The sequence below is a fragment of the Streptomyces sp. NPDC006552 genome, assembly GCF_040611655.1.
Taxonomy (GTDB): domain Bacteria; phylum Actinomycetota; class Actinomycetes; order Streptomycetales; family Streptomycetaceae; genus Streptomyces.
Genome location: NZ_JBEXOS010000014.1, coordinates 54030 through 135981, shown reverse-complemented (window position 1 = coordinate 135981; position 81952 = coordinate 54030). Strand labels below are relative to the sequence as shown.

Genomic DNA, 81952 nt, shown 5'->3' with positions numbered 1-81952 from the left:
GTGCCCCGCTCCCGGACTCCGGGGGCGGGGCACGGCCGTACCCGGGACTCCGCGGCGCTGCGTAGGGTTGAGCGCGGCAAGGCGGGTGGCGGAGAGGCGGCTGGGGTGGGCGGCGACGTGGCGGGGCGGCAGCGGTCGCGGGGGCGGATGCCCCGGGCCGAGCGGGAGCGGCAGATGCTGGACGCCGCGGTCCGGGTCTTCGGGGAGCGGGGCTACCGGGCGGCGTCCATGGACGAGATCGCCGAACTCGCCGGGGTCTCCAAGCCGTTGGTGTACCTGTACCTGAACTCGAAGGAAGAGCTGTTCACCGCCTGCATCCGGCGGGAGGCACGGGCGCTGATCGCGGCGGTGCGGGCCGGGGTGCGCCCGGACGTGCCCGCCGACCGCCAGCTGTGGGAGGGGCTGACCGCCTTCTTCGCGCACACCGCCGAGCGCCCCGACGGATGGGCGGTGCTGCACAGCCAGGCGCGGTCGGGCGGGGAGCCGTTCGTCGCGGAGGTCGGGGTGGCGCGGGCGGAGATCGTCGCGTTCGTGACCTCCCTGATCGCGGACGCGGCCGGGGAGGCCCACCAGGAGCCGGGGCCGGCCGAGCGGGAGGTCGCGGGGCTCGCGCAGGCCCTGGTCGGCGCGGCGGAGGCGCTCGCGGGGTGGGCCAACGCGGACCCGGCCGTCTCGGCGAAGGAGGCCGCCACGACGATGATGAACTTCGCGTGGTCGGGCCTGGGGAACCTGATGGAGGGGCGGCGCTGGCCGCCCCGCCGGGCCTGACCCCACGACCGGCCGGATTTCAGCGGGCGCCGAGCGCGCGCACCTCTCCCCGGACGTGGACCCGGTCGCCCCGCGCGGCCCGCAGTTCGAAGGCGGTGCCCTCGGCGGCGTAGGTGACGGTGCCGGGCAGCAGTACGGGGGCCCGGAACCGCGCGTGGACGTGGACGGGCCCGCTCGCGCCGTGCTGCGCGAGGCAGCGGGCGACGGTCCACATGCCGTGGGCGATGGCGCGCGGGAAGCCGAAGAGGCGGGCGGTGAGCGGGTGCAGATGGATGGGGTTGCGGTCACCGGACGCGGCGGCGTAGCGGCGGCCGAGGTCGCCGCGCAGGGACCACTGCGCGAGGGGCGGCAGTGGTGCGTCCGGTTCGGTTCCGGGTTCAGGTGCGGCCGGTGTCGTGCGGTGGCGGGCCAGGTAGGTGCTGGCCGACTGCCAGACCGGCCCGTCGGCGGTCCGCAGCTCGGTGCTGACCACGGCTTCCGTGCCGCGCCGGTGCGGCCGCAACTCGGTGACCTGCACCGCCAGTTCGTAGGGGTCGGCGGGGGAGAGGTCCCGGTGCTGGGTGATGTCGATGGAGGTGTGGACGAGGCCCAGCAGCGGCAGCGGGAACGCGCGCTCCGACATCAGCCGCATGGCCGCCGGGAACCCCAGGAGGTGCGGGTAGGTGACGGGCAGTTCGGCCCGGCCGGTCGGGAAGGCGCAGACGCGTTCGTACGCGGCGAGGTGGTGCTGCGCGATCCGCCGGCCGGGCAGCACGATCCGGGTGGCGGGCGGCACCGCGCCGGGCCGGGGCCGCTTGAGCGGGGAGAACAGGGCGCCGCGGGCCATGAGGGGGAGCAGGGCGGGCGGGGAGGCGAGGGTGACGGTGCGGGGTGCGGTCATGTCGGGTCCTGGGGGTGGGGACGGAGACGACGGGGCCGGGCGGGGGTGCGGGGTGGCCGGGTCCGGTGGGGCGTGTGCGGTTATTCGGCTCCGGTAGGGCGGGTGCGGGGTCAGGCGCCGAGCAGGCTCTGGCCGCACACCCGTACTACTTGCCCGTTCACGGCGGCGGAACCCGCGGACGCGAGCCACGCCGTGGTCTCCGCCACGTCCACCGGCAGGCCGCCCTGGCCGAGGGAGTTCATCCGGCGTCCGGCCTCGCGGATGACGAGCGGGACGGCCGCCGTCATCTTCGTCTCGATGAAGCCGGGGGCCACGGCGTTCACGGTGACGCCGTGCCCGGCGAGGGCGCGCGGGGCGAGGGAGCGGACGAGCCCGATCACACCGGCCTTGCTCGCCGCGTAGTTGGTCTGGCCGGTGTTGCCCGCGATGCCGGCGATGGAGGCCGTGGTGACGAGGGTGCCGCCCCGCCGCACGGCGCCCGCCTTCAGCAGGGCGTCGGTCGTGCGCAGCACGGCGGCGAGGTTCACGTCCAGGACCGCGCTCCAGCGCGCCGCGTCCATGTTGGCCAGCCGCCGGTCGCGCGTGATGCCGGCGTTGTGGACCACGACGTCGAGCCCGCCGGAGGTGAAGTCGGCGATGTGCTCACCCGCGTCCCCGGCGGTGATGTCCAGCGGCAGCGCCCGCCCGCCGAGCCGTTCGGCCACCCGGTCCAGGTCGGCCCGGGCGGAGGGCACGTCGAGGAGCACGACCTGCGCCCCGTCCCGTACGAGGGTCTCGGCGACGGCCTCGCCGATGCCGCGCGCGGCGCCGGTGACCAGGGCGGTCCGTCCGGCGAGCGGCCGCGCCCAGTCCGCGGGGACCACCACGTCGCCGTCGCCGGGCCCGACCTCGACGACCTGTCCGCTGACGTAGGCGGAGCGCGGGGAGAGCAGGAAGCGCAGGGTGGACTCGGCGGCGGCCACCGGTCCGGCGATCCGCACGAGGTTGACCGTGCGGCCGCGGCCGATCTCCTTGCCCAGGGAGCGGACGAACCCTTCGAGGCCCTGCTGCGCCGCGGCCTGGTGGTGGTCGTCGGCGGAGAGCGGCGCCCCGAGCACGAGCACGCGGCCGCTCGTGGCGAGCGTGCGCACGACCGGGTGCAGGGCGGCGTGCACCTCGGCGAGCGTCTCCGGGCCGTCGACGGCGGTGGCGTCCACGACGACGCCGACCGGCTGCTCCCGCCGCGCGCCGCCCGAGAGCGAGCCGCGGACCTGGAGGCCGGTGCGGCCCAGCAGCTCCGACAGCTCCCCGCGGTGCGCGGAGGGACCGGCGGTGAAGTGCAGCAACTGACCTTCGAACACCGGGTGTGCGGCGCTCCAGCGGCGCAGCGGCGCGGGCTGCGGCAGGCCGAGGCGGCGGGTCAGGAAGCGGCCGGGGGCCGTGCCGGTGAAGTTCAGATAGCGATCGGCCATTGTCCAACTCCCTGCGCGGTCGTAAATTTACTTCGGAGTAAGGTTACTCAGTAGTCAGGAGTTGTCGAGATGGTACGCCCCGCCAAAAGTCCGGCACCGCCCCGCCGAGTCGCCGTCATCGGCGGCAGCCGCATCCCGTTCGCGCGCTCCGACGGCCCCTACGCGACGGTCTCCAACCAGCAGATGCTGACCGTGGCCCTGGACGGGCTCGCGGGCCGCTACAAGCTCCACGAGCCGGGCGCGGTAGGCGAGTTCGTGGCCGGCGCGGTCCTCAAGCACAGCCGCGACTTCAACCTCGCGCGTGAGACCGTGCTCGGTTCCATGCTGGACGCGCGCACGCCCGCGTACGACATCCAGCAGGCCTGCGGCACCGGACTCCAGGCCGTGATCGCCGCCGCCAACAAGATCGCGCTCGGCCAGACCGACAGCGCGGTCGCGGGCGGCGCCGACACCGCGAGCGACGCCCCGCTCGGCGTCAACGACGACCTGCGCACGATCCTGCTCGCCGCCCGGCGCGCCAGGACGACGGGGGCCCGGCTCAAGGCCCTGGCGCGGATCAGGCCGGGCCACCTCGTCCCCGACATCCCGCGCAACGCCGAGCCGCGCACCCGGCTGTCGATGGGCGAGCACGCGGCCGTCACCGCCCGCGAGTGGGGCATCGCGCGCGCGGACCAGGACGAACTCGCCGCGACCAGCCACCAGCGCCTCGCGGCCGCCTACGACCGCGGGTTCTTCGACGACCTGGTCGTGCCGTACCAGGGGCTCGAACGGGACCAGAACCTGCGGCCCGGCTCGACCGTCGAGAAACTCGCCACGCTGAAGCCGGTGTTCGGCGCCGACGACCCGCACCCGACCATGACGGCGGGCAACTCGACGCCGCTGACGGACGGGGCGGCGGTGGTGCTCCTCGCGAGCGAGGAGTGGGCCGAGGCGCGCGGCCTCGAACCGCTGGCCTACCTGAGCGCGTACGAGACGGCCGCCGTCGACTTCGTGGGCGGGGACGTCACCGGGGGCGGCGGGGACGGGCTGCTGATGGCGCCCGCGTACGCGGTGCCGCGGATGCTGGAGCGGGCCGGGCTCGGGATGGCGGACTTCGACCTCGTCGAGGTGCACGAGGCGTTCGCCTCACAGGTGCTCGCGACGCTGGCCGCCTGGGAGAAGCAGGGGCTTGCCCCGGTCGACCGGGCGCGGCTCAACACCGCCGGGTCCTCCCTGGCCACCGGCCACCCCTTCGCCGCTACGGGGGCGCGGATCGTGGCGACGCTCGCCAAGCTGCTCGCCGAGCGCGGCGGGCCGGGGCGCGGCCTGATCTCCGTCTGCGCGGCGGGCGGCCAGGGCGTGACGGCGATCCTGGAACGCGCCTGACCGGCGGCGGCCCGATCCGGCTACGCGCGCGCCGCCGGATCGAGCCGCAGCAGCGCCTCCTCGTCCGGGGAGCCGGCCGGCGCCTGGTAGACGACCAGGCGCTGGCCGCCCGACCGGGCGAGCTGCATGACCTCGTAGGTGAGGGTCATCCCGCCGACCTTGGGGTGGTCGAAGGTCTTGGTGCCGCCGCTGCGCTCGCACACCTCGTAGCGGTCCCACATCCGTGCGAACTCCGGTGACTTGAGCAGCAGTTCGCCGATGAGCCGGACCATTCGCGGGTCGTCGGGGTCGGTGCCGCCGAGCGCGCGCAGATGCGCCACCGACTTGGCGACGGTCTCCTCCCACGGGACGTACAGGGAGCGGCCGGCCGGGTGCAGGAAGAGGTAGCGGGTGACATTGCGCTGCTCGGGCGGCAGGTCCCAGATGCCGGGGAGCAGACGGCGGCCGGCCGGGTTGGCGGCCAGCAGGTAGCTGTACCGGCTGACCACGTAGGCGGGCATCGGACGCAGCGCCTCCAGCATCTGGAGCACCGAGTCGCGGACCGTGTCGTCGGCCGTCGGGTGGGGCGCGGTGAGCCGGCCGGACGCCAACTCGGCGAGCTCGTGCAGCCGTTCATACGCGTCTCCGCGCAGCCGCAGGACGCGGCCGAGGGCGTCGATCACGGCGGTCGACGGGTTGGTCTCGCGGCCCCGTTCGAGGCGCGTGTAGTAGTCGACGCTGACGCCCGCGAGGGTCGCCAGCTCCTCGCGGCGCAGGCCCGGCGTGCGGCGCAGGCCCGTCCCGGCGGGCAGGCCCGCCTCCGCGGGGGTGACCTGCGCCCGGCGGGCCCGCAGGTACCTGCCCAGTTCCGTGGTGTCAGCCATACCCGCATTCTCCCCTGCGGGCAGGCCTGTTGGGGGGCCGTGTCAGGGCCAGGAACGCGGCACCCCGGTGGGACGCGGCCTGCCACGGCGCGCCGGACGCCGGAAGACTCAAGGGCGTTGCGGGTGGCCGGGGCCACCGGGCCCAGGGGGTGCGCGTCACCGGTCCGCGGCCCGCGAACCCTGCCCGCCCGCACTCACTTCCCGCCCTTGGAGGCCAGCGTGACGCTCACCCTGCCCGGCTCCGGCACCCGTGCCGGCCGCCCGACCGACCCGGCACCGGGCCCCGCGCGGGCGCCGGGTGGGGCCACCGCGCTGGTGGCGGCCCTGCTCGGCTTCACGGTCATCACGATCGACGTGTCGGCCGTGAACATCGCGCTGCCCGGCATCCGGGCCGCGCTGCACGGCGGGATGACCGGGCTGCAGTGGGTGGTGGACGCCTACACGCTGATGTTCGCCGGGCTGATGCTCTCCGCGGGCGCGCTCTGCGACCGGGCGGGGGCGCGCCGCGCCTACGCCTGGGGCACGGGCCTGTTCACGCTCGCCTCGCTGGCCTGCGCCACGGCCCCCGGCATCGGCGCGCTGGTCGCCGCCCGGACCGTGCAGGGCGGGGCCGCCGCGGTCCTGATGCCGGCGTCCCTCGCGCTGATCCGGCAGGCCTACGACGACCCGCGGCGCCGGGCGCGGGCCGTCGCCCTGTGGACGGTGGGCGGTTCGGTCGCGATGGCGGCGGGCCCGGTACTCGGCGGGGTCCTCACGGAGACGGTCGGCTGGCGGGCGGTGTTCTTCCTCAACCTGCCGGTGGGCGCGGCCATCGCCGTCCTCCTCCCGAAGGTGGCGCCGTCCCCGCGCCGGCCCGCGCCGCTGGACCTGCCCGGCCAGTGCACGGCCGTCCTGGCGCTCGCCGGGCTCACCTTCGCCGTCATCGAGGGCGGGCACGCGGGCTGGACGGCGGCGCCGGTCCTGGCCTCCGCCGCGCTGGCCGTCCTTTCCGCTCTGGCCTTCTACGTCACCGAGAAGCGGCACCGGGCGCCCATGGTGCCGCCGGCGATGCTCCGCTCCCGCGCCGTCTCCGTCTCGCTCGCGGCCGGCTTCGCGATCAACGTGGCGTTCTACGGGCTCGTCTTCCTGCTGGGTCTCTACCTCCAGCAGGCGCGCGGGATGTCGGCGCTCACCGCGGGGCTGGTGTTCGTGCCGCTGGCCGTGATCATCACGGGGACGAACCTGGTCTCGCCGCGCGTGGCGGAGCGGTTCGGACGCAGACCCGTCATCGTGACCGGCCAACTGGTCCTGGCCCTGGCCATGTTCGTGCTGCTGCCGCTGACCGCGCACACGCCGATGTGGCTGCTCCTGGTGCTGCTGGTGCCCACGGGTCTGGGCGGGGCGTTCGCCGTCCCGGCGCTGACCGCGCTGCTGATGGACTCCGTCCCCGGGCCGCGGGTGGGCACCGCCTCCGGGCTCCTGAACGCGTTCCGGCAGACCGGCGGGGCGCTGGCGGTCGCCCTCTTCGGGACCCTGGTCGCCCCGGGCGGGGAGGTGTTCTCGGTGGCCGGGATGCGGGTGAGCCTGCTGGCAGCCGGTTCGCTCCTCTGCGTCACCGCCGCCCTGGCCGGTGTCCTGCTGCCCCGGCCCCGCTCAGCCGCCCCAGGGGCCTGACCCGCGCCCGCGCGCGTACCGACCCGGCGGTACCCCGACCACCCGCTTGAAGTGCCGGGTCAGATGCGACTGGTCGTAGAACCCGCACTCCGACGCCACCTGCCCGGGGGCCCGCCCCGCCAGCAGCAACCGCCGCGCCCGGTCCACCCGCCGCGCCATCAGGTACTGATGCGGCGCGATCCCGTACGCGGCCCCGAACGAGCGCACCAGATGAGCGGGGTGCGCGTGGACCAGCCCCGCGGCCTCGCCCAGCTCGACCCCCTCCACCACCCGCGCGTCGAGCAGCTCCCGCAGCGCCCGCGCCACCCGCCGGTCCGGCCCCGGCCGGGGCGCCTGCGCGAGGCGCGGCCGCAGCCGCTCCCGCAGCCGCTCGCCGACCAGCGTGAGCCGGGCTGCCGCCTCCAGCTCGTCGCCGGGCCGGGCCAGGGACGTGTGCAGCTGGCTGATGCGGTGGCGCAGCTGCGGATCGGCCAGATCGGGCGTGTCGACGGCCGGCCCGATGAACGACGCGTCCAGCGGCCCGCCCCCGGCGTCCAGGTACAGCACCCGCTTGCGGAAGCCCAGCGGCGTCGCCGCCGATCCGTTGTGCGGCACCTGCGGCGGCAGCAGGGAGACGGTGCCGAGCGGAGTGCCGTGCTCGTGCCGCTCCAGGTCGTAGCGGACGGCGCCCTCGTCGACGATCAGCAGCGTCCAGGTGTCGTGCACGTGCATCGGATAGGCGTGCCGGGTGAAGTGGGCGTGGAAGACCTCCGTGACGCCCCGCACCGCGGGACGCCACGCGGTGATCTCCTCGGACTCCCCGGTCCGTACGCCGCCGGCCGCCATGCAAAAAACGTACAAGACCGGGCGCCCGCCCGGACGGCAGTCTCAGAGCATGAGCACACAGACCCCCGACGACCAGGCCGGCCGGAGCCCCGTACGGTTCGACACCAAGATCGCCGTCCTGCTCCGGGACGACCTGGAGACCTGGCAGCGGCTGAACGTGACGGCGTTCCTGGTGAGCGGCCTCGGCACCGAGGCGCCCGAGGTGATCGGCGAACCGTACGCGGACGCGGACGGCACCCCGTACCTGCCGATGTTCCGGCAGCCGGTCCTGGTGTTCGAGGGGAGCAAGGAGGTGCTGACCGCGGCGCACGGCAAGGCGCTGCAACGGGCGCTGCCGCGGTCGGTCTTCACCTCGGACCTGTTCGCCACGGGCCACGACGCGGACAACCGGGCGGCGGTACGCGCGGTGGCCGCCGCCGGTCTCGACCTGGTGGGCCTGGCGGTGTACGGACCGCGCAACGCCGTGGACAAGGTCCTCAAGGGCGCGCGCATGCACGCGTGAACGAAGCGGGCGGGGCCAAGGGCAGGAGCCCCGTCTCACCCGGCCGACCGAGGTCGGCGGGGAGCGGGGCTCCTTGGGTACTGCGCTAGGTTCCGGATCAGCACACGGCCTGGGGCCGCGCGATCAGGAGAGATCAGGCGGGGGTGACGTTCTCCGCCTGCGGGCCCTTCGGACCCTGCGTGACGTCAAAGGTCACGGCCTGGTTCTCCTCGAGGGAGCGGAAGCCGTTCGCATTGATCGCCGAGTAGTGGACGAAGACGTCCGGGCCGCCGCCTTCCTGGGCGATGAATCCAAAGCCCTTTTCAGCGTTGAACCACTTCACGGTTCCGGTAGCCATAAGCCCTCCTATGGGCCAAAGGGTCGCCCTGCTCCAGAACCTGCAAATGCACTTGCGAACAACTGCAAAAGTCTGAATACGACGAGAGCCTGCGGTTACATGCTCCGCAGGCTCTGTACTGCAAGGGAAACCAAACTGCAACTTGCGGCGAGCTTAGCACGCAGGCAGCGGAAAGCAATAGGGGTCAAGATCACGTCACCCGGAGGTTTGACGGAGGCCCGTAGCGGGTCGGCCGGCACGGCCGCGAACCCGGAGCCTGCACCGTACCGCATGGGGTCTAGCCTCACCGATGTGGACAATTCTCCCGAGACTCCTCAGGCGGCGCGGCGCACCCGCCCGCGCGTCGGCCACATCCAGTTCCTGAACTGCCTGCCCCTGTACTGGGGCCTCGCCAGGACGGGTTCCCTCCTCGACTTCGAGCTCACGAAGGACACCCCGGAGAAGCTCAGCGAGCGGCTGGTCCAGGGCGACCTGGACATCGCGCCGATCACCCTCGTGGAATTCCTGAAGGCCGCCGACCAGCTGGTCGCCTTCCCCGACCTGGCGGTCGGCTGCGACGGCCCCGTCATGTCCTGCGTGATCGTCTCGCAGCTCCCCCTCGACCAGCTCGACGGGCGGCGCGTGGCGCTCGGTTCGACCTCCCGTACGTCGGTCCGGCTGGCGCAGCTGCTGCTGGCCGAGCGGATCGGGGTGCGCCCCGAGTACTACACGTGCCCGCCGGACCTGGGCCTGATGATGCAGGACGCGGAGGCGGCCGTACTGATCGGGGACGCGGCGCTGCGGGCCAACCTGCACGACGCCCCGCGCCTCGGCCTTCAGGTGCACGACCTGGGGGCCATGTGGAAGGAGTGGACGGGGCTGCCGTTCGTCTTCGCCGTGTGGGCGGCGCGCAAGGAGTACGCCGAGCGCGAGCCGGTCATCACGCGCCAGGTGCACGAGGCGTTCCTGCGGTCGCGGGACGTGTCCCTGGAGGAGGTCACCAAGGTGGCCGAACAGGCGGCGCGCTGGGAGGTCTTCGACGAGGGCGTTCTGGAGGAGTACTTCACCACGCTCGACTTCCGCTTCGGTGCGGCGCAGCTGGAAGGCGTCACGGAGTTCGCGCGGCGCACCGGAGCGACCACCGGCTTTCCCGCGGACGTACGGGTCGAACTGCTCACCGGCTGACCCTTTTGCCGGACCCGCGCCGAATTCGGCGGGGCGGGCGGTGCAATTGCGGTGAACACCCGGGCGGAATTCGGCGGGGCCGGTACGAAATCACCGTGAACACCCGGCATTCCAGCCGTCGGACTACGCTGCTGTGCCGAGGCGACGCGCATCGCGCGTTCGGGGGACGCGCACCGCGCGTACCGGGGCAGAGCTCGGGGGAGGTTCACGGGATGCAGCCGCTTGAGGCCGACGACCCGGCGACAGTGGGTCCCTACCGGCTCCTCGGCCGGCTCGGGCACGGCGGCATGGGCCGGGTGTACCTGGGCCGCAGCGCCGGCGGGCGGACGGTCGCCGTGAAGGTGGTGCACCCGCACTTCGCGCTGGACGAGGAGTTCCGGGCCCGGTTCCGGCGCGAGGTGGCGGCGGCGCGGCGGGTCGGCGGGGCGTGGACCGCGCCGGTGCTCGACGCCGACCCGGGCGCGCGGGTGCCGTGGGTGGCGACGGGGTACGTCGCGGGCCCGTCCCTGGCGCAGGCCGCGGGGCCGGGCGGCGCGGCCGGCGACGAGACCGGCGCGGCGCGGAGCGCCCGGGCGCTGCCCGAACACTCCGTGCGCGTCCTGGGCGCGGGCCTCGCGGAGGCGCTGACCGCGGTGCACGGGCTCGGCCTGGTGCACCGGGACGTGAAGCCCTCGAACGTGCTGCTCACGGTGGACGGGCCGCGGCTCATCGACTTCGGCATCGCCCGCGCCACCGACAACACGGCGTCGCTGACCTCCACCGGCGTCTCCGTCGGCTCCCCCGGCTACATGGCGCCCGAGCAGATCCTCGGCCAGGGGGTCACCGGCGCGGCGGACGTGTTCTCGCTCGGCGCGGTCCTGGTCTACGCGGCGACCGGCGACTCCCCCTTCCGCGGCGACTCCTCCGCGGCCCTGCTCTACAAGGTCGTCCACGAGGAGCCCGAACTCGGCGCGCTGACCGGCGACGTACGGGAGGTGGCGGCGGCCTGCCTGGCGAAGGAGGCGGCCGCACGGCCCACGCCCGAGGAGGTCGCCCGGCGGCTCGCGCCCGAGGGGGCGGCCCGGCTCGTCGCGGCGGGCTGGCTGCCCGGCGCCCTGGTGGAGCAGGTGTCACGCAGCGCGGTGCGGCTCCTGGATCTGGAGGGCGCCCCGGCGGCCGCGCCGGTCTCGGGGCCGGTCGGCTTCAGCAGCCCCTCGGTGAGCGGGGGCCCGGCCCCGGCGGGCGTCTTCGGGCCGCCCGACCCGGGATACGCGGCGGGTACGGCGACTGCGGCCGGGACGGCGGGCCCGGGGCGCGCGGCGGACACGGCGGGCCCGGGTTACGCGGCCGCGTCGTCGCAGTCCGGCCCGGCCGCCCCGCTGCCGCCCGTCCCGGACAGGGCCCCGTCCGCCCCGGGCGGGGAGCCGCCGGACTCTCCGCCGGGCCGCTTCTCCGTCTCGGTGTCGGCGGCCTCGACGCCCGCGTCGGGCGACGGCCGCGGCCGCCGGCTGAGCTGCTCGGTGGCGCTGGCGGTGGCGGGCGCGCTGGCGGCGGTCACGGTCGGCGGGGTGATCGTCGTGAACATGCTGCCGGACGGTTCCCACCACACCGGAGCGGGCGCGGACCCCTCGACCTCGGCCCCACCCATGGGCTCTGCCCCGCCCACGGCCTCGGCCGGGCCACCGGGGGCGGCGGACGTGCCGGCGTTCTACCTGGGGGGGTGGAACGGCCCGGCCGTCCAGGCGGGCATCCCCTTCGGCACGTTCCGGGTCGACGTGAAACAGGCCCGCCTGGGCGGCCGGCTCGGCACGGTGACCTCGACCGACCCGCTGGGCATCCGCTGTGTCGACGTCCTCACGCTGAAGTCCGCCGACGGCAAGAGCCTCGTGGCCAAGGGCGCGGCGGCGCCGGACAACCCGGGCACCTGCGCCCAGGGGGACCACACCGTGCGCCTCACACGCGACGGCGAGGCCCTGAAGTACACCTCGCAGTACCCGCAGGCGGGCAACCCCACCGCCGACCTCGCGCGGGTACCGCGATGACCTGGAGCCCCTCGCCCCTGGCGCTGGCCCTGCTCGCCGCGGTGTGGGGCGCTGCCGCGGGACTCCTGCTGCCGCGCCCCGCCTACCGCCTCTCCGTGGAGCCGGAGGAGCCGTGGCGGGCGGTGGACCCCGGGGGGCGGCCGATCCGCGGCTGGCTCGGGACGGCCCGGTACGGGCCGAGCACCACCGTCCTCACCGCCTGCACCGCGCTCGTCTGCGCCCTGCTGGCCGCGGCCACCGGCACCCGCCCCGAACTGGGGGCCTGGCTGCTGCTCGCACCGCTCGGGGTGCTCCTCGCCACCGTCGACCTCGCCGTGCACCGGCTGCCGGACGTGCTCACGATGACGCTGGCCGGGCTCGCCCTGCTCACCCTCGCCGCCGCGGCCGCGCTGCCCGGACCCGGCGGCTCCTGGCGCGGCGCGCTGCTCGGCGCGGCCGGCCTCGGCGGCGGCTACCTGGTCCTGCTGCTCCTCTACCCGCCGGGCATCGGCTTCGGGGACGTGAAGCTGGCGCTCGGACTCGGCGCGGCGCTCGGCTGGTACGGGTGGGGCGTGCTCTTCCTCGGGGCGTTCGCGGGGGTGTGTCTCAACGGCCTGTACGCCGGCGTCCTCGTGGCCACCCGGCGCGCGGGCCGCGGGTCCGAGCTGCCGTTCGGCCCGTTCATGCTCGTCGGGGCCTGCGCGGGGGTTCTGCTGGGGGCTCTGGCGGCCTGACGTACGCTGAGACGGTCCGCCCTGATTTTGTTCAGAACCTCCGAAAGGGGCACGCCCGGTGACCGAGAAGGCCGCGCTGCAGTCCATCCTCGACCGTGCCGCCGCCGGTGGGCGGATCACCCCGCAGGAGGCCGTCGCCCTCTACCGAGACGCTCCGCTGCACGCGCTGGGCGCCGCGGCCGACGCGATCCGCCGCCGCAAGTACGCGGGGATCGAGCACATCGCGACGTACATCATCGAGCGGAACATCAACTACACGAACGTGTGCGTGACCGCGTGCAAGTTCTGTGCCTTCTACGCCGCCCCGAAGGACACCAAGAAGGGCTGGTCCCGCGACCTCGACGACATCCTGCGCCGCTGCGCGGAGACGATCGAGCTGGGCGGAACGCAGATCATGTTCCAGGGCGGGCACCACCCGGACTACGGGGTGGAGTACTACGAGGAGCACTTCTCCGCGATCAAGAAGGCGTACCCGCAGCTCGTCATCCACAGCCTGGGGGCGAGCGAGGTCGAGCACATGGCGCGGATCTCCAAGGTGTCGGTGGAGGAGGCGATCCAGCGCATCCACGCGGCCGGGCTCGACTCGTTCGCCGGGGCCGGCGCCGAGCTGCTGCCCGAGCGCCCGCGCAAGGCGATCGCCCCGCTGAAGGAGTCCGGCGAGCGGTGGCTGGAGATCATGGAGGCCGCGCACAAGCTGGGCGTCGAGTCGACCTCCACGATGCTGATGGGCACCGGGGAGACGAACGCCGAGCGCATCGAGCACCTGCGCATGATCCGCGACGTACAGGACCGCACGGGCGGCTTCCGCGCCTTCATCCCGTACACGTACCAGCCGGAGAACAACCACCTCAAGGGCCGTACGCAGGCCACGCTCTTCGAGTACCTGCGGATGATCGCGATCGCCCGGATCTTCCTGGACAACGTGCAGCACATCCAGGGCTCGTGGCTGACCACCGGCAAGGAGGTCGGCCAGCTCTCCCTGCACTACGGCGCCGACGACCTCGGCTCGATCATGCTGGAGGAGAACGTCGTCTCCTCCGCCGGTGCCAAGCACCGCTCCAACCGCATGGAGATCATCGAGCTGATCCGCAAGGCGGGCCGCGTCCCTGCGCAGCGCGCCACCACGTACGAGCACCTCGTCGTCCACGACGACCCGGCGAACGACCCCGTCGACGAGCGGGTCATGTCGCACATCTCGTCCACCGCGATCGACGGCGGGACGGCCCACCCCGAGCTGAAGCTCGTCGCCACCAACTGAGGCCGCCGCCCCCGTGCTGACCCTTCACGTCACCGCCGAGACCTCCGTCCTGGTCGACGGGGCCTACGTCAGGGCGGTCGGCCCGGACGAGGAACTGGCCGCCGCCGCCCCGCAGGCGCGGGTGCGGCGCTGGCCCGGCATCCTCACGCCCGGGCTCCTCAACCCGTACGGGCCGGAGATTCTGGAACACACGTACCACCCCGATCCGCGCGAGGCCGGCACGTACGGGACGGCGCCGATCGGCGGGGAGCGGGCCCGGGAGATCTTCCGGAGAGATCCCGGGGCACTGGGGGCGAGTGCGCGGCGCGGGGTGCAGCGGTTGTTCGCGCACGGGACGGTGGCGCTGGGCGGGGAGCTGCGGGCCAAGCCGGTCCTTGAGGTGGCGCGGCGCTCCGGGCTGGTGTTCGGTGCGCGGCCCGAGCGGTTGCCGGGGCCGGTGTCCTTGTCGCCGAGGCCGTTGATCCTGCTGCCGGGGCTCGTGGTGGGCGGGCCCGCGCGGTTCGCGGTCTTCGATGTGGGGGATCGGGCGGAGCTTGTGCGGTTGGGGGCCGGTACGTGTGTGGCTACGGTGATCGGTGGACGCCTCCTGTACCGGGGCCGCTGACCCGGGCCTGCCCTTCGTCCGCGCCCCTTGATGGGTAGTTGTCCGGCTGTCCGGCCGGTGGGGGCTGGTCGCGCAGTTCCCCGCGCCCCTGGGGGGCTTGCGGCTTCGCCGCTGCCCCCCAGGGGCGCCCGATGAGACGGCGCACGAAGTGCGCATCCCAGGGGCGCGGGGAACTGCGCGAGAAGCCCCACGGCGGGACAGCCGGACAACTACCCAGGGGCGCGGGGAACTGCGCAACCGCCCCCACCCGGCCGCAAAGGATCAAAAGGGGCCCCGGGGCCGGTCCCGGTCGCCCGGAGGGGGGTGGCGTGCTGCCACAATGGAGACGTGACCCGCGCATCCTTGGACAAGCAGCCGCACGAAGTCGCCTCGATGTTCGACGACGTGGCGGAGAAGTACGACCTCACCAACGACGTGCTGTCCCTGGGACAGGCCCGGCTGTGGCGCAAGGAGGTCGCGAAGGCGGTCGCCGCCCGCCCGGCGCAGAAGATCCTCGACCTGGCCGCCGGCACCGCCACCTCCTCGCAGCCCTTCGCGCAGGCAGGCGCGTACGTCGTCCCCTGCGACTTCTCGCTCGGCATGCTCCGGGTCGGCAAGCGCCGCCACCCCTGGATGCCGTTCACCGCGGGCGACGGCACGAAGCTGCCGTTCAAGGACGACACGTTCGACGCGGTGACGATCTCCTTCGGGCTGCGCAACATCCAGGACACCGACCAGGCGCTGCGCGAGCTGTACCGCGTCACCAAGCCCGGCGGCCGCGTCGTCATCTGCGAGTTCAGCCACCCGACGTGGACCCCGTTCCGCACGGTCTACACCGAGTACCTGATGCGCGCCCTGCCGCCGGTCGCGCGCGCCGTCTCCTCGAACCCGGACGCGTACGTCTACCTCGCCGAGTCGATCCGCAGCTGGCCCGCCCAGCCCGAGCTGGCGGCCCGCCTCCAGGGCGCGGGCTGGCAGAAGGTGGCCTGGCGCGACCTCACCGGCGGCATCGTCGCGCTGCACCGCGGTATCAAGTAAGTCCCGTTCCCGGTATCGCAGTTGACGGGAACCAGGGCGCGGCGAAGATGAGTCCGTTGATTACGTGGTGACGTCCGGTGACGGAGCGTCACCCGCTCGTCCCCGGATCATCACGGAGCACGCCGATGCCGTCCTTCTGCCCGCACTGTGGAGCCGAGGCTCCCGAAGAGGCCCACTTCTGCATGAGTTGCGGGCGGGAACGGTCCCCGGCGCCGCCCCCACCCGAGACGCCCCCGCCCCCCGCCTACGCCCCGGGCCCCGCTCGGCCCTCGGCCGCCGGCCAGTTCCTCGGGCGCGCGCTGCGCGGCGACTGGGCCGGGGCGGCGCAGGCCGCGCTGTGGCCGGTCGGAGTGGTCCTGATCGCCGCGCTCGCCCTCGCCGTCCCCTCGTACGGGCAGGACTCCGACGACGTCGTCGTCGGCTTCGCGGACCGGCTGCGCATCGCGCTCGCCGTGCTGCTCCAGGGCCTCGGCGGCAGCCTGGAGGTCTCCGGCGGCGGGTCCGGCGGCTCGCCCTTCGGAGGCGGCTACGACTCCGGCCCGTCCGGCTCCGCGTCGGTCTCGGTGATCCCGCTCCTGGTGACCGTGGTGTGGATCGCGGCGCTCGTCATCGGCGTACGGATGCTGCGTACGCGCCTGTACGCGCGGATCGTGCCCGGATCACCGGGCGGCGCGGCCGGCGGGAGCGCGGGCCTCGAAGCGGCGGTACGGGTCGCCCTGTTGGTGGCCGGCGCGACGCTGGTGCCGGCGCTGTTCGGGCAGCCCGGGATCGAGGGCGTCGAGCTGTCCACGGCGCCGTTCCTGACCACGCTGTGGACGCTGCTGCTCGCGCTCGCGGTGGCCGGGGGAGTGCTGCACGGCGACGACCTGACGTACCGGGTCGCGCAGGCCCGGCCGGGCCTGCGCCTGACGGTCCGGGCCTTCGGCACCGCGGTACGCGCCATGGGCTGGGTGCTGCTCGTCGCCGCGGTCCTCGGCTGGATCGGGCTCGCGGTCTTCGGCGGGGACGGCGGGTCGAGCCCGTCCGAACTCGCCGACTCCTCCGACTTCGACGGCTCGGACGCGGCGGCGCTCGGCGTCTTCCTGATGCTGCTGCCCAACCTCGCCGTCGCCGTCCTCGGCCTGTGCTGGGGCGCGCCGCTGGAGGCGGAGGGCCGCGGCTCGTCGTCGTTCGGCGGCGGTGGCTATGAGAAGGAGTCGTTCGGCCTGTCCCGGCTCGGCGACCAGCTCGGTTCCGGGGCCCTGGTCTACGCCCTCGCGGTCGGCCTGGTCTGCGCCCTGGTCATGGGGGTGCTGGTGGCGCGGCGCTCGCTCGACCGGCGTGAGCAACTCCTCGCCGCGGGCTTCTTCTTCGGCCTGTTCCTGCTGCTCGCCGGGGTCGGCGGCGCCGGCGCGGAGTTCGCGGGCGACCTCGACTTCTTCGGCAGCGGGTCGGGCCGGATCGAGGTGGGGCTCAGCGTGCCGGACGCGCTGCTCTTCGGGCTGCTGTGGATCGGCGGCGCGGCGTTCCTCGCGCCGTATCTGCTGCGCCTGGCCGGGGTCGCCACCTGGGTCGTCCCGGCCCCGCACCCGGCACTGCCCGGCGCGGCGCCCCTGCCGGGCGCTCCCGCGCTACCGGGTCACGCCCCCACGATCACCCTCGGCACCCTGCCACCCCCACCGGACCGCGCCCCGACGACACCGGGCCCGGCGGGCCCCATCGACCAAACCCCGGCGGCACACCACCCGGACAGGGCCGACGGCCAGACCCCGGCGGCGCACCACCCCGACGGGGAAGGGGGCCAGGCCCCGGGGACGTTCCACCCCGAGGCGGCCCCGCAGGCGGCTTCGGTCCCGGTGGCGTACTCCCCGACCGAGGTCTCCGGCCCGGCGGCCACGCCGGGTCAGCCCCAGGACCCGGCGGCGCCGTACCCCGCCGCTGTCACCCCGGAGCACGCCCCCTACCCGTACGCCCCCAGCGCCTACACCCTCACCCCGGCGCCCGAGCAGCCGCGCCGCGCCGGGGTCTGGGTGGCCACCGTCGTCGGCGCGCTCGTCATCGGCGGCGGCGCGGCGGCCGGGGTGCTGCTGCTCCAGGACGACGGCGACGGCACGAAGGGCGCCGGGGACGCGCGCCCGGGCGCGAGCCGGTCCGGCCCGCAGAGTCCGGCCGGCTCCCAGGGACCGGGCCCGGCCCCGGCCGCGACGCCCACGCCGACGGCGCCGTCCGCCGCGCCCACCGGCACGCCCCGGGTCCCGGCCGGCTACCACCAGGTCTTCGACGAACAGGGCTTCTCCTTCGCCATCCCGGACGCCTGGTACCGCGTCGACGTCTCGAACGGCAGCCAGACCACGTACGCGGGCAGCACCGGCATGGAGAAGTACGTCGTCGGCGTCATCCCGAACGCCGACTACACGTCGCACGAGAACCTCCTCGCCATGGAGAAGCACCTCAAGGAGGACAAGAAGAAGACGGGCTACCGGCGCATCGTCCTGGACACCAACACCTTCCAGGGCATCCAGGGCGCCCGCTGGGAGTACACGTACGAGAACGAGGCCGGGCAGACCGTGCACGGCATCGACCAGTCGTACATCGCCGCCGACGGCACCGAGTACACGATCTTCCTGACGGGCAAGGAGGACCTCTGGCCCGACCTGGCCGGCACGTACCAGGTCGGTCTGGACTCCTGGCGGCTCACGGACACGGAGTGAACGGCTCGGCCGGTTCGTCCAGTTCCCGGCGCAGCCCCCCGCCGCGCGGGCCCGGCTCACGCGGCACGCGCACGCCCCCGCCGCCCTCGCCCGCACCGAGGTCGAACCAGACGGTGACCGTCGCGTCCCGCGGGACCTCGGTGCCGGGTGGCGGGTACTGGCGCACCACGTAGTCGACGGTCGTCTGCGCGAAGTCGGGCCGGTCGGGGGCGGCGAGCCGCAGGCCGTGGCCCGCGGCCGCGCCGCGCGCGTCGACCGCCATCAGACCGACCAGTTTCGGAACCCGGACTTCCGGTGGGTGCTCGGGAAGTATGTGCACAGAGGCCACCTCCAGGAGGTACCGGAAGGGTAGCCCGGCCCGGGGGCACGCGAAACGGCCGCGTACGGAGTCACGACGTCCCGGGCCGCCGACTCCCCTACGAGCAACCGGCCCCGCTCCTGTCGCACAAGGTCACCGCTCCTGTCACAGCTCCAGCCGGAAACAGTGCCCCCGCCGCCCCGACGGCGTCACGAACGTCTCCGCCAGCTCCATGCCGAGCCGCCGGGTCACCGCGATCGAACGTTCGTTGAGCGCGTCGACCATCGCGACGACACCGGTGACGCCCGCGGCCCGGACCCGCTCCAGCGTGCCGAGCGCCGCGGCCGTCGCGTACCCCTTGCCCCAGGACGCGCGGCCGAGCCGCCAGCCGATCTCGATCTGGCCGGTCGGGCCCCACGGGCGGTCCCACGGCTGCGCGCCGGTGAACCCGATGACCTGCCCGGCCCCGTCCGTCATCGTCCACAGGCAGAAGCCGCGCTCGGCGTCGTGCCGGCGCTGGCGCGCGGTCAGCTCCTCGTACACCGACAGTTCGGCCGGGGCACCTCCGTGGAACTCCATGACGTCGGGGTCGTCGAAGACCCGGTGCCAGGCGAAGGCGTCCTCGTGGGTGGGGACGCGCAGATCCACGGCGGGCAGGACTCGACTCATGGGCTGGCCCTTCGGCTGGGTGATCGGTACCGCTGAATAGACTGCCCATGTCCGTGCCGCACGGCACACCCTTTTCGAGCCTCGGGGAGAACCCGCCGTGACCGAACCGAAGACCCTCTCCGAATACAGCGCAGACGTGATCGTCGTCGGAGCCGGTCCCGCCGGTTCGACGACCGCCTACTACCTCGCGAAGGCGGGGCTCGACGTCCTGCTTCTGGAGAAGACCGCGTTCCCGCGCGAGAAGGTCTGCGGTGACGGTCTGACGCCGCGCGCCACCAAGCAGCTGGTCTCCATGGGCATCGACATCTCCGAAGAGGCGGGCTGGCTGCGCAACAAGGGCCTGCGCATCATCGGCGGCGGCGTCCGCCTCCAGCTGGACTGGCCGGATCTCGCCAGCTACCCGGACTACGGCCTGGTCCGCAAGCGCGACGACTTCGACGAGCAGCTCGCGCGCCAGGCGCAGAAGGCGGGCGCGCGACTGTACGAGCGGTGCAACGTGGGCGCGCCGATCGTCGACGACCGCACCGGCCGCATCACCGGCGTGCACGCCAAGCTGGGCGACGAGAAGACCGAGGTCACCTTCCACGCCCCGCTGGTCGTCGCCGCCGACGGCAACTCCACGCGCCTGTCCCTCGCGATGGGTCTGCACCGGCGCGAGGACCGGCCGATGGGCGTCGCGGTGCGCACGTACTTCACCTCGCCCCGCCACGACGACGACTACCTGGAGTCCTGGCTGGAGCTGTGGGACCGGCGCGGCCCGGGCGAGGACCGGCTCCTTCCCGGCTACGGCTGGATCTTCGGCATGGGCGACGGTACGTCGAACGTGGGGCTCGGCATCCTCAACTCCTCCAAGGCGTTCAAGGAACTGGACTGGCGCGAGGTCCTCAAGGCGTGGTGCGCCTCGATGCCGGCGGACTGGGGCTACACCCCGGAGAACATGACGATGCCGATCCGCGGCGCGGCCCTGCCGATGGCCTTCAACCGCCAGCCGCACTACACCAAGGGGCTGCTGCTCGTCGGTGACGCGGGCGGCCTGGTCAACCCGTTCAACGGCGAGGGCATCGCGTACGCCATGGAGTCCGGCCAGATCGCGGCGGACGTCATCGTGCAGGCCCACGCGCGCGCCACCCCCGCCCAGCGCGAACTGGCGCTGCAGAACTACCCGAAGACGCTCAAGGAGACCTACGGCGGCTATTACACGCTGGGCCGCGCCTTCGTGAAGGTCATCGGCAACCCGAAGATCATGAAGATCGCGACGCAGCGCGGCCTGAGCCACCCGATCCTGATGAAGTTCACCCTGAAGATGCTGGCGAACCTCACGGACCCGATGGGCGGCGACGCGATGGACCGCATCATCAACGGCCTGAGCAAGGTGGCGCCGAAGGCCTAGATGCGTGGGCCCGGATTGGCTGGGCCCGGTGGCTCGGGGCAGGGTGGAGGCATGATTTTCATCGCTGTGAAGTTCACCGTCCGTCCCGAGCACGCCGATTCCTGGCTGAAGCGGACCGCCGCGTTCACCGAGGCGACCCGCGCCGAGGAGGGCAACCTCTTCTTCGACTGGTCGCGCGGGGTCGAGGACCCGAACCAGTTCGTCCTCCTGGAGGGGTTCCGGGACGGCGAGGCGGGCGCGGCGCACGTCGCCTCCGACCACTTCAAGGCGGGCCTCGCGACCATGGCCCCGCTCATCGCCACCACCCCCGAGATCATCAACGCCGACATCCCGAACGAGGGCTGGGGCGCGATGGGGGAGCTGTCCCCGCAGGGCTGAGCCGGCCCGTGATGTACCTGTGACGCGTCCGCGGGCAACGACCGGCCCGCGCCGCGGAGTCGACGGGGCCTCGCCGTCGTCGTCCTGGGGCTCGGCACCGCGGTCGTCCTTGTGATGCGGCGCAGGAGCGCCCGGCACACCGCCTGACACCGCCCCTGAGACGCGCGAAGGCCGCCGCGACCCGTATCCGGGGCCGCGGCGGCCTTCGCCGTACGTACGAGCGCTCTAGAGGGCGCGCACGGCACCGCTGGCCGGGTAGCCGGACAGGTCCTGGATGACGACGCCCTTGGAGGGGTTGGCGGCGTCCAGGTACTGGCCGTTGCCGATGTAGACACCGACGTGGTACGCCGAGCCCGCGCCACCCCAGTAGAGGATGTCGCCGACCGCGAGGTTGGAGAGTGAGACCGAGGTGCCGAAGGTCGACTGCTCCTGGGAGGTGCGCGGCAGGTCCACGCCGGCCTGCTTGAAGGCGGCCTGGACGAGGCCGGAGCAGTCCCACGAGTTGGGGCCCGTGCCGCCCATCACGTACGCGTCGCCGACCTGGGCCTGGAGGAAGCTGATGACGGCGCCGACGGAGCCGCTGGCCGGGGCGGCCGCGGTGGTGGTCGTGGCGGAGGAGGAGGCGGCGGACAGCGTGGTGCGCTCGCTGGAGCGGGAGGCGGCCTGCTGGGCGGCCTCGCGCTCGGCCTTCTCCTTGGCGGCGGCCTCGGCCTTCTTCTTGGCCTCCGCCTTCTTCTCGGCGGCGACCTGGTCCTTCTTGGCCTGGTCGGCCGCCTTGGCGAACGCCTCGTCGCGCTCGGCCTGCAACTGGTAGTTGGCCGCGGCCTGCTGGGTGGCGTCCGCGGAACGGGCGACCTGCGAGGAGAGGTCGGTGGTGAGCGTGGGCAGCTCGATGGTCTGCGTCACGGGCTCGGCAGCGTTCGCCGCACCGGACGCACCAGCCACGGCGAGGGTGCTGAGAACGCCACCGGTGACTCCGGCGCGCAGGGCCAGCTTCGAGGCGCTGCGACGGGGCTTCCGGTGGCTGGGTATGTGAGCGGTGTGGGACATGAGTACAACCGCTATCAGGGCTTCACGGTTCCCTTCAAGAAACGTGTGGTGCGCCACAGTTGTGAAGCCGCGGCGTGAATCCCGGGCGTGACGGCCCTTATTGACGCCGTAACGGGCAATACGGACAGCGACGTTCAGGGCTGTGATCACGCTGTTTTCGCAATTCGTCCGAATTGCCCGACGCCTACCACTCGTTGACACCGATGGCCAAGCCCGGTTTCCGTGACGATCTTCCGCGCGTGACGCAGGTCACAACCACCCCCTAGGGGACGGCCCTGTGTCCACTTCCGTCCACACCTCTCCCTCCGACGTGTGAACGGCGTCCACTATCAGCCACGCGCGTCCAGCGCCAATTTGCCCGCACGGACCGCCTCTTGATAGTGCGACACGGCTCCGACCAGCCACGATGCGACAAGTTGTCACCACTGGTGATCACTCAGGCGCTTCGAGTGTGAAGATCACCGCTCATCCGACTTCATGATCCTTCGTCAGGTGGTGGAGATCACAAAGTAGTTGGCGTACCCCGTGTCGCAGATCACAGAGCACCGGGCATAGGATGCGGGGCAAGTTGGGCTTGTGACCTGCTTCACATGTAAGCGATCTTCGACCGTTTGCGGGGAGCGGTGCGAGCCCGTGACCGCCATGCAGTCAGTGCCGACTGAGAGGAGCGAGGAGCGGTGAACGCGTATGCGCCCATCCTCGTACTGGGAGCCCTCGGGGCAGGCTTTGCGATCTTCTCCGTGGTCATGGCCACGCTTATCGGTCCAAAGCGGTACAACCGAGCCAAGCTAGAGGCCTATGAGTGCGGGATCGAGCCGACCCCGACGCCGGCCGGTGGCGGGCGCTTCCCCATCAAGTACTACCTGACGGCGATGCTCTTCATCGTCTTCGACATCGAGATCGTCTTCCTCTATCCCTGGGCCGTCACCTTCGACGCCCTGGGCGTTTTCGGGCTCGTGGAGATGCTGCTCTTCGTGCTCACCGTCTTCGTCGCGTACGCGTACGTATGGCGGCGCGGCGGCCTGGAATGGGACTGAGCCCCTTATAGGGGAGGACCGGGAGCCACAGACCAATGGGACTCGAAGAAAAGCTGCCGAGCGGATTCATCCTGAGCACCGTCGAGCAGGCCGCGGGCTGGGTGCGCAAGTCGTCCGTCTTTCCCGCCACGTTCGGCCTCGCGTGCTGCGCCATCGAGATGATGACGACGGGTGCGGGCCGCTACGACCTGGCGCGGTTCGGCATGGAGGTGTTCCGCGGCTCGCCCCGCCAGGCGGACCTGATGATCGTCGCGGGCCGGGTGAGCCAGAAGATGGCCCCCGTCCTGCGGCAGGTCTACGACCAGATGCCCAACCCCAAGTGGGTCATCTCCATGGGGGTCTGCGCGTCGTCCGGCGGGATGTTCAACAACTACGCGATCGTGCAGGGCGTCGACCATGTCGTCCCGGTCGACATCTATCTGCCCGGCTGCCCGCCCCGGCCCGAGATGCTGATGGACGCGATTCTCAAGCTCCATCAGAAGATCCAGTCCTCCAAGCTCGGCGTGAACGCCGAGGAGGCGGCCCGCGAGGCGGAGGAAGCGGCGCTCAAGGCGCTCCCGACGATCGAGATGAAGGGGCTGCTGCGGTGAGTGACGCGCAGAACGACGGGGTCAACCCCGAGAAGGACCTGGAGGCCGCCAACCTCCCGGGGCAGCGCGGCGACCAGGGCGAGGAGATCCGCGTCCAGCGCGGCATGTTCGGCGCGAACAACGGCGGCGACACCTCCGGGTACGGCGGACTCGTCCGCTCGATCCGGCTGCCCGGCGAGTCCGCCCGCCCCTACGGCGGCTACTTCGACGAGGTCGCCGACGAGCTGGAGGGCGCCCTGGAGGAACAGGGCCTCGTCCCGGCCAACGCGATCGGCAGGACGGTCGTCGACCGCGGCGAGCTGACCTTCCACATCGAGCGCGAGCACCTGCTCCGCGTCGCCCGCACGCTGCGGGACGACCCGGCCCTGCGCTTCGAGCTGTGCACGGGGGTGAGCGGTGTGCACTACCCCGGCGACAAGGGCCGGGAGCTGCACGCCGTCTACCACCTGCGCTCGATCACCCACGGCCGGCTGATCCGCCTCGAAGTCTCCCTGCCCGACGCCGACCCGCACATCCCGTCCCTGGTCACGGTCTACCCGACCAACGACTGGCACGAGCGCGAGGCTTACGACTTCTTCGGCATCGTCTTCGACGGCCACCCCGCGCTGACGCGGATCATGATGCCGGACGACTGGCAGGGCTTCCCGCAGCGCAAGGACTACCCGCTCGGCGGCATCCCCGTCGAGTACAAGGGCGCCCAGATCCCGGCTCCGGACCAGCGGAGGTCGTACAGCTGATGACCACTCCCCACGCGCAGGACCACTTCTCGTCGGCGCGCGCGACCACCGAAGGGACCGTCTACACGGTCACCGGCGGCGACTGGGACGACGTCGTCCAGTCCGCCGCCAAGTCCGACGACGAGCGCATCATCGTCAACATGGGCCCCCAGCACCCGTCCACGCACGGCGTGCTGCGGCTGATCCTGGAGATCGACGGCGAGACGGTGACCGAGGCCCGCTGCGGCATCGGCTACCTGCACACGGGCATCGAGAAGAACCTCGAGTACCGCACGTGGACGCAGGGCACCACGTTCGTGACGCGCATGGACTACCTGACGCCGTTCTTCAACGAGACGGCCTACTGCCTCGGCGTCGAGAAGCTCCTCGGCATCGAGGACGAGATCCCCGACCGCGCCAGCATCATCCGGGTCCTGCTCATGGAGCTGAACCGGATGTCCTCGCACCTGGTCTGCATCGCCACCGGCGGCATGGAACTCGGCGCGACCACGATCATGATCTACGGCTTTCGTGATCGTGAACTCATTCTCGACCTCTACGAGCTCATCACCGGCCTGCGCATGAACCACGCGTACGTCCGGCCCGGCGGACTCGCCCAGGACCTGCCGCCCGGCGCGGTGGACCAGCTCCGCGAGTTCGTGAAGAAGATGAAGAAGAACCTCCCGGAGTACGACAAGCTCGCCACCGGGAACCCCATCTTCAAGGCCCGTATGCAGGACGTCGGCCACCTCGACCTCGCGGGCTGCATGGCCCTCGGCGCCACCGGCCCGATCCTGCGCTCCGCCGGCCTGCCGCACGACCTGCGCAAGACGGACCCGTACTGCGGCTACGAGAACTACGACTTCGAGGTCCCGACCGCCGACACCTGCGACTCCTACGGACGCTTCCTGATCCGCCTGGAGGAGATGCGCCAGTCGCTGCGCATCGTCGAGCAGTGCCTGGACCGGCTCGCCCCGGGCCCGGTCATGGTCGGCGACAAGAAGATCGCCTGGCCCGCCCAGCTGTCCCTCGGGCCGGACGGACTCGGCAACTCGCTCGACCACATCAAGAACATCATGGGCACCTCCATGGAGGCCCTCATCCACCACTTCAAGCTGGTGACCGAAGGCTTCCGCGTCCCGCCGGGACAGGCGTACACCGCCGTGGAGTCGCCCAAGGGCGAGCTGGGCGTGCACGTCGTCTCCGACGGCGGCACCCGCCCCTTCCGGGTCCACTTCCGCGACCCGTCCTTCACCAACCTTCAGGCCATGGCGGCGATGTGCGAGGGCGGCCAGGTCGCCGACGTCATCGTCGCCGTCGCGTCCATCGACCCCGTGATGGGAGGCGTCGACCGGTGACCACCACTCCCACGGATTCCTCGGGGCAGGGCGTCAGCCTGGGCATGCCCCAACTGCCCGCGCCCGCTTACCCGGACGACGTCCGCGCCCGCCTGGAGAGCGACGCGAAGGAGATCATCTCCCGCTACCCCGGCTCCCGCTCGGCGCTGCTCCCGCTGCTCCACCTCGTGCAGGCGGAGGAGGGGCACGTCACCCGCACCGGCATGCAGTTCTGCGCGGACGTGCTCGGCCTGACCACCGCCGAGGTCACGGCCGTCGCGACCTTCTACTCCATGTACCGGCGCTCGGCCGGCGGCGACTACCAGGTCGGCGTCTGCACCAACACCCTGTGTGCCGTGATGGGCGGCGACGCCATCTTCGAGACGCTCCAGGAGCACCTCGCCGTCGGCAACGGCGGCACCACGGACGACGGCAAGATCACGCTCGAACACATCGAGTGCAACGCGGCCTGCGACTTCGCCCCCGTGGTGATGGTCAACTGGGAGTTCTTCGACAACCAGACCCCGGAGTCCGCCAAGCGCCTCGTCGACGACCTGCGCGCCGGAGCGGAGGTGTCGCCCACCCGGGGCGCCCCCTTGTGCACCTTCAAGGAGACCGCGCGCATCCTGGCCGGCTTCCCCGACGAGCGCGAGGGCGCCGTCGAGGCGAGCGGCAGCGCCGGACCCGCCTCCCTGATCGGGCTCCGGCTCGCCAAGGGCGAGACGCAGCCCGCGCGCGTGGTCCACCCGCGCTCGGAGACCGTCGAGGACGGGACACCGCACGAGCCGTCACCCAGCGAGCACCTGAGCTCGCACGACGCACCGCAGGACACGTCGGCTTCCGACCCGTCCCACCCAGCGGGTCCCGCCGCCGAGGAGGGGGAGTGATGACCTTGGCAGCCGAGATCGACAACAACGACACCAGCCCGGAGAAGGTGCTCGCACCGGTCCTTTCCGCCTTCTGGGACGAGGACAAGTCCTGGTCTTTGGATGTGTACCGCCGGCACGACGGATACGAGGGGCTGCGCAAGGCCCTCGCGATGGAGCCGGACGATCTCATCGCCTATGTGAAGGACGCGGGGCTTCGCGGGCGTGGTGGCGCCGGGTTCCCGACCGGGATGAAGTGGCAGTTCATCCCGCAGGGAGACGGCAAACCGCACTATCTGGTTGTCAACGCCGACGAATCGGAGCCGGGGACCTGTAAGGACATCCCGCTCCTCTTCGCGAACCCGCACAGCCTCATCGAGGGCATCGTGATCGCCTGTTACGCGATCCGTTCCGCGCACGCGTTCATCTACCTGCGCGGTGAAGTGGTCCCCGTCCTGCGGCGGTTGCACGAGGCCGTGCGCGAGGCCTACGCCGCGGGGTACCTCGGGCGGGACATCCTCGGGTCCGGTCTCGACCTTGAACTCACCGTGCACGCCGGCGCGGGCGCGTACATCTGTGGTGAGGAGACCGCACTCCTGGACTCGCTCGAAGGCAGGCGTGGTCAGCCGCGACTGCGTCCCCCCTTCCCTGCCGTCGCGGGCCTCTACGCGTGCCCCACTGTGGTGAACAACGTCGAGTCCATCGCGTCGGTTCCCGCGATCCTCAACCGGGGCAAGGACTGGTTCCGGTCGATGGGCAGCGAGAAGTCACCCGGCTTCACGCTCTACTCGCTCAGCGGCCACGTCGCCTCGCCCGGCCAGTACGAGGCCCCGCTCGGGATCACGCTGCGCCAGCTCCTCGACATGAGCGGCGGCATCCGCCCCGGCCACCGGCTCAAGTTCTGGACCCCGGGCGGCAGTTCGACCCCGATGTTCACCGAGGAGCACCTCGACGTGCCCCTCGACTACGAGGGCGTCGGCGCCGCCGGCTCGATGCTCGGCACCAAAGCGCTCCAGTGCTTCGACGAGACGACCTGCGTCGTGCGCGCGGTCACGCGGTGGACCGAGTTCTACGCCCACGAGTCCTGCGGCAAGTGCACGCCGTGCCGCGAAGGGACGTACTGGCTCGTCCAGCTGCTCCGCGACATCGAGGCCGGCAAGGGCACCCTGGCCGACCTCGACAAGCTGAACGACATCGCCGACAACATCAACGGCAAGTCGTTCTGCGCCCTCGGCGACGGCGCCGCCTCGCCGATCTTCTCCTCGCTCAAGTACTTCCGCGACGAGTACGAGCAGCACATCACGGGCAAGGGCTGCCCCTTCGATCCGGCCCGCTCGACGCTCTGGGCGGACGGGACCGACCAGCACCGCACGGAGGTGAACGCATGACCGTCACGACCAGCGCTCCCTCCGGGGGCGGCGAGGCGGCGGGGCCGTCGAAGGCCGTCGAAGAAACAGTCTCGCTGACGATCGACGGCATCGGGATCAGCGTGCCCAAGGGCACCCTGGTCATCCGGGCCGCCGAACAGCTCGGCATCGAGATCCCCCGGTTCTGCGACCATCCGCTCCTCGACCCGGCCGGCGCCTGCCGCCAGTGCATCGTGGAGGTGGAGGGCCAGCGCAAGCCGATGGCCTCCTGCACCATCACCTGCACCGACGGCATGGTGGTCAAGAGCCACCTCACCTCACCCGTCGCCGAGAAGGCGCAGCACGGCGTGATGGAGTTGCTGCTCATCAACCACCCGCTGGACTGCCCGGTCTGCGACAAGGGCGGTGAGTGCCCGCTGCAGAACCAGGCGATGTCGCACGGACAGTCCGACTCGCGCTTCGAGGGCAAGAAGCGCACCTACGAGAAGCCGGTGCCGATCTCCTCCCAGGTGCTGCTCGACCGCGAGCGGTGCGTGCTCTGCGCGCGCTGCACCCGGTTCTCGAACCAGATCGCGGGCGACCCGATGATCGAGCTGATCGAGCGCGGCGCGCTCCAGCAGGTCGGCACGGGCGAGGGCGACCCCTTCGAGTCGTACTTCTCCGGGAACACGATCCAGATCTGCCCGGTCGGCGCGCTGACCTCGGCGGCCTACCGGTTCCGCTCCCGCCCCTTCGACCTGGTGTCGTCGCCGTCGGTGTGCGAGCACTGCGCCGGGGGCTGCGCGACCCGCACCGACCACCGGCGCGGCAAGGTGATGCGCCGCCTCGCGGCCAACGACCCCGAGGTCAACGAGGAGTGGGTCTGCGACAAGGGCCGGTTCGGCTTCCGGTACGCGCAGCGGCCGGACCGGCTGACGACGCCGCTGGTGCGGGACGCCGAGTCCGGCGCCCTGCGCGCCGCGTCCTGGCCCGAGGCGCTGGAGACCGCCGCCCGCGGGCTCCAGGCGGCGCGCGGCCGCGCCGGGGTGCTCACCGGCGGCCGGCTGACGGTCGAGGACGCCTACGCGTACAGCAAGTTCGCGCGCGTCGCCCTCGCCACGAACGACATCGACTTCCGCGCGCGCGTGCACAGCAGCGAGGAGGCCGACTTCCTGGCCGCGCGCGTCGCGGGCCGCGGCCGTGACCTGGACGGCAGCGGAGTCACGTACACGAAGCTGGAGAAGGCGCCCGCGGTGCTCCTCGTCGGCTTCGAGTCGGAGGAGGAGGCGCCCGGCGTCTTCCTCAAGCTCCGCAAGGCCTGGCGGAATCACGGGCAGCGGGTCTTCTCGCTCGCCACGCATGCGACGCGCGGCCTGGAGAAGGCGGGCGGCACGCTGCTGCCCGCCGCGCCCGGCACCGAGACCGAGTGGCTGGACGCGCTCGCCTCCGGCGTCGGGCTGGAGGACGCGGGCACGGGCGTCGCCGAGGCGCTGCGCGCCGAGGGCGCCGTGCTGATCGTCGGCGAGCGGCTCGCGGCCGTCCCCGGCGGCCTGACCGCGGCGGTACGCGTCGCGGCGGCGACCGGCGCCGAGCTGGTGTGGATCCCGCGCCGGGCCGGTGAGCGCGGCGCCGTGGAGGCGGGCGCGCTGCCGTCGCTGCTGCCGGGCGGCCGTCCGGCGACCGACCCGCGCGCGCGGGACGAGGTCGCCGCCGCCTGGGGGGTCGCCGAACTGCCGCACCGCTACGGGCGCGACACCGGCCAGATCGTCGAGGCCGCCGCCACCGGCGAGCTGCGGGCCCTGGTCGTGGCGGGCGTCGAGCTCGCCGACCTGCCGGACCCGGCACGCGCGCGTGAGGCGCTGCACGAGGCCGGTTTCCTGGTCTCCCTGGAGCTGCGGCCCAGCGAGGTCACCGAGCACGCGGACGTCGTGCTCCCGGTGGCCGCGGTCGCGGAGAAGGCGGGCACGTTCCTCAACTGGGAGGGGCGCGCGCGGATGTTCGAGGCCGCGCTCAAGCCGGACCAGATGACGCGCCGGGTCGCGCCCACGGACGCGCGCGTGCTGCAGATGCTGGCCGACGCCATGGACGTCCACCTGGGGCTGCCGGACCTGCGCGCCGCGCGCGGGGAGCTGGACCGGCTGGGCAACTGGGACGGGCCGCACGCGACCGGGCCGCTGGAGACCGGCGCGCAGCCGCCGCGTCCGGCCGCGGGCGAGGCCGTCCTCGCCGGGCACCGGCTCCTGCTCGACCAGGGCCGTCTCCAGGACGGCGACGAGGCGCTCGCCGGTACGCGGCACGCCGCCCACGCGCGCGTGTCCGCCGCCACCGCCGCCGAGCTGGGGGTGAAGGACGGCGACCTGCTGGCCGTCACCGGTCCCGCGGGCGCGCTCGCGCTGCCGCTGGAGGTCACGCCGATGCCGGACCGCGTGGTGTGGCTGCCGCTCAACTCGGCGGGCGGCGGCGTCGCTTCGGACACCGGCGCCGTCCCCGGCGACCTGGTGAAGATCGGCCCGGCGCTCGCCGCGGCCCCGGAGGTGCAGTCATGAGCCCCACGGCACTGAGCCCGCTGGCCGCCGAGGACCTGTCGATGTTCGGCACGGACCCGTGGTGGCTGGTGGTCGTCAAGGCGGTGTTCTGCTTCGCCTTCCTGATGGTGACCGTGCTCTTCTCCATCGTGTGGGAGCGCAAGGTCGTCGCCTGGATGCAGCTGCGCATCGGCCCGAACCGGCACGGCCCCTGGGGCATGCTCCAGTCGCTCGCCGACGGCATCAAGCTGATGCTCAAGGAAGACCTGATCGTCAAGCGCGCGGACAAGGTGGTCTACATCCTCGCGCCGATCGTCGCCGCGATCCCCGCCTTCATGGCGATCGCCGTGATCCCGTTCGGCCCGGCGGGGGGCGAGGTCTCGATCTTCGGCCACCGTACGGCGATGCAGCTGACGGACCTGCCGATCGCGATGCTCTACATCCTCGCGGTGGCCTCCGTGGGCATCTACGGCATCGTCCTCGCCGGCTGGTCCTCCGGCTCCACGTACCCGCTCCTCGGCGGCCTGCGCTCCTGTGCGCAGATGATCTCCTACGAGATCGCGATGGGCGCCGCGTTCGCCTCGGTGTTCCTCTACTCCGGTTCGATGTCGACCTCGGAGATCGTCGCCCAGCAGCACGACCGCTGGTACATCGTGCTGCTGCCGGTCTCGTTCCTGATCTACATCGTGACGATGGTCGGGGAGACCAACCGCGCCCCGTTCGACATGCCGGAGTCCGAGGGCGACCTGGTCGGCGGCTTCAACACCGAGTACTCGTCCATCAAGTTCGCGATGTTCATGCTCGCCGAGTACGTGAACATGGTGACGGTCTCCGCGGTGTCCGTGACGCTCTTCCTGGGCGGCTGGCGCGCACCGTGGCCGGTCTCCACGTTCTGGGAGGGCGCCAACCACGGCTGGTGGCCGCTGCTCTGGTTCGTCGTCAAGGTCCAGCTGCTGCTGTTCTTCTTCATCTGGCTGCGCGGCACGCTTCCGCGAGTCCGCTACGACCAGCTGATGAAGCTCGGCTGGAAGGTGCTGATCCCGGTCTCCGTGGTGTGGCTGATGCTCGTCGCCACCGTGCGGACCCTGCACAACGAGAACTACGACTTCGCCGACATCGCGCTGTACATCGGCGGCGCCATCCTCGTGATCCTGCTGCTCTCGTTCGTCGTGGACATCTTCCGCGACCGCGGCGAGAAGCGGCGCTCCGAGACCGAGGAACCCGCCGCCTTCGACCCGATGGCGGGCGGATTCCCCGTGCCTCCGCTGCCCGGACAGACCCTGCCCCCGGTGCCGCGCCGACGCTCGCGCCAGGAGCGGGAGTTGATTGTCAGTGGCGGGCCCGATACTGCGAGTGACGAATCACTTGGCGGATCTCGTGACGGAAAGGAGGCGTCCGATGGCTGACGAGAAAGACACCAACCCGGGGTTCCAGAACCCCGTCGCCGGATTCGGCGTGACCTTCAAGGCCATGTTCAAGAAGCGGCTGACCGAGCAGTACCCGGAGCAGGAGAAGGTCACCGCTCCCCGCTTCCACGGCAGGCACCAGCTCAACCGCCATCCGGACGGCCTGGAGAAGTGCGTCGGCTGCGAGCTGTGCGCCTGGGCCTGCCCGGCGGACGCCATCTATGTGGAGGGCGCGGACAACACCGATGAGGAGCGCTACTCCCCGGGCGAGCGGTACGGCCGCGTCTACCAGATCAACTACGCCCGCTGCATCCTGTGCGGACTCTGCATCGAGGCGTGCCCCACCCGCGCGCTCACGATGACGAACGAGTTCGAGCTGGCCGACAGCAGCCGCGCCAACCTGATCTACACCAAGGAGCAGCTGCTCGCCGGGCTCGACGAGGGCATGGTCGAGTCCCCGCACTCGATCTTCCCCGGCATGGATGAGCAGGACTACTACCGCGGGCTGGTGACCGAGGCCGCGCCCGGTACCGAGCGCCAAGTGGCCCTCAGCAAGGGGGAGACGCCCCAGGAGGCCGCCTCGACCTTCGGTGACGGCGAGCCCGCGTCCGAGCAGGTGATCCGGTGATGTCGCAGCTCGCCACGGCGGCGACGCTCTCCGCCGGCGCCACCTCCACGGGCGAGGCCTTCCAGTTCTGGGTCCTCGGCACGGTCGCCGTCATCGGCGCCCTGTGCACGATCCTGATGCGCAAGGCCGTGCACAGCGCCCTCTGCCTGGCCGGGACCATGATCATCCTCGCGGTGTTCTACCTGGCCAACGGCGCGTACTTCCTGGGCATCGTGCAGATCGTCGTCTATACGGGCGCGATCATGATGCTCTTCCTCTTCGTCGTCATGCTCGTCGGCGTCACCGCCGCGGACTCCCTGACGGAGACCATCAAGGGGCAGCGCTGGCTGGCCGCCCTGTGCGGGCTCGGCTTCGGTGTCCTGCTGGTCGCGGGTATCGCGAACGCGGGGCTCTCGCAGTTCAACGGCCTGGGCGAGGCGAACGCGAACGGGAACGTGGAGGGCCTGGCCGCCCTCATCTTCACCAAGTACGTCTTCGCCTTCGAGATCACCGGCGCCCTGCTCATCACGGCGACCGTCGGCGCCATGGTGCTCACGCACCGCGAGCGCACCGAGCGCGCCAAGACCCAGCGCGAGCTGGCCGAGCAGCGCGTCCGTGAGGGCAAGCACCTGCCGCCGCTGCCCGCCCCCGGCGTCTACGCCCGGCACAACGCGGTGGACATCGCCGGCCTGCTGCCCGACGGCACGCCCTCGGAGCTGACCGTCATGGGGACGCTGCGCGAGCGCGGGCAGGTCCGGGACGTGTCCGCCGCGGCGCTGAGCGATCTCAAGGCGCTGGAGCAGCGTTCCGCCGAGCGTCTGGAGCGGACGGGGCGCACGGAGCGCACGGAGCGCACGGAGCGCACGGACCGCGACAGCGCGACGCAGGCCGAGGAGGCGTCCAAGTGAATCCCGTCAACTACCTCTATCTCGCCGCCCTGTTGTTCACGATCGGCGCCACCGGCGTGCTGATCAGGCGGAACGCGATCGTGGTGTTCATGTGCATCGAGCTGATGCTGAACGCGTGCAACCTCGCCTTCGTCGCGTTCTCCCGGATGCACGGCAATCTCGACGGCCAGATCATCGCGTTCTTCACGATGGTCGTCGCCGCCGCGGAGGTCGTGGTCGGGCTCGCGATCATCGTGTCGCTGTTCCGTTCCCGCCACTCGGCCTCGGTCGACGACGCCAGCCTGATGAAGCTGTAAGGGGCCGCGAACCACATGAATGCAGAGAACTTGATTGCGCTGCTGGTAGCGGCGCCCCTGCTGGGAGCGGCCGTCCTGCTGTGCGGCGGGCGGGCGCTCGACCGGGTGGGCCATCTGCTCGGCACGCTCCTCGCGGCCGTCTCCTTCGTGATCGCCGCCGTGCTCTTCACGGACATGCTCGGCAAGGGATCCGAGGACCGCACGTTCAGCCAGCACCTGTTCAGCTGGATCCCCGTCGAGGGCTTCCAGGCGGACGTCGCCTTCCAGCTGGACCAGCTGTCGATGACGTTCGTCCTGCTGATCTCCGGTGTCGGCACCCTGATCCACCTGTACTCGATCGGCTACATGGAGCACGACGAGCGGCGCCGCCGCTTCTTCGGCTACCTGAACCTGTTCGTCGCCGCGATGCTCCTGCTGGTCATCGCCGACAACTACCTGCTGCTGTACGTCGGGTGGGAGGGCGTCGGCCTCGCCTCGTACCTGCTCATCGGCTTCTGGCAGCACAAGCCGAGCGCGGCCACCGCGGCGAAGAAGGCGTTCCTGGTCAACCGGGTCGGCGACATGGGCCTGTCGATCGCCATCATGCTGATGTTCACCACGTTCGGGACGTTCGCCTTCAAGCCGGTGCTCGACAGCGCCGGTGACACGGGCGAGGGCAAGCTCACCGCGATCGGCCTGATGCTGCTGCTCGCCGCGTGCGGCAAGTCGGCGCAGGTCCCGCTCCAGTCCTGGCTCGGGGACGCGATGGAGGGCCCGACCCCGGTCTCGGCCCTCATCCACGCCGCGACCATGGTGACCGCCGGCGTCTACCTCATCGTCCGCTCCGGGGCGATCTTCAACGCGGCGCCGGACGCGCAGCTCGTCGTCACCATCGTCGGCGCGGTCACGCTGCTGTTCGGTGCGATCGTCGGTTGCGCGAAGGACGACATCAAGAAGGCCCTCGCGGGCTCGACGATGTCGCAGATCGGCTACATGGTGCTCGCCGCGGGGCTCGGCCCCATCGGCTACGTCTTCGCGATCATGCACCTGGTGACGCACGGCTTCTTCAAGGCCGGGCTCTTCCTCGGCGCCGGTTCGGTCATGCACGGCATGAACGACGAGGTCGACATGAGGAAGTACGGGGGCCTCAGGAAGTACATGCCGGTCACCTTCGTGACGTTCGGCCTCGGATACCTCGCCATCATCGGCTTCCCGGGCCTGTCGGGCTTCTTCTCCAAGGACAAGATCATCGAGGCGGCGTTCGCCAAGGGCGGCACGGAAGGCTGGATCCTCGGCACCGTCGCCCTCCTCGGCGCCGCGATCACCGCGTTCTACATGACCCGCGTGATGATCATGACGTTCTTCGGGGAGGAGCGCTGGAAGAACCGGGCGACCGCCTCGCCGGACCAGCCCGGCGCGGAGCCCGCCGCCGAGACGCGCGGCGCCCACGACGAGCCGCACCCGCACGAGTCGCCGTCGTCCATGACGGTCCCGATGATCGTGCTCGCCGTCGGCTCGGTCTTCGCCGGTGGCTTCTTCTCCATCGGCGACCGCTTCCTGAACTGGCTGGAGCCGGTCACCGGGCACAGCCACGGCCACGCGCCCATCAGTGCCGGTGTCGTCACCGGCGCCACCATGGTCTGCCTGGTCATCGGGGTCGGGCTCGCCTGGCTCCAGTACGGGCGCCGGGCGGTGCCGGCCGTCGCCCCGCGCGGCTCGCTGCTCACCCGCGCCGCCCGCCGCGACCTGCTCCAGGACGACTTCAACCACGTCGTCCTGGTCCGCGGCGGCGAGCACCTCACCCGCTCGCTGGTCTACGTCGACCACACCCTGGTCGACGGGGTGGTCAACGGGACGGCGGCGTCGATGGGCGGCCTCTCCGGCCGGCTGCGCAAGCTCCAGAACGGCTACGTGCGCTCGTACGCCGTCTCGATGTTCGGCGGTGCGGCACTCATCGTCGCCGTGACCCTGCTGATGAGGGCGGTCTGATACCGATGTCCTTTCCTCTGCTGACAGCGACGGCGGTGCTCCCGGCCGTGGGGGCGATCGCCACGGCCGCCGTACCGGCGAAACAACGCACCGCGGCCAAATGGCTCGCGCTCCTGGTCTCGGCCGGGACGCTGGTGCTCGCGGCGCTGGTCGCGATCCGCTTCGACCCGGACGGCGGCCGCTACCAGCTCACCGAGTCCCACGCCTGGATCGCGGACTTCGGGGTCCGCTACGAGCTGGGCGTGGACGGCATCGGGGTGGCGCTGGTCGCGCTGACCGCGCTGCTGATGCCGTTCATCATCCTCGCCGGATGGCACGACGCGGATCCGCAGGAGACCGGAAACAGCAGGTGGCGGCCGACGCAGGGCTTCTTCGCCCTGATCCTGCTGGTCGAGGCGATGGTGATCATCTCCTTCGAGGCCACCGACGTCTTCGTCTTCTACATCTTCTTCGAAGCCATGCTCATCCCGATGTACTTCCTCATCGGCGGCTTCGGGGACCGGGCCCACGCGGGCACCGAGGAGAACGCGGCGGCGCAGCGCTCGTACGCCGCCGTCAAGTTCCTCCTCTACAACCTCGTCGGCGGCCTCGTCATGCTGGCGGCCGTCATCGGTCTCTACGTGGTGGCGGGGAACTTCTCGCTCCAGGGGATCGCCGAGGCGCGGGCCAACGGGTCGCTCTCCATGGCGACCAGCACCGAGCGCTGGCTCTTCCTCGGCTTCTTCTTCGCCTTCGCGGTGAAGGCCCCGCTGTGGCCGCTGCACACCTGGCTGCCGAACGCGATGGGCGAGGCCACGGCCCCGGTCGCCGTCCTGATCACCGCGGTGGTCGACAAGGTCGGCACGTTCGCGATGCTCCGCTTCTGCCTCCAGCTGTTCCCGGAGGCCAGCAAGTGGGCGACACCGGTCATCCTGGTGCTCGCCCTGATCAGCATCGTCTACGGCGCCCTGCTCGCGGTGGGCCAGCGCGACATCAAGCGCCTGGTGGCGTACGCGTCGATCTCCCACTTCGGCTTCATCATCCTGGGCATCTTCGCGATGACCAGCCAGGGCCAGTCCGGCGCGACGCTCTACATGGTCAACCACGGCATCTCGACGGCCGCGCTGATGCTGGTCGCCGGGTTCCTGATCTCGCGGCGCGGTTCGCGGCTCATCGCGGACTACGGGGGCGTGCAGAAGGTCGCCCCGGTGCTCGCCGGCACGTTCCTGATCGGCGGCCTCGCGACGCTCTCGCTGCCGGGGCTCGCCCCGTTCGTGAGTGAGTTCCTGGTCCTGGTCGGCACGTTCTCGCGCTACCCGGTGATCGGCATCATCGCCACCGTCGGCATCGTCCTCGCCGCGCTCTACACGCTGGTCCTCTACCAGCGCACCATGACCGGCCCGGTGAAGCCCTCGACCGAGGGGATCACCGATCTGCGGGTGCGCGAGCTGGCGGTGGTGGTCCCGCTGATCGCCGTACTGATCTTCCTGGGTGTGTACCCGAAGCCGCTCACCGAACTGGTGAACCCGGCGGTCAAGCACACCATGTCCGACGTCCAGAAGAAGGACCCGAAGCCGGAAGTGGAGGCGGCCCACAAGTGAGCGCTTCAGCCGTCCACAGCCTGTGGACAACCGCCGCCGACCCGATCTCCAAGATCGACGCGCCGAAGATCGAGTACGGGCAATTGTCCCCGACCTTGATCGTCATCGGTGCCGCCGTCCTGGGGGTCCTGGTCGAGGCCTTCGTGCCCCGCAAGTCCCGCTACTACGTACAGGTGTTCCTCTCGGTCGTCGCGCTCGCCGCCGCCTTCGCCGCGGTCGTCGGGCTCGCGGCCGGCGGATACGGCACCACGAAGGCGCACATCGCGGCCATGGGGGCGATCGCCGTCGACGGCCCCGCCCTCTTCCTGCAAGGCACCATCCTGCTGGCCGGGCTCGTCGCGGTCTTCACCTTCGCGGAGCGCCGGCTCGACCCGGAGGCGCACGGCAACCGCGTCGACTCGTTCGCCGCGCAGGCCGCGTCCGTGCCGGGCAGCGACAGCGAGCAGGCCGCCGTCAAGGCCGGGTTCACCACCACCGAGGTGTTCCCGCTCGTGCTCTTCGCGATCGGCGGCATGCTGGTCTTCCCCGCGGCGAACGACCTGCTGACGCTCTTCGTCGCCCTGGAGGTCTTCTCCCTCCCGCTCTACCTGCTGTGCGCCGTGGCCCGCCGCAAGCGGCTCATGTCGCAGGAGGCCGCGGTCAAGTACTTCCTGCTCGGCGCCTTCGCCTCGGCCTTCACCCTGTTCGGCATCGCCCTCCTGTACGGCTACGCGGGCTCGGTCTCGTACGCCACCATCGCGAGCGTCGCCGACGGCTCGGTGCAGAACATCGACCCGGCCCTCGCCGACACCATGGGCAACGACGCGCTGCTGCTCATCGGCATGGCCCTCGTCGTGATGGGGCTGCTGTTCAAGGTGGGTGCCGTCCCGTTCCACATGTGGACCCCGGACGTCTACCAGGGCGCCCCGACGCCGGTCACCGGCTTCATGGCGGCGGCCACCAAGGTCGCCGCGTTCGGCGCGCTGCTGCGGCTGCTCTACGTCGTCCTGCCCGGCCTGCGCTGGGACTGGCGGCCGGTCATGTGGGCCGTCGCCATCGTCACGATGCTCGCGGGCGCGATCGTCGCCATCACGCAGACCGACATCAAGCGGCTCCTCGCGTACTCCTCGATCGCGCACGCCGGCTTCATCCTGGCCGGTGTCATCGCCACCAGCCCGGACGGCGTCTCCTCGGTCCTCTTCTACCTGGGCGCGTACTCCTTCGTCACGATCGGCGCCTTCGCCGTGGTGACGCTGGTGCGCGACGCGGGCGGCGAGGCGACGCACCTGTCGAAGTGGGCGGGGCTCGGCCGGCGCTCGCCGCTGGTGGCCGCGGTCTTCGCGATCTTCCTGCTGGCCTTCGCCGGGATCCCGCTGACCTCCGGGTTCGCGGGGAAGTTCGCGGTCTTCAAGGCGGCGGCCGAAGGCGGCGCGGGCGCGCTCGTCGTGGTCGGTGTGATCTCGTCGGCGATCGCCGCGTTCTTCTACATCCGCGTGATCGTGCTCATGTTCTTCAGCGAGCCGCAGGCGGACGGGCCGACCGTCGCCGTGCCGTCACCGCTGACCATGACGACGATCGCGGCCGGGGTGGCGGTCACGGTCGTGCTCGGCGTCGCGCCGCAGTACTTCCTGGACCTGGCGAGCCAGGCGGGCGTCTTCGTGCGGTAGCCGGTGACTACCGCCCGATCGACGAGAGGCCCGGTCCCCGCGCGGGACCGGGCTTTTCGCCGTCCGCGCGCCCCCAGCCTGTGGATAACTTCGTGGGCTGTCGGTGCGGACCCCTATCGTTGCGGGAGACGTCGGGTCGCGACGCGTGGGGGACAGGCGAGGAATGGGACTGAGGGTATGAGCGAGGTGACGGAGCGCGAGGGCGTCGAGCGCGCCGACGGCAGCGAGGGCGTCGAGGGCGCGGCCGGCGGCGCCGGTGGCATCCGCAGCGAGGCGCTGGACACGCTGCACCGCGTCTTCGGGTACGACGCCTTCCGCGGCGAGCAGGAAGCGGTCATCGACCACGTGGTGAGCGGCGGGGACGCCGTCGTCCTCATGCCGACCGGCGGCGGCAAGTCGCTCTGCTACCAGATCCCGGCCCTCGTCCGGCCCGGCACCGGGGTCGTCGTTTCGCCGCTGATCGCGCTGATGCAGGACCAGGTGGACGCGTTGCGGGCGGCCGGCGTGCGCGCGGGGTTCATGAACTCGACGCAGGACTTCGAGGAGCGGCGCGTCGTCGAGGCGGAGTTCCTCGCGGGCGAGCTTGACCTGCTGTACCTGGCGCCCGAGCGGCTGCGGCTCGACGCCACGCTCGGCCTGCTCTCCCGGGGGAAGATCTCCGTCTTCGCCATCGACGAGGCGCACTGCGTCGCCCAGTGGGGCCACGACTTCCGCCCGGACTATCTGGCCCTGGAGGTGCTCGGGCAGCGCTGGCCGGACGTGCCGCGGATCGCCCTGACCGCGACGGCGACCCACGCCACGCACCAGGAGATCACCCAGCGCCTGGGCATGCCGGACGCCAAGCACTTCGTCGCAAGCTTCGACCGGCCCAACATCCAGTACCGGATCGTCGGCAAGTCGGACCCGAAGAAGCAGCTGCTCACCTTCCTCAAGCAGGAGCACGAGGGCGACGCGGGCATCGTGTACTGCCTGTCGCGCAAGTCGGTCGAGGCGACCGCGGAGTTCCTCTGCCGGAACGGGATCACCGCGGTGCCCTACCACGCGGGTCTCGACGCGGGCACGCGCGCGAGGCACCAGTCCCGCTTCCTGCGCGAAGAGGGCCTGGTGGTCTGCGCGACCATCGCGTTCGGCATGGGCATCGACAAGCCGGACGTCCGCTTCGTCGCCCACCTGGACCTGCCGAAGTCCGTCGAGGGGTACTACCAGGAGACCGGGCGCGCCGGGCGCGACGGGCTGCCGTCGACGGCCTGGATGGCGTACGGCCTCCAGGACGTCGTCCAGCAGCGCAAGATGATCAATATGGGGGAGGGCGGCGAGGCCTTCCGGCGCCGGGCCTCGGCCCATCTCGACTCGATGCTGGCGCTGTGCGAGACGGCGCGGTGCCGGCGCACCCAGCTCCTGACGTACTTCGGCCAGGAGGCGCCCGCGGCCTGCGGCAACTGCGACACATGCCTGACCCCGCCGGAGACCTGGGACGGTACGGTCGCCGCGCAGAAGATCCTCTCCACGGTGGTGCGGTTGCAGCGGGAGCGCGGGCAGAAGTTCGGCGCGGGCCAGATCATCGACATCCTGCGGGGCAAGCGCACGGCCAAGATCCTCCAGTTCGACCACGACCAGCTCTCCGTCTTCGGCATCGGTGAGGAGCTGGCCGAGGACGAATGGCGGGGCGTGGTGCGGCAGTTGCTGGCGCAGTCGCTCATCGCGGTGGAGGGCGAGTACGGGACGCTGGTGCTGACCGAGGAGAGCGGGAGCGTGCTCGGGGGGCAGCGGGAGGTGCGGCTGCGCAAGGAAGCCCCGAAGGCGGTGACGCGGACCCCCGCGCGGGAGCGCCGGGCCAAGTCGCCCGCGGCCGACCTCCCGGAGGAGCTGCTGCCCGTCTTCGAGGCGCTGCGGTCCTGGCGCGGCGCGCAGGCGAAGGAGAACGGGGTCCCGGCGTACGTCATCTTCCACGACGCGACCCTGAAGGAGATCGCCACGCTGCGGCCCACGTCCCTCGCGCAGTTGGGCACCATCGGCGGGGTCGGGGAGAAGAAGCTGGCCACGTGGGGCGAGGGCGTGCTCTCTGCGCTGGCCGCGTTTGACGGCGTCGCGGCTGAGCCCGGGTCCGGCTCCCCGTCCGGGTCCGGCTCCCACTCCGGGTCCGGTGTGCCGGCCCAGGCCCAGGCCCAGGCCCAGGCCCAGGCGCCGGCGCCGGCCCGGACCGCGGCGGCCGAGGCGGAGCCGGACTTCGGGCCCGAGCCGGACTTCGGGCCCGAGCCCGAGGAGATCGACTGGTGACAGTGGCTCCGGCCGGGTGAGCGGTGAGGTCGGTGCCGGGGCAGGGGAGCGGGGTCGTGCGCGGCCCCGGTCGCCCCGGCCGCCCGGACCGGGCCTGTCCGTCAGCCGCCCTCGCGCCGTTCCCCGCGCCCCTGGCGGGGCTCTCGGAACCCGCCTACGAAGAGGGCGCGGGCGCGATGGTGCCCGTCACCTCGCCGAGGCCCACCCGTGTGCCGTGCGGGCCCGGGGCCCAGGCCGTGAGGGTGACCACGTCGCCGTCCTCCAGGAAGCCCCTTGTGCCGTCGGGGAGTTCGAGGGGGCGTTGGCCGTTCCAGGTCATCTCGATGAGGGAGCCGCGCTCGTTCTCCTCGGTGCCGCTGATGGTGCCGGAGCCGTAGAGGTCGCCGGTGCGCAGGCAGGCACCGTTGACCGTCATGTGGGCCAGCATCTGCGCGCCGGTCCAGTACATGCCGGAGAAGGGGGGCTCGGAGATGACGTGGCCGTTGAGGGAGACGGTGATGCGCAGGTCGTACCCGGCGGGGTCGAGGGCCGGGTCGCTGTCGTCCAGGTACGGCAGGAGCGGGACCGTGCGCTCCGGAGCGGGCACGCGGGCCGCGTCCAGGGCGTCGAGCGGCGTGACCCAGGCGGAGACCGACGTGGCGAAGGACTTGCCCAGGTGCGGGCCGAGCGGGACCGTCTCCCAGGACTGGATGTCACGCGCCGACCAGTCGTTGAGGAGGCAGAGCCCGAAGACGTGGTCGCGGTAGGAGGAGAGCGGCACGGCGGTGCCCTGCGCGGAGGGCGTCCCGACCACGTAGCCGACCTCCGTCTCGATGTCGAGGCGGACCGAGGGACCGAAGACGGGCGCCGGGTCGGCGGGGCCCTTGCGCTGGCCGCGGGGGCGCACCACGTCGGTCCCGGAGACGACGACGGTGCCCGCCCGGCCGTGGTAACCCACCGGAAGGTGCTTCCAGTTGGGCTTCAGCGGCTCCTCGTCGGGGCGGAAGAGGCGGCCCAGGTTCGAGGCGTGGTTCTCGGAGGCGTAGAAGTCCACGTAGTCCGCGACCTCGAAGGGGAGGTGCAGCGTGACCGCGGCGAGCGGGCGCAGGAAGGGCAGGACGCTCTCGCGGTGGGCGGGGACCGTCACCCACGCGGTCAGCGCGCGGCGCACGTCGGACCAGGCCGTGCGGCCCGCCGCCAGCAGGGGGCCGAGGCTCGGCCGTGCCAGGAGCGAGACGTAGGGGGAGCCGAGCGCGGCGGCCGCCGCGCCCGCGTCCAGGACGTGGTCGCCGAGGCGGACACCGACCCGGCGTTCGCCGTCGGCTCCCTCGGAGAAGACCCCGTAGGGAAGGTTGTGCGGGCCGAAGGGGTCGCCCTCGGGGAGGTCGAGCGGGGTGTGCTCGGACGTGCCAGCCATGCCTACCTGCCTCACTGTTCATCGACTGGCGCTCACGTTACGGGGGAGACGTGAGTTCGGGCAGGGGCCGAAGAGGTCCCAAGGCGCGGGCCCGGCAGGGCCGTCCACACCCCCATACCACACCCGCACCACAAGGCCGGTAGTCGTGGGCCCCCGGGGGCGGCCGGTCCGTATTCTTCGGATCATGCCCGCACCCGCATATGCCCTCATCGCCACCGACCTGGACGGAACGCTGCTGCGCGACGACGACACCGTCTCCGACCGCACCCGGGCCGCGCTCGCGACCGCCGCCCGGGCGGGGGCCCGGCACATCGTGGTGACGGGCCGGCCCGCGCCCCGGGTCAGGCCGCTCCTGGACGGTCTCGCCGGGACGGGGCTCGCCGTGTGCGCGCAGGGGGCGCAGCTGTACGACGCCGCGCGGGACCGGCTGGTGTGGTCGCTCACGCTCGACCGGGAGCTGGCCGAGCAGGCGCTCGGCAAGATCGAGGCGGAGGTCGGGCAGGTCCACGCGGCCGTCGACCAGGACGGTGTCGACGGCCTCACGCTCATCGAACCGCAGTACCTGATGCCGCACCCCACGCTCCCGGCCGTGCGGGTGCACCGCCGCGCCGACCTGTGGGCGGCCCCCATCAGCAAGGTGCTGCTGCGCCACGACGCGCTGAGCGACGACGAGCTGGCGTCCGTGGCCCGCGCCGCGGTCGGCCCGCTCGCCTCCGTCACCATGTCGGGCCCCGGCACCGTCGAACTCCAGCCGCACGGCGTGACGAAGGCGACGGGGCTGAGCCTGGCCGCCCGGCGCCTGTCCGCGGGCCCCGGGTCCACCCTCGCCTTCGGTGACATGCCGAACGACATCCCGATGTTCGGCTGGGCGGCGCGCGGCGTGGCCATGGCCAACGCCCACCCCGAACTGAAGGCGGTGGCCGACGAGGTGACCACGACGAACGAGGAGGACGGCGTGGCCCAGGTGCTGGAACGGCTGTTCGGCTAGCACGCCCGGCCGCCCGCCGCTCACCCGGCCGTGCGCGGGATCCGTTCCTCCCACGTCCGGTGGAACACCACCTCGTCCCCGTCCCGGCACACGACCTCACTCGACGTGACGAAATGGGTCTGCGTGCAGGTGATCTCGGAGCGGGTCTGCACCCGCGCGTCCCACCCGCGTTCGGGCCGGTGCAGCCGGATCGTCCAGTCGGAGCGGGTGCGGGCGGAGAGCGGGTCGTCCTCCTGGATCACGTACGTCTCCACGGCGTCCTCGGTGAACTCCAGGCCGTCCGGGTAGACGCGCGTGCCGCCGTAGCGGGGGTCGACTTCCAGCCGCCACTCGCCCTTGGCCACATCGCGCACGACGAGCCGCTCGGGGCGCGGCTCGTCCAGGGAGGCCGGGTACACGACCCCGAGCGGCTCGGACTGCTCGGGCTCGCCGAAGGAGACGGCGGGGCCCAGGTCGCCGGAGCGCACGGGCAGTTGGAGCGCGCTGCCGACCGGGTTCAGGGTGAACCCGGCCTCCGAGCCGGGCTGCGGCCAGATCCAGGGCCAGTACGCCGAGGAGACGGCGAGCCGGATGCGGTGGCCGGCGGGGAAGGTGTGGCCGATGCCGTTCAGCTGGAAGGTGACGTCCTCGGAGGTGCCGGGCAGCCAGGGCACGGACGCGGCCCGGCCGTGGCGCGCCCCGAGATTGAGGACCCCGCGGGTGACCAGCGTGGAGGAGCCGTCCGGTGCGATGTCGCACAGCCGCGCCACGACCTGGCCGCGCGGCACCTGGCAGGTGAGCCGCAGGGTCACCTCGGGGCGGCCGAGGACCCGTACGTCCTGCGGGACCTCGAACTCGAAGCAGGCCGACTTCGCGTCCTCGTCCCGCTGGTCGGGCGGCAGGTCCGCGTCGTTGCCGAACGGGAAGAAGCGGCCGGCGTCCAGGCCCGTCTGCTGCGGGGAGCGGACCAGGACCGGGGTGCCCTGGAGCGCGTAGGACAGGGGGGTGACGTTCGGGGACGGCCAGGACGGGTCGCCGACCCAGCGGCCCGGCAGCTCCTCGTAGAGCGTGGCCGGCGGGTGCGTGTCGCTGATCCACGAGCGGAGCTTGGGCTCGGCCATCACGTCCGTGGGGTCGTCGTCCTTGAGCCAGTGGTCCCACCAGCGCAGCGTCTCCTGGAGGAAGCCGATCGCCGGGCCCGGCGGCAGGCCGCGGTCCGGGTACTGGTGCGACCAGGGGCCGATGATGCCGCGCACCTGCTCGTCGGGGAGGGCCTCGACGAGACGGAGCACGGTGTCGCGGTAGGGGTCGTGCCAGCCGCCCACCGCGAGGACGCCGGCCTTGATGGCGGAGTAGTCCTCGCAGACGCTGCCGTGGCGCCAGTAGGCGTCGCGGGTCTGGTGGCCCAGCCAGGTGTGGATGAACGGTTCGACGCCCTCCAGCCGGTCGGTCCACATGGTGCGCCAGCGGTCGCCGACGAACTCCGGGTCCGGCGGCCGCGCGACGAACGCCAGCATCGTCGCCGCCCACGCGTGCATGTCCACCGCGAGGACGGAACCTCCCATGTAGTGCACGTCGTTGTCATAGCGGTCGTCCGCGGAGCAGACCGTGACGACGGCCTTGAGCGGCTCGGGGGCGAGGGCCGCGATCTGCAGCGAGTTGAAGCCGCCCCAGGAGATGCCGAACATGCCGACCTTCCCGTTCGACCAGGGCTGTCCCGCCAGCCAGTGGACGACCTCGACGCCGTCGCCGAGTTCCCGCTCGTCGTACTCGTCGCCCGGCATGCCCTCGGAGTTGCCGTGGCCGCGCACGTCGACGCGGACGGAGGCGTAGCCGTGCCCCGCGTACCAGGGGTGGCGCTGGAAGTCGCGGGGCGCCGTCCAGTCGGAGAGCCGGTAGGGGAGGTATTCCAGGAGGACCGGGACCGGTTCGTCGGTGACGGGACGCCAGATCCGCGCGAAGAGAGTCGTGCCGTCGGAGAGGGGTACGCGGATGTCCTCGCGCGTGGTCCCGTACGGGAATGTCGTCCGGATCTTCGGAGTGCTCATGGCAGAACCTCGATGGCGTCGGTGGCCTTCAGTGAACGGGGTGCATGGTGCGGCGCAGCCACGGCGCCAGGGCGATGACGGCGGCTCCGACGGCGACGGCGACGGCACCGTTGACGCCGAAGTAGGCGGGGTCGGAGACCCGGCCGTAGAGCTTCACGGTCTGGGCCTGGATGCCGTTGGCGAGGGCGAGCGAGAGGAACCAGAGCGACATGGTCTGGCTGGCGAAGGCCCGCGGGGCGAGCTTCGTCGTCGCGGACATGCCCGAGGTCTCCACGAGGATGTCGCCGAGGCCGAGCAGCAGGTAGGAGCCGACGATCCACCAGACGGCCATCGTGTACGAGGCGCCGCCGTGGCCGGACGTCGGCAGGACCATCAGCAGGAACGACAGGCCGCCCAGGATCACACCGAAGGCGATCTTGTTCGACGCGTGCGGCTGGCGGTGGCCCATCCGGGCCCAGACGGCCGCCACGACGGGCGCCAGGGCGACCTCGAAGGCGCCGAGCGCGGAGGCGTACCAGCCGGCCGGGAAGTGGAAGCCGAAGATGGTCGTCTCGGCGTTCGACGAGGCCAGCAGGATCATCGTCGAGTACGCCTGGAAGAGGATGAAGTTGAAGGCGACCGACGCGACGAACAGGACCAGGTAGGGGCGCAGCCGCCCGCGCTCCTCGGCGGTGACGCGCGGACTGCGGAACATCACCGTGAAGTAGACCAGCGGCGCGATCACCGAGATGACCGTGAGGCAGTCGACGAAGCGGTCCATGGTGAGCCAGCCGGCCAGCGAGAGCAGGACCGCGAGCGCGGCCACCACGACGGCGCCCGCGGCGATCAGCCACAGCGCGCGGCGCATCCCCGCGGGCGCCAGCGCGTACTCGGCGGCGTGCTTGCGCCCGGCCAGGTGACGCCGCCCGGCGACGTACTGGATCAGGCCGAGGGTCATCCCGACGGCGGCGGCCGAGAAGCCCCAGTGCCAGCCCTTGTGGTCGCCGAGCCAGCCGGTGATCAGCGGGCCGGCGAAGGCGCCGATGTTGATGCCCATGTAGTACAGCGCGAAGCCGGCGTCGCGGCGCTCGTCGTCGGTGCGGTAGAGCTTGCCGACCATGGAGGCGACGTTCGGCTTGAGCAGCCCGGTGCCGGCGCTGATCAGGCCGAGGCCGACCCAGGTCATCGTCGGGGTGGGCACGGCCATCGAGTAGTGGCCGCAGGCGATGAGGACGCCGCCCCACAGCACGGCGCGGTACGAGCCGAGGATGCGGTCGGCGAGCCAGCCGCCGCCGACGGAGACCAGGTAGACGAGGGTGCCGTACGCCGCCGAGACCGAGGCGGCGGTGCCGGCGGCCATGCCCATGCCGCCGTGGGCGACGGTGTCGGCGAAGAACAGCACGAGGATGGCCTGCATGCCGAGGAACGAGAAGCGTTCCCAGACCTCCAGGCCCGACAGCACGAGCAGGCCGCGCGGCTGCCCGAAGAAGGCGGTGTCGTCGCCCGGTGGCGGCTCGGTCGCGGGGCCGGTGGGGACAGTGGTGCGGGACAAAGTGCGTACTCCCGGTCGTATGGGCTGATCAAGAACATACCGGGGGTGCCCGCGGGCCGCCCGGTCCGGGTTGTCCGGGCAGGCGCCCCCTGTGATCGAAACGGGACCGGATACGCTGACTTGAGTGATGGCAGCGACACATCGACAAACCGTGTCATCGAACGAATGATCGACCGAGTTCGCCATGTGATCGTCAGCAGACAGGAGAACCTCTCGTGACCGTCGTCGGGACTTTCGGTCTTAGCGTGCGGGACCAGGCCCTCGAAGCCGATGTCCAGGCAAGCCTGACGGCCGTCGAGGAGGGGCTGCTCGAAGCGACCAAGAGCGAGGTCCCCTTCATCACGGAGGCCGCCCAGCACCTGGTGCGGGCCGGCGGCAAGCGGTTCCGGCCGCTGCTGGTGACCCTCGCCGCCCAGTTCGGCGACCCGTACGCGCCGGGCATCGTGCCCTCCGCCGTCGTCGTCGAGCTGACCCACCTCGCCACGCTGTACCACGACGACGTGATGGACGAGGCCGACGTGCGCCGGGGCGTGCCCAGCGCCAACCAGCGCTGGGACAACTCGGTCGCGGTGCTGACCGGGGACTTCCTCTTCGCCCGCGCCTCGCACATCCTCGCCGACCTCGGGCCGGACGCGGTCCGCATCCAGGCCGAGGCGTTCGAGCGTCTGGTCACCGGCCAGATCCTGGAGACCGCGGGCCCGGCCGACGGCCGCGACCCGGTCGACCACTACCTGGACGTGCTCAGCGGCAAGACCGGCTCCCTCATCGCGGTGGCCTGCCGCTTCGGCGCGATGATGTCCGGCGCGGACGAGAGCGTCGTGGACGTGCTCACCCAGTACGGGGAGCGGCTCGGCGTCGCCTTCCAGCTCGCTGACGACGTGCTCGACATCGCCTCGGACTCGCACGAGTCCGGCAAGACCCCCGGCACCGACCTGCGCGAGGGCATCCCCACCCTGCCGGTCCTGCGGCTGCGCGAGCGCGCGGGGCTGCTCGGGCTGCCCGAGGACCGGGCGCTGGTGGAGCTGCTCGACTCCGACCTCGCCGACGACGCCCGGCTGGCCGAGGCGATCGCCCGGCTGCGCGTCCACCCCGCCCTGGAACAGGCCCGCCGCGACACCGTGCGGTACGCGGAGGAGGCCCGCGCGGCGCTCGCCCCGCTCCCGGAGTGCGAGGCGAAGGCGGCGCTGGTGGAGCTCTGCGACGCGGTGGTGCACCGGGCGGGCTGACCGCCCGGCGCCCCGGTGAGCGGCGTGGTCCCCGACAGACACCCCTTAGGGGTCGGGGAGGCGCCGCTGCGTCATGTCATCCCGTAGGTGTACGCGGAGTTGATCCCGCGGTCTGACGCTTCGCGGTGGCCGGTTTGGTCAGATTGTGTACACCACTCCTGACCAATCCGGGTGACAATGGCGGCTTGGGAGTGGACGCGCACGCTGCGGCCGACCAGCAGACGACGTGTGCACAGGACGGTAAGCCGCCGCCGAACACGGAGGTAGGGCAACAGCATGGCACCGTACGAAGCCGAAGACAGCCAGGGCCCCGGGCGCCGCAAGCTGGCCCGGTACGCGGTCCCCGTCGCCGTCGTGGGGGTGGCCGCCGTGACGATCGGGCTCGTCCCGGCGCTCGCCGACTCGGGCGACCCGGACCTGCCGAAGATCACCGCTCAGGAACTCATCGAGAAGATCGCCGCGTCGGACACCGAGCAGCTGTTCGGCACCGTGAAGATCCACACCGATCTGGGCCTGCCGTCGCTGGGCGGCGCGCTCCCGGGCCTCGGCGGCCAGGACAAGGGCTCCGCCTCGGCCGACCCGCGGAAGAAGCTGACCGAGCTGGCCACCGGCACGCACACGCTGCGGATCGCGGCGGACGGCGAGGGCCGGCAGAAGCTGTCGGTCCTGGACGACGCGTCCGAGTACAGCGTGATCCACAACGGCGCGGACGTGTGGGCGTACGACAGCGCGTCCGACGAGGCCTACCACGCCAAGGACGCCCAGGGAGCGGGGGAGCGCGCGAAGAAGCGTCCGGCCGGGGTGCCGGCCACGCCGAAGCAGCTCACGGACGAACTGCTCGAGGCGGCCGGTCCCACCACCTCGTTCAGGGTCGACGGCACGGCGCGGATCGCCGGGCGCGACGCGTACCGGCTCCAGATCAAGCCCAGGCAGTCCGGTTCGACGGTCGGCGCGGTCACGGTCTCCGTGGACGCGAAGACCGGTACGCCGCTGAAGTTCACGCTGACCCCGGCGAGCGGCGGCGCGGCCGTGGTCGACGCCGGCTTCACCAAGGTCGACTTCGGCCGGCCGGCCGCGTCCGCCTTCGACTTCAAGCCGTCGAAGGGCACCAAGGTCACCGAGGCCGGTGAACTGCCCGGCAAGGACCGGGAGAAGGCCGGCCGGGCACCGCGGGGCGCCGAGGACCTCGACGGCCTCAAGGTCCTCGGCAAGGGCTGGACCTCGGTCGCCGAGCTGAAGCTGCCCGGCGACTCCGGTGCCGCAGGACTGGCCACCGGCTCCGCGCCCGGCGGTATGCCGGCCGACGCGCAGCACTTCCTCGACTCCCTGGGTTCCAAGGTCACCGGGAAGTTCGGGTCCGGCACCGTGTACTCGACCCGCCTGGTGAACGTGCTGCTCACCGAGGACGGGAAGGTCTACGCGGGCGCGGTCACCAAGGACGCGCTGGTGAAGGCGGCCGACGCGGGCTGAGACGAGGGTGGCCGGTGGCGAGGGGGCGGCGCGCAGGATGCCTCCTCGCCACCCCCATGACGAGGGAGGGGCATGGCGGCGGTCATCGAGACCCGCGAACTCACCAAGCGGTACCGCGGCGGACAGCGGGCCGTGGACCGGCTGAGCCTGACCGTCCCGGAAGGAGCCGTCTTCGGCTTCCTCGGGCCGAACGGTTCGGGCAAGACCACCACCATCCGCATGCTGATGGGCCTGATCGAACCGACCTCGGGCACCGCCCACGTCCTCGGCCGGCCCATGCCCCGCGCCACCCGCGCCGTCCTGCCGCAGGTCGGCGCGGTCATCGAGGGCCCCGCCCTGTACGCGTTCCTGACCGGCCGCGACAACCTGGTGCGCCTGGACGCGGCGGACCCGGCGGCCGACCCCCGCACCCGCACGGCGCGGGTCGCGGCGGCCCTGGACCGGGTGGGCCTGACGGCCGCCGCCGCCAAGCGGACGAAGGCGTACTCGCTGGGCATGAAGCAGCGTCTGGGCCTGGCCGCGGCCCTGCTGCGGCCCCGCCGGCTGCTGGTCCTCGACGAGCCGACGAACGGCCTCGACCCGCAGGGCATGCGCGAGATCAGGACGCTCGTGCGGGAACTGGCGTCGGACGGCACCACCGTCTTCCTCTCCTCCCACCTCCTCGACGAGATCGAGCAGGTCTGCACGCACGCCGCGGTGATGGCCCGGGGCCGCCTGCTCACCCAGGGCCCGGTGGCCGAACTCGCCGCGACCACCCGGGGACGGCTGACGATCACCACCCCGGACACGGCGGAGGCGGCCCGGGTCCTGAAAGAGCACGCGCTCACCCTCCGTACGGTGGACGGCACCTGCCTGACGGCCGAACCCCCGCCGCCCGGCACGGAGTTGGCGGAACTGAACAAGGCGCTGGTGGACGCGGGCGTGCGGGTGCGCGGCTTCGCCCTGGAACGGGCCTCCCTGGAGGACGCGTTCGTCGCCCTGACCGGAGAAGGGTTCGATGTCGCGGGCTGACCCGGCGGGCACCGCACCGCGGCCCCGTCCGCTCTGGGCGCTGGGCCTGCTGCGCAGCGAACTGGCCATGACGTTCCGCCGGTGGCGCACGCTCGCGCTGCTCGCCGTCCTCGCGGGCGTCCCCGTCCTCATCGGAGTGGCGGTCAAGATCGAGACGGGCGACGGCCGGCCGCTCGGCGGCGGCCCCGAGGGCGGTGGCCCGGCGTTCATCGCGCAGATCACCAACAACGGCCTCTTCCTGGTCTTCACGGCGCTGGCGGCGACGCTGCCGTTCTTCCTGCCCATGGCGGTCGGCGTCGTCGCGGGCGACGCGGTGGCGGGCGAGGCCAGTGCGGGAACGCTGCGCTACCTCCTCGTCGCCCCGGCGGGCCGCACCCGCCTGCTGCTCACCAAGTACCTGGCGACCGTGGCGTTCTGCGGGGTGGCGACGCTGGTCGTGACGGTCTCGGCGCTGCTCACCGGGGCGATCCTGTTCCCGCTCGGCGACGTGGTCACGATCTCCGGCACGCACATCGGCTTCGGCGAGGGCCTCGGCCGCGCCCTGCTGATCGCCCTCACCGTCGCGGCGTCCCTCACCGGGATCGCGGCGCTCGGCCTGTTCGTCTCCACGCTCACCGACAGCGGCATCGCGGCGATGGCGACGACGGTGGGCCTGCTGATCACGGTCCAGATCCTCGACCAGATCCCGCAGCTCCACGCCGTCCAGCCGTACTTCTTCTCGCACCACTGGCTGTCCTTCGCCGACCTGATGCGCGACCCGGTCTACTGGGACGACCTGGTCAGGAACCTCGGACTTCAGGCGCTGTACGCGGCGGTGTTCGGCTCGGCGGCCTGGGCCCGCTTCACGGCCAAGGACATCACCGCCTGACGCTCGTACGGGTACGCGGCGAGCGGCGCCTCCCGCGCGAAGAACGTTTTGGCCCGCGCGAGGGCCCGCGCGTCCTTGCGTACGTCCCCGGGCTTGCTGCCGTTGCCGAGCAGGACGCCGCCGAAGCGCATCCCGAGGTACGCGGCGGAGTTGCGCAGGGTGCCGATCAGCGGGTCGGCGACGACCTCCTCCTCGTGCGCGAGCGCGGTCACGCCCCACAGGGTGCGCCCGGCGAGGGTGGCCTTGAAGTCGACGCCGGGGGTGCGCAGCCAGCCCGACCAGTGGTCGAGGTAGCGCTTGGTGGCGGCGGAGACCGCGTACCAGTACAGGGGCGAGGCGATGACGATGTCGGTGGCGGCGAGGGTGGCGTCGAGCAGCAGGGCGGCGTTGTCCCCGTGCGGGCGGACGTGGTCGCTGTCGTGGCGCAGGTCCGCGAAGTCGGGCAGGGGATGGGCGGCCAGGTCGATCCAGCGCTGCCCGGCGTCCGGCGGCAGCTGCGCCGCGGCGGCGCGGGCGAGGATCTCGGTGTTGCCCCCGGGCCGGCTGCTGCCGAGGAGGAAGAGGAAGTCACGGCTGGTCATGGTGGGCCCCCTGATACGCGAACGGACGGACGTCGCGGGCATCGCACGCCACGCACTTACTTGCGCATGCAGTATATGCACGCGCAAGTAAGTGCGGGAAGGGGGCGCGGGCCGGGCCGCTACTGGGCGAGCTCCCACAGGGCGTAGGCGATGGCGTCGCTGTTGCGGTCGAGGGCCGTCGTGTCGATGTTGGCGGAGGTGTCGCAGGCGGAGTGGTAGCAGGCGTCGAAGGCCTTGCCCGCGGTGCCGCCCCACTTCTGGGCCTGGGCGGCGGTCTTGCGGTAGTCGGCGCCGCTGAACAGGCCGCCGACCGGGATCCCCGCGCTCTTGAAGGGGGCGTGGTCCGAGCGGCCGTCGCCCTCGGTCTCGATCTCGGTGGGGACGCCCAGGCCGCCGTAGTAGTCCTTGAAGACCTGCTCCAGGGCGGGGTCGTCGTCGTAGACGAAGTAGCCGGGGTTGGGTGAGCCGACCATGTCGAAGTTCAGGTACCCGTCGATCCGCGAACGGTCGGTCACGGACAGGGAGTTGACGTAGTTCCGGGAGCCGACCATGCCCAGCTCCTCGGCGCCCCACCAGGCGAACCGCAGGTGCTTGGCGGGTTTGAACTGGGTCCGGGAGACGGTGAGCGCGGCCTCCAGGATCGCGGCGGACCCCGAGCCGTTGTCGTTGATGCCTGGGCCCGCGGTGACGCTGTCGAGGTGGGCGCCGGCCATGACGACCTGGTTCGTGTCGCCGCCGGGCCAGTCGGCGACCAGGTTGTAGCCGGTGCGGCCGCCGGAGGTGAACTGCTTGACGGAGGTGGTGAACCCGGCCGCGTCCAGCTTCCCCTTCACATAGTCGAGGGAGGCCTTGTAGCCGGGGCGGCCGTGGGCGCGGTTGCCGCCGTTGGCGGTGGCGATGGACTGGAGCTGGGTGAGGTGGGCCTTGACGGACGCGACGGGGATGTCGGGCGCGGCCAGTGCCGGGGCGGCGGGGGCGGGGGCCGCGCCGGCGGCGAGCGGGGTGGCACCGGCGGCGACGAGGGCGGCGGCGGTGAGCAGAGCGGCGGTCGCCAGCCGCGGGCGTATGGAGGTGGGGTGCAGGGGCATGTGGGGGCTCCTGGTTCCTCGGGGTGAGCGGGGATTGAGGTGGCCCGATGGTCCTGGGGGGCTCACCGACCGTCAAGAGCGCTTTCCGGTCAGCCCTGTCCGGTGACCGGACAGGTGGGCCGTGAAGTCGGGCGACGGAGGCCGGGGCCGGGGCAGGGGTGGCCTGATGGTGCGGTGCCCCGCCCCTGGGGAACAGCGGGTCGGCCGGCGCCGCCCGCGCCTGGGCGCCCGCGCGTCACTGCAAGCAGAACTCGTTCCCCTCCGGGTCGGCCATGAGCAGCCACTGACCCCCGGCCGCCGCCACGGACCGCGTCACGCTCGCCCCGAGCCCGGCCAGCCGCTCCGCCTCCGCGTCGCGCCGCTCGGGCCCGGCGTGGATGTCGATGTGCAGCCGGTTCTTGCCGGCCTTGGGCTCGGGCACCCGCTGGAACAGGATCCGCCGCCCGAGCCCGGTCCCGGTCCGCTCGTCGACGGCGTCGTCCGGGTGCCGCACGGCGACCAGATCGCGGAAGGCCCGCCGGCCCCACCGCTCGACGGTCTCGCTCGGCGCCACGGCCCCGGCGCCGAGCAACTGCTCGATCAGCGCCGCGTTGTCCTCGATCGCGTAGCCGAGGGCGGCGGCCCAGAACTCCGCCTGCGCGTGCGGGTCACCGGCGTCCACGACAAGCTTCCAGTCAAAGGTCATGCCCCCTTATAGAACGCAAGGAGGCCGGTCCTTGACCTACTTCGGCCGACACGCGGCTACGGGCGTGGTCCTGGACGCCCTCACACGGCGGATTCCCGCGCCGCCGCGACCGCCGCCCCGTCCGGGATCCCCGCCGCGGCCACGTCCGCCCGCGCCAGCGCCCTGCGCCCGGCCCGGGCGGAGCGCAACGCGTCCCAGGTCAGCAGCGCCAGCGCCAGCCAGACCAGCGCGAACCCGGCCCACCGCTCGGGCGGCATCGCCTCATGGAAGTAGACGATCCCGAGCAGGAACTGGAAGACCGGCGCGAGGTACTGCAGGAGGCCCAGGGTCGACAGCGGCACCCGGATGGCGGCCGCGCCGAAACAGACCAGGGGCACGGCGGTGACCAGGCCCGTCGAGGCGAGCAGCGCCGCATGCCCGCCGCCCTCCGTGGCGAAGGTCGCGTGCCCCTGCGCGCCGAGCCACAGCAGGTACCCCAGCGCGGGCAGGAACTGGACGGCGGTCTCGGCGGCGAGCGATTCGAGCCCGCTGAGGTTCACCTTCTTCTTCACCAGCCCGTACGTGCCGAAGGAGAAGGCGAGGACGAGCGAGATCCAGGGCGGCTGCCCGTAGCCGACCGCGAGCACGAGCACGGCGAGGAGCCCGATCCCGACGGCGGTCCACTGCACGGCCCGCAGCCGCTCCTTGAGGAGCAGGACGCCGAGCGCGATCGAGACCAGGGGGTTGATGAAGTACCCCAGCGAGGCCTCGACCACGTGCCCGGAGTTCACGGACCAGATGTATACGCCCCAGTTGACCGTGATGACGGCGGCGCCGAGAGCGACGAGCCCGAGCCGCCTGGGCCGGCGCAGCAGCTCCCCGGCCCACGCCCACTTCCGGACGAAGAGCATGGCGAGGCCCACGAAGACCAGCGACCACACCATCCGGTGGGCGAGGATCTCCGCCGCCCCGGCCGGTTTGAGCAGCGGCCAGAAGAGGGGCACGAGGCCCCACATCCCGTACGCCGCGAATCCGTTGAGGAGCCCTGTGCGCCCCTCGCTCCGTCGCTGTGACTCTCCTGCCGCCCCGTCCCGCACGGACCCTCCTCATGACACCCGGCAGCCCCGCGGCGGCCACCGAGCAAGGTAGCGCCGCGGGGCGGCAGGTGTCATGTCCGTATCGCGATACGGTCCTGACCGCCGGGTCCGGACTACTTCAGCGCGGCGGCGACGGCGTCCGCGAGCGGCGTGGTGGGACGCCCGATGAGCCGGGCGAGGTCCCCGCCGCGCCGGGCCAGCAGCCCGCGCTCGATGGCGGCGTCGACGTCGACGAGGATGTCGGCGAAGGGAGCGGGCAGCCCGGCGCCGACGAGGATCTCCCGGTTCTGCTCGGGCGTGACGGGCCGGTAGACGACGGGCCTGCCGGACTGCTTCGCGACCTCGGCGGCGTACTCCGCGAGGGTCCAGGCGACGTCGCCGCTCAGCTCGTACACGGCGTTCTCGTGGCCCTCACCGGTAAGGACGGCGACGGCGGCGGCCGCGTAGTCGGCGCGCGCGGCGGAGGCGACGCGGCCCTCGCCGGCGGAGGCGAGCACGGCGCCGTGCTCCAGGACGGGTGCGAGCTGCTCGGTGTAGTTCTCGTGGTACCAGCCGTTGCGCAGGAACGTGTACGTCAGGCCGGAGTCGAGGATCGCCCGCTCGGTGGCCTTGTGCTCGTCGGCGAGGGCGAAGTCGGCGTCGGGGCCGCCGAGGACACCGGTGTAGGCGAGGGAGCGGACGCCCGCGGCCCGCGCGGCGTCGATGACGGCCCGGTGCTGGGGCACGCGCTGTCCGACCTCGCTGCCGGAGATCAGCAGCACCTTGTCGCCGGCGCGGAAGACGCCGTCGAGGGTCTCGGGGGCGCTGTAGTCGGCGACGCGCAGCTCGACGCCGCGGGCGGCGAGCGGGGCGGCCTTCTCCTTGTCGCGGACGACGGCGGCGATCTCGGCGGCCGGCACGCCCGCGTCGAGCAGCCCCGCGATGACGAGACGGCCGAGGTGACCGGTGGCTCCGGTGATGACGAGGCTCATGACGGGTTTCTCCTTGTGTGGGCTGGTTCTCTCCTCACCGTAAGACCGGCACTATCTTTTCGAAAGTACCCACTTCAAAGTAAGGTACCCACATGAAGGTAAGCGGATGGGCCTCGGCCGGTGAGGAACTCTGCCCGCAGCGACTGGTCCTGGAGCACGTGACGAGCCGCTGGGGCGTCCTGGTGCTGCTGGCCCTGGAGAGCCGCTCGTACCGGTTCAGTGAGCTGCGCCGGGAGATCGGCGGGGTCAGCGAGAAGATGCTCACCCAGACCCTGCAGACCCTGGAGCGGGACGGCATGGTGCACCGGGACGCGAAACCGGTGATCCCGCCGCGGGTCGACTACACGCTGACGGAGCTGGGCCGGGAGGCCGCCGCCCAGGTGGGCGCCCTCGCCCAGTGGACGGACCGCAGGGTGGACCAGGTGGCGCGGGCGCGCCGGGCCTACGACGCACGCCGCGCGGCCGGCCCGCAGGGTTGAGCGGAAGGGCCGGCGCAGAGAAAAAGGGGCCCGGGCGCGCCGAGACGCCCGGGCCCCTTCTCCGTACCGCTTCCGCGCCGGGCCGTCAGCCCACCACGGTCCAGGTGTCGCCCCCGGCGAGCAGCGCCGCGAGGTCGCCCTTGCCGTTGTTCTCGATGGCGGTGTCGAGCTGGTCGGCCATCTGCGTGTCGTAGACGGGCCGTTCGACATCGCGCAGGACACCGATCGGGGTGTGGTGCAGGGTGTCGGGGTCCGCGAGGCGGGAGAGCGCGAAGGCGGTCGTCGGGGAGGCCGCGTGCGCGTCGTGGACGAGGATCTGCGCCCGGTTGTCATCGGTGACGGCGACCACGCCGAGGTCCCCGGTGACCGGATCGCGGACGACGCCCTTGGACTGGTCGGCGCCGAAGGTGATCGGCTGCCCGTGTTCGAGGCGGATGACGGCTTCCTGGGCCTGCTGCTTGTCCTTGAGGACCTCGAAGGCGCCGTCGTTGAAGATGTTGCAGTTCTGGTAGATCTCGACGAGCGCGGTGCCGGGATGCTCGGCCGCCCGGCGCAGCACCTCGGTGAGGTGCTTGCGGTCGGAGTCGACGGTGCGGGCCACGAACGAGGCCTCGGCGCCCAGGGCCAGGGAGACCGGATTGAAGGGGGCGTCGAGGGAGCCCATCGGCGTGGACTTGGTGATCTTGCCGACCTCGGAGGTGGGGCTGTACTGGCCCTTGGTCAGGCCGTAGATCCGGTTGTTGAAGAGGAGGATCTTCAGGTTCACATTGCGGCGCAGCGCGTGGATGAGGTGGTTGCCGCCGATGGAGAGCGCGTCGCCGTCCCCGGTGACGACCCAGACGGACAGGTCGCGGCGGGAGGAGGCGAGGCCGGTGGCGATGGCGGGGGCGCGGCCGTGGATGGAGTGCATCCCGTAGGTGTTCATGTAGTACGGGAAGCGGGAGGAGCAGCCGATGCCGGAGACGAAGACGATGTTCTCCTTGGCCAGCCCCAGTTCGGGCATGAAGCCCTGGACGGCCGCGAGGATGGCGTAGTCACCGCAGCCGGGGCACCAGCGCACTTCCTGATCGGACTTGAAGTCCTTCATGGACTGCTTGGCCTCGGCCTTGGGGACGAGCGACAGCAGCGTCTCCGTACCACCGGACCCGGCCGCGGCCGCTGTGGACTCCCCGGACTCCGTGGTCTGCGTTTCAGCCATCGATGGCCTCCTTCAGAGCCGTGGCGAGCTGCTCGGCCTTGAACGGCATTCCGTTGACCTGGTTGTAGCTGTGCGCGTCCACCAGATACGTGGCCCGGATCAGCGTGGCCAGCTGACCGAGGTTCATCTCGGGGATCACCACCTTGTCGTACCGCGCCAGGACCTCGCCCAGGTTCCGCGGGAAGGGGTTGAGGTGGCGCAGATGCGCCTGCGCGATCGACTCGCCCGCGCCGCGCAGCCGCCGTACGGCCGCGGTGATCGGTCCGTAGGTCGAGCCCCAGCCCAGGACGAGGGTGGTGGCGCCGCCGGGGTCGTCGACCGTGAGGTCGGGGACGCGGATGCCGTCGATCTTGGCCTGGCGGGTGCGGACCATGAAGTCGTGGTTGGCCGGGTCGTAGGAGATGTTCCCGGTGCCGTCCTGCTTCTCGATCCCGCCGATCCGGTGCTCGAGACCCGGCGTGCCCGGCACCGCCCAGGGCCTGGCCAGGGTCTGCGGATCGCGTTTGTAGGGCCAGAACACCTCGGTGCCGTCGGCCAGCGTGTGGTTGGGGCCGGTGGCGAACTGGGTGCGCAGGTCGGGGAGTTCGTCGATCTCGGGGATGCGCCAGGGCTCCGAGCCGTTGGCCAGGTAGCCGTCGGAGAGGAGCAGGACCGGGGTGCGGTAGGTGACCGCGATCCGGGCCGCCTCCAGCGCCGCGTCGAAACAGTCGGCCGGGGTGTGCGGCGCGACGATCGGCACCGGCGCCTCGCCGTTGCGCCCGTACATCGCCTGGAGCAGGTCGGCCTGCTCGGTCTTGGTCGGCAACCCGGTCGAGGGGCCGCCGCGCTGGATGTCGACCACCAGCAGCGGCAGTTCGAGCGAGACGGCGAGACCGATCGTCTCCGACTTGAGCGCCACGCCCGGCCCCGAGGTGGTGGTCACCGCGAGCGCGCCGCCGAACGCGGCGCCCAGGGCCGCTCCGATCCCGGCGATCTCGTCCTCGGCCTGGAAGGTGCGCACACCGAAGTTCTTGTGCCGCGACAGCTCGTGCAGGATGTCGGAGGCCGGCGTGATCGGGTACGAGCCCAGATACAGCGGCAGATCCGCCTGCTGCGAGGCGGCGATCAGACCGTAGGCCAGTGCCAGGTTCCCGGAGATGTTGCGGTAGGTGCCGGGCGGGAACGCGGTCGTGGCGGGCGCGATCTCGTAGGAGACGGCGAAGTCCTCGGTCGTCTCCCCGAAGTTCCAGCCGGCGTGGAACGCCGCCAGGTTCGCCTTCATGATCTCGGGCTTCTTGGCGAACTTGGCCTTCAGGAACTTCTCGGTGCCCTCGGTCGGCCGGTGGTACATCCACGACAGCAGGCCGAGCGCGAACATGTTCTTCGAACGCTCGGCCTCCTTGCGGGACAGCTCGAACTCCTTGAGCGCCTCCACGGTCAGCGTGGTCAGCGGCACCGGGTGCACCGCGTAGCCGTCCAGCGAGCCGTCCTCGAGCGGCGAGACGGCGTACCCGACCTTGGCCATCGCCCGCTTGCTGAACTCGTCGGTGTTCACGATGATCTCGGCGCCGCGCGGCACATCGGCGATGTTCGCCTTCAGCGCGGCCGGGTTCATCGCCACCAGCACGTTCGGCGCGTCGCCCGGGGTGAGGATGTCGTGGTCGGCGAAGTGGAGCTGGAACGAGGAGACGCCGGGCAGCGTCCCCGCGGGGGCACGGATCTCGGCGGGGAAGTTCGGCAGCGTCGACAGATCGTTGCCGAACGTCGCGGTCTCCGAGGTGAACCGGTCGCCGGTGAGCTGCATCCCGTCACCGGAGTCACCCGCGAACCGGATGATCACCCGGTCCAGGCGCGCGACGGTCTTGCCGTGCCCCGCGGCCGAGCGCTGTTCCCCGACCACCGCGCTGTCGGTACCGTCGGCCTGTTCGGTTGAGCTACTGACCTTGCTGGTCACTGAACTGGACCTCCCTAGAGGCGGCTGTGCGGGCAGGCCCGTCCCGCTGGCCTCTCCCGGGGCCCACCCTACGTCCGGGACGGGTGGCTTTCCTTGAAGGTGCGTGCAATGGCAGTCGAATTCGGACGGTGCGCCGTCCCGCCCCGCCGCGCGCCGCCGGTCAGGACCGGAGGTAGGTCAGAACGGCCAGCACGCGCCGGTGGTCCCCGTCGCTCGGCGACAGGCCAAGCTTCGAAAAGATGTTGCTCACGTGCTTCTCGACCGCGCCGTCGCTGACCACGAGCTGGCGGGCGATCGCCGAGTTGGTGCGGCCCTCCGCCATCAGACCGAGGACCTCGCGCTCGCGTGGTGTGAGGTTGACCAGCACGTCCTGCTTGCGGCTGCGCCCGAGCAGCTGCGCGACCACCTCCGGGTCCAGCGCCGTGCCGCCCTCCGCGACGCGGACCACCGCGTCCACGAACTCCCGCACCTCGGCCACCCGGTCCTTGAGCAGATAGCCCACGCCGTGGCTGGAACCGGCGAGCAGCTCGGTGGCGTACTGCTCCTCGACGTACTGCGACAGGACCAGGACCCCGAGCCCCGGGTAGCGCCCGCGCAGCTGCACCGCGGCGCGCACCCCCTCGTCCGTGTGCGTCGGCGGCATCCGGACGTCCGCGACGACCACGTCCGGCAGCTGGTCCTGCGCGCCCAGGTCGGTGATGGTCTTGACCAGCGCCTCCCCGTCCCCGACCCCGGCGACGACCTCGTGCCCGCGGTCGGTCAGCAACCGGGTCAGGCCCTCCCTGAGCAGCACTGAATCCTCGGCGATGACCACCCGCACGCTGTCCTCCATGTTTTCCGGCCCCCCAGTACCCCTGTGCACCTGTCACAGCGGCCAGTTCTGACAGGGTCCAGCATCCCAGGATCCACGGCGGGACGGGCCCGGGCGGCGAGAACTAGGGGGAACATGACTGCGGCCGGGGCGGGTGGCGCCGCAGCGCACCCGGCCCCGGCCGGTCACCTCACGCGGGAGGCGTCACGCGCGGCGCCACGGCAGTTCGGCCGTGATCCGGGTCGGTCCGGCCGCCGGGGAGTCGACCAGGAGGATGCCGTCGACCGCGTCGAGCCGCTCGGCGAGGCCCGCGAGCCCCGAGCCGGTGGCGGCGTCCGCGCCGCCGGCCCCGTTGTCGCTCACCTGGAGCATGAGCCGCGCGCCCGACCGCCACACGTCGACCGTGGCCCGCGTCGCGCGGCTGTGCTTGCTGATGTTCTGCAGCAGCTCGGAGACGGTGAAGTAGGCGATGCCCTCGATGGCCGGGGCCGGGCGCTCGCGCAGGTCGACCTCGACCGCCACCGGGACCGTGCACCGCGAGGCCACCGAGGAGAGCGCGGCGTCCAGGCCCCGGTCGGTCAGCACCGCCGGGTGGATGCCGCGGGCCAGGTCGCGCAGCTCCTGGAGCGCCGTCTTCACCTCGCCGTGCGCCTCGTCGACCATGCGGGCGGCCGTCTGCGGGTCCTCGCTCAGCTTCTCCTTGGCCAGGCCGAGGTCCATGGCCAGATTGACCAGGCGGGCCTGCGCGCCGTCGTGCAGGTCGCGCTCGATGCGGCGCAGGTCGGCGGCGGCTGTGTCGACGACGACCCCCCGGTCCGACTCCAGCTCCACCACCCGCGTCGCAAGCCGCGACGGGCCGAGCAGCCCGGCGACCATCACCCGGTCCACGGTCGTCAGCGCCCGCACGATCCACGGCGTCGCCAGCGTGACCAGCAGACCGACGGCGGCGGTCAGCGTGATCTCGAACGGGTTGTTCAGATACACGGAGTGCGCCTCGTCACCGTAGAGCTGCAACCCGGCCTGGCCCGCGTACATCGGAAAGACCCACTGCCACAGCGGATACGTCAGCAGCGTCCAGCCCGTCGTCCAGAACGCGACGGCGACGGAGAAGGAGAACACCGCCCACGGGAAGTGCAGCACCGTGTAGACCAGATGGCGCCAGGAGACCCCGCTCTTGAGCGTCGCGCCCATCCAGGCCAGCGGTCCGCCCGCGCGCGGCCGCACCGGCTCCGGTGTCCTGACCTCCAGGCCGAGCAGGCCCCGCGCCCGCGCCCGCTCCAGGGCGCCGATGCCGCGCGCCCCGGCCAGCGCCGCCGCGAGCACCGGCACCCCGACGAAGGTGACGAGCAGCCCGGCGCCGAGCGACATCATCGTCACCGACCAGGTGAACGCCGCGATCGCGACCGGCAGGCTGAGCAGCACGTAGCCGAACTCCCGCCAGGCCCGCCCCTCGACCGGCGCCCGCAGCCCGGCGGGCAGCCGGCCGAGCCCGCGCCGCCGGGGGCGGGGCTCGTCGTCGTACGAGTACTCGCTGCGGTATCCGTACTGCTCCGTGGCCATGGGTGTCGTCCGTTTCTGCTCGGGGGCCGCTGCTCCACCTCCAGGTTCCTCGGGCGCGAGGTCCCGGGCCATGCGGTGGGTCGGCGTCTTGGACCGGGGGTTTTCCCTACCTTCGGGGCCGCGCCGTACCTATGGGCGGGACCGGTCGCGCCAGGGCAGTTCGGCCGTGACCGTCGTTCCGGCGCCGGCCGGCGAGTCCACGACGAAGAGCCCGTCGACCGCGCCGAGCCGCTCCGCGAGCCCGGACATGCCCGTGCCCTTGTCGAGGCTGGCGCCGCCCTGCCCGTCGTCCTGGACCTGGATCAGCAGCCGCTCCCCCGACCGCCACACGTCGACGGAGGCCATCGTGGCGCGGCTGTGCTTGCTGACGTTCTGGAGCAGCTCGGAGACGGTGAAGTAGGCGATGCCCTCGATGGCGGCGGCGGGCCGCTCCGGCAGCTCGGCCGTCACCTTCACCGGGACCGTGCACCGCGAGGCCACCGAGGAGAGCGCCGCGTCCAGGCCCCGGTCGGTGAGGACCGCGGGATGGATGCCGCGCGCCAGGTCCCGCAGCTCCTGGAGGGCGAGTTTCACCTCGCCGTGCGCCTCGTCGACCATCTCGGCCGCCGCGTCCGGGTCCTCCAGGAGCTTCTCCTTGGCCAGGCCGAGCCCCATGGCCAGATTGACCAGGCGGGCCTGTGCGCCGTCGTGCAGATCGCGCTCGATGCGGCGCAGATCGGCCGCGGCCGTGTCCACGACGACCCCGCGGTCCGACTCCAGCTCCTCGATCCGCCGCTCCAGCTCGTCCGAGGGCGACAGCAGCCCGCGCACCATGGCCCGGTCGGCGTTGGTGAGGCCGCGCGCCACGAACGGCAGCACCGGCCAGAGCACGAAGAGGCCGGTGAGCGTCACCGCGAAGGTCAGCACGCCCCAGGGCAGCCGGATCACCTCGTAGAGCACGGCGCGCCAGCCCACCGAGTCCTTCAGGCCGTTCCACAACCACCCGAAGAAGCCGTCTCCGCGCCGCCGCGGCAGCGGACTCGGCTCGTCGACGTGTACCCCGAGCAGCTTGCGGGCCCGCGCCCGCTCCGCCCGGCCGAGCATCCGCGCCCCCGAGAGCCCCGCCGCGATCAGCGGCAGCCCGATCACCGTGACGGTCAGACCGGCGCCGACCGCCAGCAGCGTCACCGCGTACACGAAGCCGAGCACGGCGAGCGGGAAACTGCTCAGGAGATACGCGATCTCCTTCCAGGTGTGCCGGGAGTAGGCGAGACGCGGCGGGGGCGGCGCGGGCCGGTCGCCCGGGGGGCCGAGGGAGTCGAGTGGGTCGGTCATAGCCGAAAGGGTGCCCTGCGCCGGGGCCGCCGCGCCATGAGGCGGACCGCCGGGGAAGAACTGGGGATAACCCCACCCCCGGCCGCCACGGGGACCACGCGCCGCACCGGCTGCTTACCCTCCCTTTAACAGGCCCTAGACTCCCGTGCGTACATCGTCGAACACGAACACGCGAGGGGCGACAGACGTGCCGACAGACGTGCCACCAGACGTGCCGACAGGCGTGACGACGGCCATGGCGGACCCGGCCGGGACCGTCAGCGCGGCGGCGTACTTCCACGCGTACTCGGTGGTCGGGCTGCTCGCCGTCGTCGGCGTGCTCTTCGTCGCGGTGGCCTTCGGCGCCGGCCGCCTGCTGCGCCCGGTCGTGCCGACCCCCGAGAAACTCCTCACCTACGAGTGCGGGGTCGACCCCGTCGGTGACGGCTGGGCCCACACCCAGGTCCGCTACTACGTCTACGCCTTCCTCTACGTGATCTTCGCCGTCGATTCCGTCTTCCTCTTCCCCTGGGCGACCGTCTTCGCCGCGCCCGGATACGGTGCGGCGACGCTCGTGGAGATGTTCCTCTTCCTCGGCTTCCTCGCCGTGGGCCTGCTGTACGCATACAAGAAGGGCGTCCTCACATGGACGTGAGCCGCGAGACCCCCGAGCCCGCGCCCGTTCTCCTGCCGGAGCCGAAGCGGCTCGGCGTGCTCTCCCGCCTGGCCCCCGAGCCGATGAAGGTGGTCCTCAACTGGGGCCGCCGCTACAGCCTGTGGGTCTTCAACTTCGGGCTCGCCTGCTGCGCCATCGAGTTCATCGCCGCGTCCATGGCCCGGCACGACTTCATCCGGCTCGGCGTCATCCCGTTCGCCCCGGGCCCGCGCCAGGCCGACCTGATGGTCGTCTCCGGCACGGTCACCGACAAGATGGCCCCGGCCGTCAAACGCCTGTACGAGCAGATGCCGGAGCCGAAGTACGTCATCTCCTTCGGCGCCTGCTCCAACTGCGGCGGCCCGTACTGGGACTCGTACGCGGTGACCAAGGGCGTCGACCAGATCATCCCCGTCGACGTGTACGTGCCCGGCTGCCCGCCCCGCCCGGAGGCGCTGCTCCAGGGCATCCTCAAGCTCCAGGAGAAGATCGCCCGCGAATCGCTCGGCGAGCGGTACGCCTCCGCCGACGCGGCCGCCGGACGCCCCTCCGCGGCGGCGCTGAGCAGCGGTCTCGTGCGGCCGCCCGCCGCGGGCGGTGACCGATGAGCTGGCTGCCGGACCCCGTCGAGGAACTGTTCGGCGCGGACGCCACCGTCGAGGAGGCGTACGACCTGCTGACGGTCGACGTCCCGCCCGGCACGTGGACCGAGGCGCTGCGGACGGCCCGTACGACGCTGGGGTGCACCTACTTCGACTGGCTGAGCGCCGTCGACGAACCGGAGCTCGGCTTCCGCGTCTGCGCGCACGTCGCCGCCGTCGCCCCCGGTTCCGTACGCCGTCTGCTGCTGCGCACCACCGTGCCGCACTCCGCGCCGGTGCTCGCGTCGGCCGTCGAGGAGTACGCGGGCGCGGCCTGGCACGAGCGCGAGACGCACGAGATGTTCGGCATCGGCTTCGACGGCCATCCGCACCTGGTTCCGCTGCTGCTGCCGGACAGCTTCGAGGGACATCCGCTGCGCAAGGACTTCGTCCTCGCGGCGCGCGTCGCGAAGGCCTGGCCCGGCGCGAAGGAGCCGGGGGAGTCCGAGCACGGCGGCCCCAAGCGCCGCCAGATGCTGCCGCCCGGCGTCCCCGACCCGAACGACTGGGGCCCCATGAAGGGGCAGATGCCGCCGGCCCCGGCGCGTCCGGCGCGGGGGGCGCGGCCTGCGCGTTCGGCGGGGGGCGGTGCTGGTGCGGGTCCGGGTGCGGGTGCGGGTGGCGCCGGGGCGGGTGGTGGTCCGGGCGAGCGTCCGGCTCGGCGGTCGCGGTCGGCGAGCGAGGGCTCGGCGAGCCAGGCGGCTCCGGCCGCCCCGGACGCCGCGGCTGCTCCCACCCCGGTCGGACCGGACACCCCGGCCCGCCCGGCACGGCCCGCCCGGCGCGCGCGCAGCGTGTCCGAGGGCTCGGCGAGCCAGCGCCCGACGCCGACGCCGGGTGCGGGCCCGGCCGCGCCGCGCTCCGCTGACGCTCCCTGGCACCACGCGAAGCCGGCGTTCGACGAGGACCCGAAACCTGGGCCGGAGCCGGCCGGTGAGAGCGGTACGCGTGACGGCGGTGGTACGCGTGACGGTGGCGGTACTGGTGACGCCAGCGGTACGCGTGACGGCGGTGGTACTGGTGACGCCAGCGGCACCCGTGACGACCACGACAACGACAAGACCGACGGAGGCTCGCAGTGAACGACGCTCTCGACGTCGCCCTGCGCCTCGTCGTCGTCTTCGTCGCCTTCCTGGTGCTGCCCCTGGTCGTGGGCCAGACCGAGCACAAGGTCATGGCCCACATGCAGGGCCGCCTCGGCCCCATGTACGCGGGCGGCTTCCACGGCTGGGCCCAACTCGTCGCCGACGGCGTCAAGTTCGCGCAGAAGGAGGACGTGGTACCGGCCGACGCCGACCGCCGCGTCTTCCAACTCGCCCCCGCCGTCGCCCTGCTGCCGTACCTCCTCGTCCTCCTGGCGATCCCGGTGGGCCCCGGCGACGGCGCGGTCGGCCAGGCCATCGACGCGGGCATCTTCTTCGTGCTCGCGGTGATGGGCGTCGGCGTGCTCGGCTCGCTGATGGCAGGCTGGGCCAGCGCCAACAAGTTCTCCCTGCTCGGCGGCCTGCGCACCGCGGCCCAGCTCCTCGCCTATGAACTGCCCATGCTGCTCGCGGCGGCCTCCGTCGCGATGGCCGCGGGCACGGTCTCGCTGCCCGGCATCCTCGACGCCTTCCACTGGTGGTGGCTGCCGTGGCAGATCGTGGGCGCCCTGGTCTTCTTCGTGGCGGGCCTCGCCGAACTGCAACGCCCGCCCTTCGACATGCCGGTCGCGGACTCCGAGATCATCTTCGGCGCGTACACGGAGTACACCGGGCTGCGTTTCGCGCTCTTCCTCCTCGCCGAGTACGCGGGCATCGTCGTCCTGTGCGGTCTGACCACGGTCCTCTTCCTCGGCGGCTGGCACGGCCCGTGGGGCGCCGACGGTCTGGGCTGGGTCTGGACCCTGCTCAAGACGGCGGTCCTGGCGTTCGTCGTCATCTGGCTGCGCGTCTCCTACCCGCGGCTGCGCGAGGACCAGCTCCAGAAACTCGCCTGGACCACCCTCATCCCCCTCGCCCTCGCGCAGATCGCGCTCACCGGAATCGTGAAGGTGGCGATCGTCTAGTGCCTCCGCTCCCCGGGGCCGGCCTGGCCAAGGGCCTCGCCGTCACCCTCCGCACGATGACCAGGAAGACCGTCACCGAGCAGTACCCCGACGCCCAGCCCGAACTCCCGCCCCGCACCCGCGGCGTGATCGGCCTGTTCGAGGAGAACTGCACGGTCTGCATGCTGTGCGCCCGCGAATGCCCCGACTGGTGCATCTACATCGACTCCCACAAGGAGACGGTCCCGCCCGCCGTCGAGGGCGGCCGCGAACGCAGCCGCAACGTCCTCGACCGCTTCGCCATCGACTTCTCCCTCTGCATGTACTGCGGCATCTGCATCGAGGTGTGCCCCTTCGACGCGCTGTTCTGGTCGCCGGAGTTCGAGTACGCCGAGACGGACATCCGCGACCTCACCCACGAACGCGACAAGCTCCGCGAGTGGATGTGGACGGTCCCGTCCCCGCCCGCGCTCGACCCGGCGGCCGAGGAACCGAAGGAGTTGGCGGCGGCCCGCAAAGCAGCGGACAAGCTGGCCGCGACCCGGCCACCCTCGGCGACCCCGGATGCGCAGGCGCCCCCGGCGGGACGGTCGACTCCGGATGCGCAGGCGGGCCCGGGCGCGCGGGTGACCCCGGCGGGGCGGTCAACCTCGGCGGCCCAGTCCACCCCGGATGCGCAGGTGCCCCCGGCGGGACGGTCGACTCCGGAAGCGCAGGCGACCCCGGGTGCGCAGGCGGGCCCGGATGCGCGGGTGACCCCGGCGGGGCGGTCAACCTCGGCGGCCCAGTCCACCCCGGATGCGCAGGCAACCCCGGGCACCCCAGACGCACAGGCACCCCCGCCCGAACCGCCGAACCCGCCCGCCAAGCCCGCCACACCTGACCCCGCCCCCGACGACGACCCCGGAGAGGAGACGCCCGCATGACCCCCGCCGCATCGGCGGCCTCGGCCGCCGTCACCACGGCCGCCGGCAGCCACGGGTTCCTCTCCCCGACGGGCGTCGAGATCGCCTTCGTCCTCGTCGGCCTGGTCACCTTCGGCGCCGCACTCGTCACCGTCACCACGAAGCAGCTGGTGCACGCCGCCCTGTGGCTGGTCGTCGCCCTCGGTGGCCTCGCCGTCGAGTACCTCCTGCTCACCGCCGAGTTCATCGCGTGGGTGCAGGTCCTCATCTACGTCGGTTCCGTTGTCGTCCTCCTCCTGTTCGGGCTGATGCTGACCCGCGCACCCATCGGCCGGTCCCCGGACGCGGACAGCCCCAACCGCTGGGCCGCCCTGACCGTGGCCCTCGCCGCCGCGGCCGCCCTGGTCTGGGTCGTCGTCGACGCCTTCCGCACGACCTGGATCGACCTGGACGTGGCCGCCGGGGGCAACACGGCCGTGACCGGCTCCATCCTGTTCCGGCACTGGGTGCTGCCCTTCGAGGCCCTCTCGGTCCTCCTCCTGGCGGCCCTGGTCGGCGCGATCGTCCTGTCCCGCAAGAAGAACGCGGCCGAGCCCGGGCCCGGCGCGGCAGCACACACCGCCACCGCCACCGCCTCCGCTCCCGCCCGCCGGGAGGGCAACCGCTGATGCACCTCGCCTACCCCGCCGTCCTGGCCGCCCTCCTCTTCTGCACGGGCCTGTACGGAGTCCTGGCCCGCCGCAACGCGATCCTCGTCCTGATGTCCGTCGAGCTGATGCTCAACGCCGTCAACCTCAACCTCGTCGCCTTCGACGTCTGGCTGCGCGACGCCCTCCACTCCGGCCAGGCCCTGACCCTGTTCACCATCGCCATCGCCGCCGCCGAGATCGGCATCGGCCTGGCGATCGTCCTGGCCGTCCACCGCAACCGCGGGACCGCCGACATCGACAAGCTCCGCGACTCCGCCGAGCCCCGCGACCCGGACGACGACCCGCACGACGACCCGGACAACCCGCACGCCCCCTCCGCCACCCCGGCGGCAGCCGACGTCGCGGACAAGAAGGCCGAGGCCACCGCGTGACCACCACGACCCTCGCCGTCCTCGTCCCCCTCCTGCCGTTCCTCGGCGCGGCCGCGGGCCTCCTGCTCGGCCGCACCGCCCCCGGCTTCGTCCGCCCGCTGGCCGTGCTGCCGACGCTGGCCGCCCTGGCCCTCGCCGTCGTCGTCGCCGCCCAGCAGGGCGGCGGCACCGGCAACGGCACCACGGCCCTCGACGCGCACACCGAACTCACCCCGACCGGCTCCGTGCCGATCGAACTCGCCCTGCACATCGACGGCTTCGCCGCCCTCGTCGCCCTCCTCGTCGGCCTGGTCGCGACCTGCGTCCAGCTCTACTCGACCGGCTACCTCCGCGACGACCCGCGCTACCCCTCCTACGCCGCTCTCGTCTCGCTCTTCACCTCCGCGATGTTCCTCGTCGTCTACTCGGGCGACCTGATGGTGCTGCTGGTCGGCTGGGAGGTCATGGGCATCTGCTCGTACTTCCTCGTCGGCCACTACTGGGAGACCCCCGAGGCCCGGTCCGCCTCCCTCAAAGCGTTCCTCGTCACGAAGCTGGGCGACGTCCCCTTCCTGATCGGCCTGTTCGCGCTCGCCACCGACGCGGGCTCCTTCCGCATCACGACGATCCTGGGCAAGGTCACCAGCGAGGGCGGCCTCGACCACCCGACCCTGATCGCCCTGCTGCTCCTCGCCGGCGTGGCGGGCAAGTCCGCGCAGTTCCCACTGCACACCTGGCTGCCCGACGCGATGGCGGGCCCCACGCCCGTCTCCGCACTGATCCACGCCGCGACGATGGTCGCCGCCGGCGTCTACTTCGTCGCCCGCCTCCTCCCGGTCTTCGCCGCCTCGCGGGCAGCCCTGATCGTGCTGGCCGTCATGGCCGCCGTGACCATGGCCGGCTCGGCCCTCGCCGCCCTCGCCCAGGACGACATCAAACGCGTCCTCGCGTACTCGACGGTCGGCCAGCTCGGCTACATGACCGGCGCCCTCGCCGTCGGCGACCGCGACGCCGCCGTCTTCCACCTCCTCACGCACGGCGCCTTCAAGGCCGTGCTGTTCCTCGGGGCGGGCGTGGTCATCCACGCCGCCGGCACCAACTCCCTGGCCGCGATGGCCCGCACGGGCCACCTCCGCGACCGCGTCCCCGACGCCTTCTGGACGATGACCGTGGCGCTGCTCGCGCTCGCCGCGATCCCGCCCTTCAGCGGCTTCTTCTCCAAGGAGGCCGTCCTCGGCGCCGCCGAGCACACCGCCACCGGCCACGAGCACGGCGTCCCGGCCGCCGCCGGCTGGATCGTGCTCGTCGCGGGTCTGGTCACGGCCCTGCTCACCGCCGCCTACGCGACCCGCCTGTGGCTCCTCGCCTTCCACGGCCGGGGCACGCCGGCCCCCGACCACAGCCGTCAGCCGGCCGTGCTCAGCGTCGTCCTGTGGGTCCTCGCGGTCCCCTCTCTCGCCTTCGGTCTGGCCACCGGCGTCCTGCCCGACTGGTTCGACGGCCGCTCGCTCACCCCGACCCTGACCACCTCCGTCCTCGGCACCGGCTTCGCCCTCGTCGGCGTCCTGGTCACGTACGGGGCCTGGCGCCACACCACGGCGACGGCCGCCCGCCGGTACCCGATCGGCGCGGTCGCCGTCGACACCGGGGCCGGCGACGGCGGTCTGGTCGAGTCCGAGGCCATCGCCACGCACACGGCCGCCTACGGGGACATCGCGGGCGCCACCGACCCGGCCGACCCGGGTCGGCTGCTGCTCGGCCCGCTGCACCGGCACGCCGCCGCCGGCTTCCACCTCGACGCCGGCTACACGATGCTCTTCGTCCGCCCGGTCCAGGCCGCCGCCGCGCTGGTCCGCTTCCTCGACCACGCGGTCGTCGACACGTACGTGCGCGCGGCCGCCGAAACCCCCAGGGCGCTGGGCCGGGCCGTGCGCCGCGCCCAGACCGGCAACGTGCAGACCTACCTCAGCGCACTGCTCGCAGGCACCCTCGTCCTGGTGGTCGCCGTCGTCCTCGTCGCCACCGCCGGAGCGTGAGCAGCCGTGATCGATATCAGCGAATCCGTGATGCAGTTCCTTCTCGCATTGATCGTCGCCGGGCCGCTCATCGGCACCGTCGCCGCTCTCCTGCCCGCCCCGCCCGGACTGAAGGGGGACTCCCCGGACCGGGCCGTGCTCCGCCACGGTGTGACCGTGACCGGCGCGATCCTCATCGCCGCGCTCGTCCTCGCGCTCGGCTTCGACCACGACCACCCGTCGAAGATGCAGGCCACGACGGACATCAGCTGGATCCCCGCGCTCGACGTGCGGATCCACCTCGGCATCGACGGCATCTCCCTCCCCCTTCTGGTGCTCACCGCGCTGCTGACCTTCCTCTGCGCGCTGTACTCCCTCTTCAAGCCGCCGAGCGGGCCGTCCCCGAAGGCTTTCGTCGCCCTTGTCCTGGTGCTGGAATCGGGCACGCTGGCCAGCTTCGCCGTGCTCGACCTGCTCCTGTTCTTCCTCGCGTTCGAGATGGTCCTCATCCCGATGTACTTCCTCATCGCACGCTGGGGCGGCGCCGAACGCACCGCGGCCGCCTGGAAGTTCATCCTCTTCACGCTGCTCGGCTCGGTCGTGATGCTCCTCGGCCTCCTCCTTATCGGTGTTAAGTCGGGCACGTTCGACATGATGGCACTCGCCACTGACAACGGCTCGGGACTGACCACATCGGTGCAGGTCATCGCAGTTCTGGCGATCGGGATCGGGCTCGCCGTCAAGACCCCGATGTGGCCGTTGCACCGCTGGCTGCCCGACGCGCACACCGCCGCCCCGACCGTCGGCTCCGTCCTCCTCGCCGGCGTCCTGCTCAAGATGGGTACGTACGGGTTCGTCCGGATCCTGCTCCCCATCGCCCCCGACGGAATGCGGATCTTCGCGCCGTACCTCGCCGCGCTCGCCGTCATCGGGATCATCTACGGCTCCCTGGCCTGCCTGAACCTCGCCAAGCCGGGCGCGAAGGGCGATCTCAAGCGGCTCATCGCCTACTCCTCCGTCGGTCACATGGGCTTCGTCCTGCTCGGCATCGCGACGATGAGCCCGACCGGCGTGAACGGCGCCCTCTTCGCCAACATCGCCCACGGCCTCATCACCGGCCTCCTCTTCTTCCTCGTCGGCGCGCTCAAGGACCGGACCGGCACCAGCGACCTCGACACCCTGTCCGAGCAGGGCGGCATGGCCCTCTACGGCAAGGCACCCCGCCTCGGCGGCCTGCTCGCCTTCGCCGCCGTCGCCTCGCTCGGACTGCCCGGACTCGCCGGGTTCTGGGGCGAGATGCTCGCGCTGTTCGGCGCGTTCCGGCCCGCCGGCGGCCTCAGCCGCCCGGCCTTCCTCGTGTTCATGGCGATCGCCGCACTCGGCACCCTGCTCACCGCCGCGTACATGCTCATCGTGGTCCGCCGCGTCTGCATGGGCCCGCGCGACCGCGAAGCGCCGGACCTCGCCGACGTGCGCGGATACGAACTCGCCGCCTGGACCCCGCTCGTCGCCCTCACCGTCCTCGCGGGTCTGTGGCCCGCCGCCCTGCTCGGCCTCACCGACCCGGCCGTGCAGAAGCTCCTCGCAGGAGGCCTCCAGTGATCGCCGTCGCCGCGCCCTCCGTGGCGTCCCTCGTCCAGTCCGTCGACTGGGTCGCGATCGCCCCGCCGACGATCGCCGCGGTCGTCGCGCTCGCCGTCCTGGTCGCCGACCTCTTCCTGGACGAACGGCGCAAGCCCCTCCTGGGCTGGGTCTCCGTGGCGGGCCTTGCCGCGGCGGGACTGTCCCTGCTCCCGCTGATCGGCGACGCGCGCTCCACGTTCTGCCTGGATGCCGCCCAGAAGACGTGCAGCTACACCGCCGACCGCTTCACCCTCGTCATCCAGTTCCTCGTCCTCGCGGGCGCCCTGCTCACGGCCCTGCTGTCGATCAGCACCCTGAAGGACGCGAAGCGCGCGGACAAGCCGCTCCCCGAAGGGGAGTTCTGGTTCCTGCTGTTGTCCTCCGCCGTGGGCGCCGCCCTGCTGCCCGCCTCCCGCGACCTCGCGACCCTGGTCGTCGCCCTGGAGGTCGCCTCACTGCCGGCCTTCGCCCTGGTAGGCCTCAAGGGCGACGACCGGCGCTCTTCCGACGCGGCCCTGAAGTTCTTCCTGTCGTCGGTCACCGCGACCGCCGTCACCCTCCTCGGGGTGAGCTTCGTCTACGCGACCACGGGCACCCTGCACCTCACGAAGGTGGCCACCGGACTCACCCACGTGGACGGCCAGTTCCACACCCTCGCGCAGGCCGGTGTCGCCCTCACCCTCGTGGGCTTCGCCTTCAAGACGGCGGCCGTACCGTTCCACTTCTGGGTACCGGACACCTACGTAGGCGCGCCGCTGCCGATCGCCGCCTACTTGTCAGTCATCGGCAAGGCGGTGGGCTTCACCGGCCTCATCCTCGTCACCGTCATCGCCTTCCCGTCCTACGCCGACGTGTGGGGCCCGGCGCTCGCCGCCCTGGCCGCCCTGACGATGACCGTCGGCAACGTCGCCGCCCTGCGCCAGCAGGCCACGCGCGCGTACAGCGCCGTACGCCTCCTCGCCTGGTCCTCCGTCGGCCAGGCCGGCTACCTCCTGGTCCCGATCGCCTCGGCTGCCTATACGGACGACCCCCAGAAGTCGATCGGCTCCACGCTCGCCTACGCCCTCATGTACGCGGCCGTGAACCTCGGCGCCTTCGCCGTGGCCGCCCTGGTCGCCCGCACGAGGCCGCTGAACCGCCTCAGCGACTACCGCGGGCTGTACGCCGCCCGGCCGCTCGCCGCGCTCGTCCTGGGCTTCTTCCTGCTCTGCCTGGCGGGTCTGCCGCCGGGCATCATCGGTCTCTTCGCGAAGGTCACGGTCTTCTCGGCCGCCGTCGAAGCGGGCCTGGGCTGGCTGGCCGTCGTCATGGCCGTGAACGTCGTCATCGCGCTCTTCTACTACCTCCAGTGGACCGCGGCCCTCTTCCGCGCTCCCGAGGGCGAGCCGGCCGCGTACCGCACCTCCTTGCCGCTCACAGCCGCCATCGCGGTCACGGCCGCCGTGGGTGTGGCCCTGTCCGGAGCTCCACAATTGATCCTTCACTTTGTGGACAGTGGACTGTTCTCGTGACGCGGCAGATTCCTAAAGCACCAATTTGGTACGTTCCTGGGTCGCAGCAAACAAGCAATCTCCCCACGATCACCCTTCCCAGGAGCAGTAGCGTGCTGAGCGGTTTCAAGGACTTCATCCTTCGCGGCAACATCGTGTCGATGGCGGTGGGCCTCGCCGTCGGATCGGCGTTCACGGCACTGGTGACGGCCTTCACCGCCGCGTTCATCACCCCGCTCCTGGGCTGGGCCACCGGCTCGATCGGTAACTACTCGGACGCCTACTTCACTCTCGAAGGCGTCCGCTTCCCCTACGGGAAGCTCATCAACGCGGGCGTCGCGTTCCTGATCACCGCCGCAGTGCTCTACTTCCTGATCGTCGTGCCCATGATGAAGATCACGGCGCGCACCGACCGCAACAAGCCGATCGACATCAAGGCCGCCCTGCGCGACTGCCCCCGCTGCTTCAGCCAGATCCCCGGCATCGCCACCCGCTGCCCGCACTGCACCAGCGAGATCGAGCCCGACGAGAAGGCCATGGAGGTCGCGGGCATCATGCCGCAGCAGCGCTGACCCGTACGGCCTACACCAGCGCCCCCGCCCGGGCGCGCACCAGGGAACTCGTCCCCCTCGTCTGGCGTTGACCAGTACGGGAGGGTCCACTGGACGTAGACACCAGCAGCCACCCGCACCGATCCGCGGGCCCAGTGGGAAGCAGCAAGCAAGCAGTGGGTTCCCCTGCCGCACCATCAGGAGGGCGTACCGTGCACCGCCGGCACAACGGGTTGAAGACAGCCGTACTCCTCGGGGGCCTGTCGGCCCTCATCCTCGTCATCGGCAGCTTCTTCGGCCGCACCGGGCTCGTCATCGGACTCGTCATCGCGATCGGGACGAACGCGTACGCGTACTGGAACAGCGACAAGCTGGCCCTGCGCGCGATGCGGGCCCGCCCGGTCAGCGAGTTCGAGGCACCCGCGCTCTACCGCATGGTCCGCGAGCTCTCCACCCAGGCCCGCCAGCCCATGCCCCGGCTGTACATCTCCCCGACAGAGGCACCGAACGCGTTCGCGACGGGCCGCAACCCGCGCAATGCGGCGGTGTGCTGCACCGAGGGGATCCTGCGCCTCCTGGACGAGCGGGAGCTGCGCGGCGTCATCGGGCACGAGCTGAGCCACGTCTACAACCGCGACATCCTGATCTCGTCGGTCGCAGGCGCCCTCGCCTCCGTGATCATGTTCCTGGTCAACTTCGCGTGGCTGATCCCGGTCGGCCGGTCGAACGACGACGAGGGCCCCGGAATCTTCGGGATGCTCCTGGTCATGATCCTGGGCCCGCTCGCCGCCTCCCTGATCCAGCTCGCCATCAGCCGCTCCCGGGAGTACGAGGCGGACGCCTCCGGGGCCCAGCTGACCGGCGACCCGCTGGCCCTGGCCGGCGCGCTGCGCAAGCTCGACGCCGGCACGAAGCAGCTGCCGCTGCCCCCGGAGCCGCGCATCGAGACGGCGAGCCACATGATGATCGCCAACCCCTTCCGGCCCGGCCAGGGCATGTCGAAGATGTTCTCCACGCACCCGCCGATGGCGGAGCGGATCGCCCGGCTCGAGCAGATGGCAGGTGGCCCCCGATGAAGACGATCCTGAATGTCATCTGGCTCGTCCTGAGCGGCTTCTGGCTGTTCTGCGGGTACGTACTGGCGGGCCTGCTGCTGTGCGTCACGATCATCGGCATCCCGTTCGGCGTGGCCGCCTTCAGGATCGGCGTCTACGCCCTGTGGCCCTTCGGATACACGACGGTCGAGCGCAGGGACGCGGGCGCCCCGTCCTGTGTGGGCAACGTGCTGTGGCTGGTCCTCGCCGGCTGGTGGCTGGCGCTCGCGCACATCGTCACCGGCATCGCCCTGTGCGTCACGATCATCGGCATTCCGTTCGGCATCGCCAACTTCAAGCTCATCCCGGTGTCGCTGATGCCTCTGGGCCGCGACATCGTCTCCACGGACCGGCCCTTCGCGGCGCGCTGAGCGCCCGCGCCACCGGGGCCCGCACGGACGACGCAACCGTTCCCGGCCTGTTTCTCGTCCTTCTGGGCAGCAGCGCGACACAGCACAGCGCGCGACTCGGCACACCAGAAGGGCAGTACACGGCATGGGCATCATCAGCTGGATCATCCTGGGACTGCTGGCCGGTGCCATCGCCAAGATCCTGCTCCCGGGCCGCGACCCGGGCGGCCTGATCGGCACCACGCTCATCGGCGTCGCGGGCGCCTTCATCGGCGGCTGGATATCGTCCCGCTGGCTCGACCGCCCGATCAGCAAGGACTTCTACGACGGCGCGACCTGGGTCTCCGCGATCGGCGGCGCACTCGTGCTCCTGATCGCGTACCGCATCTTCTTCGGCCACTCCCGCAGCCGCCGCTGAGCACGGTCGGCAGCAGGACGAAGGGGCGGCACCCGACCGGGTGCCGCCCCTTCGTCCCCATAGGCGAGGAAAGCGTCCCTGTAGGCGAGGAAACTCCCGGCGCCTACGCACGCACCTACCGGTAGTTCACGAACTGCAGCGCGAAGTCGAAGTCCTGGCCCTTGAGCAGCGCCTGCACGGCCTGCAGGTCGTCACGGCTCTTGGAGCTGACCCGCAGCTCCTCGCCCTGCACCTGCGCCTTGACGCCCTTGGGGCCCTCGTCGCGGATGATCTTCGCCACCTTCTTGGCGTTCTCCTGGGAGATGCCCTCCTCGATGGAGGCGAAGATCTTGTACTCCTTGCCGGACAGCTGCGGCTCACCGGCGTCCAGCGCCTTCAGCGAGATGCCCCGCTTGATCAGCTTGGACTGGAAGACGTCGAGGATGGCCTTGACCCGCTCCTCGGAGTTGGCCTCCATCAGGATCTTCTCGCCTGACCAGGAGATGGAGGCGCCCACGTTCTTGAAGTCGTAGCGCTGCGAGATCTCCTTGCCGGCCTGGTTGAGGGCGTTGTCGACCTCCTGCCGCTCGACCTTCGAGACGATGTCGAAACTGGAGTCGGCCATGTCCTGTGGCTCCTTGTATCGGGGACTGATCGGTTTCCGATCGGGTTCTGGTCCGGCGCTCGCCGAAGCGGTGGCGCCGCGTGCAAAGCCTAGCCACCGCCCGGCGCCCCACCGTCGATCAATCGGGTGGCGAAGCACCCCCGCGCATCAGGTATTGTTTACGTCGTTGCCAGCGAGCACCGCCACCGAGCGGGGCCCGGGGCAGCGAACCCAAGGCGGTGTGCCCGAGCGGCCAAAGGGAGCAGACTGTAAATCTGCCGGCTTCGCCTTCCCAGGTTCGAATCCTGGCGCCGCCACACTTGGGGGAAGCCCCCTCCGGATTCCGGAGGGGGCTTCGTCGTGTTCCAGGCTCTTCGGTGGCGCCCGCCCTCAGGGCCCGCGTCAGCCCTTTAGGCGCTCCCCGGCCCCTGGGGCCCCACCCCTCGACGTTCCGGCCCTCTCGGGGCCGCACGCGGCCGTCCCGCCCCTGTGTGGCGGGCCCTCCGTCGCTCCGTGGCTCTGTGCAACCAGCACCCTTGTGTGACGCATGGTGCAGCTTTAGGGTGAACCGCCTTATTGCATACGGGTGTTCGAGCCCGAGGGGGCGAGGGGGAGGCATGGAGATCAAGAAGACCGTGATCCGTGAGGAAGAACGCACCAACCGCAGGCCGGCCATCATGGAGAAGCGGCCGACCCGCTGAGCTATCAAGAAGAGGGCGGCATGCGCGTTCAGCTGGTGACCATGCCCTGGCACCCGATCGATCTGCCCTCTCTTCAGGTGGGCCTGCTGCACCAGCTGCTGCGGCAGGTCCGCCCCGGCGACGAGGTGCGCGAGTTCCACGGCTCACTGCGCTGGGCGGAGTTCCTGCTCGCCCGCACCGAGGGCCGGCTGCGCCCCGGTGACTACGAAGCGATCGGCAGCGACTCGATCTTCCACGGGCTCGGCGACTGGGTCTTCTCCGGAGTGCTCTACGAGGACGAGAACTGGGGCGTCGAAAAGCTCCACACGTACGCGCGCGGGCGCCGGCTCTGTGCCGACACGCTCGACACCGTCTCCCGGATGCGGGAGCACGCCGCCGCGTACATCGAGCGGTGCGCGGACGAGGTGCTCGCCCACGACCCCGATGTCGCCGGGTTCACCAGCACCTTCATGCAGAACGTGCCCTCCCTCGCCCTCGCCCGGGAACTCAAACGCCGCCGCCCCGGCCTCACCGTCGTCTTCGGCGGCAGCAACTGCGACGGCCCCATGGGCCACGCCCTGCACCGCAACCATCCCTACGTCGACCATGTGGTGCGCGGCGAGGGGGAGTACGCCTTCCCCGCCCTCCTGGCCCACCTGGACGCGGGGACGGCCCCCGACGACGTACCGGGCCTGTGCTGGTGGGACGGCTCCCAGAAGCCCGCGGTGTCCCGTGCCAACACCGAGACCCGCCGCACCGTGGCTCCCGCCGACATCCCCTCGCCCGACTACGACCAGTGGCAGGCGGAGATCGAGGCCTCGCCGGTCATCGAGTACGTGTACCCGAAACTGGTCGTCGAAGGGGCCCGCGGCTGCTGGTGGGGCGAGAAGCACCATTGCACCTTCTGCGGGCTCAACGGCACCGCCATGGCCTTCCGGTCCAAACCTGGCGAGCGCCTGTGGAGCGAGATCGACCGGCTGGTGCGCCGCCACCGCCTCCTCGACGTCGTCACCGTCGACAACATCATCGACATGGCGTACTTCAAGGATTTCCTGCCGCGCGCGGCCCAGAGCGGCTGGGACCTGCGCATGCACTACGAAGTGAAGTCCAACCTCAGCCGGGAACAGATCGCCCTGCTCGGCGAGGCCGGAGCGGTCCTGCTCCAGCCCGGCATCGAGAGCCTCAGTGACCGCGTCCTCGCCCTCATGGACAAAGGCGTCACCGGCGCCCGCAACATCCGTACGCTGCGTGAGTTCGACAACCACGCGATCACCTGCACGTGGAACTACCTCTACGGCTTCCCGGGCGAGACCGCGGAGGACTACGCGCGCGTGCTCGACCAGATGCCGGCCCTCGTCCACCTCCAGCCGCCCGGCGGCGCCCACCGCATCCAGCTGGAACGCTTCAGCCCGCACTTCACGAACCCCGCCCTCGGCTTCGCCGCACGCCGCCCCGCCGAGATGTACGGCCATGTCTACGACCTGCCGGAAGACGAACTCGCCGACCTGGTCTACCTGTTCGACACCGAGGACGCCGGTATCGGCGGGGACGTGGAGAGGCGGCTCCTGGAAGCCGTCGCACAGTGGCGGGCCGGGCACGGCATGTCCTCCCTCGTCGTGGAGGAGACGGGCGACGACAAGGACGCCCTCCTGGTACGCGACCGGCGGCACGGCTGGCCGCACCGCACCTACTGGTTCAACGGCTGGCAGGCCGCCGCCCTGCGTCACCTGGAGGAGGGCCGCACCGAACCCGCCCTCCACCGCAGACTGACCGCAGACGGCCACGAGGTCCCCGCCGAGGAGGTACACGGATGGCTCGCCGACGCCCTCGCGCTCGGCCTGCTCTTCCGCGACGGCCGCACGTACGTCTCCCTGCCGACCCGGACCGTACCGATCCGCGTCGACCGCGAGATCGGCGCCGTACCGGCCGAACCGCTGTCGGCAGCACAGGAGTTCGCCTCCACGTCCGGGACGGTGACCGGATGACCGGCCATGCGGACCTACCGCGAACCGTCCCCCACCGCATCCAAGGCACCGACGTCCACGTGGCCGAGCCGCTGCCGCTGACACTGCCGCTGCCAGGAGGCTCGGGCGGGGACAGGGACGGGGATGGAGACGGGGACGGCGGCTCGTATGCGGAGGGCCGCGCCACCACCCAAGCCGTCCAGTTCCTGCGCGAGTGCCTGAGCCACGGGCTGCGTGTTACGTATGACGTCGCACGGCCCGCCAGGCGCCCCGAGCCCGACTCCACGCCTGATACGTATAACCTCCACGCGCTCAATCTCCGCGCTCTGCGTCATCTACCACCGCCCGCCGAACACCCGGAAGAGCACGCCGAGTTGACGGCCTGGCGGACGGGACACGCCTACGGGATGCTCTACCACCGCCGAGGCCCCGACTTCGTCACCGTCATGGACCGCAGGGAACGCCCCGCCTCGGTCCGCTTCACCCTCGACCACCCCGACCTCCTGGGCGCCTTCGACGCGCTGCACGAGGCCACGCCGCTCGACGCGCTCACGCCCGTGCAGCGAGAGGCGGCCGAACTGCTCGCCGCCGAACGGCTCGTGCTGATCGCCGACGGCTGGGCGGTGGCGCTGCCGCCACGGCTGCGCCGCTGGCCCGTGCCGTGCACCGGGATCTGACGGGTGAGTACGGGCACGGACACGGGGACGGCGGACGACAGCTCCCTGTGGCGGCACCGTCCGTTCCTGCTGCTCTGCGGCGAGCAGATCGCCAGTTCGCTGGGGCGGCAGATCACCGCCCTGGCCCTGGCGCTGCTGGCAGTGACGGGCCTGGACGCGGGACCGTTCGGAGCGGCCTCGGTGCTCGCCCTGACGTACCTGCCCGGCGCCGTGCTGAGCCCGCTCGCCGGGGTCCTCGTCGACCGGGTGCGCCTGCGGAACCTGCTCGCCGCGCTCACCCTTGCGCAGGCCCTCGTCGTCGGGTCCGTCCCGGCCGCGCACACGGCGGGGCACCTGACCCGCGGGCATCTGTACCTCGTCGCCGCCGTCTCCGGCGCCCTGACCTTCACTCTCTCGGTGGCACTCCAGGCGGCGCTGCCCCGCGTCGTCCCGCCCGGCCGGCTGCTCGGCGCCAACTCCGCGCTGACGGCGGCCCGGACGAGCGGGCAGATCGGCGGCCCCGCGCTCGGCGGCGTCCTGGCCGGCTTCGCCGGTCCGGCCCCGGCCCTGTTCGCGGGCAGCGCGGCCTACACGGCGGAGGCACTCCTCGTGCTCACCCTGCCGGCCGCGCTCAACATACGGGGGACGCACAGCAACGACTCTCCCCTGGACGCCCTGCGCTCGGGTCTTGCCGTCGTCCGTACCCATCCGCGTCTGCGCCGCATGGTCGCGTCCGGCGCGGGCCTCAACCTCGGCAGCGGCGCCGCCACCGCCCTCTACGTCTTCTATGCGGCTCGTGAACTGCGCCTGCACGCTTGGCAGGTAGGGGCCACATACGCCGTCTACAGTGCGGCCACGGTCATAGGCGCGCTGCTCGCCGGACGGTTCGCCCGCACCACGGGGCTGTGGCACGCCACCCAGGTGTGCGGCCTGGTCGCCGGCGCCGCGGTCTTCCTGATCCCGGCCGCTTCGCTCGGCCCCGCGTTCGTGCTGCTGCTCGCCTACCAAGTCATCTACGGGCTCTCCGGCACCGTCTGGATGATCTCCATGACGACGACGCAACAACAGTTCACCCCGGACGAGTTGCAGGGCAGGGTCGCCGGGCTGGTGCAGGCCGTACTGCTGGCGACCGTGCCGGCCGGGGCGTTCGCGGGCGGCGCGCTGGCCGCCTGGTTCGGCAATGTGCCGGTCCTGCTGGGCGCGGCGACGGCCGCACTTGCCTCGGCGGCAACCCTCTGGGCGCCGGTACGGACCACCGCGGCCGCTGCGACGGGTGCGGCGGCTCCAGCGGGATCACTGGGCTCGGCGGGGTCGCCCAGGTCGGAGTCACACAGCGCCGACCACGCGGGCCCGTCGGGGCCAGTGAACCCGTGGGCTCAGGCGGCCCTGACTGATCCTGCGGAGTCACGCGGCCCTGACCATGCAGGCTCGTCGGGGTCGGCGAACCCGCTGGCCCAGACAGCCCCGTCAGACCCTGCGGAGTCACACGGCGGCCGCGCCGACCACCCACCCACGATGAGCCCGTGAACCCGAAGCCCGAGGGGCCAGGCGGTCCTGACAGACCCCGTGGCCCCCATGACCCGGGCTGGCCGCCGGGCTCGCCCGGAGACCTCCCGAGACGGCCCTGACGGACTGGGAGGCCGCAACTGCGCGCGGGTCCACCGTGTGCCCGGTCCGATCACGACGCAGACTTGACCCATGTCTTCGCCATCCACGTCGACCGCGTCCGCAGCCTCCCGCCGCCGCACCTGCCCCGAGTGCCGACGCGACATCGCCGTCGTCGGCGGCCGCTTCGCCCGCCACGACCCACCGGGGGCCCGCGCCGCGGGCGAGCTGGTCTCCTGCCCCGGCTCCCGCCGCAGGGCGCAGCTCGGCGCGGTGCAGGACACGCTGGACGGCTACGCGGTCCCCCGCGTGCCCGGGCAGCTGCCGCTCTTCTGAGTTCGGGCCTCTACGGAGCTGCACCGTCCGACGCGTGCCCGGGCAGCCACCGCTCTTCTGAATTCCGGCCCCCTACGAGAGCGGGGCCGGCCTTCAGCGGCGTACGG

73 protein-coding genes, 1 tRNA gene and 1 pseudogene are annotated in these 81952 nt (G+C 72.0%); 53 read left to right on the top strand and 22 right to left on the bottom strand.

What is annotated here, in order from left to right; translation table 11 throughout:
• Positions 1-147: 147 nt before the first annotated feature.
• Positions 148-768 (top strand): TetR/AcrR family transcriptional regulator, encoded by a 621-nt coding sequence (locus ABZY33_RS11845; protein WP_356491370.1) that lies wholly within the window; start codon positions 148-150, stop codon positions 766-768.
• Between the two features lie 19 nt (positions 769-787).
• Here the strand turns inward: ABZY33_RS11845 and ABZY33_RS11840 are convergent, their stop codons facing one another.
• The gene (locus tag ABZY33_RS11840; protein WP_356491364.1) at positions 788-1648 is read right to left on the bottom strand and encodes a MaoC/PaaZ C-terminal domain-containing protein; all 861 of its coding nucleotides are present in this window, start codon (positions 1646-1648) and stop codon (positions 788-790) included.
• A 110-nt stretch (positions 1649-1758) separates the two neighbouring features.
• Positions 1759-3099 carry a 3-oxoacyl-ACP reductase gene (locus tag ABZY33_RS11835; protein WP_356491363.1) on the bottom strand — a complete coding sequence of 447 codons (1341 nt, stop codon included), beginning with the start codon at positions 3097-3099 and terminating at the stop codon, positions 1759-1761.
• Between the two features lie 69 nt (positions 3100-3168).
• Between ABZY33_RS11835 and ABZY33_RS11830 the strand changes: the two genes are divergently transcribed.
• Complete coding sequence (locus ABZY33_RS11830) at positions 3169-4464, top strand: acetyl-CoA C-acetyltransferase (RefSeq protein ID WP_356491362.1); 1296 nt, start codon at positions 3169-3171, stop codon at positions 4462-4464.
• A 20-nt stretch (positions 4465-4484) separates the two neighbouring features.
• Here the strand turns inward: ABZY33_RS11830 and ABZY33_RS11825 are convergent, their stop codons facing one another.
• Complete coding sequence (locus ABZY33_RS11825; RefSeq protein ID WP_356491361.1) at positions 4485-5327, bottom strand: helix-turn-helix transcriptional regulator; 843 nt, start codon at positions 5325-5327, stop codon at positions 4485-4487.
• Between the two features lie 219 nt (positions 5328-5546).
• Between ABZY33_RS11825 and ABZY33_RS11820 the strand changes: the two genes are divergently transcribed.
• Positions 5547-6980 carry an MFS transporter gene (locus ABZY33_RS11820; protein WP_356491360.1) on the top strand — a complete coding sequence of 478 codons (1434 nt, stop codon included), beginning with the start codon at positions 5547-5549 and terminating at the stop codon, positions 6978-6980.
• Here ABZY33_RS11820 and ABZY33_RS11815 read toward each other — a convergent pair.
• Positions 6960-7805 carry an AraC family transcriptional regulator gene (locus ABZY33_RS11815; protein WP_356491359.1) on the bottom strand — a complete coding sequence of 282 codons (846 nt, stop codon included), beginning with the start codon at positions 7803-7805 and terminating at the stop codon, positions 6960-6962. The two genes, ABZY33_RS11820 and ABZY33_RS11815, sit on opposite strands and share 21 nt — an antisense overlap.
• 49 nt (positions 7806-7854) lie before the next feature.
• On the opposite strand from ABZY33_RS11815, the gene ABZY33_RS11810 reads away from it, so the two are divergent.
• Complete coding sequence (locus tag ABZY33_RS11810; RefSeq protein WP_356491358.1) at positions 7855-8307, top strand: DUF2000 domain-containing protein; 453 nt, start codon at positions 7855-7857, stop codon at positions 8305-8307.
• A gap of 133 nt (positions 8308-8440) precedes the next feature.
• Here the strand turns inward: ABZY33_RS11810 and ABZY33_RS11805 are convergent, their stop codons facing one another.
• Entirely contained in the window at positions 8441-8644 is a 204-nt protein-coding gene (locus ABZY33_RS11805; protein WP_003948780.1) for a cold-shock protein, read from the bottom strand.
• Positions 8645-8935: 291 nt separating this feature from the next.
• On the opposite strand from ABZY33_RS11805, the gene ABZY33_RS11800 reads away from it, so the two are divergent.
• The 7 genes from ABZY33_RS11800 to ABZY33_RS11770 all read left to right on the top strand — a co-directional run bounded on the left by ABZY33_RS11800 (position 8936) and on the right by ABZY33_RS11770 (position 18111).
• Positions 8936-9808 carry a menaquinone biosynthesis protein gene (locus ABZY33_RS11800; protein WP_356491357.1) on the top strand — a complete coding sequence of 291 codons (873 nt, stop codon included), beginning with the start codon at positions 8936-8938 and terminating at the stop codon, positions 9806-9808.
• A 212-nt stretch (positions 9809-10020) separates the two neighbouring features.
• Positions 10021-11829, top strand: a complete 1809-nt coding sequence (locus tag ABZY33_RS11795) for a protein kinase (RefSeq protein WP_356491356.1) — start codon at positions 10021-10023, stop codon at positions 11827-11829.
• The gene (locus ABZY33_RS11790; protein ID WP_356491355.1) at positions 11826-12542 is read left to right on the top strand and encodes a prepilin peptidase; all 717 of its coding nucleotides are present in this window, start codon (positions 11826-11828) and stop codon (positions 12540-12542) included. Before ABZY33_RS11795 ends, ABZY33_RS11790 begins: the two co-directional genes overlap by 4 nt.
• Positions 12543-12600: 58 nt before the next feature.
• Positions 12601-13800 (top strand): cyclic dehypoxanthinyl futalosine synthase, encoded by a 1200-nt coding sequence (gene mqnC, locus ABZY33_RS11785; protein WP_356491354.1) that lies wholly within the window; start codon positions 12601-12603, stop codon positions 13798-13800.
• Between the two features lie 13 nt (positions 13801-13813).
• Positions 13814-14404, top strand: a complete 591-nt coding sequence (locus ABZY33_RS11780; RefSeq protein WP_356491353.1) for a hypothetical protein — start codon at positions 13814-13816, stop codon at positions 14402-14404.
• A 327-nt stretch (positions 14405-14731) separates the two neighbouring features.
• On the top strand, positions 14732-15421 hold the full coding sequence (locus ABZY33_RS11775; RefSeq protein WP_356491352.1) for a demethylmenaquinone methyltransferase: 690 nt from the start codon (positions 14732-14734) through the stop codon (positions 15419-15421).
• A gap of 125 nt (positions 15422-15546) precedes the next feature.
• Positions 15547-18111: a zinc-ribbon domain-containing protein gene (locus ABZY33_RS11770; protein WP_356491351.1), complete on the top strand. Its 2565-nt coding sequence runs from the start codon at positions 15547-15549 to the stop codon at positions 18109-18111.
• Here ABZY33_RS11770 and ABZY33_RS11765 read toward each other — a convergent pair.
• Complete coding sequence (locus tag ABZY33_RS11765) at positions 18095-18430, bottom strand: PASTA domain-containing protein (protein ID WP_356491350.1); 336 nt, start codon at positions 18428-18430, stop codon at positions 18095-18097. The two genes, ABZY33_RS11770 and ABZY33_RS11765, sit on opposite strands and share 17 nt — an antisense overlap.
• A gap of 144 nt (positions 18431-18574) precedes the next feature.
• Positions 18575-19078, bottom strand: a complete 504-nt coding sequence (locus tag ABZY33_RS11760) for a GNAT family N-acetyltransferase (protein WP_356491349.1) — start codon at positions 19076-19078, stop codon at positions 18575-18577.
• Between the two features lie 97 nt (positions 19079-19175).
• Between ABZY33_RS11760 and ABZY33_RS11755 the strand changes: the two genes are divergently transcribed.
• Positions 19176-20468 (top strand): geranylgeranyl reductase family protein, encoded by a 1293-nt coding sequence (locus ABZY33_RS11755; protein ID WP_356491348.1) that lies wholly within the window; start codon positions 19176-19178, stop codon positions 20466-20468.
• 51 nt (positions 20469-20519) lie between these two features.
• Positions 20520-20846: a putative quinol monooxygenase gene (locus ABZY33_RS11750; protein WP_356491347.1), complete on the top strand. Its 327-nt coding sequence runs from the start codon at positions 20520-20522 to the stop codon at positions 20844-20846.
• A gap of 225 nt (positions 20847-21071) precedes the next feature.
• Here ABZY33_RS11750 and ABZY33_RS11745 read toward each other — a convergent pair whose 3' ends face one another.
• Positions 21072-21896 carry a C40 family peptidase gene (locus tag ABZY33_RS11745; RefSeq protein WP_356491346.1) on the bottom strand — a complete coding sequence of 275 codons (825 nt, stop codon included), beginning with the start codon at positions 21894-21896 and terminating at the stop codon, positions 21072-21074.
• Between the two features lie 677 nt (positions 21897-22573).
• On the opposite strand from ABZY33_RS11745, the gene ABZY33_RS11740 reads away from it, so the two are divergent.
• The 15 genes from ABZY33_RS11740 to recQ all read left to right on the top strand — a co-directional run bounded on the left by ABZY33_RS11740 (position 22574) and on the right by recQ (position 41001).
• A complete protein-coding gene (locus ABZY33_RS11740; protein WP_007383963.1) occupies positions 22574-22933 on the top strand; it encodes an NADH-quinone oxidoreductase subunit A in 360 nt (119 codons plus the stop codon).
• A gap of 35 nt (positions 22934-22968) precedes the next feature.
• Positions 22969-23523, top strand: coding sequence for an NADH-quinone oxidoreductase subunit B family protein (locus ABZY33_RS11735; RefSeq protein WP_356491345.1), 555 nt, complete (start codon positions 22969-22971; stop codon positions 23521-23523).
• Complete coding sequence (locus ABZY33_RS11730) at positions 23520-24260, top strand: NADH-quinone oxidoreductase subunit C (RefSeq protein WP_356491344.1); 741 nt, start codon at positions 23520-23522, stop codon at positions 24258-24260. The genes ABZY33_RS11735 and ABZY33_RS11730 overlap by 4 nt, the downstream gene beginning before the upstream one ends.
• Positions 24260-25597 (top strand): NADH-quinone oxidoreductase subunit D, encoded by a 1338-nt coding sequence (locus tag ABZY33_RS11725; RefSeq protein WP_356491343.1) that lies wholly within the window; start codon positions 24260-24262, stop codon positions 25595-25597. Before ABZY33_RS11730 ends, ABZY33_RS11725 begins: the two co-directional genes overlap by 1 nt.
• Before the next feature lie 44 nt (positions 25598-25641).
• Complete coding sequence (gene nuoE / locus ABZY33_RS11720) at positions 25642-26463, top strand: NADH-quinone oxidoreductase subunit NuoE (protein ID WP_356491369.1); 822 nt, start codon at positions 25642-25644, stop codon at positions 26461-26463.
• The gene (gene nuoF, locus ABZY33_RS11715; protein WP_356491342.1) at positions 26463-27830 is read left to right on the top strand and encodes an NADH-quinone oxidoreductase subunit NuoF; all 1368 of its coding nucleotides are present in this window, start codon (positions 26463-26465) and stop codon (positions 27828-27830) included. The genes nuoE and nuoF overlap by 1 nt, the downstream gene beginning before the upstream one ends.
• Positions 27827-30334, top strand: a complete 2508-nt coding sequence (locus ABZY33_RS11710; protein ID WP_356491341.1) for an NADH-quinone oxidoreductase subunit G — start codon at positions 27827-27829, stop codon at positions 30332-30334. Before nuoF ends, ABZY33_RS11710 begins: the two co-directional genes overlap by 4 nt.
• A gap of 11 nt (positions 30335-30345) precedes the next feature.
• Positions 30346-31719 (top strand): NADH-quinone oxidoreductase subunit NuoH, encoded by a 1374-nt coding sequence (gene nuoH, locus ABZY33_RS11705; RefSeq protein ID WP_356491368.1) that lies wholly within the window; start codon positions 30346-30348, stop codon positions 31717-31719.
• The gene (gene nuoI / locus ABZY33_RS11700; protein ID WP_356491340.1) at positions 31712-32347 is read left to right on the top strand and encodes an NADH-quinone oxidoreductase subunit NuoI; all 636 of its coding nucleotides are present in this window, start codon (positions 31712-31714) and stop codon (positions 32345-32347) included. The genes nuoH and nuoI overlap by 8 nt, the downstream gene beginning before the upstream one ends.
• Positions 32347-33234: an NADH-quinone oxidoreductase subunit J gene (locus ABZY33_RS11695; protein WP_356491339.1), complete on the top strand. Its 888-nt coding sequence runs from the start codon at positions 32347-32349 to the stop codon at positions 33232-33234. Before nuoI ends, ABZY33_RS11695 begins: the two co-directional genes overlap by 1 nt.
• A complete protein-coding gene (gene nuoK / locus ABZY33_RS11690) occupies positions 33231-33530 on the top strand; it encodes an NADH-quinone oxidoreductase subunit NuoK (RefSeq protein WP_003974374.1) in 300 nt (99 codons plus the stop codon). Before ABZY33_RS11695 ends, nuoK (ABZY33_RS11690) begins: the two co-directional genes overlap by 4 nt.
• 15 nt (positions 33531-33545) lie before the next feature.
• Positions 33546-35498, top strand: coding sequence for an NADH-quinone oxidoreductase subunit L (gene nuoL / locus ABZY33_RS11685; RefSeq protein ID WP_356491338.1), 1953 nt, complete (start codon positions 33546-33548; stop codon positions 35496-35498).
• A gap of 5 nt (positions 35499-35503) precedes the next feature.
• Positions 35504-37078, top strand: coding sequence for an NADH-quinone oxidoreductase subunit M (locus ABZY33_RS11680; RefSeq protein ID WP_356491337.1), 1575 nt, complete (start codon positions 35504-35506; stop codon positions 37076-37078).
• Complete coding sequence (gene nuoN, locus ABZY33_RS11675) at positions 37075-38724, top strand: NADH-quinone oxidoreductase subunit NuoN (protein ID WP_356491336.1); 1650 nt, start codon at positions 37075-37077, stop codon at positions 38722-38724. Before ABZY33_RS11680 ends, nuoN begins: the two co-directional genes overlap by 4 nt.
• A 177-nt stretch (positions 38725-38901) precedes the next feature.
• Positions 38902-41001, top strand: coding sequence for a DNA helicase RecQ (gene recQ / locus ABZY33_RS11670; protein ID WP_356491335.1), 2100 nt, complete (start codon positions 38902-38904; stop codon positions 40999-41001).
• A 154-nt stretch (positions 41002-41155) separates the two neighbouring features.
• On the opposite strand, the gene fahA is transcribed toward recQ, so the two are convergent.
• Positions 41156-42397, bottom strand: a complete 1242-nt coding sequence (gene fahA / locus ABZY33_RS11665) for a fumarylacetoacetase (RefSeq protein ID WP_356491334.1) — start codon at positions 42395-42397, stop codon at positions 41156-41158.
• Positions 42398-42581: 184 nt separating this feature from the next.
• On the opposite strand from fahA, the gene ABZY33_RS11660 reads away from it, so the two are divergent.
• Positions 42582-43385 carry an HAD family hydrolase gene (locus ABZY33_RS11660; RefSeq protein WP_356491333.1) on the top strand — a complete coding sequence of 268 codons (804 nt, stop codon included), beginning with the start codon at positions 42582-42584 and terminating at the stop codon, positions 43383-43385.
• Positions 43386-43405: 20 nt separating this feature from the next.
• Here the strand turns inward: ABZY33_RS11660 and ABZY33_RS11655 are convergent, their stop codons facing one another.
• Both ABZY33_RS11655 and ABZY33_RS11650 read right to left on the bottom strand, forming a co-directional pair.
• Positions 43406-45412, bottom strand: coding sequence for a CocE/NonD family hydrolase (locus ABZY33_RS11655; RefSeq protein WP_356491332.1), 2007 nt, complete (start codon positions 45410-45412; stop codon positions 43406-43408).
• A gap of 28 nt (positions 45413-45440) precedes the next feature.
• Complete coding sequence (locus ABZY33_RS11650) at positions 45441-46943, bottom strand: peptide MFS transporter (protein WP_356491331.1); 1503 nt, start codon at positions 46941-46943, stop codon at positions 45441-45443.
• Between the two features lie 215 nt (positions 46944-47158).
• On the opposite strand from ABZY33_RS11650, the gene ABZY33_RS11645 reads away from it, so the two are divergent.
• The 4 genes from ABZY33_RS11645 to ABZY33_RS11630 all read left to right on the top strand — a co-directional run bounded on the left by ABZY33_RS11645 (position 47159) and on the right by ABZY33_RS11630 (position 51518).
• Positions 47159-48169: a polyprenyl synthetase family protein gene (locus tag ABZY33_RS11645; protein WP_356491330.1), complete on the top strand. Its 1011-nt coding sequence runs from the start codon at positions 47159-47161 to the stop codon at positions 48167-48169.
• 276 nt (positions 48170-48445) lie between these two features.
• Positions 48446-49639, top strand: a complete 1194-nt coding sequence (locus tag ABZY33_RS11640; RefSeq protein ID WP_356491329.1) for a DUF2092 domain-containing protein — start codon at positions 48446-48448, stop codon at positions 49637-49639.
• A 72-nt stretch (positions 49640-49711) separates the two neighbouring features.
• Complete coding sequence (locus ABZY33_RS11635; RefSeq protein ID WP_356491328.1) at positions 49712-50650, top strand: ABC transporter ATP-binding protein; 939 nt, start codon at positions 49712-49714, stop codon at positions 50648-50650.
• Positions 50637-51518: an ABC transporter permease gene (locus tag ABZY33_RS11630; RefSeq protein ID WP_356491327.1), complete on the top strand. Its 882-nt coding sequence runs from the start codon at positions 50637-50639 to the stop codon at positions 51516-51518. The genes ABZY33_RS11635 and ABZY33_RS11630 overlap by 14 nt, the downstream gene beginning before the upstream one ends.
• Here the strand turns inward: ABZY33_RS11630 and ABZY33_RS11625 are convergent.
• The 5 genes from ABZY33_RS11625 to ABZY33_RS11605 all read right to left on the bottom strand — a co-directional run bounded on the left by ABZY33_RS11625 (position 51446) and on the right by ABZY33_RS11605 (position 55919).
• Positions 51446-52099 (bottom strand): NAD(P)H-dependent oxidoreductase, encoded by a 654-nt coding sequence (locus tag ABZY33_RS11625; protein WP_356491326.1) that lies wholly within the window; start codon positions 52097-52099, stop codon positions 51446-51448. The genes ABZY33_RS11630 and ABZY33_RS11625 overlap by 73 nt on opposite strands.
• 119 nt (positions 52100-52218) lie before the next feature.
• The gene (locus ABZY33_RS11620; RefSeq protein ID WP_356491325.1) at positions 52219-53187 is read right to left on the bottom strand and encodes a M28 family metallopeptidase; all 969 of its coding nucleotides are present in this window, start codon (positions 53185-53187) and stop codon (positions 52219-52221) included.
• Positions 53188-53422: 235 nt separating this feature from the next.
• A complete protein-coding gene (locus ABZY33_RS11615; RefSeq protein ID WP_356491324.1) occupies positions 53423-53872 on the bottom strand; it encodes a VOC family protein in 450 nt (149 codons plus the stop codon).
• A gap of 80 nt (positions 53873-53952) precedes the next feature.
• Positions 53953-54948, bottom strand: a complete 996-nt coding sequence (gene rarD, locus ABZY33_RS11610; RefSeq protein WP_356491323.1) for an EamA family transporter RarD — start codon at positions 54946-54948, stop codon at positions 53953-53955.
• Between the two features lie 113 nt (positions 54949-55061).
• The gene (locus ABZY33_RS11605) at positions 55062-55919 is read right to left on the bottom strand and encodes an SDR family oxidoreductase (protein WP_356491322.1); all 858 of its coding nucleotides are present in this window, start codon (positions 55917-55919) and stop codon (positions 55062-55064) included.
• 92 nt (positions 55920-56011) lie between these two features.
• Here ABZY33_RS11605 and ABZY33_RS11600 point away from each other — a divergent pair, with 92 nt between their 5' ends.
• A complete protein-coding gene (locus tag ABZY33_RS11600; RefSeq protein ID WP_356491321.1) occupies positions 56012-56398 on the top strand; it encodes a helix-turn-helix domain-containing protein in 387 nt (128 codons plus the stop codon).
• Between the two features lie 85 nt (positions 56399-56483).
• Here ABZY33_RS11600 and ABZY33_RS11595 read toward each other — a convergent pair whose 3' ends face one another.
• From ABZY33_RS11595 to ABZY33_RS11575, 5 genes are all read right to left on the bottom strand, one after another.
• Positions 56484-57485, bottom strand: a complete 1002-nt coding sequence (locus tag ABZY33_RS11595; RefSeq protein ID WP_356491367.1) for a 2-oxoacid:ferredoxin oxidoreductase subunit beta — start codon at positions 57483-57485, stop codon at positions 56484-56486.
• 103 nt (positions 57486-57588) lie between these two features.
• A complete protein-coding gene (locus ABZY33_RS11590) occupies positions 57589-59529 on the bottom strand; it encodes a 2-oxoacid:acceptor oxidoreductase subunit alpha (protein WP_356491320.1) in 1941 nt (646 codons plus the stop codon).
• Between the two features lie 160 nt (positions 59530-59689).
• Complete coding sequence (locus tag ABZY33_RS11585; RefSeq protein WP_356491319.1) at positions 59690-60361, bottom strand: response regulator transcription factor; 672 nt, start codon at positions 60359-60361, stop codon at positions 59690-59692.
• A gap of 183 nt (positions 60362-60544) precedes the next feature.
• Positions 60545-61900 (bottom strand): sensor domain-containing protein, encoded by a 1356-nt coding sequence (locus ABZY33_RS11580; RefSeq protein WP_356491318.1) that lies wholly within the window; start codon positions 61898-61900, stop codon positions 60545-60547.
• A gap of 129 nt (positions 61901-62029) precedes the next feature.
• Positions 62030-63214: a sensor domain-containing protein gene (locus ABZY33_RS11575; protein WP_356491317.1), complete on the bottom strand. Its 1185-nt coding sequence runs from the start codon at positions 63212-63214 to the stop codon at positions 62030-62032.
• Positions 63215-63449: 235 nt separating this feature from the next.
• Between ABZY33_RS11575 and ABZY33_RS11570 the strand changes: the two genes are divergently transcribed.
• From ABZY33_RS11570 to ABZY33_RS11505, 14 genes and pseudogenes are all read left to right on the top strand, one after another.
• The gene (locus ABZY33_RS11570) at positions 63450-63848 is read left to right on the top strand and encodes an NADH-quinone oxidoreductase subunit A (RefSeq protein ID WP_356491366.1); all 399 of its coding nucleotides are present in this window, start codon (positions 63450-63452) and stop codon (positions 63846-63848) included.
• Entirely contained in the window at positions 63839-64456 is a 618-nt protein-coding gene (locus ABZY33_RS11565; protein WP_356491316.1) for an NADH-quinone oxidoreductase subunit B family protein, read from the top strand. The genes ABZY33_RS11570 and ABZY33_RS11565 overlap by 10 nt, the downstream gene beginning before the upstream one ends.
• Entirely contained in the window at positions 64453-65571 is a 1119-nt protein-coding gene (locus ABZY33_RS11560; RefSeq protein ID WP_356491315.1) for an NADH-quinone oxidoreductase subunit C, read from the top strand. The genes ABZY33_RS11565 and ABZY33_RS11560 overlap by 4 nt, the downstream gene beginning before the upstream one ends.
• Positions 65568-66536 carry a complex I subunit 1 family protein gene (locus ABZY33_RS11555; RefSeq protein WP_356491314.1) on the top strand — a complete coding sequence of 323 codons (969 nt, stop codon included), beginning with the start codon at positions 65568-65570 and terminating at the stop codon, positions 66534-66536. The genes ABZY33_RS11560 and ABZY33_RS11555 overlap by 4 nt, the downstream gene beginning before the upstream one ends.
• Positions 66536-67054, top strand: a pseudogene (locus ABZY33_RS11550) (NADH-quinone oxidoreductase subunit I); the annotation flags it as partial. The gene ABZY33_RS11555 and the pseudogene ABZY33_RS11550, both read left to right, overlap by 1 nt.
• Before the next feature lie 383 nt (positions 67055-67437).
• A complete protein-coding gene (locus ABZY33_RS11545) occupies positions 67438-68088 on the top strand; it encodes an NADH-quinone oxidoreductase subunit J (protein WP_356491313.1) in 651 nt (216 codons plus the stop codon).
• On the top strand, positions 68088-68501 hold the full coding sequence (gene nuoK, locus ABZY33_RS11540) for an NADH-quinone oxidoreductase subunit NuoK (RefSeq protein WP_356491312.1): 414 nt from the start codon (positions 68088-68090) through the stop codon (positions 68499-68501). Before ABZY33_RS11545 ends, nuoK (ABZY33_RS11540) begins: the two co-directional genes overlap by 1 nt.
• Positions 68498-70516 carry an NADH-quinone oxidoreductase subunit L gene (locus ABZY33_RS11535; protein ID WP_356491311.1) on the top strand — a complete coding sequence of 673 codons (2019 nt, stop codon included), beginning with the start codon at positions 68498-68500 and terminating at the stop codon, positions 70514-70516. Before nuoK (ABZY33_RS11540) ends, ABZY33_RS11535 begins: the two co-directional genes overlap by 4 nt.
• Positions 70517-70522: 6 nt before the next feature.
• On the top strand, positions 70523-72097 hold the full coding sequence (locus ABZY33_RS11530) for an NADH-quinone oxidoreductase subunit M (protein WP_356491310.1): 1575 nt from the start codon (positions 70523-70525) through the stop codon (positions 72095-72097).
• On the top strand, positions 72094-73629 hold the full coding sequence (locus tag ABZY33_RS11525; protein WP_356491309.1) for an NADH-quinone oxidoreductase subunit N: 1536 nt from the start codon (positions 72094-72096) through the stop codon (positions 73627-73629). The genes ABZY33_RS11530 and ABZY33_RS11525 overlap by 4 nt, the downstream gene beginning before the upstream one ends.
• A gap of 92 nt (positions 73630-73721) precedes the next feature.
• Positions 73722-74180, top strand: coding sequence for an MscL family protein (locus ABZY33_RS11520; protein ID WP_356491308.1), 459 nt, complete (start codon positions 73722-73724; stop codon positions 74178-74180).
• A 191-nt stretch (positions 74181-74371) separates the two neighbouring features.
• A complete protein-coding gene (htpX, locus tag ABZY33_RS11515) occupies positions 74372-75235 on the top strand; it encodes a zinc metalloprotease HtpX (RefSeq protein ID WP_356491307.1) in 864 nt (287 codons plus the stop codon).
• Positions 75232-75624 carry a YccF domain-containing protein gene (locus ABZY33_RS11510; RefSeq protein ID WP_356491306.1) on the top strand — a complete coding sequence of 131 codons (393 nt, stop codon included), beginning with the start codon at positions 75232-75234 and terminating at the stop codon, positions 75622-75624. Before htpX ends, ABZY33_RS11510 begins: the two co-directional genes overlap by 4 nt.
• Before the next feature lie 124 nt (positions 75625-75748).
• Positions 75749-76021, top strand: a complete 273-nt coding sequence (locus tag ABZY33_RS11505) for a GlsB/YeaQ/YmgE family stress response membrane protein (protein WP_356491305.1) — start codon at positions 75749-75751, stop codon at positions 76019-76021.
• A 115-nt stretch (positions 76022-76136) separates the two neighbouring features.
• On the opposite strand, the gene ABZY33_RS11500 is transcribed toward ABZY33_RS11505, so the two are convergent.
• Positions 76137-76625: a YajQ family cyclic di-GMP-binding protein gene (locus ABZY33_RS11500; protein WP_018528313.1), complete on the bottom strand. Its 489-nt coding sequence runs from the start codon at positions 76623-76625 to the stop codon at positions 76137-76139.
• Positions 76626-76839: 214 nt separating this feature from the next.
• On the opposite strand from ABZY33_RS11500, the gene ABZY33_RS11495 reads away from it, so the two are divergent.
• From ABZY33_RS11495 to ABZY33_RS11475, 5 genes are all read left to right on the top strand, one after another.
• Positions 76840-76921, top strand: a tRNA-Tyr gene (locus tag ABZY33_RS11495).
• 404 nt (positions 76922-77325) lie between these two features.
• Positions 77326-79269, top strand: a complete 1944-nt coding sequence (locus ABZY33_RS11490; RefSeq protein WP_356491304.1) for a RiPP maturation radical SAM C-methyltransferase — start codon at positions 77326-77328, stop codon at positions 79267-79269.
• On the top strand, positions 79266-79925 hold the full coding sequence (locus ABZY33_RS11485; protein ID WP_356491303.1) for a DUF5825 family protein: 660 nt from the start codon (positions 79266-79268) through the stop codon (positions 79923-79925). Before ABZY33_RS11490 ends, ABZY33_RS11485 begins: the two co-directional genes overlap by 4 nt.
• A 3-nt stretch (positions 79926-79928) precedes the next feature.
• Positions 79929-81431, top strand: a complete 1503-nt coding sequence (locus ABZY33_RS11480) for an MFS transporter (RefSeq protein ID WP_356491302.1) — start codon at positions 79929-79931, stop codon at positions 81429-81431.
• Positions 81432-81602: 171 nt separating this feature from the next.
• Complete coding sequence (locus ABZY33_RS11475; RefSeq protein WP_356491301.1) at positions 81603-81845, top strand: hypothetical protein; 243 nt, start codon at positions 81603-81605, stop codon at positions 81843-81845.
• Positions 81846-81952: the final 107 nt, after the last annotated feature.

Excerpts from the sequence above, each read along its gene's own strand:
- ABZY33_RS11845 (WP_356491370.1), top strand. The coding sequence starts at position 148 with ATGCCCCGGGCCGAGCGGGAGCGGCAGATGCTGGACGCCGCGGTCCGG.
- ABZY33_RS11840 (WP_356491364.1), bottom strand. The coding sequence starts at position 1,648 with ATGACCGCACCCCGCACCGTCACCCTCGCCTCCCCGCCCGCCCTGCTC.
- ABZY33_RS11835 (WP_356491363.1), bottom strand. The coding sequence starts at position 3,099 with ATGGCCGATCGCTATCTGAACTTCACCGGCACGGCCCCCGGCCGCTTC.
- ABZY33_RS11830 (WP_356491362.1), top strand. The coding sequence starts at position 3,169 with ATGGTACGCCCCGCCAAAAGTCCGGCACCGCCCCGCCGAGTCGCCGTC.
- ABZY33_RS11825 (WP_356491361.1), bottom strand. The coding sequence starts at position 5,327 with ATGGCTGACACCACGGAACTGGGCAGGTACCTGCGGGCCCGCCGGGCG.
- ABZY33_RS11815 (WP_356491359.1), bottom strand. The coding sequence starts at position 7,805 with ATGGCGGCCGGCGGCGTACGGACCGGGGAGTCCGAGGAGATCACCGCG.
- ABZY33_RS11810 (WP_356491358.1), top strand. The coding sequence starts at position 7,855 with ATGAGCACACAGACCCCCGACGACCAGGCCGGCCGGAGCCCCGTACGG.
- ABZY33_RS11805 (WP_003948780.1), bottom strand. The coding sequence starts at position 8,644 with ATGGCTACCGGAACCGTGAAGTGGTTCAACGCTGAAAAGGGCTTTGGA.
- ABZY33_RS11795 (WP_356491356.1), top strand. The coding sequence starts at position 10,021 with ATGCAGCCGCTTGAGGCCGACGACCCGGCGACAGTGGGTCCCTACCGG.
- ABZY33_RS11790 (WP_356491355.1), top strand. The coding sequence starts at position 11,826 with ATGACCTGGAGCCCCTCGCCCCTGGCGCTGGCCCTGCTCGCCGCGGTG.
- ABZY33_RS11770 (WP_356491351.1), top strand. The coding sequence starts at position 15,547 with ATGCCGTCCTTCTGCCCGCACTGTGGAGCCGAGGCTCCCGAAGAGGCC.
- ABZY33_RS11760 (WP_356491349.1), bottom strand. The coding sequence starts at position 19,078 with ATGAGTCGAGTCCTGCCCGCCGTGGATCTGCGCGTCCCCACCCACGAG.
- ABZY33_RS11750 (WP_356491347.1), top strand. The coding sequence starts at position 20,520 with ATGATTTTCATCGCTGTGAAGTTCACCGTCCGTCCCGAGCACGCCGAT.
- ABZY33_RS11745 (WP_356491346.1), bottom strand. The coding sequence starts at position 21,896 with ATGTCCCACACCGCTCACATACCCAGCCACCGGAAGCCCCGTCGCAGC.
- ABZY33_RS11735 (WP_356491345.1), top strand. The coding sequence starts at position 22,969 with ATGGGACTCGAAGAAAAGCTGCCGAGCGGATTCATCCTGAGCACCGTC.
- ABZY33_RS11725 (WP_356491343.1), top strand. The coding sequence starts at position 24,260 with ATGACCACTCCCCACGCGCAGGACCACTTCTCGTCGGCGCGCGCGACC.
- nuoE (WP_356491369.1), top strand. The coding sequence starts at position 25,642 with ATGCCCCAACTGCCCGCGCCCGCTTACCCGGACGACGTCCGCGCCCGC.
- nuoF (WP_356491342.1), top strand. The coding sequence starts at position 26,463 with ATGACCTTGGCAGCCGAGATCGACAACAACGACACCAGCCCGGAGAAG.
- ABZY33_RS11710 (WP_356491341.1), top strand. The coding sequence starts at position 27,827 with ATGACCGTCACGACCAGCGCTCCCTCCGGGGGCGGCGAGGCGGCGGGG.
- nuoI (WP_356491340.1), top strand. The coding sequence starts at position 31,712 with ATGGCTGACGAGAAAGACACCAACCCGGGGTTCCAGAACCCCGTCGCC.
- ABZY33_RS11695 (WP_356491339.1), top strand. The coding sequence starts at position 32,347 with ATGTCGCAGCTCGCCACGGCGGCGACGCTCTCCGCCGGCGCCACCTCC.
- nuoL (WP_356491338.1), top strand. The coding sequence starts at position 33,546 with ATGAATGCAGAGAACTTGATTGCGCTGCTGGTAGCGGCGCCCCTGCTG.
- ABZY33_RS11680 (WP_356491337.1), top strand. The coding sequence starts at position 35,504 with ATGTCCTTTCCTCTGCTGACAGCGACGGCGGTGCTCCCGGCCGTGGGG.
- recQ (WP_356491335.1), top strand. The coding sequence starts at position 38,902 with ATGAGCGAGGTGACGGAGCGCGAGGGCGTCGAGCGCGCCGACGGCAGC.
- fahA (WP_356491334.1), bottom strand. The coding sequence starts at position 42,397 with ATGGCTGGCACGTCCGAGCACACCCCGCTCGACCTCCCCGAGGGCGAC.
- ABZY33_RS11660 (WP_356491333.1), top strand. The coding sequence starts at position 42,582 with ATGCCCGCACCCGCATATGCCCTCATCGCCACCGACCTGGACGGAACG.
- ABZY33_RS11655 (WP_356491332.1), bottom strand. The coding sequence starts at position 45,412 with ATGAGCACTCCGAAGATCCGGACGACATTCCCGTACGGGACCACGCGC.
- ABZY33_RS11640 (WP_356491329.1), top strand. The coding sequence starts at position 48,446 with ATGGCACCGTACGAAGCCGAAGACAGCCAGGGCCCCGGGCGCCGCAAG.
- ABZY33_RS11635 (WP_356491328.1), top strand. The coding sequence starts at position 49,712 with ATGGCGGCGGTCATCGAGACCCGCGAACTCACCAAGCGGTACCGCGGC.
- ABZY33_RS11630 (WP_356491327.1), top strand. The coding sequence starts at position 50,637 with ATGTCGCGGGCTGACCCGGCGGGCACCGCACCGCGGCCCCGTCCGCTC.
- ABZY33_RS11625 (WP_356491326.1), bottom strand. The coding sequence starts at position 52,099 with ATGACCAGCCGTGACTTCCTCTTCCTCCTCGGCAGCAGCCGGCCCGGG.
- ABZY33_RS11620 (WP_356491325.1), bottom strand. The coding sequence starts at position 53,187 with ATGCCCCTGCACCCCACCTCCATACGCCCGCGGCTGGCGACCGCCGCT.
- ABZY33_RS11615 (WP_356491324.1), bottom strand. The coding sequence starts at position 53,872 with ATGACCTTTGACTGGAAGCTTGTCGTGGACGCCGGTGACCCGCACGCG.
- ABZY33_RS11605 (WP_356491322.1), bottom strand. The coding sequence starts at position 55,919 with ATGAGCCTCGTCATCACCGGAGCCACCGGTCACCTCGGCCGTCTCGTC.
- ABZY33_RS11600 (WP_356491321.1), top strand. The coding sequence starts at position 56,012 with ATGAAGGTAAGCGGATGGGCCTCGGCCGGTGAGGAACTCTGCCCGCAG.
- ABZY33_RS11595 (WP_356491367.1), bottom strand. The coding sequence starts at position 57,485 with ATGAAGGACTTCAAGTCCGATCAGGAAGTGCGCTGGTGCCCCGGCTGC.
- ABZY33_RS11585 (WP_356491319.1), bottom strand. The coding sequence starts at position 60,361 with ATGGAGGACAGCGTGCGGGTGGTCATCGCCGAGGATTCAGTGCTGCTC.
- ABZY33_RS11580 (WP_356491318.1), bottom strand. The coding sequence starts at position 61,900 with ATGGCCACGGAGCAGTACGGATACCGCAGCGAGTACTCGTACGACGAC.
- ABZY33_RS11575 (WP_356491317.1), bottom strand. The coding sequence starts at position 63,214 with ATGACCGACCCACTCGACTCCCTCGGCCCCCCGGGCGACCGGCCCGCG.
- ABZY33_RS11570 (WP_356491366.1), top strand. The coding sequence starts at position 63,450 with ATGGCGGACCCGGCCGGGACCGTCAGCGCGGCGGCGTACTTCCACGCG.
- ABZY33_RS11565 (WP_356491316.1), top strand. The coding sequence starts at position 63,839 with ATGGACGTGAGCCGCGAGACCCCCGAGCCCGCGCCCGTTCTCCTGCCG.
- ABZY33_RS11560 (WP_356491315.1), top strand. The coding sequence starts at position 64,453 with ATGAGCTGGCTGCCGGACCCCGTCGAGGAACTGTTCGGCGCGGACGCC.
- ABZY33_RS11545 (WP_356491313.1), top strand. The coding sequence starts at position 67,438 with ATGACCCCCGCCGCATCGGCGGCCTCGGCCGCCGTCACCACGGCCGCC.
- nuoK (WP_356491312.1), top strand. The coding sequence starts at position 68,088 with ATGCACCTCGCCTACCCCGCCGTCCTGGCCGCCCTCCTCTTCTGCACG.
- ABZY33_RS11510 (WP_356491306.1), top strand. The coding sequence starts at position 75,232 with ATGAAGACGATCCTGAATGTCATCTGGCTCGTCCTGAGCGGCTTCTGG.
- ABZY33_RS11505 (WP_356491305.1), top strand. The coding sequence starts at position 75,749 with ATGGGCATCATCAGCTGGATCATCCTGGGACTGCTGGCCGGTGCCATC.
- ABZY33_RS11500 (WP_018528313.1), bottom strand. The coding sequence starts at position 76,625 with ATGGCCGACTCCAGTTTCGACATCGTCTCGAAGGTCGAGCGGCAGGAG.
- ABZY33_RS11490 (WP_356491304.1), top strand. The coding sequence starts at position 77,326 with ATGCGCGTTCAGCTGGTGACCATGCCCTGGCACCCGATCGATCTGCCC.
- ABZY33_RS11485 (WP_356491303.1), top strand. The coding sequence starts at position 79,266 with ATGACCGGCCATGCGGACCTACCGCGAACCGTCCCCCACCGCATCCAA.
- ABZY33_RS11475 (WP_356491301.1), top strand. The coding sequence starts at position 81,603 with ATGTCTTCGCCATCCACGTCGACCGCGTCCGCAGCCTCCCGCCGCCGC.